This is a genomic window from Streptomyces sp. NPDC059008 (genome assembly GCF_042749045.1).
In the GTDB taxonomy this organism is placed as follows: Bacteria; Actinomycetota; Actinomycetes; order Streptomycetales; family Streptomycetaceae; genus Streptomyces.
Window position 1 is genome coordinate 96,281 of record NZ_JBHYJC010000008.1, and the last position, 110,273, is coordinate 206,553.

General features: G+C 70.9%; 108 protein-coding genes, 8 tRNA genes and 1 pseudogene (2 of these 117 running past the window's edge). 69 read left to right on the forward strand and 48 right to left on the reverse strand.

Annotated elements, in window-relative coordinates; genetic code table 11:
• The 3 genes in view from ACFWZH_RS13055 to ACFWZH_RS13065 are tightly spaced (at most 1 nt apart) and all read right to left on the reverse strand, a layout consistent with a single transcriptional unit that may run on beyond the window.
• Nucleotides 1-142, reverse strand: the 5' end (the start) of a protein-coding gene (locus ACFWZH_RS13055) for a type II toxin-antitoxin system RelE/ParE family toxin (protein ID WP_384428760.1). 332 nt of this gene lie to the left of the window's left edge; the window shows 142 of its 474 coding nt (coding positions 1-142); its start codon is at nt 140-142; the stop codon falls past the left edge of the window.
• Nucleotides 139-948: a hypothetical protein gene (locus ACFWZH_RS13060; protein WP_384428762.1), complete on the reverse strand. Its 810-nt coding sequence runs from the start codon at nt 946-948 to the stop codon at nt 139-141. Before ACFWZH_RS13060 ends, ACFWZH_RS13055 begins: the two co-directional genes overlap by 4 nt.
• A 1-nt stretch (nt 949) precedes the next feature.
• A complete protein-coding gene (locus tag ACFWZH_RS13065; protein ID WP_384428764.1) occupies nt 950-1,561 on the reverse strand; it encodes a DUF4913 domain-containing protein in 612 nt (203 codons plus the stop codon).
• 789 nt (nt 1,562-2,350) lie between these two features.
• Between ACFWZH_RS13065 and ACFWZH_RS13070 the strand changes: the two genes are divergently transcribed.
• Nucleotides 2,351-2,812, forward strand: a complete 462-nt coding sequence (locus ACFWZH_RS13070) for a hypothetical protein (RefSeq protein WP_384428766.1) — start codon at nt 2,351-2,353, stop codon at nt 2,810-2,812.
• Between the two features lie 49 nt (nt 2,813-2,861).
• On the opposite strand, the gene ACFWZH_RS13075 is transcribed toward ACFWZH_RS13070, so the two are convergent.
• From ACFWZH_RS13075 to ACFWZH_RS13105, 7 genes are all read right to left on the reverse strand, one after another.
• Entirely contained in the window at nt 2,862-4,274 is a 1,413-nt protein-coding gene (locus tag ACFWZH_RS13075) for a hypothetical protein (protein WP_384428768.1), read from the reverse strand.
• A gap of 864 nt (nt 4,275-5,138) precedes the next feature.
• On the reverse strand, nt 5,139-6,365 hold the full coding sequence (locus tag ACFWZH_RS13080) for a DnaB-like helicase N-terminal domain-containing protein (protein ID WP_384428769.1): 1,227 nt from the start codon (nt 6,363-6,365) through the stop codon (nt 5,139-5,141).
• Nucleotides 6,323-6,571, reverse strand: a complete 249-nt coding sequence (locus ACFWZH_RS13085; RefSeq protein ID WP_384428771.1) for a hypothetical protein — start codon at nt 6,569-6,571, stop codon at nt 6,323-6,325. Before ACFWZH_RS13085 ends, ACFWZH_RS13080 begins: the two co-directional genes overlap by 43 nt.
• A gap of 110 nt (nt 6,572-6,681) precedes the next feature.
• Nucleotides 6,682-8,475 (reverse strand): type IV secretory system conjugative DNA transfer family protein, encoded by a 1,794-nt coding sequence (locus ACFWZH_RS13090; RefSeq protein ID WP_384428773.1) that lies wholly within the window; start codon nt 8,473-8,475, stop codon nt 6,682-6,684.
• Between the two features lie 140 nt (nt 8,476-8,615).
• Nucleotides 8,616-8,981 (reverse strand): hypothetical protein, encoded by a 366-nt coding sequence (locus ACFWZH_RS13095; protein ID WP_384428775.1) that lies wholly within the window; start codon nt 8,979-8,981, stop codon nt 8,616-8,618.
• Nucleotides 8,982-9,014: 33 nt separating this feature from the next.
• Nucleotides 9,015-9,275, reverse strand: a complete 261-nt coding sequence (locus ACFWZH_RS13100) for a hypothetical protein (protein WP_384428777.1) — start codon at nt 9,273-9,275, stop codon at nt 9,015-9,017.
• A gap of 42 nt (nt 9,276-9,317) precedes the next feature.
• Nucleotides 9,318-9,539, reverse strand: a complete 222-nt coding sequence (locus tag ACFWZH_RS13105; RefSeq protein WP_384428779.1) for a hypothetical protein — start codon at nt 9,537-9,539, stop codon at nt 9,318-9,320.
• Nucleotides 9,540-9,714: 175 nt separating this feature from the next.
• Between ACFWZH_RS13105 and ACFWZH_RS13110 the strand changes: the two genes are divergently transcribed.
• On the forward strand, nt 9,715-10,032 hold the full coding sequence (locus tag ACFWZH_RS13110; protein ID WP_384428781.1) for a hypothetical protein: 318 nt from the start codon (nt 9,715-9,717) through the stop codon (nt 10,030-10,032).
• Nucleotides 10,033-10,371: 339 nt separating this feature from the next.
• Here the strand turns inward: ACFWZH_RS13110 and ACFWZH_RS13115 are convergent, their stop codons facing one another.
• Together ACFWZH_RS13115 and ACFWZH_RS13120 are read right to left on the reverse strand one after the other, a co-directional pair.
• Nucleotides 10,372-11,085 carry a hypothetical protein gene (locus tag ACFWZH_RS13115; protein WP_384428783.1) on the reverse strand — a complete coding sequence of 238 codons (714 nt, stop codon included), beginning with the start codon at nt 11,083-11,085 and terminating at the stop codon, nt 10,372-10,374.
• Between the two features lie 299 nt (nt 11,086-11,384).
• A complete protein-coding gene (locus ACFWZH_RS13120; RefSeq protein ID WP_384428784.1) occupies nt 11,385-11,519 on the reverse strand; it encodes a hypothetical protein in 135 nt (44 codons plus the stop codon).
• 435 nt (nt 11,520-11,954) lie between these two features.
• On the opposite strand from ACFWZH_RS13120, the pseudogene ACFWZH_RS13125 reads away from it, so the two are divergent.
• From ACFWZH_RS13125 to ACFWZH_RS13135, 3 genes and pseudogenes are all read left to right on the forward strand, one after another.
• Nucleotides 11,955-12,509: pseudogene (locus ACFWZH_RS13125) on the forward strand (pentapeptide repeat-containing protein); the annotation flags it as partial.
• A gap of 801 nt (nt 12,510-13,310) precedes the next feature.
• Nucleotides 13,311-13,757, forward strand: a complete 447-nt coding sequence (locus ACFWZH_RS13130; RefSeq protein WP_384429133.1) for a hypothetical protein — start codon at nt 13,311-13,313, stop codon at nt 13,755-13,757.
• Between the two features lie 49 nt (nt 13,758-13,806).
• The gene (locus tag ACFWZH_RS13135) at nt 13,807-14,058 is read left to right on the forward strand and encodes a hypothetical protein (protein ID WP_384428786.1); all 252 of its coding nucleotides are present in this window, start codon (nt 13,807-13,809) and stop codon (nt 14,056-14,058) included.
• 98 nt (nt 14,059-14,156) lie between these two features.
• On the opposite strand, the gene ACFWZH_RS13140 is transcribed toward ACFWZH_RS13135, so the two are convergent.
• The 7 genes from ACFWZH_RS13140 to ACFWZH_RS13170 form a co-directional block, all read right to left on the reverse strand.
• Nucleotides 14,157-15,659: an ATP-binding protein gene (locus ACFWZH_RS13140; RefSeq protein WP_384428788.1), complete on the reverse strand. Its 1,503-nt coding sequence runs from the start codon at nt 15,657-15,659 to the stop codon at nt 14,157-14,159.
• Between the two features lie 20 nt (nt 15,660-15,679).
• Entirely contained in the window at nt 15,680-16,135 is a 456-nt protein-coding gene (locus ACFWZH_RS13145; protein WP_384428789.1) for a DUF6238 family protein, read from the reverse strand.
• 40 nt (nt 16,136-16,175) lie between these two features.
• Nucleotides 16,176-17,645 (reverse strand): SCO6880 family protein, encoded by a 1,470-nt coding sequence (locus tag ACFWZH_RS13150; RefSeq protein ID WP_384428791.1) that lies wholly within the window; start codon nt 17,643-17,645, stop codon nt 16,176-16,178.
• A gap of 102 nt (nt 17,646-17,747) precedes the next feature.
• A complete protein-coding gene (locus tag ACFWZH_RS13155; protein WP_384428793.1) occupies nt 17,748-19,142 on the reverse strand; it encodes an ATP-binding protein in 1,395 nt (464 codons plus the stop codon).
• A 31-nt stretch (nt 19,143-19,173) separates the two neighbouring features.
• Complete coding sequence (locus ACFWZH_RS13160) at nt 19,174-19,863, reverse strand: hypothetical protein (RefSeq protein WP_384428795.1); 690 nt, start codon at nt 19,861-19,863, stop codon at nt 19,174-19,176.
• Entirely contained in the window at nt 19,863-20,171 is a 309-nt protein-coding gene (locus tag ACFWZH_RS13165; RefSeq protein WP_384428797.1) for a DUF6112 family protein, read from the reverse strand. The genes ACFWZH_RS13160 and ACFWZH_RS13165 overlap by 1 nt, the downstream gene beginning before the upstream one ends.
• A gap of 71 nt (nt 20,172-20,242) precedes the next feature.
• On the reverse strand, nt 20,243-21,376 hold the full coding sequence (locus ACFWZH_RS13170; RefSeq protein ID WP_384428799.1) for a C40 family peptidase: 1,134 nt from the start codon (nt 21,374-21,376) through the stop codon (nt 20,243-20,245).
• Between the two features lie 630 nt (nt 21,377-22,006).
• Between ACFWZH_RS13170 and ACFWZH_RS13175 the strand changes: the two genes are divergently transcribed.
• Nucleotides 22,007-22,753 carry a DNA-methyltransferase gene (locus ACFWZH_RS13175; protein WP_384428801.1) on the forward strand — a complete coding sequence of 249 codons (747 nt, stop codon included), beginning with the start codon at nt 22,007-22,009 and terminating at the stop codon, nt 22,751-22,753.
• 90 nt (nt 22,754-22,843) lie between these two features.
• Here ACFWZH_RS13175 and ACFWZH_RS13180 read toward each other — a convergent pair whose 3' ends face one another.
• From ACFWZH_RS13180 to ACFWZH_RS13200, 5 genes are all read right to left on the reverse strand, one after another.
• Nucleotides 22,844-23,653 (reverse strand): transporter, encoded by an 810-nt coding sequence (locus ACFWZH_RS13180; RefSeq protein ID WP_384428803.1) that lies wholly within the window; start codon nt 23,651-23,653, stop codon nt 22,844-22,846.
• A 178-nt stretch (nt 23,654-23,831) separates the two neighbouring features.
• Complete coding sequence (locus ACFWZH_RS13185; RefSeq protein ID WP_384428805.1) at nt 23,832-24,929, reverse strand: hypothetical protein; 1,098 nt, start codon at nt 24,927-24,929, stop codon at nt 23,832-23,834.
• A 355-nt stretch (nt 24,930-25,284) separates the two neighbouring features.
• The gene (locus ACFWZH_RS13190) at nt 25,285-26,298 is read right to left on the reverse strand and encodes an HNH endonuclease (protein WP_384428807.1); all 1,014 of its coding nucleotides are present in this window, start codon (nt 26,296-26,298) and stop codon (nt 25,285-25,287) included.
• Entirely contained in the window at nt 26,295-26,888 is a 594-nt protein-coding gene (locus ACFWZH_RS13195) for a class I SAM-dependent methyltransferase (RefSeq protein ID WP_384428809.1), read from the reverse strand. Before ACFWZH_RS13195 ends, ACFWZH_RS13190 begins: the two co-directional genes overlap by 4 nt.
• A gap of 748 nt (nt 26,889-27,636) precedes the next feature.
• A complete protein-coding gene (locus ACFWZH_RS13200) occupies nt 27,637-28,989 on the reverse strand; it encodes a hypothetical protein (protein ID WP_384428810.1) in 1,353 nt (450 codons plus the stop codon).
• A gap of 509 nt (nt 28,990-29,498) precedes the next feature.
• On the opposite strand from ACFWZH_RS13200, the gene ACFWZH_RS13205 reads away from it, so the two are divergent.
• Nucleotides 29,499-29,906 (forward strand): TIGR03618 family F420-dependent PPOX class oxidoreductase, encoded by a 408-nt coding sequence (locus ACFWZH_RS13205; protein WP_384428812.1) that lies wholly within the window; start codon nt 29,499-29,501, stop codon nt 29,904-29,906.
• Between the two features lie 452 nt (nt 29,907-30,358).
• On the opposite strand, the gene ACFWZH_RS13210 is transcribed toward ACFWZH_RS13205, so the two are convergent.
• Nucleotides 30,359-31,228: a 3-hydroxybutyryl-CoA dehydrogenase gene (locus tag ACFWZH_RS13210; protein WP_384428814.1), complete on the reverse strand. Its 870-nt coding sequence runs from the start codon at nt 31,226-31,228 to the stop codon at nt 30,359-30,361.
• Between the two features lie 159 nt (nt 31,229-31,387).
• Between ACFWZH_RS13210 and ACFWZH_RS13215 the strand changes: the two genes are divergently transcribed.
• A complete protein-coding gene (locus tag ACFWZH_RS13215; protein ID WP_384428816.1) occupies nt 31,388-32,620 on the forward strand; it encodes a glycoside hydrolase family 10 protein in 1,233 nt (410 codons plus the stop codon).
• A 42-nt stretch (nt 32,621-32,662) separates the two neighbouring features.
• Here the strand turns inward: ACFWZH_RS13215 and ACFWZH_RS13220 are convergent, their stop codons facing one another.
• Together ACFWZH_RS13220 and ACFWZH_RS13225 are read right to left on the reverse strand one after the other, a co-directional pair.
• Nucleotides 32,663-32,872 carry a DUF1918 domain-containing protein gene (locus ACFWZH_RS13220; protein WP_384428818.1) on the reverse strand — a complete coding sequence of 70 codons (210 nt, stop codon included), beginning with the start codon at nt 32,870-32,872 and terminating at the stop codon, nt 32,663-32,665.
• Nucleotides 32,873-33,374: 502 nt separating this feature from the next.
• Nucleotides 33,375-34,364: a DMT family transporter gene (locus tag ACFWZH_RS13225; RefSeq protein WP_384428820.1), complete on the reverse strand. Its 990-nt coding sequence runs from the start codon at nt 34,362-34,364 to the stop codon at nt 33,375-33,377.
• Between ACFWZH_RS13225 and ACFWZH_RS13230 the strand changes: the two genes are divergently transcribed.
• From ACFWZH_RS13230 to ACFWZH_RS13250, 5 genes are all read left to right on the forward strand, one after another.
• Entirely contained in the window at nt 34,363-35,871 is a 1,509-nt protein-coding gene (locus ACFWZH_RS13230) for a PLP-dependent aminotransferase family protein (protein ID WP_384428822.1), read from the forward strand. The genes ACFWZH_RS13225 and ACFWZH_RS13230 overlap by 2 nt on opposite strands.
• A gap of 97 nt (nt 35,872-35,968) precedes the next feature.
• On the forward strand, nt 35,969-36,421 hold the full coding sequence (locus ACFWZH_RS13235; protein ID WP_384428825.1) for a GNAT family N-acetyltransferase: 453 nt from the start codon (nt 35,969-35,971) through the stop codon (nt 36,419-36,421).
• 43 nt (nt 36,422-36,464) lie between these two features.
• Nucleotides 36,465-37,034, forward strand: a complete 570-nt coding sequence (locus ACFWZH_RS13240) for a histidine phosphatase family protein (RefSeq protein ID WP_384428827.1) — start codon at nt 36,465-36,467, stop codon at nt 37,032-37,034.
• Between the two features lie 167 nt (nt 37,035-37,201).
• Complete coding sequence (locus ACFWZH_RS13245; protein WP_384428830.1) at nt 37,202-37,954, forward strand: hypothetical protein; 753 nt, start codon at nt 37,202-37,204, stop codon at nt 37,952-37,954.
• Between the two features lie 5 nt (nt 37,955-37,959).
• Nucleotides 37,960-38,334, forward strand: a complete 375-nt coding sequence (locus tag ACFWZH_RS13250; protein ID WP_384428833.1) for a DUF4333 domain-containing protein — start codon at nt 37,960-37,962, stop codon at nt 38,332-38,334.
• Between the two features lie 44 nt (nt 38,335-38,378).
• Here the strand turns inward: ACFWZH_RS13250 and ACFWZH_RS13255 are convergent, their stop codons facing one another.
• Both ACFWZH_RS13255 and ACFWZH_RS13260 read right to left on the reverse strand, forming a co-directional pair.
• A complete protein-coding gene (locus ACFWZH_RS13255) occupies nt 38,379-39,128 on the reverse strand; it encodes a response regulator transcription factor (RefSeq protein ID WP_384428835.1) in 750 nt (249 codons plus the stop codon).
• Nucleotides 39,129-39,251: 123 nt separating this feature from the next.
• Nucleotides 39,252-40,340, reverse strand: a complete 1,089-nt coding sequence (locus tag ACFWZH_RS13260) for a class I SAM-dependent methyltransferase (RefSeq protein ID WP_384428838.1) — start codon at nt 40,338-40,340, stop codon at nt 39,252-39,254.
• 147 nt (nt 40,341-40,487) lie between these two features.
• Between ACFWZH_RS13260 and ACFWZH_RS13265 the strand changes: the two genes are divergently transcribed.
• On the forward strand, nt 40,488-40,679 hold the full coding sequence (locus ACFWZH_RS13265) for a DUF1059 domain-containing protein (protein WP_384428841.1): 192 nt from the start codon (nt 40,488-40,490) through the stop codon (nt 40,677-40,679).
• 20 nt (nt 40,680-40,699) lie between these two features.
• Here ACFWZH_RS13265 and ACFWZH_RS13270 read toward each other — a convergent pair whose 3' ends face one another.
• Nucleotides 40,700-41,476: a LysR substrate-binding domain-containing protein gene (locus ACFWZH_RS13270; protein WP_384428844.1), complete on the reverse strand. Its 777-nt coding sequence runs from the start codon at nt 41,474-41,476 to the stop codon at nt 40,700-40,702.
• Between the two features lie 57 nt (nt 41,477-41,533).
• Here ACFWZH_RS13270 and ACFWZH_RS13275 point away from each other — a divergent pair, with 57 nt between their 5' ends.
• Nucleotides 41,534-41,938 carry a DUF5997 family protein gene (locus ACFWZH_RS13275; RefSeq protein WP_384428847.1) on the forward strand — a complete coding sequence of 135 codons (405 nt, stop codon included), beginning with the start codon at nt 41,534-41,536 and terminating at the stop codon, nt 41,936-41,938.
• Between the two features lie 62 nt (nt 41,939-42,000).
• Here ACFWZH_RS13275 and ACFWZH_RS13280 read toward each other — a convergent pair whose 3' ends face one another.
• Nucleotides 42,001-43,161 (reverse strand): PP2C family protein-serine/threonine phosphatase, encoded by a 1,161-nt coding sequence (locus ACFWZH_RS13280; RefSeq protein ID WP_384428850.1) that lies wholly within the window; start codon nt 43,159-43,161, stop codon nt 42,001-42,003.
• Nucleotides 43,162-43,310: 149 nt separating this feature from the next.
• Here ACFWZH_RS13280 and argC point away from each other — a divergent pair, with 149 nt between their 5' ends.
• From argC to pstS, 6 genes are all read left to right on the forward strand, one after another.
• Nucleotides 43,311-44,339, forward strand: a complete 1,029-nt coding sequence (gene argC, locus ACFWZH_RS13285) for an N-acetyl-gamma-glutamyl-phosphate reductase (protein WP_384428853.1) — start codon at nt 43,311-43,313, stop codon at nt 44,337-44,339.
• A 112-nt stretch (nt 44,340-44,451) separates the two neighbouring features.
• Nucleotides 44,452-45,606: a bifunctional glutamate N-acetyltransferase/amino-acid acetyltransferase ArgJ gene (argJ, locus tag ACFWZH_RS13290; protein ID WP_384428856.1), complete on the forward strand. Its 1,155-nt coding sequence runs from the start codon at nt 44,452-44,454 to the stop codon at nt 45,604-45,606.
• Complete coding sequence (gene argB / locus ACFWZH_RS13295; RefSeq protein WP_384428857.1) at nt 45,603-46,532, forward strand: acetylglutamate kinase; 930 nt, start codon at nt 45,603-45,605, stop codon at nt 46,530-46,532. Before argJ ends, argB begins: the two co-directional genes overlap by 4 nt.
• Entirely contained in the window at nt 46,529-47,767 is a 1,239-nt protein-coding gene (locus tag ACFWZH_RS13300; RefSeq protein WP_384428860.1) for an acetylornithine transaminase, read from the forward strand. Before argB ends, ACFWZH_RS13300 begins: the two co-directional genes overlap by 4 nt.
• 8 nt (nt 47,768-47,775) lie before the next feature.
• A complete protein-coding gene (locus ACFWZH_RS13305; RefSeq protein ID WP_384428863.1) occupies nt 47,776-48,318 on the forward strand; it encodes an arginine repressor in 543 nt (180 codons plus the stop codon).
• Between the two features lie 127 nt (nt 48,319-48,445).
• Entirely contained in the window at nt 48,446-49,585 is a 1,140-nt protein-coding gene (gene pstS, locus ACFWZH_RS13310; RefSeq protein WP_384428866.1) for a phosphate ABC transporter substrate-binding protein PstS, read from the forward strand.
• A gap of 120 nt (nt 49,586-49,705) precedes the next feature.
• On the opposite strand, the gene ACFWZH_RS13315 is transcribed toward pstS, so the two are convergent.
• Nucleotides 49,706-49,779 (reverse strand) — tRNA-Pro (locus ACFWZH_RS13315).
• A 143-nt stretch (nt 49,780-49,922) separates the two neighbouring features.
• On the opposite strand from ACFWZH_RS13315, the gene ACFWZH_RS13320 reads away from it, so the two are divergent.
• The 6 genes from ACFWZH_RS13320 to ACFWZH_RS13345 all read left to right on the forward strand — a co-directional run bounded on the left by ACFWZH_RS13320 (nt 49,923) and on the right by ACFWZH_RS13345 (nt 57,715).
• Nucleotides 49,923-50,324, forward strand: coding sequence for a DUF488 domain-containing protein (locus ACFWZH_RS13320; protein WP_384428869.1), 402 nt, complete (start codon nt 49,923-49,925; stop codon nt 50,322-50,324).
• Nucleotides 50,325-50,439: 115 nt separating this feature from the next.
• Nucleotides 50,440-51,633 carry an argininosuccinate synthase gene (locus ACFWZH_RS13325; RefSeq protein ID WP_384428872.1) on the forward strand — a complete coding sequence of 398 codons (1,194 nt, stop codon included), beginning with the start codon at nt 50,440-50,442 and terminating at the stop codon, nt 51,631-51,633.
• Nucleotides 51,634-51,760: 127 nt separating this feature from the next.
• Nucleotides 51,761-53,197 carry an argininosuccinate lyase gene (gene argH / locus ACFWZH_RS13330; protein ID WP_384428875.1) on the forward strand — a complete coding sequence of 479 codons (1,437 nt, stop codon included), beginning with the start codon at nt 51,761-51,763 and terminating at the stop codon, nt 53,195-53,197.
• Between the two features lie 159 nt (nt 53,198-53,356).
• On the forward strand, nt 53,357-53,908 hold the full coding sequence (locus ACFWZH_RS13335) for a TetR/AcrR family transcriptional regulator (protein WP_384428878.1): 552 nt from the start codon (nt 53,357-53,359) through the stop codon (nt 53,906-53,908).
• Nucleotides 53,905-55,500 (forward strand): MFS transporter, encoded by a 1,596-nt coding sequence (locus tag ACFWZH_RS13340; protein ID WP_384428881.1) that lies wholly within the window; start codon nt 53,905-53,907, stop codon nt 55,498-55,500. The genes ACFWZH_RS13335 and ACFWZH_RS13340 overlap by 4 nt, the downstream gene beginning before the upstream one ends.
• Nucleotides 55,501-55,747: 247 nt before the next feature.
• Nucleotides 55,748-57,715: a bifunctional metallophosphatase/5'-nucleotidase gene (locus ACFWZH_RS13345; RefSeq protein ID WP_384428884.1), complete on the forward strand. Its 1,968-nt coding sequence runs from the start codon at nt 55,748-55,750 to the stop codon at nt 57,713-57,715.
• A 78-nt stretch (nt 57,716-57,793) separates the two neighbouring features.
• On the opposite strand, the gene ACFWZH_RS13350 is transcribed toward ACFWZH_RS13345, so the two are convergent.
• Nucleotides 57,794-58,462 (reverse strand): lysophospholipid acyltransferase family protein, encoded by a 669-nt coding sequence (locus ACFWZH_RS13350; protein ID WP_384428887.1) that lies wholly within the window; start codon nt 58,460-58,462, stop codon nt 57,794-57,796.
• Nucleotides 58,463-58,770: 308 nt separating this feature from the next.
• Here ACFWZH_RS13350 and ACFWZH_RS13355 point away from each other — a divergent pair, with 308 nt between their 5' ends.
• The gene (locus ACFWZH_RS13355) at nt 58,771-59,916 is read left to right on the forward strand and encodes a glycerophosphodiester phosphodiesterase (RefSeq protein WP_384428890.1); all 1,146 of its coding nucleotides are present in this window, start codon (nt 58,771-58,773) and stop codon (nt 59,914-59,916) included.
• 251 nt (nt 59,917-60,167) lie between these two features.
• Complete coding sequence (locus tag ACFWZH_RS13360) at nt 60,168-60,671, forward strand: GNAT family N-acetyltransferase (protein ID WP_384428893.1); 504 nt, start codon at nt 60,168-60,170, stop codon at nt 60,669-60,671.
• A 56-nt stretch (nt 60,672-60,727) separates the two neighbouring features.
• Here ACFWZH_RS13360 and ACFWZH_RS13365 read toward each other — a convergent pair whose 3' ends face one another.
• The gene (locus tag ACFWZH_RS13365; protein ID WP_384428896.1) at nt 60,728-61,162 is read right to left on the reverse strand and encodes a hypothetical protein; all 435 of its coding nucleotides are present in this window, start codon (nt 61,160-61,162) and stop codon (nt 60,728-60,730) included.
• Nucleotide 61,163: 1 nt separating this feature from the next.
• On the reverse strand, nt 61,164-61,523 hold the full coding sequence (locus ACFWZH_RS13370) for a hypothetical protein (protein WP_384428899.1): 360 nt from the start codon (nt 61,521-61,523) through the stop codon (nt 61,164-61,166).
• Nucleotides 61,524-61,593: 70 nt separating this feature from the next.
• On the opposite strand from ACFWZH_RS13370, the gene ACFWZH_RS13375 reads away from it, so the two are divergent.
• The 9 genes from ACFWZH_RS13375 to ACFWZH_RS13415 all read left to right on the forward strand — a co-directional run bounded on the left by ACFWZH_RS13375 (nt 61,594) and on the right by ACFWZH_RS13415 (nt 74,771).
• The gene (locus ACFWZH_RS13375; protein WP_384428902.1) at nt 61,594-62,241 is read left to right on the forward strand and encodes an HAD-IA family hydrolase; all 648 of its coding nucleotides are present in this window, start codon (nt 61,594-61,596) and stop codon (nt 62,239-62,241) included.
• Between the two features lie 383 nt (nt 62,242-62,624).
• Nucleotides 62,625-63,695 (forward strand): methionine ABC transporter ATP-binding protein, encoded by a 1,071-nt coding sequence (locus ACFWZH_RS13380; RefSeq protein WP_384428905.1) that lies wholly within the window; start codon nt 62,625-62,627, stop codon nt 63,693-63,695.
• Nucleotides 63,692-64,426, forward strand: a complete 735-nt coding sequence (locus ACFWZH_RS13385) for a methionine ABC transporter permease (protein WP_384428908.1) — start codon at nt 63,692-63,694, stop codon at nt 64,424-64,426. The genes ACFWZH_RS13380 and ACFWZH_RS13385 overlap by 4 nt, the downstream gene beginning before the upstream one ends.
• A 95-nt stretch (nt 64,427-64,521) precedes the next feature.
• The gene (locus ACFWZH_RS13390; RefSeq protein WP_384428911.1) at nt 64,522-65,379 is read left to right on the forward strand and encodes a MetQ/NlpA family ABC transporter substrate-binding protein; all 858 of its coding nucleotides are present in this window, start codon (nt 64,522-64,524) and stop codon (nt 65,377-65,379) included.
• 651 nt (nt 65,380-66,030) lie between these two features.
• A complete protein-coding gene (locus ACFWZH_RS13395) occupies nt 66,031-66,666 on the forward strand; it encodes a GNAT family N-acetyltransferase (protein ID WP_384428914.1) in 636 nt (211 codons plus the stop codon).
• Nucleotides 66,667-66,843: 177 nt separating this feature from the next.
• Complete coding sequence (gene cbiE, locus ACFWZH_RS13400; RefSeq protein WP_384428917.1) at nt 66,844-68,064, forward strand: precorrin-6y C5,15-methyltransferase (decarboxylating) subunit CbiE; 1,221 nt, start codon at nt 66,844-66,846, stop codon at nt 68,062-68,064.
• Nucleotides 68,065-68,300: 236 nt separating this feature from the next.
• Nucleotides 68,301-72,488 (forward strand): nicotinate-nucleotide--dimethylbenzimidazole phosphoribosyltransferase, encoded by a 4,188-nt coding sequence (gene cobT, locus ACFWZH_RS13405; protein WP_384428920.1) that lies wholly within the window; start codon nt 68,301-68,303, stop codon nt 72,486-72,488.
• A gap of 175 nt (nt 72,489-72,663) precedes the next feature.
• Complete coding sequence (cobA, locus tag ACFWZH_RS13410) at nt 72,664-73,902, forward strand: uroporphyrinogen-III C-methyltransferase (RefSeq protein WP_384428922.1); 1,239 nt, start codon at nt 72,664-72,666, stop codon at nt 73,900-73,902.
• A gap of 53 nt (nt 73,903-73,955) precedes the next feature.
• Nucleotides 73,956-74,771, forward strand: coding sequence for a TrmH family RNA methyltransferase (locus tag ACFWZH_RS13415; protein ID WP_384428925.1), 816 nt, complete (start codon nt 73,956-73,958; stop codon nt 74,769-74,771).
• 113 nt (nt 74,772-74,884) lie between these two features.
• Here the strand turns inward: ACFWZH_RS13415 and ACFWZH_RS13420 are convergent, their stop codons facing one another.
• Entirely contained in the window at nt 74,885-76,237 is a 1,353-nt protein-coding gene (locus ACFWZH_RS13420; RefSeq protein ID WP_384428928.1) for a serine/threonine-protein kinase, read from the reverse strand.
• Between the two features lie 619 nt (nt 76,238-76,856).
• Between ACFWZH_RS13420 and ACFWZH_RS13425 the strand changes: the two genes are divergently transcribed.
• The 3 genes from ACFWZH_RS13425 (at nt 76,857) to ACFWZH_RS13435 (ending at nt 78,673) form a co-directional block, all read left to right on the forward strand.
• On the forward strand, nt 76,857-77,066 hold the full coding sequence (locus ACFWZH_RS13425; protein WP_384428931.1) for a hypothetical protein: 210 nt from the start codon (nt 76,857-76,859) through the stop codon (nt 77,064-77,066).
• Between the two features lie 262 nt (nt 77,067-77,328).
• A complete protein-coding gene (locus ACFWZH_RS13430; protein WP_384428934.1) occupies nt 77,329-78,321 on the forward strand; it encodes a phosphotransferase family protein in 993 nt (330 codons plus the stop codon).
• A gap of 73 nt (nt 78,322-78,394) precedes the next feature.
• Nucleotides 78,395-78,673, forward strand: a complete 279-nt coding sequence (locus ACFWZH_RS13435) for a zf-TFIIB domain-containing protein (protein ID WP_384428937.1) — start codon at nt 78,395-78,397, stop codon at nt 78,671-78,673.
• A 59-nt stretch (nt 78,674-78,732) separates the two neighbouring features.
• Here the strand turns inward: ACFWZH_RS13435 and ACFWZH_RS13440 are convergent.
• The 5 genes from ACFWZH_RS13440 to ACFWZH_RS13460 form a co-directional block, all read right to left on the reverse strand.
• A tRNA-Val gene (locus tag ACFWZH_RS13440) sits at nt 78,733-78,804 on the reverse strand.
• Between the two features lie 34 nt (nt 78,805-78,838).
• Nucleotides 78,839-78,910: transfer RNA gene (locus ACFWZH_RS13445), tRNA-Val, on the reverse strand.
• Nucleotides 78,911-78,934: 24 nt separating this feature from the next.
• Nucleotides 78,935-79,006: transfer RNA gene (locus ACFWZH_RS13450), tRNA-Val, on the reverse strand.
• A gap of 1 nt (nt 79,007) precedes the next feature.
• Nucleotides 79,008-79,081, reverse strand: a tRNA-Cys gene (locus ACFWZH_RS13455).
• A 35-nt stretch (nt 79,082-79,116) separates the two neighbouring features.
• A tRNA-Gly gene (locus ACFWZH_RS13460) sits at nt 79,117-79,189 on the reverse strand.
• Between the two features lie 177 nt (nt 79,190-79,366).
• On the opposite strand from ACFWZH_RS13460, the gene ACFWZH_RS13465 reads away from it, so the two are divergent.
• From ACFWZH_RS13465 to ACFWZH_RS13475, 3 genes are read left to right on the forward strand one after another with little or no spacing between them, the layout of a single operon-like run.
• Nucleotides 79,367-80,416, forward strand: coding sequence for a chorismate-binding protein (locus ACFWZH_RS13465; RefSeq protein WP_384428939.1), 1,050 nt, complete (start codon nt 79,367-79,369; stop codon nt 80,414-80,416).
• A 13-nt stretch (nt 80,417-80,429) separates the two neighbouring features.
• On the forward strand, nt 80,430-81,254 hold the full coding sequence (locus ACFWZH_RS13470) for an aminotransferase class IV (protein ID WP_384428942.1): 825 nt from the start codon (nt 80,430-80,432) through the stop codon (nt 81,252-81,254).
• Between the two features lie 34 nt (nt 81,255-81,288).
• The gene (locus ACFWZH_RS13475; protein ID WP_384428945.1) at nt 81,289-82,119 is read left to right on the forward strand and encodes a GNAT family N-acetyltransferase; all 831 of its coding nucleotides are present in this window, start codon (nt 81,289-81,291) and stop codon (nt 82,117-82,119) included.
• 64 nt (nt 82,120-82,183) lie between these two features.
• Here the strand turns inward: ACFWZH_RS13475 and ACFWZH_RS13480 are convergent, their stop codons facing one another.
• Nucleotides 82,184-82,705, reverse strand: a complete 522-nt coding sequence (locus ACFWZH_RS13480) for a DsbA family protein (protein WP_384428948.1) — start codon at nt 82,703-82,705, stop codon at nt 82,184-82,186.
• Nucleotides 82,706-82,877: 172 nt separating this feature from the next.
• Here ACFWZH_RS13480 and ACFWZH_RS13485 point away from each other — a divergent pair, with 172 nt between their 5' ends.
• Both ACFWZH_RS13485 and ACFWZH_RS13490 read left to right on the forward strand, forming a co-directional pair.
• The gene (locus ACFWZH_RS13485) at nt 82,878-83,327 is read left to right on the forward strand and encodes a hypothetical protein (RefSeq protein WP_384428951.1); all 450 of its coding nucleotides are present in this window, start codon (nt 82,878-82,880) and stop codon (nt 83,325-83,327) included.
• Nucleotides 83,328-83,395: 68 nt separating this feature from the next.
• A complete protein-coding gene (locus ACFWZH_RS13490) occupies nt 83,396-83,551 on the forward strand; it encodes a hypothetical protein (RefSeq protein ID WP_384428953.1) in 156 nt (51 codons plus the stop codon).
• Nucleotides 83,552-83,587: 36 nt separating this feature from the next.
• On the opposite strand, the gene ACFWZH_RS13495 is transcribed toward ACFWZH_RS13490, so the two are convergent.
• Nucleotides 83,588-84,154, reverse strand: coding sequence for a CGNR zinc finger domain-containing protein (locus tag ACFWZH_RS13495; RefSeq protein WP_384428956.1), 567 nt, complete (start codon nt 84,152-84,154; stop codon nt 83,588-83,590).
• Nucleotides 84,155-84,400: 246 nt separating this feature from the next.
• On the reverse strand, nt 84,401-84,814 hold the full coding sequence (locus ACFWZH_RS13500) for an SsgA family sporulation/cell division regulator (protein WP_003959770.1): 414 nt from the start codon (nt 84,812-84,814) through the stop codon (nt 84,401-84,403).
• Nucleotides 84,815-85,003: 189 nt separating this feature from the next.
• Here ACFWZH_RS13500 and ACFWZH_RS13505 point away from each other — a divergent pair, with 189 nt between their 5' ends.
• From ACFWZH_RS13505 to ACFWZH_RS13520, 4 genes are all read left to right on the forward strand, one after another.
• The gene (locus ACFWZH_RS13505) at nt 85,004-85,435 is read left to right on the forward strand and encodes a TIGR02611 family protein (RefSeq protein WP_384428959.1); all 432 of its coding nucleotides are present in this window, start codon (nt 85,004-85,006) and stop codon (nt 85,433-85,435) included.
• Between the two features lie 90 nt (nt 85,436-85,525).
• A tRNA-Val gene (locus ACFWZH_RS13510) sits at nt 85,526-85,597 on the forward strand.
• Between the two features lie 85 nt (nt 85,598-85,682).
• Complete coding sequence (locus tag ACFWZH_RS13515; protein WP_384428962.1) at nt 85,683-86,144, forward strand: SRPBCC family protein; 462 nt, start codon at nt 85,683-85,685, stop codon at nt 86,142-86,144.
• 72 nt (nt 86,145-86,216) lie between these two features.
• Nucleotides 86,217-86,288, forward strand: a tRNA-Val gene (locus ACFWZH_RS13520).
• A 120-nt stretch (nt 86,289-86,408) separates the two neighbouring features.
• Here the strand turns inward: ACFWZH_RS13520 and ACFWZH_RS13525 are convergent.
• Nucleotides 86,409-87,134: an exonuclease domain-containing protein gene (locus tag ACFWZH_RS13525; protein WP_384428965.1), complete on the reverse strand. Its 726-nt coding sequence runs from the start codon at nt 87,132-87,134 to the stop codon at nt 86,409-86,411.
• 211 nt (nt 87,135-87,345) lie between these two features.
• Between ACFWZH_RS13525 and ACFWZH_RS13530 the strand changes: the two genes are divergently transcribed.
• The 3 genes from ACFWZH_RS13530 to thrS all read left to right on the forward strand — a co-directional run bounded on the left by ACFWZH_RS13530 (nt 87,346) and on the right by thrS (nt 91,187).
• Nucleotides 87,346-87,912, forward strand: a complete 567-nt coding sequence (locus ACFWZH_RS13530) for a DUF4365 domain-containing protein (RefSeq protein ID WP_384428968.1) — start codon at nt 87,346-87,348, stop codon at nt 87,910-87,912.
• Nucleotides 87,912-89,102, forward strand: coding sequence for a hypothetical protein (locus ACFWZH_RS13535; protein ID WP_384428969.1), 1,191 nt, complete (start codon nt 87,912-87,914; stop codon nt 89,100-89,102). Before ACFWZH_RS13530 ends, ACFWZH_RS13535 begins: the two co-directional genes overlap by 1 nt.
• Before the next feature lie 105 nt (nt 89,103-89,207).
• On the forward strand, nt 89,208-91,187 hold the full coding sequence (gene thrS / locus ACFWZH_RS13540; protein WP_384428972.1) for a threonine--tRNA ligase: 1,980 nt from the start codon (nt 89,208-89,210) through the stop codon (nt 91,185-91,187).
• A 53-nt stretch (nt 91,188-91,240) separates the two neighbouring features.
• Here thrS and ACFWZH_RS13545 read toward each other — a convergent pair whose 3' ends face one another.
• On the reverse strand, nt 91,241-91,882 hold the full coding sequence (locus tag ACFWZH_RS13545; RefSeq protein WP_384428975.1) for a potassium channel family protein: 642 nt from the start codon (nt 91,880-91,882) through the stop codon (nt 91,241-91,243).
• Between the two features lie 67 nt (nt 91,883-91,949).
• On the opposite strand from ACFWZH_RS13545, the gene ACFWZH_RS13550 reads away from it, so the two are divergent.
• From ACFWZH_RS13550 to ACFWZH_RS13560, 3 genes are all read left to right on the forward strand, one after another.
• Nucleotides 91,950-92,507 carry an HIT family protein gene (locus ACFWZH_RS13550; protein ID WP_384428978.1) on the forward strand — a complete coding sequence of 186 codons (558 nt, stop codon included), beginning with the start codon at nt 91,950-91,952 and terminating at the stop codon, nt 92,505-92,507.
• A 109-nt stretch (nt 92,508-92,616) separates the two neighbouring features.
• Nucleotides 92,617-93,420 (forward strand): polysaccharide deacetylase family protein, encoded by an 804-nt coding sequence (locus ACFWZH_RS13555; protein ID WP_384428981.1) that lies wholly within the window; start codon nt 92,617-92,619, stop codon nt 93,418-93,420.
• Entirely contained in the window at nt 93,420-94,634 is a 1,215-nt protein-coding gene (locus tag ACFWZH_RS13560; RefSeq protein WP_384428984.1) for a YncE family protein, read from the forward strand. Before ACFWZH_RS13555 ends, ACFWZH_RS13560 begins: the two co-directional genes overlap by 1 nt.
• A 62-nt stretch (nt 94,635-94,696) precedes the next feature.
• Here ACFWZH_RS13560 and ACFWZH_RS13565 read toward each other — a convergent pair whose 3' ends face one another.
• On the reverse strand, nt 94,697-96,376 hold the full coding sequence (locus tag ACFWZH_RS13565) for a hypothetical protein (RefSeq protein WP_384428986.1): 1,680 nt from the start codon (nt 96,374-96,376) through the stop codon (nt 94,697-94,699).
• Nucleotides 96,377-96,551: 175 nt separating this feature from the next.
• Nucleotides 96,552-98,750, reverse strand: coding sequence for an elongation factor G-like protein EF-G2 (locus ACFWZH_RS13570; protein ID WP_384428989.1), 2,199 nt, complete (start codon nt 98,748-98,750; stop codon nt 96,552-96,554).
• 262 nt (nt 98,751-99,012) lie between these two features.
• On the opposite strand from ACFWZH_RS13570, the gene pgsA reads away from it, so the two are divergent.
• The 13 genes from pgsA to secF form a co-directional block, all read left to right on the forward strand.
• Nucleotides 99,013-99,669 carry a phosphatidylinositol phosphate synthase gene (gene pgsA, locus ACFWZH_RS13575; RefSeq protein WP_384428992.1) on the forward strand — a complete coding sequence of 219 codons (657 nt, stop codon included), beginning with the start codon at nt 99,013-99,015 and terminating at the stop codon, nt 99,667-99,669.
• Nucleotides 99,666-100,631 carry a phosphatidylinositol mannoside acyltransferase gene (locus ACFWZH_RS13580; RefSeq protein WP_384428995.1) on the forward strand — a complete coding sequence of 322 codons (966 nt, stop codon included), beginning with the start codon at nt 99,666-99,668 and terminating at the stop codon, nt 100,629-100,631. Before pgsA ends, ACFWZH_RS13580 begins: the two co-directional genes overlap by 4 nt.
• Nucleotides 100,632-100,719: 88 nt before the next feature.
• Entirely contained in the window at nt 100,720-101,880 is a 1,161-nt protein-coding gene (locus tag ACFWZH_RS13585) for a glycosyltransferase family 4 protein (protein WP_384428998.1), read from the forward strand.
• A 50-nt stretch (nt 101,881-101,930) separates the two neighbouring features.
• A complete protein-coding gene (locus ACFWZH_RS13590) occupies nt 101,931-102,476 on the forward strand; it encodes a hypothetical protein (protein ID WP_384429001.1) in 546 nt (181 codons plus the stop codon).
• 151 nt (nt 102,477-102,627) lie between these two features.
• Complete coding sequence (gene pdxS / locus ACFWZH_RS13595) at nt 102,628-103,539, forward strand: pyridoxal 5'-phosphate synthase lyase subunit PdxS (protein ID WP_384429004.1); 912 nt, start codon at nt 102,628-102,630, stop codon at nt 103,537-103,539.
• An 11-nt stretch (nt 103,540-103,550) separates the two neighbouring features.
• Nucleotides 103,551-104,144 (forward strand): pyridoxal 5'-phosphate synthase glutaminase subunit PdxT, encoded by a 594-nt coding sequence (pdxT, locus tag ACFWZH_RS13600; protein WP_384429007.1) that lies wholly within the window; start codon nt 103,551-103,553, stop codon nt 104,142-104,144.
• A gap of 73 nt (nt 104,145-104,217) precedes the next feature.
• The gene (locus tag ACFWZH_RS13605; RefSeq protein ID WP_033267821.1) at nt 104,218-104,970 is read left to right on the forward strand and encodes a YebC/PmpR family DNA-binding transcriptional regulator; all 753 of its coding nucleotides are present in this window, start codon (nt 104,218-104,220) and stop codon (nt 104,968-104,970) included.
• Nucleotides 104,971-105,144: 174 nt separating this feature from the next.
• Complete coding sequence (gene ruvC, locus ACFWZH_RS13610; protein ID WP_384429009.1) at nt 105,145-105,696, forward strand: crossover junction endodeoxyribonuclease RuvC; 552 nt, start codon at nt 105,145-105,147, stop codon at nt 105,694-105,696.
• Nucleotides 105,693-106,313, forward strand: a complete 621-nt coding sequence (ruvA, locus tag ACFWZH_RS13615; protein ID WP_384429012.1) for a Holliday junction branch migration protein RuvA — start codon at nt 105,693-105,695, stop codon at nt 106,311-106,313. Before ruvC ends, ruvA begins: the two co-directional genes overlap by 4 nt.
• 79 nt (nt 106,314-106,392) lie before the next feature.
• Complete coding sequence (ruvB, locus tag ACFWZH_RS13620; RefSeq protein WP_384429014.1) at nt 106,393-107,481, forward strand: Holliday junction branch migration DNA helicase RuvB; 1,089 nt, start codon at nt 106,393-106,395, stop codon at nt 107,479-107,481.
• A gap of 121 nt (nt 107,482-107,602) precedes the next feature.
• Nucleotides 107,603-108,181, forward strand: coding sequence for a preprotein translocase subunit YajC (gene yajC / locus ACFWZH_RS13625; RefSeq protein WP_384429016.1), 579 nt, complete (start codon nt 107,603-107,605; stop codon nt 108,179-108,181).
• Nucleotides 108,182-108,328: 147 nt separating this feature from the next.
• Nucleotides 108,329-110,107, forward strand: a complete 1,779-nt coding sequence (gene secD, locus ACFWZH_RS13630) for a protein translocase subunit SecD (protein ID WP_384429018.1) — start codon at nt 108,329-108,331, stop codon at nt 110,105-110,107.
• A gap of 1 nt (nt 110,108) precedes the next feature.
• A protein-coding gene (gene secF / locus ACFWZH_RS13635; RefSeq protein WP_384429020.1) for a protein translocase subunit SecF crosses the window boundary here: on the forward strand, nt 110,109-110,273 show its start. 957 nt of this gene lie beyond the right edge of the window; only the first 165 of its 1,122 coding nucleotides appear in the window; it begins with the start codon at nt 110,109-110,111; the stop codon falls past the right edge of the window.

Genomic DNA, 110,273 nt, shown 5'->3' on the forward strand with positions numbered 1-110,273 from the left:
GGTGCAGCGCGGCGCCGCGCTCGTTGCCGTGGACCAGGTGCTGCAATTCCAGCAGGGCCAGGTCGCGGATCTCCTCCGGGACGGACCGCAGGTCGGCGAGGGCCTCGGGATGAGCTGCGAAGGCGTACCGGGCTTGGCTCACGGCGCGTTCCGACGCACACGTGCCGGCGCAGCCGCCGCCAGCCGAGACGGCACGGCTGCCGCCGGTGGTACGGCAAGGCCGCTGGCCTTGACCATCGAGCGGGCGCGGGCAGCCTGTACCCGTACGCCGACAGTGCCGTGGGACGCCGGGGCCAGGGGAAGGGGCGTGGATTGCTCCCCTACCCAGGTGTCTGCGGTTTCGGCGGTGGGGAAGGCGCCCTCCCGCACCGTGTAGGAACGAAGGTCCTCGGTGGTCTCATGGAGGAAGAGGCAGTACAGAGCACCGGCCGGCTCGGGATGGCTGTCGAAGACCAGCGTCCGCACCTCGTTGCGGATCTCAGGGATACAGAGATTGGCGATGTAGTGGTCAATGGCCGTGCATCGGCCGTCCGGGTTGGTCCGAAGCATGTCCTCCAGCCGGGCCGTGAGTGCGTCGGCGGGCCGGGGCCCGTGGGTCGTGGATAGCTCTGCAGATTCGGCCCGGCAGCCCTGGCGGATGAGCCAGTTGTGCGCCAGCGGAATGACGGGGTGGCGCTCGTGCGCAACGCCGACCGTGTGCTGTTCGAAGTCGCGGGTGATGTGCAGCGTGATGAACGCCGTCGAACCGGGGGTGTTCCGGATCGCGGTGCGGTACAGGAGCAGGTAGAGCAGGTAGGTGTCGCGGTAATCGGTGCTGTGGTGCTCGGCCAGAGGGTCGAGCATGTCGTCCGAGAGCGTCACCGAGAAGAAGGCGTCATCGGTCTGTTCGGTGGTGGCCGTGAAGCCGTCGAGCCGGTAGTCCGGTACAGGCGTGTGGAAGTCGGTCATGTCAGGCTCCGGCGGGCTCGGGGGAGGCCAGGAGCCGGTGGCTGGGCCGGGCCGGGCTGGTGGTGCACGCACCGAAGGGGCCGTCGGGTGTGCGGAGTTGCAGCAGGGCCGGGTCGAGGTGGTCGCGCTGCCACACTGAGGGGCCGGTGGGGCCGGCCTCGATGTCGGTGAGCTGCTGCCAGGCCAGCCACAGGGCGTGCAGCCGGGCGACGGCCTCGGGGTGCTCGTGCCACTGCTGGCACCACGGGCGGCTGGTGGTGATCTCCCGGCCGTAGACCGGCAGTAGAAGGTGGTGAACCCAGGTGGTCAGGGCGGCGAGTTCTTCGGCGTATGCCGTGCCGGCAAGCGCGAGAATGAAGATGGAAGACGGCCCCTCCGCCCCGGTGGCAGCCGAATCGCTGCCCGCCGGGGCGGAGACCGGCGCGGTGCCTTCCGCGCAACCGGGCTCGTCGTGTTCGCAGTCCTGGCCGGGTGACTGTTCGTCGGTGAGCCGGGCGAGCGTCTCGCCTTGCTTGCGGCTCTCCGCGACGAGCTGTGTGACGGTGGAGACGAGGTCGTCCAAGTCGTGGTCCGGTATGCGTATCGGCTCGCTGTCGTGAGCGGGTTCAGACATCGATACCCCTTGGCGTGAACGTGTGGGGTGTCGAGGTTCCGGAGATAGCCCGGTTTGGCCATGCCGGAAACCTGGTGTAGACGGCGCAGTTCAGAGCGGTGTGGGGTAGTGGCAGGGCGGGGGAGGATCTGTAGGGAGCGGGTGTTCGCTATGGCGTTGCCGCGAGGCCCGATGGTCGCGGGTTGACTGATGAGGAACGGGCCCGGCGCGAACAAGCCCCGTTAGCAGCAGCTGATTTGCTTGGCGGTGGGGCCAGCGAGCCCGAGTTGGCGGGTCGCTTCCAGGGGACGCGGATGTCGGCGAACCGCTGGCGCCGGGCCCTTGTGGCAGGCAGGAGGGTAGCCCTGACTGCGAAGGGGGCCGGTGGTGCCGCTGCCGTCTCACCCTTGACCCAGTTGGTGGAGCTGGATGGCCTGCTGGACGCCGGTCCGGCCGTACGCGGCTGAGTCGGGGGGCCAGCGCCGGACCCTTGGCCAGGATCGCCGAGGTGATCTGCATGAGGTCGGCATTGGCTACACCTTGATCTCGGTGCACGAACGCAAGACTGGCGCGTCCTACCGTAACCCCCGGTTATCGGCGAGCGCGCTGGTCATCATCGACGCCGCCACACGTCTGGTCGTTGCCGCCCGTCCGCCTGGCAGACCGGCCGGTCCCGGGGGGGCTGACGGTCACCTCGGGCTGAACTCCGGCCTCGCCCACTCCAGCTGCGCCCTGCCAGACCACATCTTCTTTAGCCTGCGGGGTCATCCTGCGACGGTTATGCTCGCTACAAAACGATAAGGGGGCATGGTGGCTGAGCTTCTGCATCGGCAGGATATGGAAGTGGAAGTCGAATTCTACTCGTTTGCTCTTCAAGAGGCGGACGATAATCTCGTTCCGTCTCCTTTTCCGGAAGGATCGGAGTCTGGCGACTTCCTGTCTTTCCGTGAACGAAGAATCGACGTCGAAAGTGGCGGTCACACGCATACTGCATCTCTGACTGCCGAGGTATGGGATTCGGAACCTAGCAAAGATGTCGATGGGGACTGGGAGGCCGAAGGTGAGGGCGAGATTGAATCACCAACCGGAGAGTTGGCCATCTGCGAGATGATGGGTAATTCGGGAACGTACATCCAGCTTGGACGACCGCACACACTGTGGAAAGCGCGCATCCGAAGCTCGGGACGTGACGCGGTCTATCAATTGGCTCAAGTGGATGTCCCCAGCGGCGTCGAACGCTATTTGGTACAGTTCTGGCCCGCTGGCGGGTGAGACGACGTATCAGCCGGGTGGGGCATTATGGCCCCACCCGGCTCGGGGGTCAGTCTATCGCCATGAGGTATGCGTCAACTTCTTGGCCGTTGGCGTCCCTGCCGTGCAGGATCCGATTTTTATCGTAGAAGAGGGCTAGGATCGTACCGCCGGCCTGGTTCTGAGCCTTGGGGACAGGGAGTGCGGAGAAGTTATCCTTCGGCGCGGAGGGTTCCTTTGCGTGTTGAGCTGCTCCCTCGTATGTGCTCGCGAACGGGTATTCGTCACATTCGCGCGGACCTGCCGGGTCACTCGTCGCATAGTCCCTACCCCAGTATTTCACGCACATGCTCACTGCTGCCCGACGGTTTGCCTTGTAACGGGACCTGTCGCGAGCGGGGTACAGCCGGTGCAGTGGGCGCTTCGCATCGAATCCGGGAACGTTCTTGTGCGAGTTCGGCGGCTCGGTCCTGCCGGGGTTGGTGTGTGCCAGGTTGAGGTGGTCGGCCACCGCTTTCTCAGGTGCGCCCTGCTTGGAGCTGTAGTGCAAGGCGACCTTGTAGGCGAACGCAGCTCCGCCGCGCTTCTTGGGATCGGCCGCTCTACTGTTGGGCAGGTAGGAGGCAGCGTCCCAGTTCATGGCCGTAAAGGTGACTCGCTCCGGACCAGGGTTGGTTCCGACGTAGCCGGTTGGGTACTTGACCGACACGTATGGGATGTACGCCATGCTGATCAAGTCATCGGGCTTCGCGCCTTGCCCAGCATCGAAGATCACATTGTGTCTGTAGTTGGGAGCCGCACGCAGTGCGTCGAAGGATTTCTTTGGTGGGATTAGACCAGACTCCCTCTTCTGGGCGTGGGAGACCAGTACTTTCTGTTCTACCTTGGTATTTACGATGAGGCCGCTCGTCTTTGTGTTGCCCGTGGCGGCGAAGTTCGAGAAATGGTAATCGAAGCTGACAGTTCGATCGTTGACATTCGGGACGGTGCCGAGGACTGTCACCGCAAACCCTGACTCTCCCACAGGTCGACCGTTCCTCCCCCACACCTGTAGAAGCTGCAAGGCGCCGCACATCGCGAACCGCGACTTGAAGTAGAACAAGCTATTATTGAGATTCTTGTGGCATTCCTTATCCGTTATTGACCGTGGTGGGTCCGGATAGGTGCCGCCATTTCCTGCCTGGCCTCGGGGAGGGGAGTTCCTCACGCTCGGATTATTCGCCTCCGGCAAGAGGGAGGCTGCTTGGCCTGCTATTTTTTCTCGGTCCACCTCTGGCGTCTGCCTTTCTGGGAATCTTTCTAGATTCGCCAGAAATCCCGGCCTCTGGAGTTCGGTGAGTGTTGGGAGTTTTGTGCCAATTGGGAGGACGTAGGTGTCCACAGTCAGGCGGTCGGGTGCGGCTTCGGCAGGCAGCGTGAAGGCCGTGACTGCTAATGCTGCGGCGGTCAGCGCGATCCACACCTTTCCGCTTCGTCGTTGCATTCGCGTCAAAGTGCGAGTCATCTCTCTCCGAATGGGCTTGTGTCGAACGATTATGCGAATGTTAATCATGGAATTTCTTATTCCGCGCATTTTCTTGCGTGCTGGCCTGAAATGTTCGCTAGATGGCCGACCGTATGCAGTCGATGGGGCCGCGAGTATCCGGTGGGCTTCCGGTGTTTCAGCCAAAAGGGCAGGGCCACTGCCGGTCTGCAACGATCCCGTGGCGGGTCGGCCTCGCTGAAGCCGGCTTGTTGCAGGGCATAGGGCTGATCGGCTCGGTTTGATGTACCGCTAGGTCGCGGGGCGCGGGGTGTAGGCGAGCCGTATCGGGTCCGGTGCGGGTGCTGGTAGATCGAGTTCGGCGGGCAGCGCGGCTCAGTGCGGCCAGGATGAGTGGTGGGGTGCCGCCCAACCGGTCCGCTGCGCTGCACGGTTCACAGGCAGCGTCCGTGAGATCGTCGCGTACGGTTCCAGTCGTTCCTGAATGATTAGGAAGGCGTGGTGACTCACGTCTTGGAGGCCGGCTGTTCTGGGGACTTCGGCGTAGCGGTGCCGAAGACCGAGCTGGACGTACGCCGCGGCGTAGTTCTTCACCGCTCGTCCGCGGGGCTCTGTCGCCGAGGTGTAGTCGTGGATAGCCGGTCCGAGAACGAGTCCAGGGCATCGTCTACGGCACAGAAGAGGACCGCGTCCGACAAGTCCTCGACCGGTCCCGCCAGGGCGGCGAGGTGCTTGGACGCGGTCGTGAGGTTGGGAAGCTCGCGCGGTGTCCCGGGGACTCTGATTCGGTGCGCAGCTTGTCAAACTCGTGGGCAACGGCGCACAGCTCTTCTCGCTCCAGGCCGGCCCGGCCAGTGTGATCGGTCATGACCGACTTCGGCGGTGAGGACGGTCAAGGGCAGCGGGATGCGAGGCCGCGGTGGACGCCGCCGCAGGGGTGGCGTTTGAGAGGTGAGGGCGGCTGCGTGATCGGGCCGCTTCGATGCGGGCAGCAGGCGGGTCGGCGGCCGGTTGGCCGGCGGCGCTGTGCGGTTCGGGCTCGGTTCCGGTGGCGATACGCCAGCGCTGGCGGACTTCTTTGAGCGGACCAAGTTCGTGGAGTGCGTAGCCGATCAGCCGCCCCGGTGCCAACGACTCGTCGTCGGCCAGCGCCCGCACCTGGCGGGCCGAGGCGGCTGCCGTCCGCACGAGGGAGGCTCGCACGACTTGTTCGCCGACATACTCCGCCGACCCTGCGAACGCCGAGGGATCGCAGATCCGCAGCACCCGTTCGGCATCCAGGGTTCGGTCGGCCAGAGCGCCGCGGCGTTGGGTCTCCCACAGCACGGTCAGCTGGTCGACGGGCTCGCCCCGGTGGTGGAGCGCGCCCAGCGACCGGTAGATCTGCTGATGGCCGGCGTCGGCGAAATCGCCGGGGTGGAGCCAGCCCACGACCTCGTCCAGCTTCTGGGGACGCGCACTGAGGCAGCCGAGGAGGAACTCCTCATCGGCCAGGAGCTGTTCATCCACCGGCTGTGGATGAGCAGGAGGAGGCGGTACCGATGCCGGGGGTGCTACTAGCCGGGGCTCGCCGCCCCAGCGGCGTGCGAGATCGGCCAGCACGTCGGACAGAACTTGGGAGTGGTGCACCGTCTCCTCAGCGCCGCCGCGGATGGCGTCGGCGCGGGCGGCCTGGTGCAGTCGTGTGGCGTGCTGGGCGACACTGCGGTGGATGGCACCCTCGAGCACCATCCGTCCGTAGATTGCTGCGTGCTCCGGCCGTGGACAAGCCGCCACCAGGGAGTGCGCATAGGAGGCGGTCAGACCCCGGGTGTGCTTGCTGGCCTCGGTGACCGTGTCGGTCATCCACGACATCGGTACGGGGCCAGCGTCCTGGGCCTTCGAGGCGAGGTGGTCGTCGGATCGGAGCTTGAGCATCGCGGCGTAGATCGCAGCGTGTGCCGGACGAGAGAAATGCTCCGGCCGAAGCCAGGGCGAAAGGCGGTCAAGCTGGCCGGGAGCCAGGAAGACCGCTCCAAGGACGGCCTGCTCGGCTTGGACGAGCGGCGTCACCGTCGGCCCTCGCGTACTGGAGTGTCGTAAGCGTCGCATCCGTTGTGCAGATCAGCGACGGCACGGTCGGCGGCGGCCATATCGGTGGCGAAGCGGTCCAGTTCGCCCGTGAAGGCGGGGTCGGTGGCGAGCATGGTTCCGGAGGGGGATACGAGCCACCAGCGGTCGGCGAGGCGTACGACGGGAGCGTCAGCCAGCCGCTCGGAGGGTTGATCGGAAGCCCAGGACGGTGCGGGGTGTGGCATGGGGGAGCACCTCGTGATCAAGGCGAAGGCGGGAAGTGGATCGGGCGGGCGGCGCGGCGCGAGGGCCGCGCCGCGCGGTCTCGCCCGGGTGCGGAGTTGCGCGGGGCCGGTCATGCCGCGGGAGTGAAGTCGTCCTGGCGCAGTGCCTTGGCGGCAGCGCGTTCGCTGATCGCGGCCGTGGCCTTGGCGGACGCGGCGCCCAGCTTCTTGGCGTCGTGGCTCTTGTACCAGGGCTTGAGGTCGATGCGCGCGAGGCGGATACCGGTGGCCATCAGGAGGGCGGTGCCCTTGGGCATCGCGCGGAGCACGTCCAGCGGCAGCACCCGTTCCTGGCGCATCGAGACCGAGGTCGACTTGCCCGATTCGCCGGTGGAGACCGAGACCGTGCGCACGTCGTGTTCACCGCCGAGGCGCGAGATCTTGTCGGCGAAGTCGGCGTCGTCCATGCCCGAGCCGATCACCTTGATCGTCGCGGCGGAGAGCAGCGCGTCCATGCCGGACTGGCCCCAGACCCTCACGCCCTGCTGGTAGGACTGCAGGATCGTCATCGGGATGACGCCGCGGGAACCGAGATGCGAGTACAGGTCCGGCAGGTCGGCGATCTTGCAAACGTTGGCGGCCTCGTCCAGGATCGCCAGCAACGGAGCATCCAGACGCCCGCCATCGCATTCGGCCTGGATGACCGCGGCGCGCATCACGGCGTCGGCGGCTGCGGCGATGATCGCCGAGGCGGAGCCACCGCCGTCCTTCGACAGCAGATACAAGGTGTCCTTGCTGGTCGCGAACGCCTCCGGCTTGAACTCCCGCACCTTTTCAAGGCTCTTGGGCGGGGTGATCCAGGCGGCGATGCCCGGGTCGAGCAGGCAGCTGGCGTACTGCCGGGCGGTTTCGAAGATGCCGTCGCGGGTTTCGACCGCGCCGGCCACGGTGCCCTGGAGCTGTGCGGCGACCGCATCGAACCCGGCGTCCTGGAGCAGATCGATCGCCGTGCGGTCGGCCGGCGAGGCCAGCCAGGCCAGGACGTCCGTGATCGGGCGTCGGGCTTGGGCGGCGGCCAGGAAGAAGGCGGTGAGGGTGTTGGCGGCGGCCGTGGACCAGAAGTCGCCCGCGCTCGACTCGTCCACGGAGGCGGTGACGAAGTGCCCGGCGAGCCGCCGCGCCCCGGCGAGATCGCGGGCGTCGGCGAGGATGTCCCACCACATGGTCTGTGGCGCGTGGGCGATCTGCTGCGGATCCAGCGTCCACACCGTACCGACCTCGGCGCGGGCGTCGATGGTTGCGGTGTAGGCGTCGCGTGCCGCCTTGTTGGAGGTCAGCAGCACGGGGCCGGGGGCGCGCAGGATAGCGGGGATGGCCAGGCCGGAGGTTTTGCCGGAGCGGGGGGCCATGATCGCCAGGATCACGTCCTCCCAGGAGGAGCGGAGTTCGTCTTTGCCCGGTTTGAAGGTGCCCAGCAGGACACCCCGGTCGTCGGGGGCGATGTCCTTGGGCTTTTTGCCCGCCAGACTGGGGCGCAGGTCGATGGCCCTGGTGGCGATCTGCTGGGGCAGCAGCGGGGCCAGGTCGCGTCGGGTGGCCAGCCCGGATGGGCTGCTGCGGAAGCGCAGCCACACCTTCGCGGCTACGACGGCGGTGGCCAGGAGGACGAGGGCGGGCAGGACGTAGCAGCCGGTGATGACGGCAGGCTGGGCGAGATGGGGCCAGACCTGCTCGGGGTGCAGGAGGGCCGTGGCCGGCTGGTAGGCGGCCCACGGGTCGGTGCCGGCAAGGGTGTTGGCGAGATTGCCGAACAGCCAGGCCAGCGAGCCTCCTCCCATACCGAGCCCGGCGAGGGCGATCAGGAGGTAGAGGAGGAGGTCGGTGCCGGTGGTGGTCGAGGGCATGGTGGTGCGTGGCGTTGACAAGGCGAGTTCCAGGGGTGCGCGGCGCGAGAGGAGGGGAGGACGGGGCGGCGCGTTCTTCTGGTGATCACGGCGGTGCTCCTACGGCAGAGTCGGAGGGGATGAGCAGGGCGGCGGGGACAGACCCCGCGCTGGCGGTTCGTCTAGGCGGCCGGGGTGGGACGTGGGCGGTTGCCATAGATCTCGGCCCGTGCGGCTTCGCCGGCGGCAGGACAGATGAGGTCGAGATCGAGGTTGGTGGAATGGCGTGCAGCGATCAGATGCATCGCAGCCTGCGGGGCACGGGCCTTCTTCTCTGCCTCGCTCAGCCCCTCGGGTAGGCGGAAATGGTGCCTGGAGCCCTGCGGCTCCTCGAAGCCGAACTCCCGGAGAATCTTGTCGGCGTTGGGGTGGTGGCTGTCGGCGAGGACCTCGGTGCCGCGCGGCTTGCGGTAGATCTCGACGTCGTCCATGTACACCTCGTGGAGGAAGGCGATACAGCGGGACCGGACGCGGCTGAAGCGGGACATGAGTGAACCTTTCTGCTGGGCGGGAGAAGGGTTTTAGAAGTGGGGGTTCTCGTTCGGCCGGTCGCCGTCGGTGGCGGCTCGCAGTAGTTCAGGCAGGTCGGCGGGGTCGGCGTCGCGCTGGTCGATCCACCAGCCGGCGCGGGTCAGGGGCCGCACCGCGTCCTCGATGACCTCCCCCTCGGATTCGCTGGTCGTCCCTTCGAGGACGAGGGTGCTGTAGGAGGCGGAGACGAGCTGGTGGCGGCAGCGGGTGCCCCAGGCGATGGCACGGTCGGTGCCCTCCAGCGGCGGCATGCGGTACTGCTCGGATCACTCCTGGGCCTCGGCCTGCTCGGATCACTCCTGGGCCTCGGCCTGCTCGGTGGCCCGCTTCTTTGCCAGCCACTCGGCCTTCGATTCGTTGTCGTCGTTGCGGGCGGCCCGCCAGCAGTCAGAGCAGTCGCGTGCTGAGAGCCAGCGGGCGTAGCCGGCACGCCGGTCGGCCGGCCGGTCGGAGAGGTCGGCCTCGGCGGTGTGCCCGCAGGCGTGGGCGATGGTCCACAGCGTCTTGACGGCCATGAGAGGGACTCCTTCTGTGAGCGAAATGGATGGTCAGCGTGTACGTCGGGGGCTGGGGTGGCGCGGCCGTGGAGCGGGGCACTTCTTCCGGGGGCGCGGGGAGGCCGGTGGGGCGGTTTGGTGAGGACGCCACGGCGGCGCGGGAGCGGGCGGTGTGTGTCACGGAGGGGATCTCGTGCCGCGCAGGGAGCGGTACGTCGGTCAGAGGAGGGGCATCCTGGGGCGTCACATCCGGCATGACCGACAGATCGAGCTGGGCGTCGGCCAATCGGTCGCCGAGGAAGGCGACATGGTGCGCGATCGTGCGCAGATGCTGGCCAAGTTCCCGGCCGTTGGGGGTGTCGAGCCGCTCGCACCAGGCGGCGGCGGTGTCGATGAACTCCTCCAGATCGCCGACGGCACCGTGGTGCTCATCAAGGATCTGCTCCAGGACCTCGGCGACGTCGGCCGAGCGACGCAGCTCGTGCAGCTCGCCGGTCAGCGCGGTCAATGACTGGCCTGGCTGCGTTGTCCGTGCGGCCACGTCGTCCGATGTGGGGATGGGGGGCGGCAGCATGATGCGGGGATCGGCGGCGACGGTGAGGCCGGCGTCCTGGAATTCGCGGGTGGCGGCGGCCACTGCCTGGACGGAGGCGTTGTACGGGGCGTCCTTCGGCAGGAGATAGACGTCCAGGTCCTGGCTGTAGCGGAAGTGGTGCTTGCGCAGGACGTCGTCCAGGTGTGGCCGGTCGTCCGCGACGGCGGCAGCCACACCAAGATCGGGGTGGACTCCGAAGGCGACGTCGGGCTCGTAGGGCAGATTCATCGTGGAGGCTCCTTCGAGGCAGAGGCGTTAGCGGGTGCGGACGGGCTGCTGGGTGGCGGAAGTCGGGCGGTATGCGGCGGCGGCCGGTCGTTGCGGCAGTACGACGCCTGCACGGACCGGGGAGACGGCGGTGGCGGCCTGAGCGCGGCACTGCATCATCGACAACCTCGGATCACGACGCTCGTTGCCGGGCATCGCGTAGAAGGCGTCGAACGCGCGACCGGTGTGCTCCAGCCGAGCCTCGACGTACCGCAGATCGCCCTCCCCATGGAGCAGCAGTCCCTCGCGGGTACGTATGTCGGTGCCGACCGCCCGCAGCGTTCCCTCGGGATCGCGTACCTGGTCATGCACGACGATCCGAGCAGCCCGGATATCGGCGTCGAGAGCGCGGGCGGAAGCGAAGGCGGCCTCCCCGACGGTGGAGACCTGCCCGGTGGAACGATTCTTGGGCCGGTCGCTGAGGCTGCGGTTGGGGCTGAGCGGGGTGTGGGGCTTGAGGTCGTACGCGGCGTCGGACGTGACGTTGTACTGCGCGGCTCGCAGGGACTGGACTGCCTGCTGTCCTCGACGGGTCGGGTCGCGGTTCGGCTCGGTGAGGGCGTAGAGGTTGCTGTCGGGCAGCCGCTCGAAGCCAACCCGTTGCAGCATGTGGTCGGCGACGTGGTTGTCGTGCGAAGCCGTTGCCACGACGCCGTAGTGGTCGTGGTGGTTGACGGTGATGTGCGGACGTGTTTCCGCCACGAGAAGTGCACCTCGCAGAGGTTGGGGCTGTGCGGACGACGAGGGTGCGGCTCGAAGACGGGTTTGGTGATGCCGGAAAAATGCGCTAGCGCGAGCGAGGCCCGCGGTCGTGCGTCTGCAGATCGACCGGTCGCGCGGCGGACCTCCGCGCCGGCGCGGCGCTCCCCCGGGGTGGCGAGTGGAGACTGGGCACGGGCAGCCCCGGCCTGCGCTGACCGGTTCAGGCCCTTCGGGCTGCGCCGCAGCGCCTGCTCGGCCCGTGTGCCATGCCGACGGGCGCGCCAGCGTTCTCTACAGTCTCAGTCCTCGTCATTGCGCTTGACGACTGCCCCGTCGAAGACCTCTGACCCGCGGGTGGCCGGGCACTGGGGGTCGGGGACGGCCTGGAAGTTCGCCTGGACCCGTGCGCCGGCGGTCAGAGCGTCACGCAGCATATGCAGTCGGTACCGCCAGCGGTCGGCCCAACGATTGGCGGGATCCAGGAGAGGGAGGGGCTCCTCAGCGTGGGCGAGAAGGGCCGGACCGTGGCCGAAGAAGAGGGCGAACTGGGCGCGCCCCACCGGCCCTAGTCGCGCGTGCCGGGCTGCACGAGGCGCAGCTGTTTGTCGATGACATCGCCGGACTGCGGGCACACGGTCGGTTACATGGGGAGATCGTGAAGCCCTGTTGTGGCGCGGCGACATCGTGGGCGATCAGGTTCACGGCGGCACTCTTCGTCGCCGAACTGCGTGAACGCCAGGGGCAGATGAGGTATCGGTAAGGGCATGTCTGAGCCGTCAACGAACTCTTCATCGCCGGATTGGCGCCACTGCGGGCACGGTGCCGATACCGAGTCGGATCCGGTGGGGTGCCGAGGTGTGCTCGCCTCCATGCAAGGGGCTACGACCTGCGTACCTCATACCCCCAACCTCCGGGAGGCTTACTTGGACGGCCTCCGGCCGGGCGACAACATTGACCTTCGTGGTTGCACGATCACAGAGTCATTCTGGAGTCGGCTCCGGGCAGCTGTACATGATGGCGAACGTCCCAGATTCGGCCTGGTCCGCTTCAATGAAGCAACCTTCGAAGGAGATACCGATTTCAGCGACGCCCAATTCGCCAATGCGGATTTCAGGAATGCAACCTTCGAAGATGGAGCATCTTTCGTTGCTCCTCACTTTACAGGCGATGCGAAGTTCCAATCGGCGGCATTTGGTGGCACGGTAAATTTCGAGGGTGGTCAATATGAGGGGGTAATGTTTTTTGAGCGCGCCGAATTTTCCAAGGATGTAGTCTTCTCCGATCTTTCGTTCAAATTTGGAACTTGGTTTAATGGTGCGCAGTTTGATGGCGAGTTGATGGCTTTTGACTGCAAGTTCTACGGTGGCCTCTGGCTCACGGATTCCAGAATCGCGGGGCAAACCTGCTTCGTGGATTGCGAATTCGGGCCCTCTGCTTTTTCGGGTACCAGATTCGAAGGCGCGACCAGCTTCGAGCGCGCGACATTCAAAAGTGGCTGTAATCTGGAAAATACTCAGATCCGCCCTGAGCCGATATTCGGTCCGATTGTATGTGAAGGTCCGATAAATTTGACCGATGCCCGGATTACGGCGCCAACCGTGATGGAGGTATCGGCCGCTGCGATACATCTATGCGATGCCACGCTGCAGGAGTCGGTCGCTATTCGAGCGCGATACGCATCGATCGACTTGACCAGAGCCCGTCTATTCTATCCGTGTACGATATCCACTGATCATGCGCCCAGTGAACGCGGAGACGAATCACGCTTACCGTCACTTGCGTCAGCCGAGGTGATGGCTAACCAGTCGATGTGGCAGTGGGTGCACGATCCGGTCAACGCTTCGATAGTATCTCTCGAAGGCGTAGATTCCTCGTTCCTGCTTTTAGCCGACGTCAGCCTGCTTTGCTGCGAATTCTCAGGAGCGCACCATTTGGATCAAATTCGCCTGGAAGGGTATTGGATTCTTGGCGGGCCCCCTCCGCGGGATAGATGGCGAGGGATCCTTCCGTTTGGTCCGGCTCGACGTCAAGTAATAGAGGAAGAAAGGAAGTGGCGAGCTCTTCGTCACGGCGAGGACGTTGATCGAACAGGATGGGGGCAACCTCCCGAGCGAGGGCAAGACGTTCCAGGTCTTCCGACGCTAGCGGCTGTTTACCGCCAGCTCCGCAAGGCCCGAGAGGACGCGAAGGACGAGCCGGGCGCTGCGGACTTCTACTACGGCGAGATGGAGATGCGCCGCCATGGAAAGAGCTGGAAGACGACGGAACGCTGGCTCCTCCAGGGATACTGGCTACTCTCCGGCTACGGGCTGCGTGCGTCGCGGGCACTCGGCTGGCTCGCGCTCGCGATGATGACCACCATCCTGCTGATGATGGGTTTCGGCCTCCCTCAGTCCTCCCCCAAACAAGAGGCGACGGGGACTGTCCCGCCCGGCGGGGGAAAGGTCACCTTCGAGATTGACAAGGGCGAACCTAAGAACCCGGCCAGGGACCGGTTCACGGCGAAGCGCTTCGATAAGGCGCTCACGGTGACGCTCAACTCGGTGGTGTTCCGGTCCAGCGGCCAGGACTTGACGACGGCCGGCGGGTATATCGAGATGGCATCGCGCTTCTCCGAGCCAGTGCTGCTCGGTATTGCCGCGCTCGCGATCCGGGGGCGGGTGAAACGGTAGTGGACACTGCGGAGTCAACGACTCAGACAGCTCAGATCCAGGAGCTGCTATGCGTGAACTCGTTTACCTGTTCATGAACAAGAATGGCTGGCCGGTGGAGGGGGCGCCCGCTGTTTCAGCTGTGACGGGTCCCGGTGTGATCACGGATGAGTACCTGGTGGCCATCACCTGCGCGGCGATCATCGAGGGCGCCGAAGGGGCCTGTGGCCAATGGGATGTGGCCATGGGAGGCGTTGGCCTTCGCTGCGTCGATGTAGAGCTGGACGAGCCGACGTACGGCACGGCGGATTGTGTTCTGTAGAGGCATGGGAATGGATTCCTTCAGAAGCGGAGGAGGGAGGGGGAGGGAGCCGAAGTGCGGCTGCGGCTCCCTCCAACCGTGAGCACGGGAGGCGCTGCTCAGGCGTGCATGCGGGCGTCCGTATCGAACAGTTCACGTTCACGCGGGTGGAGGAGATGTTGAGTAATGAACGACCGGCCCGCGACCTTCCATAGGCCCCGGCCCTTAGTGAGGGCGGACACGGCCTGGGTCTCCACGCCGGTCAGTCCCAGCAGGGCTGCGGCGGACGTGAGTTGGTCGGCTTCCTGGCGGTAGATGATCCGAGTCGAGCAGTCGGTGAGCAGGCCCTCCGCCAGTGCCCGGCCCCGGGAGCCGGCATCGCCCGCAGTCAGCAGATCGCTCAGGCGGTGGATCACCATGAGGTTCGCGATGCCAAGACCACGCGAGAGTTTCCACTGGCTCTGCATGCGTTCCAGCAGGGCGACGTGTCGCATGACGCGCCATGCCTCGTCGTAGATCACCCAGCGCCGTCCGCCGGTGGGGTCGGCGAGCGCTGACTCCATCCACGCTGAGGCGCAGGTCATCGCCAGGACAAGGGCGGTGTCGTCGCCGGCACCACCCAGGCGCGAGAGGTCGATGGACAGCATTGGCGCACTGGGGTCGAAGTCGACGGTGCTGGGGGCGTCGAACATCCCGGCCAGGTCACCGTGCACCAGCCTGCGTAGCGCGTAGGCGAGGTCTTCGGCGGCGTGTCCGAGGCGGCCGGTCAGCTCGCCGAGCGCACAGTCGAGCCGCTCGGGAGAGCCGAGCACATGAGCGACGTCACCCAGTAGCGGGGTGGTGCCGTTCGCCGCGGCGTGGGCGACGGCCTGGTCGAGCGCCACATCGAGAGCGGTGTGCTCCATCGGGTGCAGATCCCGCCGCAGGACGGTCTTCGCGAGCGAGCCGAGAAGGAGAAGGCGGCGCTTGCGAACCTCGTTGGACCAATCCTCCTCGCCGACGCCGTGCGGCCTGGTGGGTGCGTCCAGGGGGTTGAGCCGTCCGGGCAGGCCGGGGCCGAGGGCGATGGTCTGACCGCCCAACTCCTGGGCGACGACGGTCCACTCGCCCTTCGGATCGCAGGGGACGTAGATCCGGTAGCCGAACGCCACGGCCCGCACGGCGAGGGACTTGGCCAGGGCGGACTTGCCCATGCCGATGATGCCGGCGAGCAGGATGTTCGGATTCGTGAACCCGTCGAGGCGCCCGTACAGGGCGAACGGGTCGTAGGTAAAGGCCGCCTCGGCGTGGACATCGCGGCCGATGTAGATCCCTTGCGCGCCGAGACCACCCTCGGCCAGAAAGGGATATGCGCCGCTGGCTGTGGCGGTCGTCATCCGATGGGCAGGGAGCTTGAGACGGCCGCCTCGGGCGGAGTACGGCCCAGGTCGGCCGACGGCGGGGTACGTGGCCCGCAGCTCAGGGTCAATGCCAGGTTCGGCGGGGCGGGCTTGGGGGCGTGTGGCGTGGCGGGCCTGGTCGCGGGCGGCGGCGAACTGGTCACGGGCCGCGCGGGCAGTGCGGCGGTCGCTCTTGCGAGGGACGAACAGCGGACTGGCGCTGGCACGGGTGCGGGTGGACATAGTGGCGGTGCTCCTGGCGGTCAGTGGCGGATCAGGCCGGTGAAGGGGTCGCGCAGATCGGCCGGGGTGTGGTCACGGCGGACCTGGGCGGCGGTGGCCAGGTGGCGCTGGCACACGGTGAGTTCCGGCGCACCCTCGGGGAGGCGGGCCCGGCACGCCTCCCGGGTGGGGAGGCGGCCGGTGCCGGGTTGAGGGGCTGCGTGGTAGGCGGCGTGGAGGTGCTCGGCGGCTTGCCACAGGCGGATCCGGCAGGCCCGCAGGTGATCGCCCTCGGCCTCGGCCACCGGGATGGTCCGGGCGGTGTGGGCGTCGAGCAGCCCGTACAGGGCGGTGAGGTGGGCGTGGAGGGAGTCCAGCTCGGTGCGGGTTGCGGCTGTGAGCCCGGCGGGGAGGTTGATCGCCCGGTGGAAGTCGAGCGCCGCGGTGGCGAACGGCACGAAGTCCTCAGCCAGGTCGGGCAGGGGATCGGTCGGCATGAGAGGCCCTTCGGTTGAGCGCGGTGGTGGAGCTGGGGCGCTAGGGGCGGGCCAGCGGGAGGGCGGCGTTGGTGAAGGCTTCGGCCTGCTGCCAGGTCAGTAGCCGCAGATCGACGAGGGCGGAAACAGCGGCCGTTTCGATGGCGGCGCAGGCGGCGTTGAGTTGTTCGTCGGTGTCGGCGCTGACGGTGAGCAGTCCGGTGAGGGCGACGTCGGCGTGGCCGGCGATCAGCTGGCGCTCACGGGCCTTGATGTCGGCGTACTCGACCGAGTCCTCTTCGGAGTCGACCTGGCCCTTGCGCTGCCGCTCGGCCGCGTCCGCGATCACCGTGGCCTTCTTGCGCTGCACGTCCTTGAGCGCGGCATCCAGCCCCTTGGGCGCGTAGGCCAGCGACAGGGTGCGGCGCACGCCGGAGGTGAACAGCAGCTGGTGCAGGAAGCCGGGGCTGGTCTCGATGCGGGGCCAGTTCTCGATCCAGAAGGTGGCGTGGTGGGCCGTGTCGGTCTGGATGCGGTCGGCCTTCTCGACCAAGACGACCGGGCCGGCAGCTGCGGGAACGGCCTGGGGGCGCCCGGAGTCGGACCACTGGTCCAGCGCGGCGGACGCCTTGGGGTCGTACGCGGTACGGATCACTGCCGCGATCTCGCTCGCACCCAGCCAGCCACTGGGCATGAGACCGGAGTTCCGGGCAGCCTGGTCGAACGTCGACGTGAGCTGGCTCAGGACGGCGAAGCCTCCCATGAGCCCGCCGCCGGCCTGGTTGATCAGGCGCCGGGCGGCCTTGAGATCGAGGGCGAGCGCGACGTACGCCTCATGCGGAGCTGCGGCCGGACCGGCAGCCGCCAACAAGTCGGTGTAGACGGGGCCCGCCAGGTGCGCGTCGGCGTTGCCGTGCTCGTTCCAGTAGCGGTTGAGCGCATCGCCGGAGTCGGGCACGGTCCGCTCCAGTACCTGGACGCGGGCGATGTGCCCGGTGCGCGACAGGGCCGCCAGCGTGCGGCCCCAGCCTGCGACGTTGCTGGCCTGGGTGGCGGGATCCAGCAGGGCGAAGGCGCGGGAGGACACCTTCACCACGGCGGTCAGGGTGCCGTGGTGCGGATCGTGCACCGCACCGAACTGGCCGTCGGGGGAGGTGACCACCCGCAGCGAGGCGGCAGTGCCCGGCAGGTGCAGCAGGCCCTCGCGCCGCGGTCGGCGGGAGGGGCGGGCCAGCCAGATGAGCTGGCCCTTGAAACGCCGCAGCGCATAGCGCAGGGCGATGGGCGCCCAGTCGGCGAGGGACCGCCCGCGGTGGCGGATGAAGACCGCCGCCAGGATGACCGCCCACAGCGGTATGAGCTTCAGCGCCCCGGTGACGCCGGATTGCATCAGCACCGCCAGCAGGAGCAGACCAGTGAGGGCGACGACGACGAGCTGGGCGACCGACAGGCCGAGCAGTACACCACGGCGTGAGCGATGGGGGAATTTCACGGTGGCCGGGCCGTCAGGCTGAGGAGTGTCGGGATGCATGGCAAAGCCGTCCTTGGAACGTCGTGAGAAAGGGAGGAGGGAAGGGGAGACGGGGGCGGGCGGGCCGAGCGCAGCCAGGCGCCCGCCCCCGTCAGATGAGGGCTACGAGCCCGATCCACCCGGTGGTTTGGGATAGATCCACCGCTGCGGTGTGGAGCCACCCTGAGGAGGAGGCCCACTCGCCGGAGGCGGCCCGCTGGGCCGTGGCGCCGGCGGGTCCATCCGCGTACTCGCCGCCGCCGAGGCACCCTGAGGCGTAGGCCCGGACGAGACCGGCGCCGAAGCTGCCGCCGCGCCCGAGGTGGTCCCCTGGCCGGGGTGCTGGATCAGGGGCTGGCCGCGGTCGCCGTCCGTGGGCGGCCGCTGGATCAGCGCCCGGCCCTTGTCGCCCGTGGCGTTGGGGTCCTCGCCGTAGCGGAAGCGGGTCTGCTTCGGCTTACTGCTACCGCCCGAGCCGCCGGTTGGATCGATGCCGGAGGCGACGCCATCCGTGCCCTGGCCCGGCACCTTCGACGGCCCCTGCGGAGCCGGCGTCCCGGTGCCTGCCTGCATGGCGAGCTGGGCCGCGGTCTTGGCCGCACCGGCCGCCACCGTCACCCCGGCGACGCCGGTGCGGTGCAGGTCATCGTGACCCCCGCCATCAGCGGCCCAGTGGATGAACTTGTAGGTGGCGTAGGGGCAGAGCATCACCAGGACCATCACGACGATGCCCGCGATCGCATCCGACAGGGCAGCGAGCCCACCGTGCGAGTCGGACTTGCCCATGGCCGAGACGCCCAGCAGGAACACGATCGTCATCAGCAGTTTGCTGACGACCAGGGTGGCCGTGGCCTCGATCCAGCCGCGCCGCCAGCGCTTGGCCACCTCCCAGCCGCCGCCGGCCCCGGCGAAGACGGCCAGCGTGACCAGGACCAGGATGCCGACCTTGCGGGCCACCATCACGGCCCAGTACAAGAACGCCCCGATCGCGCAGCCGAGCGCGATGATCGAGGGGACACCCCAGCCCAGGCCGTACATCGCCCCCAGCGCGTTGACCTTGATCATGCGGCGGACCGCATCATCGACGGAACTGTTGGCGGCCTTGAACAGGCCGGCACTGAGGGCGTCGACCACGGTGATGGCGACGGTGGTGCAGGCGATGGCGGCGAAGGCGAAGAAGACGCCGACCATCGTGCCGAACGCGGCCTGGGCTAGGGCGCGTTCGTCCCTGCGCCAGGCAGCACGGATGAGCTGGAGGCAGAACGTGCCAACCGTCAGGATCAGCCCGATCGGCAGCAGCAGCTCGTAGTTGTTGCGGAACCACTCGGCGTTCAGATCGATGGCGGTGGTCTGGTCGACCGCCTTGGACGCGAGGTCGGCGGCGGACTGGGCCACCTCGCCCATCGACTTGGCGATCCAGGCACCGATGCCGTCGGTGACCGCCTCGCCGGTGGAGCTGACGACGCCGCCGACGGCGTCGCAGACCGTATTCATCAGAGGAAGGTCGCAGGCTCCCATCAGGGCACCTCCTTATCTGGGTTGCGGGCGGTCATGGCGCGGCGTTGGGCAGGACGGCGGCCAGGGCGCAGTTCTGGTGCGGCCGGCACTGGACGGCGAGGGTCATCGAGCGGGCCTCGGCTCCGGCTCCAGACCCCTGCCAGGCGAGGGTCTGCTTGCCGGTGACCGTGACGGCGTAGACGTACGCCTCGGTGATCGCACCGGGGTCCTGGGCCAGGGCGGTCTTGAACGCTTGCGGGAAGTGGCCCTCGCCTACCTCGACGCTTGCGTGCTGGTGGTTGTCGTGCATCCGCGCCCACAGCACCGGGCTGGGCACCTGGTCCTTGATGGACTTCCAGTCGGCGTACTTCTTCTCGCCGGTCATCCATCGCTTCAGCCCGGCCAGATGCTGAGCCTGGGTGAAGGAGCGGGTGTCGTATGTCCACAGGGCCTTGGTGGCCGCCTTGGCGAACGCGATCGGGTCGCTCGTTCGAGGCGGAGATGCGACCGCCTCGCCCTTGCCGGGAGTCGTCTCCGGGGAATGCGACTCCTGGGAGGAGGACGTCGGCGCCGGAGAGGGCTCCGCCGCAGTCGGGCCTTGCGTACGAGTCAGGTACGCGACCAGACCGGCGATGGCCGCCAGCACGGCGAGGACGACGCCGCCGATCAGAGCGCGTCGCAGGACCGGGGACGGTGCGTTGTGGGTGCGCTCTTCGGCAGAGAGAGAACGTTTCCTCGGCATCAGTGGACCTGCGTTCCCATCGAGGAGAAGAACGCGACGATGCCGTTGGCTGCGCCGAGCAGGAGTGCGCATCCGGCGGCGACGGCCGTGCCCTTCTTGCCGTTGGCCTCCGCCTGGTGGCCGCCGCTGTGGTGGCCCCAGGCCCAGACGACCGCGGAGATGACCAGGGCGCCGACCGCGGCGATGATGCCGAACAGGTTGATGCTGCCCATCACGTTCTTCAGGACATCGAGGCCAGGAAGTCCGCCCTGCTTCGGCGTGACGCCGGGGTTGTAAGCCAGGTACTGGGCGTGCTCAATGAGCTTCATGGGGAACTCCAGTGTGGGTACGGGCATGCGGAAGCCCGGAAGGGGAGGGAGAGAAGGGGGAGAGGGACCGGTCAGGCGACTCGGCGGGCGGCGAGGATGTCCGGCCGCCAGGAGGCGAGGGTCGAGATCTTGACCACGTCCCCGGTCTTGGGCGCCTGCAGGATCAGCCCCTGGCCGATGAACATCCCGACGTGTTCCGGCACGGCTGCTGTGCCGCGGGTGAACAGCAGATCGCCAGGCTTGAGGGCATCGACGCTGACCGCCTTACCCTCCTTGACCTGCGTGTACGTGGTCCGGGAGATCGAGACCCCGCCGGCCTTGTACGACGCCTGCATCAACGACGAGCAGTCACACCGGCCCATGGGATCCTGACCGCGCGGATCGCTGCACGCGCCGCCCCACTGATACGGCGTGCCCAGCTGACCGAGGCCCCAACGGATCGCCGTACGGACCGACTTGGGCGCGTCGGCCGGAATCTTGTAGCCCTTGGGGAGAGACCCCGCGGGAATCGGGCCGAAATTCGCCCCGTCCCCTCCGGCGCCACATCCGACGGCCAAAGAGGCTGTCGATTCCTTGCCCTTGGCGCCGCCCATCCCGGAACCACCCCCTTGGGAAAGGGACTTGGCGATGGCCTTCTGCAGAGCCGTCGCCAGCGGCTCCCACTTGGCATAGGCGTCCGGGAAACCGCTCGCCTGAACCGCCTGCGCGGCCTGAGTCACCGTCATCGACTGCCAGCCCGAGACCTTGAGCAACCCCTCGTAGAACTTCGTTGAGGCGTGCACCGGATCACGAACCTGCTCGGCCGAGCCCCACCCCTGGCTGGGGCGTTGCTGGAAGAGACCAAGACTGTCCCGGTCGCCGTAGTCCAGATTCCGCAGCCCCGACTCCTGAAGCGCCGTGGCCAAGGCGACGACCTGCCCCCGCGCGGGCACCTTCATCGCGACACCGGTGGCCTGGATCGTCTTGGCGTTCGGGATCTGCTCCTTGGGGTCATCCAGCCCGGGAACGGACACCGAGCCCTTGCTGCCGCCCTTGAGGATCGACTCCACTTGCTTGGCAACCGCCGCGGTATCCACAGCCTGCGCACCACCGTCGCCGCAGGTGGCCTGGGCGCTGCTGGCGCCGGCGAGCGCTACGGCGAGCGGCGCAATCAACAGCATCGGGCCGAGGACCACGCCCCCGGCTATGCACGCGACCTTCTTCACGATCGGGCACCGATCGCCGAATGGCCGGTGTGAGGATAGAGCCCTGGGGACGGGCGTGCCTGGGCATGCTGCATTGCAGCTCCTTATTGGTAGGCAGCACGGTGCCGGCGTTCTCGTCGAAAAGGCCACCGGCACCGCGCCGGTTAAGAATTCGCAATCCTTTTAGGGAAGCCAGGAACCCGCGACCGGGAGCTGCGAACTCCCGGTCACTGGATCCCCTTGAATCACATGCGGCAGCCAGCCGCGCTCGTAATCTCACACCCCACACGGGGACCCCCTTCCCTCGAATAGGACACGGTCAACAGGGCGCCGTGCGCGGTGCCGACTGGACGGAACAGCACGCATCAGCACAGCTCAACAGGGCTGGAATCAGGTTCCGTCCTGCGAACATGCCGAGACTGTAGAGACGAATTCCGGCCGCACCAAACGACCCCTGTAAACGATCTTCAGGGGGGGCGTGCGAGAGGGCTGACTCATTGGGTGTGGCCGGAAAAAGGGGTTAACCTCCAGCGCATTGCTCGCCCCGGAGGCTGCGTCAGCGGTTTCCCGGAGCGGCTCATGTCCGCGTGCGCAGGACTGTGTCAACGGGAATTACGCGCACGCCTGGCTTCCGGAAAGAGAGAATCCCTCATGTCGTACACCCTGCACCGAGGCGATGCGCTCACCGTTCTAAAGTCCCTCCCGGACGAGAGCGTCGATGCCGTCATCACCGACCCGCCCTACAACTCCGGCGGCCGTACCAGCTCCGAGCGCACGGCCCGCACCGCACGGGTGAAGTACACCAGTGGCGATGCCCGGCACGACCTGGCGAACTTTCCCGGCGAAAACCGCGACCAGCGCTCGTACCGCAGCTGGCTGACCGAACTGCTCACCGAGGCATACCGCGCCAGCCGCGAACACGCGGTGGTCATGGTCTTCTCGGACTGGAGGCAGGAGCCGACCACCACGGACGCCTTGCAGATGGCCGGCTGGACCTGGTCCGGAAATATGCCGTGGATCAAGCCCGCATCACGGCCCCGCAAGGGCGGCCCGAAGCAGGACTCCGAGTTCATCCTCTGGGGCGTCAAGGGCAGCCTCGACAACACCCGCGACCTCTACCTGCCCGGCCACTTCATCGCTTCCCAGCCCCGAAAGGACCGCGTCCACATCACCCAGAAACCTGTCGAGGTCATGCAGCAGCTCGTCCAGGTCTGCCCACCTGGCGGCACTGTCCTCGACCCCTTCACCGGTAGCGGCTCCACCGGCGTCGCCGCGCTGAAGGAAGGCCGCAATTTCGTCGGCATCGAACTCTCCGACCACTACGCCGGCATCGCTGAACAGCGGCTGCGCGGTGCGCTGGCCCAAGACGACTTCGCACTCGCCGGACCCGAGGAGTGAGAGCGAGAAGCCCCGGCTGCGGGGCACATACGAAAAGGGTGGTTGGACCACCGGAATGGTTGGCCCAACCACCCTTCTGTACCAGGTGAGTTATCCGGCATCGATGCTTCGCTGGATGAGGTCCCGGGCTCGCGCAAGATGCTCGCGGGAAGCGATGCTCACCTCGATGCCGTCCTGGATGCCCAGGCACCCGAGCCCGCGCATATCCCGGGTGAAGCCCTCGCACAGGTCCACGGTGTCGGGATCCAGCCGCAGGTTCACCACGAGCCGCTGTTTGCCGGGCTGGACGCGGACAGTGGCGACGTTCTTGATCCGCCGGTACGCGAAGTAGTGGAGCTGGGGCTCCATCCGCACGTCGCGGTGCGACAGCAGCAGCTCGTCGACGTCCGTGTACAGCGCCTTGAGATCCACGGGCGCCTCGTCGAGGTACCGCTGAACCGACTTCGGCGCCGACGCGTCCGGCCGAGCCGTGCCCGGAGTCTTGCCCCGCGCCGACGAGCCGGTGCCGCCGACGGATTTGACCAGCTGCAGGGTGAGCACGTCGTCGAAGACCCGGTACGTCACTAGATCGATCCGGTGGGGGATCATCTCCACAGCTACCGTGTCGTGGTGCGTGAACGCCCCGGCGACGCACACGACACGCGGAGCGGTCCAATCGACCTCCCCGGCCGCCTCGGTGCCGAGTTTCTGCCGGACCAGGTTCTCGTACTCGTGGTGATGGTCCTGGAGCCAGCACAGGTACGACAAACCCTGACTGATGACGCCCTGGTCGCGATGGCGTTTGTACTCCACGATGACCGGCGTCCCGTTTTCGTCGAGCCCGAGGGAATCGATCCGGCCGCCGTGACGGCCCGTGCGGTACTCAGTGGCCAGGAAGCGGATGCCGAGCGTGGTCTCCATGTTGGCCTCGATCAGCCGCTGCAGCTCAACCTCCACGTCTACGGAGGACCCCGAGACCTCCGTGACGTGTCCGCCTCTTATCCGGAAGACCTTCAGGTTGCTCATGCGCCTCCCCACCTGCACCGATCGCTGCGAATGAACAATCGAAGGCGGGGTGTGTTTATTCCTGCGCTGTCCACTACTTGAAAGACAGGGACCTGCCCAGGACGTCGCCCACGCGCGTGCCGGCATCGGCGCTGGCAGACAGTATCCAAGTCCCGCCTATTGCCAGCAGCGTCCACTGCACCGCGTCCGCCCGCGCCTCGTTGCCTGCGAGAACGGAAAGGTGAGGGAGTAGGAAGGAGGCGCCGATGAGCACCGCACCGGGAATGATGCGCGTCATCGCGGCACGCACGCGGCTGACAGCAGACGGGAGTTCTGGGGCGTCGGCCAGCAACGCTGCTCTATCCGACTTGGCGATGGCTTCCGCCGTGTTGATGAGCTTGGTGACCACCGCGTCGACGTCGTCACGGCTCTTCGCGATGGTTATGTCCTTCTTGTGCTTGCGGATTGTCTCCGCGATGCGCAGCGCCTCCCTGCGAAGCTCTCGCCGCAAGGCACGATCAGCAGGATCGACACACTCACGCAGGGCAAGACACAGTCGAGCCCGGACGGCCAACCTCTCCAAAGCCTGGCTCCCGGCACGCTTGGAGCTTGCAGAGCGCCACCTGCCACGCCCTCTGTACACAGCAGCCGTCGCCATGATCGCCGTGGTCAGCAGTTCGTCATACGGGTTGGAGTCCTCCCGTGCCTCGAACCGACAGGCACGGGCCTGCCACACCAAGATGGGCGTCGACACCAGGCCCAGAACGGCCAGTGCCACCGTGGACGCCATCGACATATCCCCTCCCGCAGAGTCGAAGAGGAAGGTCACCATCGTCCACTGGAACAGAGCCCACGTAGCTGTGCCGGCGAAGAAGACCTTGGCCAACAGCGTGCGATGGAGGGCGGCCTCCCGCATCAGAGTTGCGGCGAGCGTCACGATCACGGCCATTGTCACGAAGCGCCACCACGCGCCGCCGAAAATGCCAATGATCGACAACGGTCCTGTGGCCAGGAGCATCTGTGGTGTCACGCAGAAGCGGAGCCAGAAGCTCATCCGGTGGTTCCAGTGTCTCTTCGCTGCCTGGCGGACAAGCTCTCTCAACTCATACCGGCGCTCCTGCGGCTCGATGGGAAGGGCGTCGAACGCGGCCAGCGTGTCCGAGATGCCTTGGTAGCGCCATTGCGCAGGCATACGCCCCAAGGTCCAAGACCACGCACCCTGAAACCACCCGAGAACCATCTCGACAACTCCCCCTTACGGAACCCCATGACCAACACCAGCACGGTGCCATATGCCACTGACATTGCATTGCTTGGTGACTGCAGCCAGGCAGTGGCCTGGTGCGGCTGGCCTCGCCGGATGGGTTGTAGAGAGATCACATCAGCTTTTGGGAGGGCTACCAACGGTGGCTTTCTGGCGCTCTGGGCCGTCATGGAGCGCAAGGGGAGCGCAGATGCCCCTGGGCGGTGCACCGCGGGCACGATCAGCGGGACCACGAAATGTGCTCTGATCTGCGGAAACGGCGTCTGGTGCGGCATGGCTTCGGTCAGCGGAGCAGTTTCTCCACCTCGTTCAGGAAGGCCAGCCAGTTGGTTGTGGGGCGGTTCCCTGGTTCATTGAGGCTGAGGCGGAGCGTGCGGCTCATCGGGTACCGGGAGGGCATGATCGCTTCGTTGCGCCGGGCTAGGCGAGAGAGCTCCTCGGGGTATGGGAGGCGGGCGCCTTTGGTGCTGTTGCAGCTCGCATGGGCGGGGGCGAGATTCCACAGTGCGTCGAGGTCCGGCCCGTGCCAGCCTGCGGCGCCGCCGTAGCGGTTCATGAGGACGAACGGGAAGACATGGTCGATGACCGTTTCATCCGCAGGACCCATGACAAAGTTGCAGATGAGACACCGGCCATGTTGGAAGCCGATGGTCGCCTCTTTGACCCCGGTGACCGGCCGGCGGCGGCGCTTGTCCGTGAGCGTCATCGCCGTCCGGTCGACAGCCAGGCCCTCGCGGATGAGGGAGCGGCCGACGCCGATGGTGAAGGAGGTCTCGACTATGTTCCAGCGGGCTTCGAGTTCCGCGCGCAGCCCGGCCGCCTGTTCTGATTGAGCGATCTGGATGAGGTCAGGGGTAAGTCGGACGATGCGTGAGCGGCGGCCGCCCGCCAGGTCATAGAACCGGTGCGCAACTTGGGTCTTGCCGGGCAGGTTATGGAACTTCTGCATCACCATCGCCGGCATGGACCGAACCGCGGCCTCCAGCAGCCGGTCGGTGGGACGCCCCAAGCGCCGGGACTCATCGGACTCATCGGCGGCCGCCGTAAGGAAGTCGGCATCGCCGAGGGTGGTCCTTTCAGAAGCCTGCGGTGCCAGCGCCGCGTGCTCGACCAGGGCCATGGCATACGTGGAGGCGAGATTGGGCAAGGCCACCTCAGTTTCGCCGCGCGCGGCATGGGCGAGCAGGGCGTGGCCGAGGGCGAACTTGTACGTGCGGGAATTCGCGCCCATGAGGACGGCGAGCCTCCAGGACGCTCGGGCACACGGGTCGCTGGTGTAGAAGCCGTCGGCGGTCACGACATTCCCTTCTGCACCATCAGCGTGCTCCAGTGCACCTCGTCACGGCCGAGCTGGTCGGCCCCTGCACCCACATGCACCACTTGGAAGCCGCAGTGCTCGGCGAGCATGAGCGTCTCCTCGGCGGGAACGTCGAACATGCGCCGATCGCCGGGGGTTGGTCCGTGCCGCAGGGTGAGGACGAGACGGCCGCCTGGCGCCGCCAGTTCGTGCAGGCGCTGCATGGACTGGCCTCGCTCGGCCTCGTCCAGGTGCATCCACACTGCGGAGAGCAGGAGGAGGTCGAACGGTCCGGCCAGCTGAGCCAGGCCCGGGAGTGCATCGGCAACCCATGTCACGTGGGCCTCGGCGTGCAGACGTTGCGCCACCTCGCGCAGTTCAGACACGGGTTCCACGGCCACCACGTCGAATCCCAGCCGGCTCAGCGCGGTGGCGTCCCGACCGGTGCCGGCGCCGATATCGACGGCTCGCCCCGGCGGGCTCGGCAGCAGATGCAGGACGTCGTGATGGACAGTCTCGAAGCTCACGCTCTCGTACCGTTCGGCCAGGGCCTGCGCTTCCCGCGCATAGTACTGCTGCACACCATCCATGCTTGCAACGTAATCGTTGGCACTGACAATGCTCATTGCAGGCCCGCGCTGCTGTCCTGACGGACCTCAGCCCCCGTGCTTCGGCAACCCGAAGTCCACCTCCCGCCACTGGTGCTGCCGCGCTCAACGATGCAGTTTCCCACCAGAGCCGAGCCCACAGAGCGACACAGCGACCTGAGCCACCGCGCGGACGACAGGGGGCGTCCGGCCGGGACGAGCCCGATGATCACGCCCTGGGTGCTCCCGCAGCTGACTGAAGAGACAGAGCCGAGAGGTCTCGTCCTGGTGCGCAGTCGAACGCTTTAATGCGCCGCGGATCGCTATCTCCAGCTGCGCGAAGGCCTCGCGCAGCTGCGGCGCGGGACCCAAGGTGCGCTCTTCCTCGTGCACGGACACGGTGAACAGGGAGTCCATGGGGGCAGGGCGGGGGCCGTTCTCCGCTGCCTTTCCTCGTGCCCGCCGCGAACGGCGTGTTGCGGATCAGCCGCCCCTACACCGGTGTCCCCAGCGACGGCGCATCCGTACGGTTCGTGCGACCTGGCGCTCCCGGCGACGCCGTTCTCGCGGTTCACTGCGTGCCACCCCAATCGTCCGTGCAGGTCGCGGCCACGGCAGTGATGTTGACGGACCAACGCGTCTTGACGGCCTGCGGTCATTCATTCCTCCGGGCCGCGGCGGGCTGCTTCGAGTGCGGCTTGCGCCGGAGCGGCACCGTGAGTGCACGGTGCCGGAATAATCGTCTTGCCGCTCAGCGGGAGAACCCCAGCGGAATCCGCTCCACCATCGACAGCCACTGCTTGCCGTATGACGTAACCCCCGCAGCAACAGCGACGCCACCAAGCGCAACGGTCTCAGCGATCCCCGATAGGTCGAGGCGAGAGACCCCCAGCGCGCCGCAGACGCACAGCACCATGAACGCCACGGCGCGCAGCAAGTCCCAGTCCCGCACCGGGGCAACGACGGCCACCCTCGGGTTCTGAAGGTCTTCTTCGTCGAGTAGCTCGAGAACCCTGCCCATGATGTGGCGTTCAGCCACGGTCAGCAGCAGACGCGCCAGCTCGGGCAGAGCGTTCGGTTCTCCCGCGATTACCGCAGCCTCAGCGGCCCGGACCCTGCGGGCCACCTTGTGCAGATGCTTTCGGGTGGCTTTCTTCAGCGGTGAGCGGCTACGCAGGGCACAGCTGGTGCGGATCGCCCGCAGCACTTCCCGCTCCACCTTTTCGAGCTTCACGCTGACCGCACGTATCGCATCGGCCCGCTCGAAGTCCTTCGCCACGTGGCCACGAGCGCAAGCGTTCACCGCCTCTGTGACCCTTCTCGGGAGCTCGGAGCGGTGATGCACGGCAACGGAGGGGATCGTGAAGCCAGCAACGTGCCCTCCGCGCCAGGAAGACCAGAACACCGCGAACGGCCACCACAGCAGCGCGATGAGGAGCAGGGCGCCGAGGATACCTAGCGGTATGCCAGGAATGATCCATCCGGTGAGCAGATCCAGGATGTCCTCGTCGCTCTGGTCGGTGGCCCAGCGTGCTGCATCCTGGAGTGAGTAGTGCGCTCCCATTTCCTGTGCACGTTGCTGCAGATAGCTCTCCGCGTTCCAGATGATGCGGGGGAGCTTGGATGCCCAGACCATCGCCGGCAACAGGGAGAGTGAAGCGCACGATGCGAACCTGCCGTTGACGGCTCCCCGCATGATCAGTGCGCGGGACACCCTGCCGCAGGGAGGGAGGGCAACACCGAGTCGCCTGCAGCTCTTGCGCAGCTTGTCGATCTTTTCTCTCTCCAGCTGCAGAGCATACGGAAATTCGGAAGGATGGTTGTTGCGCGGCGTGTTCAGCTCCAACATGGCGCTCAGGCACAGCCACATCGACGAGCGGCGCGGTAGACGCCCTGGAGCGCGATACACCCCATCCACCGCGAGGGCGATGAGGTGCCGGAACGCTAAGGAGCGTTGGCGCCACACCTTGTAGGTCACGACGACCAGCGCGACCCACACCCCCCACCAGAAAGTTCCTACTGCTAGCCCTCGTAGTCCATCTGCTGCTTCAGGACCAACAAGCACACTCACCAACTCGCGTATGCCAAGTCGCTCTTCGTTCATGGCCCGAGTCTGCCGTGCTGCTCTGACAAGGAGCCGCGCAGGTCGTCGACGCGGCTCGCGAGAACTTACGTGGCGACCATGCCCCTGCGGGACCGTGACGCGGGGACGAACCGCGTGGACCCGCAGATCACCTTCGACCACCGTCCACTGCTCCTCCCTTGGAAGCAGTTGACGGCCATGACGTCGACACCGTCCAGTGACACGGCCGCTCACGTGGTGGGCCCACGGGAGCCGATAAAGACGCTGCCGATGGCAGGGAAGACCGGGACGCCGTTCCGCTGACTCGCTGACCGTGGTTGCCGGGGGCACGTGACAGCTCTTGGTCGGCGACCGCGTCACGCCCGCGACTGCCGCACGCCCAGCGGGCCCCACAGGGTGGCAGTGAGCCGCTGACGCCGACTGGTCACAGGCGACGGGGCGGCGGGTAGCGTGACATGAAAGGAGTCCAGCGCGCAGGCCGCAGCTCGGCCCATCCGGCTCGCGGCATCCGGCATCCCGAAGGAAGCACAATGGCAGACACTCACCTGCGCTCCGACCCCGCGTACCTGGCATTCTGGGAGGAGCGGCATGTGGGCTTCTTGTCCACCTCGCGACCGGATGGTACACACCACCTGGTTCCCGTCGGCGTGACCTACGACAGCGAGGCCGGCGTCGCACGCGTCATCACCAGCAGCACGAGCAAGAAGGCGCGCAATATCATCAACGGCGGTCTGGGGGCTCGCGCCGCGGTCAGCCAGGCGGATGGGGCACGTTGGGCGACGCTGGAGGGAATCGCCGTAGTCAACGACGACCCGGCGGCTGTTGCTGACGCGGTCGAGCGATACACGAAGCGCTACCACCCACCGCGAGCCAACCCGAAGAGAGTCGTCATCGAGATCACGGTCACCAAGACCATGGGGAATGTGAAGCCGCGATGATGGACGCCTGCGCTGGCGTGGTTGCGCGGCACAGTCCAGCATGATCCCTACCGCACTCGTATGCCGTAGGTCTTGAGCTCCGCCCCGGTCGCCCCCACGTCCAGTGCTGGGCTGGGAAACGCTGGTCGAGCCGCTCCGAGCCAGGGGCTTCCCAGGGATTTTTCAGGGACTTTCAGCTCTGTCCCAGGGACTTTCCAGGGACTTTTCGCCGAGTAAGCGGAAAAGGCCCTGACAGCTCTGAAAGACGCAAAGCCCCAGGTCAGGGTCAGTTTTCCAGCGGTCGATGACGCTCATAACGTCGTGTCCCCGTGCAGACCATGCCGGCTGGCCGAGGCTGCGCGGATGAGGGCCTGGCGGGGGTGGCGACAGCCACCCGGATCAGCGCCGCTGTCGGCGCTGATCCGGGTGAATTCGCCCTTGAACAGGGCCACTTGGCGGCATCGCCGCAATCGTCAGTACGAGTAGAACCCCGACCCCGACTTCCGCCCCAGCCGGCCCGCGTCGACCATGCGCTGGAGGAGCGGGGGAGCGGCGTAGAGCGGCTCCTTGTACTCGTGGTACATGGAGTCGGCGACCGAGACCACGGTGTCCAGGCCGATCAGGTCGGACAGCTTCAGCGGACCCATGGGGTGGGCGCAGCCCATCTCCATGCCGTTGTCGATGTCCTCACGGCTGGCGATGCCCGACTCGAACATCCGGATCGCGGAGAGCAGATACGGGATGAGCAGGGCGTTGACGACGAAGCCGGAGCGGTCCTGGGCGCGGATGGCGTGCTTGCCCAGCACGTCCTGCACCAGGGACTCGGCGCGCTTGATGGTCTCCTCGCCGGTGGTGAGGGCGGGGATGAGCTCCACCAGCTTCTGCACCGGGGCCGGGTTGAAGAAGTGGATGCCGATGACCTGGTCGGGGCGGGAGGTGGCGACCGCCAGCTTCACCAGCGGGATCGACGAGGTGTTGGACGCCAGGATCGCGTCCGGCCGGGTGATCACCTGATCGAGAACCTGGAAGATCTCGGTCTTGACCTGTTCGTTCTCCACGACGGCCTCGATGACGAGATCGCGGTCGGCGAACTCACCGAGGTCGGTGGTGAAGCTGAGCCGGTCGAGTGTCGCGTCGCGCTCCGCGACGGTGATCTTGCCGCGCTCGGCGGCCTTGCCGAGGGAGTTGGTCAAGCGGGTGCGGCCCAGCTCCAGAGCCTCGCCGGTGGTCTCGGCGACCATGACGTCCAGCCCGGCGCGGGCGCACACCTCGGCGATGCCTGCGCCCATCTGGCCGCAACCGACCACTCCGACGCGTGCAATGTCGGCAAATGAGTCCGTCACCTCGTGCCTTTCGCTGTTCTTCGGGACCGGCGGTACGCCGTAAGGGTCCGACGCCCGCCTCGGCCCCGACGTTACTCCGCGCGGTGCTGTGCTACGGCCGCCGGGGCGGGCATTCTGAGCCCTCAGGACAGGATGAAACGGACAAGCTGGGGACTTTTGATGAGACGGATCACACGAAGGGGCTTCGCGGTGGCCGCGTTCGGCGCGGCCTCCTCGCTGCTGGCGCCGGATGCGGCGGCGGCGCCCTCGGCAGCGGCGCCGCGGCGCGAGATGCGGGGCATGTGGCTGGCGACCGTTGGCAACCTGGACTGGCCCTCCAGCGCGAGACTCTCCCCCGCCGAGCAACAGCGCGAGCTGCGCGCCCACTTCGACTCGGCCGTCAGGCACCGGCTCAACACGGTCTTCTTCCAGGTGCGCGCCACCGCGGACGCGCTGTGGCCCTCCCCGTACGAGCCGTGGGCCCAGTCCCTGACCGGGCAGCAGGGCCGCGACCCCGGGTGGGACCCGCTGGACTTCGCGGTCCGCGAGGCGCACCGCCGCGGGCTCGAACTGCACGCGTGGTGCAACCCGTACCGGATCGCCCACCACACCGATCCGCAGCGGCTGGCGGCCGGCCACCCGGCCCGCCGGAGGTGGTGGTGGACGGTCGCGTACGGCGGCAAGCTCTACTACAACCCCGGGCTGCCGGAGGTCCGCGGCTTCGTCCAGGACGCGATGCTGGACGCGGTCGCCCGCTACCGCGTCGACGGGCTGCACTTCGACGACTACTTCTATCCGTATCCGGTCGCCGGCGCGCGCTTCGACGACGACGAGGCGTACGACACCTACGGCGGCGACTTCGACAGCCGGGCCGACTGGCGGCGGGACAACATCGACCGGCTGGTCCACGAGACGGCGCAGCGGCTGGAGGAGGGCGGAGCGCGGACCGGGCGCCGGGTGCGGTTCGGCGTCAGCCCGTTCGCGGTCTGGCGCAATCAGAGCACCGACCCGCAGGGCTCCCGTACGCAGGCCGGGGTGGAGACCTACGACGACATGTACGCCGACACCCGCAGGTGGGTGCGCGAGGGCTGGCTGGACTACATCGCGCCGCAGGTCTACTGGCCGCTCGGGACCAAGGGCGCCGACTACGCCGAACTGGTGCCCTGGTGGTCACGGACCGTCGAGGGCACCGGCGTCGACCTCTACATCGGCGAGGCGCTCTACAAGGCCGGCACCAGCGAACCGGCGGCCTGGAAGGACCCGGCCGAACTCTCCCGGCACCTCACCTTCGCCCGCGCTCATCCGCAGGTCGGCGGGCATGTCTACTTCTCGGCGAAGGAGGTGGCCAGGGACCGGACGGGGGCGCTGGCGAGGGTCGTGCGCGATCACTACGGCAGCCCGACACGGCCGTAGCGGCCTTCCGCCACGGCCGTCGCGGAATCCGTATGCGGTGCCTTACCGGCCGGGGTCGATGTCGGAGGTCTTCGCGTGCCGGACGACCGAGTCGGGGCCGGGCGACATGATCGCTTCGTGTCCGTCCTCGGCACGGACACGGTACGGCGGATCGCCGTTCGTCCCCAGTACCTCGATGATCTCGACGACCCGGTCGTGATGTCCCACGGTCCTGCCGTGCACCACCAGCCGGTCGCCCTTGGTCGCGTGCATCAGGGGTCCTCCACGCTTCGGGCGGCCATGCGACCCGTACGGCCGACGACGCGACGGCCGAGCGGTTGAACGGCCAACGATTCCAACGGTTGACGGGCCTGATGCGGCCCGGACGGCGGTACGTGCCATCGCGGCAAGTTTACGTCTGGAGGCGGGGGGCGCACCTTGGAAGGCCGTCCGTGATTTCCCCTCCGCGTCTTCCCCTCCGCCCACCCCCCCAAAGGGGGGTGGGCGGGCCGGGAGAGCAGGTGGGGCGGCGCCCCCGGTGGGCAGGCGTTCGCTCGGTGCCTCCCCCGGGGGCGGCGTTCCGGTGTTGCCCGAGGCGCGTTTGCGTGGTGCGTCCCCGGGGTGACGTTCGCGTGATTCCCCAGGGGCGTTCGCGTGGTGCGCCCCCAGGGGGTGGCGTTCGCGTCGTGCCTTCCCAGGGGTGGCGCTCGCCGTCGTGCCTCCCTCGGGACGGCGTTCGCGTAGTGCCCCCCATGGGCCGCAGCTACCCCCGCAGCTACCCCCGCGCCCTCTGGGTGACCGCGATGCAGGCCAGGACCGCCAGCGCGGCCGCGGGTGCGGCCGGCGGCAGCCGCTCGCCGAGCAGCAGGACGGACCACACCAAGGTCAGCAGCGGCTGGGCGAGCTGGAGCTGGCTCGCCCTGGCGATGCCGATCGCGGCCATTCCCCGGTACCAGACGACCATCCCGAGGAACTGCGAGCCGACCGCCAGCCACAGCAGCCCACCGACCGCGTGCGCGGTCAGCCGCAGCGGTTCGGTGGTCAGCGCGACCGCCGTGCCCACCACCGTCAGCGGGAGCGCCAGCACCAGCGCCCAGCCCATGACCTGCCAGCCCGGCATATGGCGGGCCAGCCGGCCGCCCTCGGTGTAGCCGGCCGCGCACACCAGCAGCGCCGCGAACAGGAACAGATCGCCGCGACTCGGCGCCCCGCCGCTCTGCTGCACCGCGAAGCCGATGACGACGACGGCGCCGATCAGCGACGCGATCCAGAAGGTGCGGGAGGGCCGGGCGCCGGTCCGTATGACGGAGCCGGCGGCGGTGGCCAGGGGCAGCAGGCCGATCACCACGGCCGCATGAGAGGTGGTGGAGGTCTCCAGGGCGAGCGTGGTCAGCAGCGGGAAGCCGAGGACCACACCGCCCGTGACGACCGCGATCCCCGCCCAGTGGCGGCGCTCCGGAACACGCACCCTGAACACCACGAGCGCGCCGCCGGCCAGCATGGTGGCCAGCACGCTGCGCAGCATCACCACCGTCCAGGGGCCCATGCCCTCCAGCGCCCAGGCGGTCGCGGGGAAGGTGAACGAGAAGGCGGCGACGCCGAGGGCGGCGAGCAGGACGCCACGGGTGCCCACGCCGCCACCGGCGGTCGGGGCGGCTGCCGCACGGGCGCCGGCGGACGCACGGGGCGCGGCACCCTGGCCGGCGGCGGGCGGGGCGTCGACCGCTATCGCAGTCGGAGTAGTAGCGCTATCGTGTGCTCTCATGCAAGAGCGTAGCAGTGGGGCTGAGCTGGCCGCGACCCTCCGCAGGGAGCTGGACCGCTACTCCCCGGGTGAGAAGCTGCCATCGAGCCGGGTGCTCGTGGAGCGGCATCGGGTCAGTCCGGTGACCGTCTCCCGGGCGCTCGCCGAGCTGGCCGCCGAGGGCCTGGTCGTCACCCGCCCCGGTGCTGGGGCCTTCCGGGCCCGGCCCCGTGCCGAGGCGCCGCGGCCGCTCGACACCTCCTGGCAGGAGATCGCGCTGAGCGCGGAACCGGCCGCCGACCAGGTGCCGCGCAGCGTGGACGCCTCCGGCGTGCTGGCCACGCTCGCCACACCGGCCCCCGGAGTGATCGAACTCAACGGCGGCTACCTCCACCCCGGTCTGCAGCCCGAACGCGCCCTGGCCGCCGCGCTGGCGCGGGCCGGTCGCCGGCCGGGCGCCTGGGGGCGGCCGCCGGTCGAGGGCGTACCGGAGCTGCGCGCCTGGTTCGCGCGGGAGATCGGCGGCCCCGGCGGCGCGCTCGCCGCGAGCGACGTCCTGGTGACCGCGGGCGGCCAGAACGCGCTGACCGCGGCGCTGCGCGCGCTCGCCGCGCCCGGCGCCCCGGTGCTCGTCGAATCCCCGACCTACCCGGGCATGCTCGCCGTCGCCCGCGCCTCCGGTGTGCGCCCGGTGCCCGTGCCGATGGACGCGGACGGGGTGCGTACGGACCTGCTCGCCGAGGCCTTCCGCGCCAGCGGCGCGCGGCTCTTCGTCTGTCAGCCGCTGTTCCAGAACCCGACCGGGACGGTGCTCGCGGGGGAGCGGCGGCGCGAGGTGCTGCGGGTGGCCCGCGCGGCCGGCGCGTTCGTGATCGAGGACGACTTCGCGCGGCTGCTGGTCCACGGCGACGCCCCCGCGCTCCCGCCGACCCTGATGGCGGAGGACCGCGACGGCACGGTCGTGCACATCCGCTCCCTGACCAAGATCACCTCGCCCAACCTCCGGGTGGGCGTCCTCGCCGCCCGCGGACCGGTCCTCGACCGGCTGCGCGCCATCCAGGTCGTCGACAACTTCTTCGTCCCGGGGCCCCTTCAGGAGGCCGCCCTGGAACTCGTCGGATCGCCCGCCTGGTCCCGCCATCTGCGGCTGGTCGCGGGCGAGTTGACCGCCCGCCGCAACGCGCTGACCGCGGCGCTGCGCGCGCGGCTGCCGGCGCTGGTCGAGCACGGGCCCGGACCCGGGACGGAGTACGGCAGGGACCGGGGACGGCCCGGCGGCCCGCACATCCCGCCGGGCGGATTCCACCTCTGGCTGCGGCTGCCGGACGGTACCGACGAGGCGGCGCTGACCGGCGCGGCGCTGCGGGCCGGCGTCGCCGTCGCGGCCGGCCGGCCGTACTTCCCCGCCGAGCCGCCGGCCGGGCATCTGCGCATCAGCTTCGCGGCCGCGGCCGGCACCGGCGAACTCACGGAGGGCGTCCGCAGGCTGCGCACGGCTTGCGAGGACGTGGGGGTGCCGGCGAGCTGAGGGGCGCGGCCGGGCCGCGGCGGCGCGACGGGATGCCGGGCGCCGCTCCGCGTCGAGTGGTTCGACGCGGCCCCGGCTCTTCTGCGAACCTCCCGGCATGAACGATCACGCCCTCGACGGCTACGAGCTCAGCTGCGACCCGGCCCGCCTCGACGCCGACCTGGTCCACCACTGGCTGTCCACCGACACCTACTGGGCCCAGGGCCGCCCCCGGGAGCTGCACGACCGCGCCGTCGCGGGCTCGCTCAACTTCGGTCTGTACGAGTCCGGGGCCGGCCGCCAGGTCGCCTACGCCCGGGTCGTCACCGACCACGCCACCTTCGCCTGGCTGTGCGACGTCTACGTCTGCCGCGACGACCGCGGCCGCGGCCTGGGCACGGCCCTGGTGGAGGCGATAGCCGAGCACCTGGCACCCTGCGGGCTGGGCCGGCTGACACTCGCCACCAAGGACGCCCACGGCGTGTACGAGAAGGTCGGCTTCCGGCCGCTGGTGGCGCCGGAGCAGTGGATGACGCTCGGACTGGTCGATCCCGGCCCTATCGTGATCTGACCAACAGGAGCCCGCGGGGCGGCACTGCTCTTACCATCGGCGAATGAGCGTTCGACTCAAGCTGCTCGCCGCGGCCCGCAGCTCCTCGCTGCTCGCGACGCGGTTCGACGACGACCGCCCGCTCGACGCCGCCGGATGGCACGCGGCCGAGCGGGCGGCCCCCGTGCTGTGCCGCCTGGCCGCCGCCGAACTGCGCTACTGCTCGCCGTCGGCCCGCTGCCGGGAGACCGGCGAGGCGCTGGGTCTCGGCCCGCTCGCCCAACCGGCGCTCCGGGACTGCGACATGGGGCGCTGGCGCGGCCGCACCCTGGGCGAGGTGACCGCCGCCGAGCCGCGCGCGGTGGAGACCTGGCTCGCCGACCCGGGCTCCGCCCCGCACGGCGGGGAGTCGCTGGTGGCCTTCATCACCCGCGTCGGCGGCTGGCTGGACACCCGGCCGACCCAGGACGCCGACGGCCTGCTCGCGGTCGCCGAGCCCGGCGTGGTCCGCGCCGCCCTGGTCTACGCGCTCCAGGCGCCGCCGCACTCGTACTGGCGCATCGACGTCCGGCCGCTGTCGGTGACCACCCTCACCCGCCGCTCCGGCGGGTGGGACCTGCAGTTGGAGGCCTGAGCCGCGCGCCACCCGGAAAGCCCATCCCGCCGGCTCGGCCGCTTCGGGTGGGCGCGCCCGTGTGACCTGCGGGAAGAGCGCGCGCAGCGCCGTTGCGCCGGTGCGCGGTCCCGCGGGCGGCGCACCATCGAGGTGCGCACTCCGCTGCCTGGCGCTTGTCTCGTTCTATGCACATACGTCACATTCCTCTGTATGCGCTGGCGGCCGGCGCGCTGGCGGTGACCCTCCTGCTCTTCGGCGGTGGCGACGGTGAGGGAGCGGGCGCCGCCACCGGGGCCGTCACCGATGCCGTGAGCAACGCGGTGAAGGGCGCCGTCAAAAGCGCCACACCCGCCTCGGACGCCTCGCACCCGGTGGTCGTCGAGCCCGCCACCGTGGCGCCGGGCGCCGCCTTCACCGTCTACGACGGCGGCAACTGCCGGGGCGCGTCGGCCGAGGCGGCCTTCGGTGGCGCGGACATCCCGGCCGTCCCGCTATCGCCCCTCGACGGCCGTTCCGGCGGTACCGCGACCATGCCGCAGGGCATCGCGCCCGGTACGTACCCGGTCACCGTCACCTGCGGCGGGGCGGGCAGCGGGCCGAGCCCCGCGGCGCACGGCACGTCCGGCGACCAGCAGATCGGCGACGACGGCCGGCAGGCCTTCTCCGGCACCGTGACCGTCTCCGACGGCGCCGACGTCTCCGGTGGCGCCGAGGCCTCCGGCACTACCGGGGTCTCCGGCAGTACCGGTGTCTCCGGCGGTAGCGATGTCTCCGGCAGCGCCGACGACGTCGTTCCGCAGGGCGGCTCACACACCGGCCTCGGCGGCGCGGCCCGCGGCGGCCCGGTCACCACGGCGCTCGGCGGTGCGCTGCTGCTGGGCGCGGCCGGCTGGGGAGCCCTCGCCCACCGCCGGCGCCCCCGCGGCCCCCGGGGCTGACGGCGGTGCCCACACACCCGCAGCGGCGCGGCGCCGTCCTCGGCCTGGCCCTCGGCATCGTCACCTGCCTCCTGGCGGCCGGAGCCCTCGCCCTGGCCGCCGCCCGGCTGCGCGACCGCGAGACCACCAGCGAGCTCGACGGCGGCACCCACACCGTGCTGCGCACCGAGATAGCCAGAAGCGTCAGCGGCCAGCTCACCCTGCCGTTCCGCCACGGGCCCGACGCGGTGCGGTGCTTCGGCGACCTTCGGCCCGTGCCGGCCGCGGCGGTGCGCTGCACCGCGCACTTCCCCCTCGGCCCCGACCGGCAGCTGACCGTCGAGGTCACCCGGGTCCAGCACGACAGGGTCACCTACCGCCGGCATGCCGTCCCCCGCTGACGGCGGCGCTGCCGGACGACCGGGCCGGAGCGCGGTCGCGCGCCCTACCGCCCGAGCCGCACCGCCGCGGCTCCCCGCGCCAGCCATGCGTTCGCCGCCTCGACCCGGCTGCTCACCCGCAGCTTCGCGTAGGCGTGCTCCAGGTGTTTGTCGACGGTGCGCGGGCTGATCGCGAGGCGGCGGGCGATCTGCTGGTTGCTCAGCCCGCGGGCGAGCAGGGTCAGGACGGCGGATTCCCGGCGGGTGATCAGCGGCGGGACGGTGCGCGGCGGGGCGAGCCGGTCCATGGCGTGGCTGAGCCGGGTGCGCAGCAGGGCGGCGGCCGCCACGTCCTCGTCGGAGAAGTCGCTGCCGCTGCGGCTGATCGCCATGCACACCTTGCGCGGCAGCCCCTCGGCGTAGCCGGCCGGGAACGACATCGCGAGCTGCTGCTCGGCGCCGAACGGCCGGTAGACGTCGGTGTAGGCGGCGAGGGAGTGGAACTCGCTGCGGGTCTGCAGCGTGGAGCGGCGCATCGGCGTCCCGGGGCCCGTCGTGGTGTGCCGCACCAGCGAGTCGGTCGCCGCCTCACGGGCGAAGGCGTCCCGTACGTCCTGGCTCAGCAGATCGGCGGGGAGGGTCAGCGGCCGGTCGGCGGCGCCGGCGCGGGGGGACCAGATGATGCTGTCGCCGGGGACCGCGGAGAGCATCACCGGAAGCAGCGCCGGGACGAGGGTCTCCTCGTCGACGGCATCGATCAGCAGGTCCACGACGGCGAGAATGCGTCGCAGACCGGCCTCCGCGGCCGCATTCATACCTCCAGCGTACGAGCGGGTAGGGGGCAGTCAAGGCAGGGCCGCGGGGCGGGGAGGCGCCGCGGTCCTGGGGGAAGACACCCGGCCGGCCGGGGGAAGACCGGCCGGGCGCGTCAGGCGCTACTAACGCCCGACGGCATAGACGCGGTTGACCGGACTCTGGGCCGCCAGCCGCCAGTGGTGGAGTCCGGCTTCGTCCGCGATGTCCCGTAGCGCCTCCTCGCCCGCGTGGTTCCCCAGCGCCTGCGGACCGTGCTGGGCCAGCGCGGACGGCAGGCACACGGCGACCGAGGCGGCGGTGATGGCCCGGCCGACCGGATTGGCGTTCTCCGCCACGTTCGCCGAGGCGTTCGGCTCGACGATCATGCAGGTCCCGCCGTCGGCGAGCGCGTGCTCGGCGTGCCGCAGCGCGCCGCCGGGGTCGCCGATGTCGTGCAGGCAGTCGAAGAACGTGATCAGGTCGAAGTCCTCGCCCGGGAAGTCCTGGGCGGTGGCGACCTCGAAGCCGACCCGGTCGTCCAGCCCCTGCTCGGCCGCGATGCCGCGGGCCGCTTCGACCGACGGCCGGTGGAAGTCGAAGCCCTGGAAGTGCGACCGGGGGAAGGCCTGCGCCATGAGCGTCGTGGAGTAGCCGTAGCCGCATCCGACGTCCGCGACGAGGGCGCCGCGCTCCAGCTTCTGCACCACGCCGTCCAGCGCGGTCAGCCACTCCGGCACCAGAGCGGCTCGGTAGCCGGGCCGGAAGAACTTCGCGGTGCCGTCGAACAGCGCCGGGCCGTGTTCCTCCCACCCCACGCCCTCACCGGTGCGGAACGCCTCCATCAGGCTTTCCTCGGTGGCGTAGAGGGCCTGCAGCATGGTGAAGAAACCGGCGGCGTAGGTGGGTGCCCCCGGGTCCGCGAGGACCGCGGCGTGCTCGTCGGGCAGCTCGTAGGTGTCGGTGGCGGGGGTATGCGTGACGTACTCGCCGGCCACCTGGGCGGCGAGCCATTCGCGTACGTAGCGCTCCACGAGCCCGGTGCGCTGTGCGAGCTGCGCGGAGGTGAGCGGACCGGCGCCGGCCATGGCCGAGTACAGGCCCAGCCGGTCGCCGAGCGAGGTGCACAGACCGGCGACCGCGGCCCCGCCGTCGGTGATCACGCGCTCCAGGAACTCCTGCACACGCCCCTCGTCCACAGTGCTCCCGCGGCCGGCCCCGGCGGCCCTCGCCATCCCTCCCACCTCCTTGCCTTCTCCCTCTGTTCTCACTACCGCTCATCTCCCACTGCAACAGCACGGCCACCCCTCGCGCCATACGGGATTCGCCGTATGCGGAGGGCGGGGGCCACGGGCCGAGACTGGGAGGGAAGGAGGTGCACCATGCGCAAGAAGATCGACTGCCGGGACTTCCCGAGCGAGACGAACTGCAGCCTCGTCATCTCCGGTGAGGAGGAAGAGGTGGTCCGCGCCGCCAGCGAGCACGCGGTCTCCGTCCACGGCCACACCGACGGCCCCGAACTGCGCGAGAAGATCAGGTCGACGCTGAAGAACGAGATGCCGCAGCACGCCTGAGGCGCGGCGCGGCGGCAGGCCTACGACCGGCGGCGCGGCTTTCCGCGCTTGCCGCCGCCCCGGGAACCGCCGGCAGCGCCCCGTGAGGTCTTCCCGGCCGACTTGCCGGCCGACTTCCCGGCCGCGGGCTTGCGCCGCGCGCCGCCGGTCTCGGGGCGCTTGGCCTTCGGCTGCGCGGGAGCCGGGCGGCGCCCCCGCGAACTGTTGACGGTCCGTCCGCGGACGATCCCGATGAAGTCCTCCACCAGGTCGGTGGTCTCCTCCTGCGGCCACGACAGCGCCACGCGCGAGGCGGGAGCGTCCAGGACCGGACGGTAGGTCAGGTCCTTGCGGTGGTGCAGCCGGGCCAGCGACTGCGGGACGACGAGCACGCCCACTCCGGCCGCCACGAGCGCGATGGCGTCCGCCGTCGTGGCGGGGCGCTCGATCGCGGGCCGCCCCGGCAGGCGCTCCCAGTCGAGGGTGTCGTCGAGCGGGTGCAGCACGATCTCGTCGGCCAGATCCTCGGCCGACACCTCGTCGACCGCCGCCACGACGTGGTCCTTGGGGACCACGACCACCGTCGCCTCGGTGTAGAGGGGGATCGCGCTGAGGTCGTCCCGGTCGACCGGCAGCCGTACGAAACCCGCGTCGGCGCCGCCGCCCCGCAGGACCGCGCACGCCTCGGCGGCGGGCACCCCGATGAGGGTCAAGGGGATGTCGGGCAGCCGCTCGTTCCAGATCCGCACCCACTTCGTGGGCGTCACTCCCGGGACGTAGGCGAGCCGGAACGAGGGGGATTCTTCCGAGCCGGTCACCGCACCAGGCTACCGGTCGTGGTCAGAGGTGGTGCACACGCTCGATACCCTTGACACATGACGTCGCACAAGACCGCCCAGACGATGAAGCCCGCGACCGCGGCGAAGAAGCTGGGCGTGTACCTCGAGGCCACCCCCGCCGAGTTCCAGGAGGGTGTCGTCTCGCGCACCGAGCTGAACGCACTGCAGGCCGATCCGCCCGAGTGGCTGCAGGAGCTGCGACGCAACGGCCCGCACCCCCGGCCGGTGGTCGCGGCGAAGCTGGGCGTGTCCATCTCGGGTCTCGCCCGCGGCGGAGTCACCGAGCCGCTCACCACGGAGCAGATCGAGGCGCTCAAGAAGGAGAGCCCCGACTGGCTGCAGAAGGAGCGGGCCACCCAGGCCGAGGTCCGCAAGGAAGCCGTGCGCATCAAGGAGAAGAACGCGGCCCGGGCCACCGAGCCCGACGCCCCGCGTTCCTGACCCCGCCTGCCGGAAGCCCCCCCGGCTCGCTCACCGGCGAGGCCCGGCCCGCCGCCGATCCGCTAAGAGCCGGGCGGGCTGTCGGGGCGCTTCGCTTCGTCGTCGAGCCGGTCGACGACCAGCAGCGCCGCGTCGTCCGCCAGGTGGCCCCTGGTGTGGTGGACCAGCCCTTGGTGCAGGTACTCCAGGAACTCCGGCGGAGGGCAGGCCGGCGCCGCCTCCATGGCCTCGGGCAGGCCGAAGAAGCCGCGGTCGCGGTCGCGGGCCTCGATCACCCCGTCGGTGTGCAGCAGCAGACGGTCGCCGGTGGTGAACGGATAGCTCTCCGCCCTGACGGGAGGGCCCGTGATGAAGTCCTCCAACCCCAGGGGCGGCAGCGGCGAGGCGGGCATCAGCGCCTGCACCCTGCCCTGCCGCAGCACCAGCGGCGGCGGATGGCCGCGGTTGACCAGCTGGACCACGGGCATGTCGGGCACCTGGGCGATCAGCGCGGTGACGAAGCCCTCGGCCAGTGACTCCGCATCGCCCGCACCGGGCTCGGCCTTCTCCCGTTGCAGCGCGGCCGCGCAGTGGTTCATGACCTCCACGAGGTCGTCCTCGTAGTGCACGGCCTCCCGGAACGCGCCCAGCACGGCGGCGGCGCCCCGCACGGCGGGCAGCCCCTTGCCCCGTACGTCCCCCACGATCATCCGGACCCCGTACCGGGTCTGCACGGCCTCGTAGAGGTCTCCGCCGATCTGCGCCCCGGTCTCCGCGGCGAGGTACATGCCGGCCGCCCGTACCGGGCCCAGCCGGGCGGGGACCGGACGCATCAGGACCTCCTGCGCCGCCGCGGCGATCCGGCGGACCTGGTCGAGTTCGCTGGTCCGGCGCGCGTGCATGGCGCTGCTGGTCGCGATGCTGGCCGCGGACACCAGGAAGATGGCCAGGAAGTTGGTGTAGACCTGCTGGCTGCCCCAGGCCTGGTTGTGGGTGGCGGTGGCCACGCTGACGGCCAGCGCGACGCACGCCGCCGAGATCGTCCCCTTGGGCCCCATCGTCACCGCGGCCAGCGCCGGCGTCGCCGTGAGCAGCGGGCCCGTGTACAGGAAGTGCGCGGGCGAGAACTCGATGCCCACCACGAGCAGGGCGATCGCGAAGGGCACGCACCGCGCGACGGCGAAGAGGGCTTGGCCGTGACCGCCGGCTTCCGGTCGAGGGGGTGCGCGGAAAGGAGACCGCATGGGTACAGCCTGCCTCGCCGAGGGGGAGTGCTCTACTCAGCGCACGCGCCCATGCGGCCCCGGTCCCCGGTGCGACCGAGGGCCCGATCTCAGGGCATTGCATAAAACTGCTGCATTCCGTATAGTCATGCCAACAAGGAGGAGGGTCCATGACGGTACGAGCGGCAGTGGCCGGTGCGAGCGGATATGCGGGGGGTGAGGTGCTGCGCCTGCTTCTGGGGCACCCGGAGGTCGAGATCGGCGCGCTGACCGGGCACTCCAACGCGGGTCAGCGCCTGGGTTCGCTGCAGCCGCATCTGCTTCCGCTGGCCGACCGGGAGCTCCAGCCGACCTCCGCCGAGGTGCTGGCCGGCCATGACGTCGTCTTCCTCGCGCTGCCGCACGGCCAGTCCGCCGCGGTCGCCGAGGAGCTCGGGCCGGACGTCCTCGTCGTCGACATGGGCGCCGACTTCCGGCTCAAGGACGCGGCGGACTGGCAGCGGTTCTACGGCAGCGAGCACGCCGGCACCTGGCCCTACGGCCTCCCCGAACTGCCGGGTTGCCGTGCTGCGCTGGAGGGGTCCAAGCGCATCGCGGTGCCCGGTTGCTACCCGACCGCCGTCTCGCTCGCGCTCTTCCCCGCGTACGCCGCCGGGCTCGTCGAGGCCGAGGCCGTGGTCGTCGCCGCGTCCGGCACGTCCGGCGCCGGCAAGGCCGCCAAGCCGCATCTGCTCGGCTCGGAGGTCATGGGCTCGATGTCCCCGTACGGCGTGGGCGGCGTGCACCGGCACACCCCCGAGATGATCCAGAACCTCGGCGCGGTCGCGGGGGAGCCGGTCACCGTCTCCTTCACCCCGACCCTGGCGCCGATGCCCCGCGGCATCCTCGCCACCTGCTCGGCGAAGGCGAAGCCCAGCGTGGACGCCGCCGCCGTACGGGCCGCGTACGACAAGGCCTTCGCCGACGAGCCGTTCGTCCGGCTGCTCCCCGAGGGGCAGTGGCCGGCGACCGCCGCCGTCTACGGCTCCAACGCCGCGCAGATCCAGGTGGCGTACGACGAGGCGGCCGGCCGGGTCATCGTGATCAGCGCCATCGACAACCTCACCAAGGGCACCGCGGGCGGCGCCCTGCAGTCCATGAACATCGCCCTCGGTCTCGACGAGACCACCGGACTTTCGACGATCGGAGTCGCGCCGTGAGCGACGGTCGCGCAGCCGCCGGGCCGCAGACGACGACGATGGCCGCACCGCTGCGCTGCGCGGGCGACGGTGACATCAGCCGCTTCCGCGGCGGAGCGAACAAGGAGACACAGTGAGTGTGACGGCAGCCAGGGGATTCACGGCGGCGGGCATCGCCGCCGGGATCAAGGACAACGGCAACCCGGACCTCGCCCTCGTGGTGAACAACGGGCCGCGACAGGCCGCCGCCGGCGTCTTCACCTCCAACCGCGTCAAGGCCGCCCCGGTCGTCTGGTCCGAGCAGGTCCTCAAGGGCGGCACGGTCTCCGCCGTCGTCCTCAACTCCGGTGGCGCCAACGCCTGTACGGGCCCGCTCGGCTTCCAGGACACCCACGCCACCGCGGAGAAGGTCGCCGAGGTGCTCGAGGGGCACAGCGCCGGCGAGGTGGCCGTCGCCTCCACGGGGCTGATCGGCATCCGGCTCCCGATGGCCGAGCTGCTGGCCGGCGTCGAGCGGGCCGCCGCCGAACTGAGCGAGCACGGCGGCGAGAAGGCCGCCATCGCCATCAAGACGACCGACAGCGTGCACAAGACCGCCGTGGCCCAGGGCGACGGCTGGACCGTCGGGGGCATGGCCAAGGGCGCCGGCATGCTCGCCCCGGGCCTGGCCACCATGCTCGTCGTGCTCACCACCGACGCCGATGTGCCCTCCGCCGGCCTCGACGCGGCGCTGCGGGCCGCCACCCGCACCACCTTCGACCGGGTCGACTCCGACGGCTGTATGTCCACCAACGACACCGTCCTGCTGCTCGCCTCCGGCGCCTCCGGTGTCGTACCGGACCAGGACGCCTTCGCCGAGGCCGTGCGCACGGTCTGCGACGACCTCGCCCGGCAGCTGATCGGGGACGCCGAGGGCGCCAGCAAGGACATCCGCATCGAGGTGGTCAACGCCGCCAGCGAGGACGACGCCGTCGAGGTCGGCCGCTCCATCGCCCGCAACAACCTCCTCAAGTGCGCCATCCACGGCGAGGACCCCAACTGGGGCCGGGTGCTCTCCGCCATCGGTACCACCTCCGCGGTCTTCGAGCCCGACCAGCTCAACGTCGCCATCAACGACGTCTGGGTCTGCAAGAACGGCTCGGTGGGCGAGGACCGCGACCTGGTCGACATGCGCTACCGGGAGGTGCGGATCACCGCCGACCTCGCCGCCGGCAGCGAGTCCGCGGTCATCTGGGCCAACGACCTCACCGCCGACTACGTCCACGAGAACAGCGCGTACTCGTCATGAGTACCCGCAAGCACACCGCGCTGCCCAAGGCCCGCACCCTCATCGAGGCGCTGCCCTGGCTGACCCGGCACCACGGCAAGACCGTCGTCATCAAGTTCGGCGGCAACGCGATGGTCGACGAGGACCTCAAGCGGGCCTTCGCCCAGGACGTGGTCTTCCTGCGGCACGCCGGCCTGCGCCCGGTCGTGGTGCACGGCGGCGGCCCGCAGATCAGCGCCCAGCTGGACCTGCTCGGCCTGGAGTCGGAGTTCAAGGGCGGCCTTCGGGTCACCACGCCCGAGGCGATGAACGTCGTACGGATGGTGCTCGCCGGCCAGGTGCAGCGGGAGCTCGTCGGCCTGCTCAACGAGCACGGCCCGCTCGCCGTCGGCATGACCGGCGAGGACGCCCGTCTGATGACCGCGACCAAGCACTACGCCGACATAGACGGCGAGCGGGTGGACATCGGCCGGGTCGGCGAGATCACCGCCATCGACCCCGGCGCGGTGCACGCCCTGCTGGACGACGGCCGGATCCCGGTGATCTCCTCCATCGCCCGCAGCAGCGACGACGAGGACCTCAGCGCCGGCGCGTCCGGCATCTTCAACGTCAACGCCGACACCGCCGCGGCCGCGCTGGCCGCCGCGCTCGGCGCCGAGACGCTGATGGTGCTCACCGACGTGGAGGGCCTCTACGAGGACTGGCCGCACAGCGACGAGGTGATCTCCCGCCTGACTGCTAGTGAACTGGAGCAGCTGCTGCCCGACCTGGCCAGCGGCATGGTTCCCAAGATGCAGGGCTGTCTGCACGCCGTCCGCAACGGGGTGCACACCGCCCGGGTCATCGACGGGCGGGTCCAGCACTCGATCCTGCTGGAGATCTTCACCGATGAAGGAATCGGCACGATGGTCGTGCCGGACACGAACACGATCGAGGGGGCGACGTGACCGGGGCGGCACACGACCAGGGGGCGACGGTGACCAACGAGGGCCTCACCCGGCGCTGGCAGGGCGCCATGATGGACAACTTCGGCACCCCCCGCATCCCGCTCGTACGCGGTGCGGGCGCCAAGGTGTGGGACGCCGACGGCAAGGAGTACCTCGACTTCCTCGGCGGCATCGCGGTCAACGCGCTCGGCCACGCCCACCCCGCGGTGCTCCGTGCGGTCTGCGACCAGGTCGCCACGCTCGGCCATGTCTCGAACTTCTTCGTCGCCGAGCCCACCGTGGCGCTCGCCGAGCGGCTGCTCGCGCTGGCCGGACGTCCGGGCCGGGTCTACTTCTCCAACTCCGGCGCCGAGGCCAACGAAGCCGCCTTCAAGATCGGCCGGCTGACCGGGCGCACCCACATGGTCTCCACGGTCGGCGGCTTCCACGGCCGCACGATGGGCGCCCTGGCCCTCACCGGCCAGCCCGCCAAACAGGCCCCCTTCGCCCCGCTGCCCGGCGAGGTCGACTACGTGCCGTACGGGGACGCCGACGCCCTGCGCTCCGCCGTGACCACCGACACCGCCTTCGTCATCCTGGAGCCCGTCCAGGGCGAGAACGGCGTCGTCGTCCCGCCGCCCGGCTACCTCCAGGCCGCCCGCGAGATCACCGCCGCCACCGGCACCCTGCTGGTCCTGGACGAGATCCAGACCGGTATCGGCCGGACCGGGCACTGGCTGGAGTCCCGGGCCCAGGGCGTCGAGGCGGACATCGTCACGCTCGCCAAGGGCCTCGGCGGCGGTCTGCCGATCGGCGCCACGCTGGCGTTCGGCCCGGCCGCCGACCTGCTCACGCCCGGGTCGCACGGCTCGACGTTCAGCGGCAACCCCGTCGTCTGCGCCGCCGCCCTCGCCGTCCTCGACACCATCGACAAGGACGGTGTCCTGGAGAACGTCACGCGGGTCGGCGAACGGCTGCGCAAGGGGATCGAGGCCCTGGGGCACCCATTGGTCGGCCAGGTCCGCGGCGTGGGCCTGCTCCTCGGTATCGTCTTGACGGAGTCCCTCGCGCCCCAGGTGCAGCAGGCGGCTCAGGACGCGGGTCTCCTGGTGAACGCGGTCGCGCCGGACGTCATCCGGCTCGCCCCGCCGCTGATCGTCTCGGACGAGGAGGCGGAGGTGTTCCTCCGGAGGCTTCCCGCCGTCCTCAACACGGCCCACCAAGGGGCCCACGGGGAACAACGATCCGGAGACTGACGAGACCGATGACCGAGCCGCAGGACAACGAGGTGCACAACGGCGGCCAGGCCGTGCCGCAGACCCGTACCGCCCGCCACCGCCGGATCGTGGACATCCTCAACCGGCTGCCGGTGCGCTCCCAGAGCCAGCTCGCGAAGCTGCTCGCCGACGACGGTCTGTCCGTCACCCAGGCGACCCTCTCGCGCGACCTGGACGAGCTGGGCGCGGTGAAGATCCGCAACACCGGTGGTGAGCTGATCTACGCGGTGCCCAGTGAGGGCGGCGACCGCACGCCGCGGGCGCCGCTGGGCGAGTCGGCCAAGGAGGAGCGGATGCGCCGCCTCTCCGGCGAACTCCTCATCTCCGCCGAGGCCTCCGCCAACCTCGTGGTCCTGCGCACCCCGCCGGGTGCCGCACAGTTCCTGGCCTCCGCCATCGACCAGGCCGAACTGCACGACATCCTCGGCACCATCGCGGGCGACGACACCCTGATGCTCATCAGCCGCGACCCGGCGGGCGGTCAGGCGCTCGCGGACCATCTGCTGAGGCTGGCGCAGAAGGCGCACTGACCCCACCCGGCCCTCACCCGGCCGCCCAAATCACCCTTAGTGTCAAAAAGTGTGCATATAGTTACGGAGGTCTCATCACCCTCGACTGCGCCGGCCGCGCCCGGTACGCAGGAAGGAGCGCCGGAGAGTGAAGCCTCTGTGCAAGGGCGGGCCGCGCGTCAGGGCGCTCGGGGCGCTGGTGGCCTGTGGCGCCCTGACCCTGACGGCCTGCAGTGCGAACGCCACCTCCAGCCCCTCCACCCCCTCGCCCGGCACCGGCACCAAGACCTCCGCCGGCGCCTCCGGGATCGCCTGCGGCGCGGCGGCCAGTCTGCGGGCCTCCGGCTCGACGGCGCAGCAGTACGCCATGAAGTACTGGATCAAGACCTACACCCGGGCCTGCCCCGACACCAAGATCGACTACACCGGCAACGGCTCGGGAGCCGGCCAGGAAGAGTTCCTCCAGGGCAAGACCGCCTTCGCGGGCTCGGACTCACCGCTGTCCGGCGCGCAGATCGACCAGTCGGAGAAGGTCTGCCCCGGCGGTCACGCCGTCCACCTGCCGATGGTCGGCGGACCGATCGCGGTCGGCTACCACCTGCCCGGGGTCGACCGGCTGGTCCTCGACGCCCCCACGCTCGCCAAGATCTTCAACGGGCAGATCACCACCTGGAACGATTCGGCGATCGCCCGGCTCAACGAGGGCGTCAAGCTGCCGTCGACCCCCATCCGGCAGTTCCACCGCTCCGACTCCTCCGGTACGACGGACAACTTCACCGCCTACCTCGGCGCCGTCGCCCCGGACGCCTGGCCCTACGGGCACAGCAAGGAGTGGCAGGGCAAGGGCGGCACGGGCGTCGAGGGCTCCTCGGACCTCGCCGCCCAGGTGCAGCGGACCGCGGGCGCGATCGGCTACTTCGAGCTGCCCTACGCGGTCGCCCGCATGATCCGCACGGTCTCCCTCAACACCGGCGCGCCGGCTCCCGTCGACGCCAATGTGATCTCGGCGTCCCAGGCGATCGCCGGCGCCGAGCCCGCCGGCGACTCCGACCTCGTCCTCAAGCTCGACTACACGACCAAGGCCCCGGGCGCGTACCCGATCGACGTGGTCACCTACGAGATCGTCTGCAACAAGGGCAACAAGTCCTCGACCTGGCCCGCCACCAAGGCGTTCCTGACCTACGTCGCAAGCCAGAAGGGCCAGGAGAACCTGACCTTCCAGGGCTATGCCACCCTCCCGGCCAAGGTCGTCGACAAGGTCCGCACCACGATCGGCGGTCTGTCGTGACCCGCGGCTGACGGGCCGCTGCGAGGGGTTCTCGCCGCGCCCCCGCCGCTTCGCCGCGCGGAACGGCAAAGGGTCCGTCGGGCGGGAGAATTCTCCCGTCCAACGGACCCTTTCGCACCGTCGGGACGACAGGATTTGAACCTGCGACCCCTTGACCCCCAGTCAAGTGCGCTACCAAGCTGCGCCACGTCCCGGTGCTCGAACCGGCCGGAAGCTTCCCGGCCGGGGCGTGCAGAAGAAAAATACCCTGTCCCGGGCCATGAATCCAAAGCGGGGCCCCGGAGAGGGGTGCACCGGGCTCCCGGTGCGGGGGTCGTGCCCGTGGTTCGATGGGGTTATGGGTGAAATATCCGCTGGTGACGGGATCCGGGTGCGGCGGGTGTACGAGCCGCCCGAGGCCGCGGACGGCGCGCGGGTGCTGGTGGACCGCCTGTGGCCGCGCGGACTGTCCAAGGAGGCCGCGCAGCTCTCCGAATGGTGCAGGGACGCGGCGCCCTCGTCCGAGCTGCGGCGCTGGTACGGCCATCAGGAGGAGCGGTTCGCGGCCTTCGCCGAGCGCTATCGCCAGGAGCTGGAGGGTGAGGCCGCGCGGCAGGCGCTGGAGCGGCTGCGCGAGCGCGTCGCGCAGGGGCCGCTGACGCTGCTGACCGCGACGAAGCAGGTGCCCCTCAGCCATGTGGCGGTGCTCGTCGAGCTGCTGCGGGAGGGGGTGGAAACGGGGTCGGCGCAGGGGGAGTGATACCCGAGACCGCGGACGGCGCGCCGCTGACCTGCGTATTCGCTACTGCGTTGACGAATCATACGGTGGAGTGCATACTTATACCCATCAGTGAATGCACCGTAAGGAGAAACCCGTGACCGAGCGCGTCGTACTCGCCTACTCAGGCGGCCTGGACACCTCTGTCTGCATCGGCTGGATCGCCGAGGAGACGGGCGCCGAGGTCATCGCCGTTGCCGTGGACGTCGGCCAGGGCGGCGAGGACCTGGACGTCATCCGCAAGCGCGCGCTCGCCTGCGGTGCGGTGGAGGCGGAGGTCGCCGACGCCAAGGACGAGTTCGCCGACGAGTACTGCCTCCCGGCGATCAAGGCCAATGCGCTGTACATGGACCGCTACCCGCTGGTCTCCGCCCTCTCCCGGCCGACCATCGTCAAGCACCTGGTCGCCGCCGCCAAGAAGCACGGCGCCACCACCGTCGCCCACGGCTGCACCGGCAAGGGCAACGACCAGGTCCGCTTCGAGGCCGGCATCTCCTCCCTCGCCCCCGACCTCAAGTGCATCGCGCCGGTCCGCGACTACGCGATGACCCGGGACAAGGCGATCGCCTTCTGCGAGGAGAAGAACCTCCCGATCGCCACGACCAAGAAGTCGCCGTACTCGATCGACCAGAACGTCTTCGGGCGGGCCGTGGAGACCGGCTTCCTGGAGGACATCTGGAACGCGCCGATCGAGGACGTGTACGAGTACACCGAGAACCCCGCCGTCGCCCGGGAGGCCGACGAGGTCGTCATCACCTTCAAGGAAGGTGTGCCGGTGGCGATCGACGGCAAGCCCGTCACCGTCCTGCAGGCCATCCAGCAGCTCAACGAGCGGGCCGGCGCCCAGGGCATCGGCCGGATCGACATGGTCGAGGACCGGCTGGTGGGCATCAAGTCCCGCGAGGTCTACGAGGCACCGGGCGCGATCGCCCTGATCACCGCGCACCAGGAGCTGGAGAACGTCACCGTCGAGCGGGAACTTGCCCGCTACAAGCGGCAGGTCGAGCAGCGCTGGGGCGAGCTGGTCTACGACGGCCTGTGGTTCTCGCCGCTCAAGCGGGCCCTGGACGGCTTCATCAACGAGGCCAACCAGCACGTCAGCGGTGACATCCGGATGACGCTGCACGGCGGCCGCGCCGTGGTCACCGGCCGGAAGTCGGACAAGTCGCTGTACGACTTCAACCTGGCGACGTACGACACCGGCGACACCTTCGACCAGTCGCTGTCGAAGGGCTTCATCGAGCTCTTCGGTATGTCCAGCAAGATCGCGGCCAAGCGCGACCTGGCCTGAGCCCGTCCCGTCACCTTCGTACGGCAGCCGCCTCCCCGCCCCGCGCCCGCGGCAGGGGGGCGGCTGCCGGGTCCGGCGGCGTCCCCCTGACGGACCCCCGCCACCGCAGCCTTGAGGAGCAGAGCAAGTGAGCAACGGAAACAGCGGCGACGTCCGGCTCTGGGGCGGCCGTTTCGCCGACGGACCGGCCGAGGCGCTGGCCCAGCTGTCCGCGTCGGTCCACTTCGACTGGCGACTGGCGCCGTACGACATCGCCGGCTCGCGCGCGCACGCCCGAGTGCTCCACAAGGCGGGCCTGCTCACCGAGGACGAGCTGACGCGTATGATCGCCGGCCTCGACCAGCTCGAAGCGGATGTCGCCGACGGCTCGTTCACCGGCACCGTCGCCGACGAGGACGTGCACACCGCCCTGGAGCGGGGGCTGCTGGAGCGGCTCGGCCCGGACCTCGGGGGCAAGCTGCGGGCCGGCCGGTCGCGCAACGACCAGGTCGCCACGCTCTTCCGGATGTACCTGCGCGACCACGCCCGGATCATCGGCGCGCTGGTCGCCGACCTCCAGGAGGCGCTGGTGGGGCTCGCCGAGGCCCACCCGGACGTCGCGATGCCGGGCCGCACCCATCTCCAGCACGCCCAGCCGGTGCTCTTCGCGCACCACGTGCTGGCGCATGTGCAGTCGCTGTCCCGGGACGCCGAGCGGCTGCGGCAGTGGGACGAGCGCACCGCCGTCTCCCCGTACGGCTCGGGCGCGCTGGCCGGCTCCTCGCTGGGCCTCGACCCGGAGGCGGTCGCCGCGGACCTCGGCTTCGAGCACGGCAGCGCGGGGAACTCCATCGACGGCACGGCCTCCCGGGACTTCGTCGCCGAGTTCGCCTTCATCACCGCGATGATCGGCGTGAACCTCTCCCGGATCGCCGAGGAGGTCATCATCTGGAACACGAAGGAGTTCTCCTTCGTGACCCTGCACGACGCCTTCTCGACCGGCTCGTCGATCATGCCGCAGAAGAAGAACCCGGACATCGCGGAGCTGGCCCGGGGCAAGTCGGGGCGTCTGATCGGCAATCTGACCGGGCTGCTGGCGACGCTCAAGGCGCTGCCGCTCGCGTACAACCGCGACCTGCAGGAGGACAAGGAGCCGGTCTTCGACTCCTGCGACCAACTGGAGGTACTGCTCCCGGCGTTCACCGGCATGATGGCCACCCTGACCGTCAACCGCGAGCGGATGGAGGAGCTGGCTCCGGCGGGCTTCTCGCTGGCCACCGACATCGCGGAGTGGCTGGTCAAGCAGGGCGTGCCGTTCCGGGTGGCGCACGAGGTCGCGGGCTCTTGCGTCAAGGAGTGCGAGGCGCACGGCATCGAGCTGGACGAGCTCACCGACGAGCAGTTCGCCAAGATCTCCCCCCATCTGACCCCCGAGGTCCGCGGCGTGCTCAACGTCCCCGGCGCGCTCGCCTCGCGCAGCGGCCGCGGCGGCACCGCCCCCTCGGCCGTGGCGGTCCAGCTCGCCGAGGTGCGGGCCGATCTGGTCGAGCAGCAGGAGTGGGCGGCGGCCAAGCAGCCGCGGTAGGCAGGACAGGCAGCCGGCGACGGCCCGTACCCGGAAGTGACCGGGTACGGGCCGTCGGCGTTCCTGGGTGCTCCGGGGCCGCTCCGTCCGCCGCGAGACGCGGAGAGCGCACCACCCTTGTGTGAGACATTGGTGTCTCATTCGGTTAGTGTGTGTCTCATGGCCGTGGATCGTGCACACGTACTCAAGGAAGCCGCCGCGCTGCTCACCCGCCGGGCGACGACGTCGATGGACGAGATCGCCCGCGCCGCCGGTATCAGCCGCGCCACCCTGCACCGGCACTTCGCCGGGCGGGACGCCCTGATCAGAGCCCTGGAGGAACACGGGATCGCGCAGTTCGCGCAGGCCATGGACGCCGCGCGGCTGGACCAGGACGACGCGGCCCGGGCCCTGCGCCGGCTGATCGCCGAAGCCGAGCCGGTCGCCGCCGTACTCGCCTTCCTCTTCACCGAGAACCAGCTCTTCGAGGGCGGCGAGATCAACGCCGGCTGGGCGGAGCTCGACGCGCGGATCACCGCCCTCTTCCGCCGCGGCCAGGAAGAGGGCGACTTCCGGGTCGAACTGAGTGCCGCCTGGCTCACCGAGGCGTTCTACGGCCTGATCGGCGCCGGTGCCTGGGCCGTGCACGAAGGGCGGGTCGCCCGCAACGACCTCAACCACTCGATCGCCGAGCTGCTGCTCGGCGGCATCCGACGGAGCATGGAGAAATGACCGAGACCATAGCGTCAGGACGGGCCGGTTCGGCCCATGTGGACGACCAACCCCGCCCGGGCCGCTGGCTCGCGCTCGCCGTCCTCGTCCTGGCCGTACTCCTCGTCGGCGTCGACGCCACGGTCCTCGGCCTCGCCACCCCCTTCCTCAGCGAGGACCTGCGCCCCACCGGGCCCCAGCTGCTGTGGATCGGTGACATCTACTCCTTCGTCATCGCTGGCCTGCTGGTCTCCATGGGCAGCCTCGGCGACCGCATCGGCCGCAAGAAGCTGCTGCTGATCGGCTCCGTCGCCTTCGGCGCCATGTCGGTGCTCGCCGCCTACGCCACCAGCCCGGAGATGATGATCGTCGCGCGGGCGCTGCAGGGCGTGGCCGGTGCGACGCTGATGCCGTCCACCCTCGCGCTGATCCGCAACCTCTTCCACGACCCCAGGGAGCGGAGCCTGGCCATCGGCATCTGGGGCGCGATGGCCTCGGCCGGCATGGCCGTCGGGCCGGTCCTCGGCGGCTTTCTGCTGGGGCACTTCTGGTGGGGTTCGGTCTTCCTGATCAACCTTCCGGTGATGGCGCTGCTGGTGGCCGTCGGCGCCAAGGTGATCCCGGAGTCGCGCAACCCGGACCCCGGACCCTGGGACATTCCCAGCGTGCTGCTGGCCCTGGTGGGCATGGTCGCCGTCGTCTACGCCGTCAAGGAGGCGGCGGCGGTGGGCTACCGCTGGGAGATCGCCGTGGCGGCCGTCGTCGGTGTGCTCGCACTGTTCGTGTTCGTCCGCCGGCAGCTCACCCTCGCCTCGCCGCTGCTGAACATGAAGCTCTTTCACCACCGGGGGTTCACCGGGGCGGTGCTGGCGGATCTGCTGACCATCCTCGGCCTGTCCGGGCTGGTCTTCTTCCTCTCCCAGTTCCTCCAGATGGTGCAGCAGCGCTCACCGCTGAACGCCGGGCTGGTCGAACTCCCGGCCGCGGTCGGTGCGGTGGGCGCCGGTCTGGCCGCCGGATGGGTCGCCCGGCGGCTGTCCGTACGGATCGTGGTGGCCGGCGGGCTGGCCATGGTCGGGCTCTCGCTCGTCGGCTGCACCACGCTGCACGCCGACACCGGCACCGCGGCGATGTGCGTGATCCTCTTCGTCGTCGGCGTCGGCGCCGGCTTCTCGTTCACCGTCACCGCCGATGTGATCCTCTCCAGCGTGCCCAAGGAAGAGGCGGGCGCCGCCTCCGCGGTCTCCGAGACGGCCTACGAACTGGGCGCCGCGCTCGGCATCGCCCTGCTCGGCTCCATCGTCACCGGCATCTACCGGGGCTTCGCCACCCCGCCCGGCGTGCCCGAAGGCTCCGCCGACGCCGCCCGCGAATCGCTCGGCGGCGCCGTCGAGACCTCCGGCCAGCTGCCCGCCGACCAGGCCTCGGCGCTGCTGGGCGCCGCCCAGGACTCGTTCGTGGACGGTGTGGACGTCGCCGCCGGAGTGGCCGCGGTGGTGCTGCTGGGCGCGGCGGCCGCCGCCTGGTTCCTGCTCCGCGGCCAGGAGCTGGCGGACGGCCCGGCCGCCGCCGAGGCCGCCGACCTCCCCGCCGCCCAGACGCCGCGCGGCTGATCGACCGTCACCGCGAACGGCGCGGCCTACGGCCGATCCGCCGGATGGCGGGCGCGCGCCCGGCCCCAGGGCGTGTCCTGTGGATCACGTCGCCCCGCACCCGCGATGATCAACAGGACACGCCCTGGGGGCGACTGTCCCCCGCCCGTTCACGCCCGGTACGCGCCTTGGTGACCGGCCGTCCCGCGCGGCTCGGTTGACTCTCCGGTCGTCCCCCTACGGACGGCCCGCTCAGGAGAGTGACGCAGTGCGCGACATCGGACGACGGTCCTTCTTCACCGCCGCGGGGGCTCTGGCCACCGCGAGCGCCATCGGCAGCGACGCCTACGCCACCGGCCACGCCCGCGACGCGGGTACCGCCGACGAGTACGTGGACGTCCAACTCCTCAACATCACCGATCTGCACGGCTATCTGCAGGGCGCGCCCGGCGCCCACTCCGTCATCACCGGCGCCGGCGGCAAGCAGTACACCGTCGGCGGCGTGGCCTACATGGCGGCTCACCTGGAACGGCTGCGCGACGGCCGTCGCAACTCCCTGTTCTTCGCACCCGGCGACCTCTTCTCCGGCTGGGAGTTCGACGCCGCCGCCTTCGCCGACGAGCCCACCATCGAGGCGCTCAACGCCATGGGCATGGACTTCGCCTCGGCCGGCAACCACGAGTTCGACAAGTCGGCGACGTTCCTGACGTCGCACATGGAGGACGGCGACGGCTTCCCGGTCGTCGGACGCGACGACGACTTCGAGGACTCCACCGGCCGCCGGTTTCAGGGCGCGAAGTTCCCGTACTACAGCGCCAACATCGTGTGGAACGCCAGCGGCGAACTCGTCCTGCCGCCGTACAACATCGAGTACGTGGACGCCGGCGGCGGCCGCCGGCTGCCGGTCGGCTTCATCCATCTGACCGCCATCGGCACCGAGTCCTTCCCCGGCTCCTACCAGCCCGGACTGCGCACCCTGGACGAGCTGGAGACCGCCAACCGCTGCGCCCGGGCGCTCAAGTCGCGAGGCGTCAACGCGATCGTCCTCAGCGTGCACGACGGCGCGGTGGCCGGCAGCGACTTCTCCAGCGGCAAGAACCCCTCGGGGCCCGCCTACGAACTGGCCCTGCGCGCCTCCCCGGACATCGACGCCATCGTCACCGGCCACTGGCACAACGCCTTCACCATGATGCTGCCCGACCCCGAGGGCACCCCCCGCCCGTTCGTCGAGGCCGGCTGCTACGGCCAGCTCGTCAACGAGATCAACCTGCGCCTCGACCCGGACACCGGAGCGGTGATCCGGGAGCTGACCACCTCCGTCAACCACCCCAACACCCGTGATGTGACACCGGACCCGGAGCTGCGGTCGATCGCCGCGTACTGGGCGAACTACGGCTCCCGGCGCGCCAGCAGCAGGGTCGGGACCCAGACCGGCTCCTTCACCCGGCGGCGCAACGCGGTGGGGGAGTCCACCATGGGCAACCTCGTCGCCGACTGGGCCCTGTGGGCGGGCCGGCAGCCGCTCGGCCCGATGGACGACCCCGCCGACCACCCCAACACCCCCGCGGAACTCGCCGTCATCGCGGTCGCCCCCCGCGTCGGGCAGGCCGTGATCGCCGGCGATCTGATCCGCGACGAGGCGGCGGACGGCGCCGTCACCTTCGGGCAGGCCTGGAACGCCGTCGGCTTCGGCGACCCCATCATGACCGTCACCGTCACCGGCCGGCAGATCCACGACGCGCTGGAGGAGCAGTGGGCGCCGACCACCGGCGGCAGCCTGGGCTTCTCGCCGCTGGCGGTCTCCGGCAACGTGCGCTACACCTTCGACGCCGCGGGCAAGGTCGGCCGGCGGATCGACCCGGCCGAGGTGTTCATCGACGGTGCCGCACTCGACCTCGGCCGCCGATACCGGCTGGCCGCACCCTCGTACACCCTCATCAACCAGGACGGCTTCAGCGCCTTCACCGGGTTCACCGCACCGGTCCGGCACACCCGCGACTTCGAGAGCTTCATCACCTTCGTGCGCACCAGGGAGCTGCTGGAGCCCGCGCCGCTGAACCGGGTCTCGGCCAGGAACACCCAGGCGCCCGGCGCCCGTACCGGCGAGGTCGCCCAGCGCCGGCAACTCCTCCACGACAGCAGCCTGGTACCGCGGCCCGAGGTGGCGCTGCGCACCGCGCGGACCGGCGGCACCGAGGGCCAGCGCGCGCACCGCGACTTCCGGGTCCCCTGCTGACCGGCGCGGGCCCGGACAGCGCAACGGGCCCCGTCCGAGGATCGGATGGGGCCCGTCGCGCGGTGGCCGGCCGACGGCTCAGGCGGCCCTGGCCTTGGTGGCGTACATGTCGACGTACTCCTGGCCGGACAGCTCCATGACGTCGCTCATCACCTCGTCGGTGACGGCCCGCAGGACGTAGCGGTCGCGGTCCATGCCGTCGTAACGGGAGAAGTCCAGCGCCTCACCGAAGCGGACGGTGACCGGGGCGATGCGCGGAAGGCCCTTGCCGCCGGGCTGCACCTTGTCCGTACCGACCATCGCGAACGGGACGACGGGCGCGCCGGTCATCAGGGCGAGCCGGGCGATGCCCGTACGGCCGCGGTAGAGACGGCCGTCGGGGGAGCGGGTGCCCTCGGGGTAGATGCCGAAGGCCTTGCCCTGCTCCAGGATGCGGCGGCCGGTCATCAGGGCCGCCACACCGCCGTGGCCGCCGTCCCGGTCCACCGGGATCATGCCGGCGCTGGTGAAGAACCAGGCCATCAGGCGGCCCTTGAGGCCCTTGCCGGTGACGTACTCGTCCTTGCCGATGAAGTAGACCGGGCGCTTGACGATCAGGCACAGGAACAGCGAGTCGATGAAGGTGACGTGGTTGCCGGCCAGGATCACCGGCCCGGTCGCCGGAATGCGCTCCATGCCCTCGACCCGGGGGCGGTACAGGACACGCATGACGAATCCAAGGATCGCCTTCAGCACAATGCGGGACAACGGGCCCTCCGGGTCGTGGCTGGTCAATGTCGAGCGGGAGCAGAACTCTGCAGCCCAGGACCATACTCGCGGGTTACTCCCGCGCGCACATCGGGTTCATGAGGTCGATACGCACAGTTGACTCACGGTTGACGTGTGTTACCACCATGTTCCCCCCGAAGTCGGCGTGCGTCTCCCCGGCATGACCCGTCCGTGCTTACGATCGGCCCGGTTCCGCGGGCAGGTGCGCAACACGCCTTGACGCATCCCGGAAAACACCCGGAAGCACCCGGAACCCCACCAAAGAACGCGAAACAAGGAGCGTGGGTATGCACAAGCGGCAGCAGCCGGGACGTCGGACGGTGCTGGGGGCGGCGGCCGCCCTCGGCGCGGGGGCGGCGGTGTTCGGCGGGGCCGGCCAGGCGAGCGCGAGCGGGCGCGACGGCACGGCCGGGGAGCGGCTGCCGGTCCCGTTGGTCGTCGGCCACCGCGGCGCCTGCGGCTACCGTCCCGAGCACACCCTCGGCTCGTACCAACTGGCCCTCGACATGGGCGCGGACGTCATCGAGCAGGACCTCGTCCCCACCAAGGACGGGCATCTGGTCTGCCGGCACGAGAACGACATCACGGCCACCACCGATGTCGCCGACCGCCAGGAGTTCGCCGGCCGTAAGACCACCAAGACCGTCGACGGCAAGAAGCTCACCGGCTGGTTCACCGAGGACTTCACGCTCACCGAGCTGAAGACCCTGCGCGCCAAGGAGCGCATACCGGACGTCCGCCAGCACAACACCCTCTATAACGGACACTGGGAGGTGCCCACCTTCGAAGAGGTCCTCCAGTGGGCCGAGCGCGAGGGGCGCAGGCGCGGCCGTCACATCTGGCTCTACATCGAGACCAAGCACCCCACCTACTTCCGCAAGCTGGGCCTGGGCATCGAGGAGCCGCTCGCCAAGTTGCTGCGCCGGTACGGGCGGCACCTCACGCACTCCCCGAACTTCCTGCAGTCCTTCGAACCCAGCAGCCTCCAGCGGCTCGGCAAGCTGGGCCTGCGCTGCCCGAAGGTCCTCCTGCTCGACGAGCCGACCGTCAGGCCCTGGGACTTCGTGGAGGCCGGTGACCCGCGCACCACGGCCGATCTGCTCAAGCCCGAGGGGCTCAAGTGGGTCTCCGGCTTCGCCCAGGGCATCGGCCCCTGGCTGCCGCAGATCATCGCGCAGGACGACCAGGGCAAGCTCGGCAAGCCCACCACCCTCGTCCGCGACGCGCACGCCGAGGGCCTGGTCGTCCACCCGTACACGCTGCGCAACGAGAACAGCTTCCTGCCACTGGACTTCCAGGTAGGCAAGGACCCCGCCGCGTACGGCCGCTCCCTCGACTACCTCAAGAAGCTCTTCGCGACCGGCATCGACGGGATCTTCTCCGACAACCCCGACACGGCGCTGCTGGCCGCCGAGGAGTTCCGCAAGCACTGATCTTGTTTTCGAAGGCGTTCGGCGCCTGACGGGCCGGCACCAGCACCCTGGATTCTCATTTGAGTTGGGAATGTCACAGGCGAGCTGGCTGCCGGTCCGTTCCGTTCGTCCCGATCGCCTGCGCAGAATGCTCACGGCGGCGATTGCCGCCGCCACATTCCGGGGAGTCCGGAAGTCAGGGCACCACGTCCGGGCGCACCCCTCTCACCCTCAGCGCGCCCGGGCCAACCGACAAGGGGAGGCATACGGGCATGGGCACGAGTGTGACCATCTCTGCGGCGACCGACCAGGACGCCGAGCAGATCCTCAAACTGCAGTACCTCTGCTACCAGACGGAGGCCGCGCTGTACGACGACTACGGCATCGAGCCGCTCACCCAGACCCTGCAGGCGCTGCGCGCCGAACTGAGCGAGGGCTGCGTCGTGGTGGCCCGGCTCGGCCAGGAGGTGGTCGGCTCCGTGCGCGGCACGGTCGACGCGGACGGCACCGCGCGGATAGCCAAGCTCATCGTGCACCCCCGGCTGCAGCGGCACGGCCTGGGCGGCCGGCTGCTGGCCGCGGTCGAGGAGCGGCTGGCCGCCGAGCGGGCGGCCCGGCGCTTCCAGTTGCTGACCGGCCACCGCAGCGAGCGCAACCTCCGGCTCTACCGCAGCCACGGCTACGCGCCGGTGGGCACCGAGCAGCTCACCCAGCGGCTGAGCATGGTCACCCTGGAGAAGGAGGCCGCGGCCGAGGCGTTCGCGGCCCAGGCCTAGCCCGACGGGAACGGGCCCGCGCGACGGCGGGCCCGTACACCGAAAACGCGGACGCCCTACGCGCGGCGCGCCCGGCGCAGCCACAGCATCCCGGTGACCGGCAGCAGGACGGGGATGAAGAGGTAGCCCATCCCGTAGTCCGACCAGACCGTGGCGTCCGGGAAGGCGGACGGCTCGATGAGCGTCCAGGTGCCCACGGTCAGCACTCCCACCAGCTCGGCGGCGCAGCACACCAGCGCCGCCCTGCGGGCCGCCTCCCCGCCGCGTACGAGCGAGTAGGTGATGAAGCCGTAGACCAGCCCGGCCAGCGCGGACAGGGTGTACGCGAGCGGGGCGCGGTCGAAGTCCGTGGCGATCTGGACGGCGGAGCGCGACACCGCGCCGACGACCATCACGCCGTACAGCCAGACCAGCAGGATGCCCGGGCCGCCGATCAGCTTCCGGCGGGTGCGCGGCGCGCCCTCCTCGGCGGCGTGGTCGGTCGCCGTCACCTCAGCCTCCCCAGATGTCGAACAGGCGCACTTCGAGCACGGCCAGGACCACGCCGCCCGCGGCGACCGTCGCCGAGCCCCAACGGGTGCGCTCCGCAAGGGACATGAACCCCGCCGCCGGAATGCAGGCGAAGGCGCCGAGCAGATACGCCACGAAGATCGTCGTGCCCTGCTCCGGCTTCTCGCCGCGCGCCAGCTGGACGATGCCGATGATCAGCTGGACCACGGCGAGCAGCGTCACCACGGCCATGCCGATGAAGTGCCAGTCCTTGGTCTGCTGGTCTCGGTAGGCGGCGAAACCGCACCAGGCGGCGAGCGCGAGCGCGGCGACGCTGGTCGCGACCGTCAGGGCATCAAGCATGCGCAGACCCTATTACGGGCCAAAAGACCCGATGCGCCCACCCCCGGGGTCGCCCGTAGGCTCGGGCACCATGAAGATTCACGCGGACGCCCTCCTCTTCGACAACGACGGCACACTGATCTCCTCCATCGAGTCCGTGAACCGCTGCTGGACCCGGTGGGCCGGGGAGTACGGCATCACCGCCGAGGAGTTCGCCCGCATCGAGCTGCACGGCCGCCCGGCGGTCGAGGTCGTCGCCGATCTGCTGCCCGCGGACCAGGTTCCGGCGGCGCTGGCCCGGATCGAGCAGCTGGAGGTCGAGGACGTCGCCGGGGGAGTGGTGCGGCTGCCCGGTACCCGCGCGCTGCTGGAGAGCCTGCCCGCCGAGCGGTGGGCCGTGGTCACCTCCGCCACCCTGCGGCTGGCCGAGGCCCGGCTGGCGCAGGCCGGCATCCGTCCCAAGACCCTGATAGCCGCCGACGACGTCCGCCGCGGCAAGCCGGACCCGGAGCCGTACCTGCTCGCGGCCGAGCGGCTCGGCGTGGACCCGGCCCGCTGCGTGGTCTTCGAGGACGCGCCGGCCGGGCTGGCGGCGGGCCGCGCGGCGGGGATGGTGACCGTGGCGTTGACCACAACGCACCGGGCCGACGAGCTGTCCGCCGATGTCCTGGTTCCGGACCTTTCGGCGATATCCGCGCAGGCCACGGACCGGGCGGTGGAGATCACCGTCGCGCCGTGAGCGGCTGTCCAAGGACCGATCAAGCCCGTCCGGTATACGGACACGCTTGATCGGTCCATACCGCCGTCTGGTTTACTTGCCGCCATGACCACGACGAGCTGCCGCACCCCTGCGACCGAGGCGAAAATGACGCCCGGTGCTCGTTGCATGTGTCGAATGTGTGACTGCTGAGGGCCCCCGCCTGTGTCTCGCGCCCCGAAGCGAGGCCCTGCCGCCATGAGCCGTACGTCGATCCCCGACGCTCTCGGCCGCCCCGCGTCACCGGAACCCGGAGCCGGGCCCTCGCGCCCGCCGCCGCTCCCCGTTCCCCCCTGCCGCACTCGCAAGAATGCCCCGTGCCCGGCGGGCGAGCCGCCGAGCACTCGACAGTGACGGAATTCCCTGTGATCACCACAACGGGCCTGAGCAAGGTCTACCGTTCAGGCGACCGCGAAGTCACCGCCCTGGACGGCGTCGATCTGCACGTCCGCGAGGGCGAGGTGTACGGCGTCATCGGCCAGAGCGGCGCCGGTAAGTCCACCCTCATCCGCTGCCTGAACCTCCTGGAGCGCCCCACCTCCGGCACGGTCACCGTCGCCGGCCAGGAACTGACGTCCATAGCCGGGCGCGGCCGGCGCGCGAGCGCCCAGCTCCGCGCCGCCCGCAGCCACATCGGCATGGTCTTCCAGCACTTCAACCTGCTGTCCTCGCGCACCGTCCAGGACAACGTCGAACTGCCGCTGGAGATCCTCAAGGTCGACCGCGCCGAGCGCTCCCGCAAGGCCCTGGAGCTGCTGGACCTGGTGGGCCTGGCCGACAAGGCCAAGGCCTACCCCGCCCAGCTCTCCGGCGGCCAGAAGCAGCGCGTCGGCATCGCCCGCGCACTGGCCGGCGACCCCAAGGTGCTGCTCTCCGACGAGGCCACCAGCGCCCTGGACCCGGAGACCACCCGCTCCATCCTGACGCTGCTGCGCGACCTCAACCGCAAGCTGGGCCTGACCATCGTCCTGATCACGCACGAGATGGACGTGGTCAAGACGATCTGTGACTCGGCCGCGCTGATGAAGAACGGCCGGGTCGTCGAGCAGGGCACGGTCGCCGAACTCCTGGCCACGCCCGGCTCGGAGCTGGCCCGGGAGCTGTTCCCGGTCGGCGGCGAGCCCTCGACCGACCAGAGCACCGTCGTCGACGTCACCTTCCACGGCTCCGCCGCCACCCGCCCGGTCATCTCCGAGCTGTCGCGCACCTACAACGTCGACATCTCGATCCTCGGCGCCGCCATGGACACCGTCGGCGGCAAGCAGATCGGCCGGATGCGCATCGAGCTGCCCGGCCCCTTCGAGGAGAACGTCGTGCCCATCGGCTTCCTGCGCGAGCAGGGCCTGCAGGTCGACGTCGCCGGCGTGGCCGGCGAGACCGGTTCCCCGGCGATCCCGGCGCCCGCCGCCGAGCTGGACAAGGAAGGTGCCAAGTGAGCTGGAACGAGATGCAGCCACTGCTCTACGACAACACGCTCGACACCCTCTTCATGGTGTGGTGGTCGACGTTCTACGCGGTGCTCTTCGGCATCCCGGTCGGGGTGCTGCTGCATCTGACCGACCGCGGCGCCATCCTGCAGAACGTCGTGGTGAACAAGGTCCTCGGCGCGATCGTGAACATCGGACGGTCCTTCCCGTTCCTGATCCTGATCGTCGTACTGATCCCCTTCACCCGGCTCGTCGTCGGCGTCTCCATCGGCCCCACCGGCGCGGTCGTCCCGCTCGCGATCGCCGCCATCCCGTTCTTCGCCCGGCTGGTCGAGGCCGCGCTGCGCGAGGTCGACCACGGGCTGATCGAGGCGGCCCAGGCGATGGGCGGCGGCACCTGGACCATCGTCTTCAAGGTGCTGCTGCCGCAGGCGCTGCCCGCGCTGGTCGCGGCCGTCACCACCACCGTCATCACGCTGATCGGCTACTCCGCGATCGCGGGTGCGGTCGGCGGCGGCGGCCTGGGCAACCTCGCCTACACCTACGGCTACCAGCAGTACGAGACCGCGCTGATGATCACCACCGTCGTGGAGCTGATCGTCCTCGTCACGCTCGTCCAGCTGCTCGGTGACCTGGTCGTCCGCCGGCTCGCCCGGCGCGGCGCCCGCGCCTCCTCCGTACGCGTCGGCCTGCGCCGCGCCCGCACCGAGGAGCCGGCGGCCGCCACCGAGGCCGCCTGACCCCCGCACCACCAGCACCACCCAGGAGCCCGGACCCTTTGCCGGGCGGACATCACACGGGAACCCCGTTCGTGAACAGGAAAGAGGCACTCTTCGTGCGTAACACCATCAAGATCACCGTGGCCGTCGCCGCCGCTTCCGCCGTCGCTCTCGGCGCGAGCGCCTGCTCCGCCCCCTCCGACACCACCGCCGGCGGCGACAAGGGCGACAAGAATGCCCCCCTCGTCGTCGCCGCGAGCCCCACCCCGCACGGCACCATCCTCGACTTCGTCAAGAACGAGCTGGCGGACAAGGCGGGCCTCAAGCTGGTCGTCAAGCCGTTCAACGACTACAAGATCCCCAACAAGGTCACCGACGACGGCCAGGTCGACGCCAACTTCTTCCAGCACAAGCCGTTCCTGGACACCTTCAACAAGGAGAACGGCACGCACATCGTGCCCGTCCAGAACGTCCTCATCGAGCCGCTGGGCATCTACTCCAAGAAGATCGACAAGCTCTCGGACCTGAAGTCCGGCAGCACCGTCTCGGTCCCCAACGACCCGTCCAACGAGGGCCGTGCGCTCAAGCTGCTCGCCGACAACGGCGTGATCACCCTCAAGCCCGGCGTCGGCTCGGAGGCCAAGCTGACCGACGTCAAGGACGACAAGGGCATCAAGATCACCGAGCTGGAGGCCGCGCAGACCGCGCCGCGCATCGACGACGTCGACGCCGCGATCATCAACGGCAACTTCGCCATCGGCGCCCACCTCAAGCCCTCCAAGGACGCCCTGGCCGTGGAGAGCGCGAAGGACAACCCGTACGCGAACTTCCTCGCCGTCAAGAAGGGCAACGAGAACGACCCGCGGATCAAGAAGCTCGCCAAGCTCCTGAACTCCCCCGAGGTCAAGAAGTTCATCGAGGACAAGTACAAGGACGGCTCGGTCATCCCGGCGTTCGGACCCGCGAAGAGCTGACACGTCCTGACGGGCGGATGTGCCCTGAGGGGTTGAATGCCCTGAGGGGCTGAAAGGCCCTGCGGGGTTGCAATGCGCTGAGGGGCTGAGGTGGGCTAAGGGGCTGAAGTGGGCTGAGGGGGCGGGCCTGGTTTTCCCCTAGTTCCGCCTCGTCTAGTTCCCCCTCGTCAGTTCCCCGCGTTTTTTCCCCTCCGCCCACCCCCCTTACAGGGGGGTGGGCGGGTGTGGTGGAGAGGTCCTGCTACGGCGCGAGCAGAAGCAGCGGCGAGGTCCCGCGCACCACCGCGCCCGCCCCGGCCCCTCGCCCACGGCCGAGCCCGGCCCTTCGCCCACGGCCGAGCCCGGTCCTTCGCCCACGGCCGAGTCCGGCCCCTTGCCCACGGCCGAGCCCAGCCCCTCGCTCACCGCCGAGCCCGGTCCACGCCGGCGCCGGCAACCGCTCCACCGCAGGTCACCGCACGGATGCCGGTGCGTGGACGATCTTTCGGTCCCCGGACCCGCGCCGACGCGCGGCCGGGGACCGCGCGCGTGGCACACCCGCAGCCCGATGCTGCATGCTGGTGCATTCATACGGTCAAAACGGCCCGTGACCTCGCGGTCGACAGTCCGCGACGTCCCGGAGCACCAGGTCAACGGCGTTGGAGCAGCGGCATGACATCCACCTTTCCGGACATCTCCATCAGCACCGACCGGCTGGTGCTGCGCCCGTTCGAAGAGGCCGACGTGCCCGCCCTCGCCGAGATGATGACCGACGAGCTGGTCACCTCCTGGACCGCGCTGCCGCACCCGTACACCACCGCCGACGCCCGCGCCTGGGCCACCGGCGAAGCCGCCGCCGTACGCACCGAAGGCCGCGGTATCGCGCTGGCCGTCACCGAGTTCCTCACCCAGCGGCTGGTCGGCACCGTCCACCTCGACCACACCGACTGGCGGGTCCGCAGCACCGAGATCGCCTATGTCACCGCCGCCTGGGCACGCGGCGAGGGCTACGCCTCGGAGTCCGTCCTCGCGGTCGCGCAGTGGCTCTTCCAGGACCAGCGGTTCGAACGCCTGGAGCTGCGCACCGCCGCCGACAACACCGCCTCCCAGCAGGTCGCCCAGAAGATCGGCTGCATCAGCGAGGGAGTGCTGCGCAACGCCTGGATAGCCCGCAGCCGCACGGAGGACGGCGGCTGGACGGACATCCGTACCGATCTGATCGTGTGGAGCCTGCTGCCCGAGGACCTCGACGGGGTCCCCGGCCGGATGGCCGATGCGAACGGATTCACCTACCCCGAGTGGAACTGACCCCGCGCCGCGCCGGGCTCCCCGCCCCACGGGGTACTCTCGCCGTGCCGCGCACCCGCGCGACCAGCGCGGACCCGCGCACCACGGCGGCACCACCACCGGCCCGCGGCGACCCCGCGGCCACTTCGCCGCCGCACCTGCCCGCGTACCCACAGCAGCCCCAGGAGACTGACGAGCATGGCCGACCGGGTCACGGTGATCGGATGGGACGGCTCCCCGCTGACCGACGCCGCCCGCTCCGCCCTCGGCGCCGCCACGCTGGTGGCCGGCGCCGCCCACCACCTCGCACTGCCCGAAGTCCCGCCGAACGCCGAACGGATCCGGCTCGGCAGCGTGACCCTGGCCGCCCGCCGGATCGCCCAGCACCGCGGCACCGCCGTCGTGCTCGCCGACGGCGACCCCGGCTTCTTCGGCGTCGTACGCACCCTGCGCGCACCCGAGCACGGGCTGGAAGTGGAAGTGGTGCCGGCCGTCTCCTCCGTCGCGGCCGCCTTCGCACGGGCCGGTATGCCCTGGGACGACGCCCAGATCGTCGTCGCCCACAGCCGCGACCTGCGCCGCGCGGTGAACGTCTGCCGCGCCCACACCAAGGTGGCGGTGCTCACCTCGCCCGGAGCCGGTCCCGCCGAACTCGCCCTGCTGCTCGGCGGCGTCCACCGCACCTTCGTCATCTGCGAGGACCTGGGCACCGACCGGGAGCGGGTGACGGTCCTCACCTCCGACAAGGTCGCCGACCACGTCTGGCGCGACCCCAACGTCGTCATCGTCGTCGGCGGCGCGCCCGGCGGCGCCGCCACCCAGGGGACCGGCTGGATCGCCGGCCACGAGGTCGGCCATCCCACCGGACCGCGCGGCTGGGGGCTGCCGGCCCACGCCTACGGAGGGGCCCTGGGCGAGGGTGAGTCCCTCCAGCTGCGCACCGCCCAACTGGCGCGCCTCGGACCGCAGGTGGGCGACCTGGTCTGGGACATCGGCACCGGCAGCGGAGCCGCCGCGGTGGAGGCCGCGCGCTTCGGCGCCGCGGTCATCGCGGTGGACGCCGACCCGGACGCCTGCGAGCGCACCGCCGCTGTCGCCCGCCGCCACGGCGTTCAACTCCAGGTCGTGCACGGCCGGGCGCCGCATGTCCTGGAGGACCTCCCCGAGCCCGACGTGGTGCGGGTCGGCGGCGGGGGAGCGGAGGTCGTCACGGCCTGCGCGGACCGCCGTCCCGAACGGATCGTCACCCACGCCGCCACCCGCGACGAGGCCGAATCGCTCGGCCGGGTGCTGGCGGACGGCGGCTATGAAGTCGAGTGCGCCCTGCTGCAGTCCGTGGACCTGGACACCTCCGCCTGGGTCGAACGCGAGCGGTCCGTGGTGTTTTTGGTCTGCGGGTATCGCGTTCCTCACCCGTGACCAGCGCGGCAACCCGCGCGAGGTAGGCTGGCGGATCGTTGCGCCGCCGTTCCGCGTTGGGCTTCGTACGCCAATATCCGGAAATTGCCGTGGTTTTGGATGAATATGAAGCTGTGGAGAGCGGACGTGCCGCGAGGCGTGCTCGCTCGTTCTAGCTATCGGGGCGTCGGCGCGCCCCGGTCGAGCGCGTCGCACGAGCGGTTGGAAGGAGCACTACCAATGGGCGAGGGGTACGCATGACCGACACCGGCCAGGTCCCGGGCGAGGGACTGCCGGAGAGCGCAGGCGGACATCCCGGGCAGCCGCAGCCGGCGGCCGCTCCTTCCCCTGCCGACCCCGGACCGACGGAGCTGCCGGGCATGGTGACCCCTCCGGGTGAATACCCCTACCTCGACCAGACCGACGGCGTCGTCGAGGACGACGATCTGCTGCTGATGCCGGGTGCCCAGGGCGCCTGGAGCGAGCAGCCGGCACCGCTGCCGCCGGAGACCCACCAGGGCGCGGCCCCGCAGCCGCAGCACGCGCCGCCGTTCGACCCGACCGCGCAGCCGGCCGCCGGCTACGAGCCGATGCCCGCCCAGGCCGGCGACCACGAGAGCGGCGGCCGGGACTCCGGTTCGGTCGACCTCAGCGCCGTCCGCATTCCCCAGCCCGCCGCCCCGCCGCCGCCGGACCGCGCCCGTGCGACGGCGTCGCCGGCGCGCCGTCCGCTGCACATGGGCCCGCCCGTCCCCGACGCGACCGGCGGCGTGGTCCGTTCGCTCGCCGACCGCGGCCCCGCCGAGACCCCGGCGCAGAGCGCCGCGCGGCACGTCGGCGTGCCGACCGGCGGCCCCGAGTACTTCGACGCCCCGGCCGAGGCCCCCGAGGCCGCTCCGGGCGAACAGCCGGTGCCCGGCGCGCCGGTGCCCGACGGCCAGCCGTACGCGGAGCAGCCCGTCGGCGAGCCGACGCCCGGTCAGGCCTTCGCGGTGCCGCCGCACGGTGAGCAGCCCTACGGTGGCGGGCCCGGCGGCGCGCCTGCCTACGGTGGGCAGTTGTCCGCGGAGCAGACCTATGGGGCCGCGGGTCAGGGCCCGTTGCCCGGTCCGCAGCTCGGCGAGATCCCTTCGCAGATCCCGCAGTGGGGCCAGGCGCCGGCCGAGGCCGTCGCGGCTCCGGTTGCGGAAACGGTCGCCCCCGCTGACGCCGCCGTCCCCGCCGACGCCGCCGTGCCGGCCGGCGAGGCCGTCCAGCCGGTCGCACAGGACGTGCCGTCGCCCGCCGGACCGGCGCCGGCGGCGCCCCTGCCGGCGCCCGCCGAGGACGGTGCGCAGCCCGGCGACGCGGCCGTGGTCGCGGACACTGCCGGTGCCGAGGCCGCCGCGGCCGAAGCGGTGCCGGCCGCCGCGCCGGTCGAGGCGCCGGGGGAGCCGCAGGACGTGGCCGCGGCGACGCTGCCCGACGCGGTGCCGCCCGGTCAGGACGGACCGGCCGCCGTGGAAGCGGCTGTCGCGGACGCCGTGGCCGCGGACGCCGTCGCGGCGGAGGCGCCGACCGCCGATGCCGTGGCGCCGGACGTGCCCGCGCCCCACGCCCCGGCTCAGGAGGCGCCCGTCCAGCAGGCCCCCGCACCGGACGCGCCCGCGCCCGCGGCTGCCCAGCAGCCCGAGGCGGCCGCCGCCGAGGGCGAGCCGCAGCCCGTGGACCAGCAGCAGCCCGCCGAGGAGAGCGCGGAGCCGGCACCGCCCACCCCCGAGGCCGTCGAGGCTCCCGTCGCGGACGTTCCGGCCGCGCAGCCCGTGGCGGAGCAGCCGCCCGCCGCAGAGCCGGACGCGCCGCAGGCCGCCCCCGAGGCCCCCGCCGCGCCGCAGGCCGCCGACCAGCCCCAGCCCGACCAGCCGGTCGCCCCGACCGCCGACGCCCCGCCGCAGCCCGAGGCCGCCGCCCCGGCCCAGGCCCCCGCGGACGCTCCCGAAGCCGCCGTCCCGGCGGCCGAGCCCGTGGCCGCCCCGGTCGCCGCACCGCAGGGCCCCGTCGCCATGCCCATGGCCGAGGACGCCGCGCCCGTGGACCAGACGGCCATAGAGCCGCCGCAGGCGCAGCAGCCGGCGGACGTACAGCCGCAGCCCGGCGCCCCCGAGGACCCCGTGGCGCAGCAGCCCGCCGAGGCGCTCGCGCCGGAGGCCGCGCCCCAGGGCGCCGACGCCCCCGACGAGCAGCAGCCGGCGGTTGCCGCCCCGGACGACCCGGCCGAGGCGGCCTCGGCCCCCGAGCCCGCCGCCCCCGCCGCGCACATCGAGGCCGACGGCCCCGCCGAGGCCACGACCACCGACGCGGCCGCCGCCGAGCCTGCGGCCGCCGCCGAGCCCGCGGCGGCCGCCGGGCCCACCCCGCCCGACGCCCCCGCCGAAGCGCCCGCCGACCCGCAGCCCGTGACCGTCCACATCCCCGCCCAGGCGTCCGGCGACCAGCCCGTCGCGCAGGTCGCGCCGCCGGCCACCGCGGACGACACCACCGGCCCCGCCGCGCCCGCGGCCGACGACCAGCCGGAGGCGGCCGTGCCCCCGCAGCCCGAGGCGACCGACGACGAGGCCCCCCGGCAGCAGGACGCCGCCGAACTCGTCCAGCTCGGCGAGGACCAGGACGACGACCAGCCGGAGGCGGCCGAGGCGGACCAGCCCGCGGCCGACGAGGCCCAGCCCGCCACGGCCCCCGCCGCCGGTTACGACGACTCCGAGCGCGCCGCCGTGCACCGCGTGATCCGCGAGCGCCGCGACATCCGCAACGGCTTCCGCGGCGACCCGATCCCCAACGAGGTGCTGCTGCGCGTCCTGGAAGCGGCGCACACCGCCCCCAGCGTCGGCCACTCCCAGCCCTGGGACTTCGTCGTCATCCGCTCGGCCGAGACCCGCGAGAAGATGCACCAGCTCGCCATGCGGCAGCGCGAGGCGTACGCCAAGTCGCTGCCCAAGGCGCGCGCCAAGCAGTTCCGCGAGCTGAAGATCGAGGCGATCCTCGAAACGCCGGTGAACATCGTCGTCACCGCCGACTCCACCCGCGGCGGCCGGCACACCCTCGGCCGGCACACCCAGCCGCAGATGGCCCCGTACTCCTCCGCGCTCGCGGTCGAGAACCTCTGGCTCGCCGCCCGCGCCGAGGGCCTGGGCGTCGGCTGGGTCAGCTTCTTCGACGAGCGGGAGATGGTCCGCGAGCTGGGCCTGCCCGAGCACCTCGAAGTCGTCGCCTACCTGTGCGTGGGATACGTCGACGAGTTCCCCGAGGAGCCCGAGCTGCTGCAGGCCGGCTGGTCCAAGCGCCGGCCGCTGTCCTGGGTCGTCCACGAGGAGACCTACGGCCGCCGCGCGCTGCCCGGCGAGAGCCCGCACGACCTCCTCCAGGAGACCCTGCAAGGCATCCGCCCGCTGGACGCCAAGGCGCTCGGCGAGGCCTGGGAGCGGCAGAAGCGGATGACCAAGCCCGCCGGCGCACTGGGCATGCTGGAGATCATCTCCGCGCAGCTGTGCGGCCTGTCCCGCAAGTGCCCGCCGCCGATCCCGGAGCCGGCCGCCGTCGCGATCTTCGCCGGCGACCACGGCGTGCACGCCCAGGGCGTGACCCCCTGGCCCCAGGAGGTCACCGGCCAGATGGTCGCCAACTTCCTGGGCGGCGGCGCGGTGTGCAACGCCTTCGCCAACCAGGTCGGCGCCGAGGTGTGCGTCGTGGACGTCGGAGTGGCCGGGGAACTCCCCGCCACGCCCGGACTGCTGCCGCGCAAGGTCCGCGCCGGCACCGCCGACTTCACGGCCGGCCCGGCGATGACGCAGGAGGAGGTCCTCAAGGCGATCGAGGTCGGCATCGAGACCGCCCGCGACCTCGTGGCGGCCGGCAACAAGGCGCTGCTCACGGGCGAGATGGGCATCGCCAACACCACCACCTCCGCCGCGCTGATCGCCGTCTACACCGGCGTCGACCCGGTCGAGGTCACCGGCCGCGGCACCGGCATCAACGACGAGACGCACGCCCGCAAGGTCGACGTGGTCCGCCGCGCCCTGGAGCTCCACCAGCCCGACCCGTCCGACCCGATCGGCGTCCTCGCCGCGATCGGCGGACTGGAGCACGCGGCCATGGTCGGCCTGATCCTCGGAGGCGCCTCGCTGCGCACACCGGTGATCCTGGACGGCGTCAGTGCCGGCGCCGCCGCCCTGGTGGCCCGCGCCATCGCACCCGAGGCACTGGCCGCCTGCATCGCGGGCCACCGCAGCGCCGAACCGGGCCATGTCGCGGCGCTGAACAAGCTGGGTCTGCGCCCGCTGGTCGACCTCGATCTGCGCCTGGGCGAGGGCACCGGCGCCCTGCTCGCCCTGCCCGTGGTCCAGAGCGCCGCCCGTGCCATGCACGAGGTCGCCACCTTCGACTCCGCCGGAGTGACGGAGAAGAGCTGAGCGGCGGCGGCCGGGACCGGCCGCCCCCGCATGACCCCCGGCCCGCAGCCCCATAGGCTGTGGGCCGGGGCCGTACCGCCCCCGTGGGCCGCATCACCCCCTGTCAGCCGCTCCGGAGCCGCAGCGACTGAGCTGGTCGTCGAACTCGTACCACCGCACAAGGAGCCGCACCGCCATGGCTGAGCACGCCGCCGAACACGCCGCCTACCCCGTCGGACTGCGGCTGTCCGGCCGCAGGGTGGTCGTCCTGGGGGCCGGGCAGGTCGCCCAGCGGCGGCTCCCCTCGCTCGTCGCCGCCGGCGCCGACGTCCTGCTCGTCTCCCCGTCCGCCACCCCGTCCGTCGAGGCGATGGCCGACGCCGGCGAGATCCGCTGGGAGCGCCGCCGCTACCAGGCCGGCGATCTCGCCGACGCCTGGTACGCGCTGATCTCCACCGACGACCCGCAGGCCAACGCCGCCGCGTCCCAGGAGGCCGAGGACCGCCGGGTGTGGTGCGTACGCGCCGACGACGCCGAAGCCGCCACCGCCTGGACGCCGGCCACCGGCCGCAGCGAGGGCGTGACCGTCGCCGTGCTCACCGGCCGCGACCCGCGCCGCTCCGCCGCCGTGCGCGACGCCATCGTCGAGGGCCTGCGCGACGGCAGCATCGCCGCCCCGCACCACCGCCGCCCGCACACGCCCGGCGTGGCACTGGTCGGCGGCGGCCCCGGCGACCCGGACCTGATCACCGTCCGCGGCCGCCGCCTCCTGGCCGAGGCCGACGTCGTCATCGCCGACCGCCTCGGCCCCCGCGACCTGCTCGCCGAACTCCCCCCGCACGTCGAGGTCATCGACGCCGCGAAGATCCCCTACGGTCGCTTCATGGCCCAGGAGGCCATCAACAACGCGCTGATCGAGCACGCCAAGGCGGGCAAGGCCGTGGTCCGCCTCAAGGGCGGCGACCCGTTCGTCTTCGGCCGCGGCATGGAGGAGGCCCAGGCGCTCGCCGAGGCCGGCATCCCCTGCACGGTCGTGCCCGGCATCTCCAGCACCATCTCGGTCCCCGGCGCCGCCGGCATCCCCGTCACCCACCGCGGCGTCGCCCATGAGTTCACCGTCGTCAGCGGCCATGTCGCCCCCGACGACGAGCGCTCGCTGGTCGACTGGTCCTCGCTCGCGAAGCTGCGCGGCACCCTCGTCGTCCTGATGGGCGTGGAGAACAGCGGCGCCATCGCGGCCAAGCTCATCGAGCACGGCCGCCCCGCCGGAACCCCGGCCGCCGTCATCCAGGAGGGCACCACCGCCACGCAGCGACGGGTGGACGCGACCCTGGCGACCCTGGGCGAGACCGTACGAGCCGAGGGCGTCCGCCCCCCGGCGGTCATCGTCATCGGCGACGTCGTCACCGTCGGCACCCCCGCTACCCACAGGTAACCGATCCCGCACGCGGCATTGGAACCTCGACACCGACAAGGCACTATCTCCCCGTGGCAGAAATCATCACCGTCGACGACCCGGACGACCCGCGGCTGGCCGACTACACCGGCCTGACCGACGTCGAACTGCGGCGCCGGCGCGAGCCCGCGGAAGGGCTCTTCATCGCCGAGGGCGAGAAGGTCATCCGGCGCGCCCGGCACGCCGGCTACGAGATGCGCTCCATGCTGCTCTCGGCCAAGTGGGTCGATGTCATGCGCGATGTCATCGACGAGGTCCCGGCTCCGGTCTACGCCGTCAGCCCCGACCTCGCCGAACGGGTGACGGGCTATCACGTGCACCGCGGGGCGCTGGCCTCCATGCAGCGCAAGCCGCTGCCCGCGGCCGGCGAGCTGCTCGCCGCCTCCCGCCGCATCGTGGTCATGGAAGCGGTCAACGACCACACCAACATCGGCGCGATCTTCCGCAGCGCCGCGGCCCTCGGCATGGACGCGGTGCTGCTCTCCCCGGACTGCGCCGACCCGCTCTACCGGCGCTCGGTGAAGGTCTCCATGGGCGCGGTGTTCTCCGTGCCGTACGCCCGTCTGGAGAGCTGGCCCCGCGATCTGTCCGTCGTACGGGAAGCGGGCTTCAAGCTGCTGGCGCTCACCCCGGCCGAGCAGGCCACCGCCATCGACGAGGCCGCCCCGCACACCCTGGAGCGCGCCGCCCTGATGCTGGGCGCGGAGGGCGACGGGCTGACCACCGGTGCCCTGCGGGCCGCCGACGAATGGGTCCGCATCCCGATGGCGCACGGCGTGGACTCGCTCAACGTCGGTGCGGCCGCAGCGGTGGCGTTCTACGCCGTGGCGACGGGCCGCCCGGCCTGACGGAAGGGCTGCCCGGCCTGTGGGAGGGGCCGGCCGTCTGACAGGAAGGACCGTCCGACGGGAATACCCCCCACCCCCACCCCGTTGTGGCCCGCAAGGGGCGCCCACATCCCCTAAGGGTTCTGTTCCCCCACCCCGTAGGGCCCCTCCGAGCCCCCCTGCACCGCGACCGGAACCGACCGTTCCACCCCCAGCGCGTGGGCCGGGCCCTGACACCCCTGGGCCGCCGCGATACCGAGCGCCACCAGCAGCGTCACCACCACGAACACGATGACCCGCTGGCGCAGCAGCCGCCGGTCGGGGCCGGGCCGGCGTCCGCCCGCGCCCGTGCGCACCGGGGTCCGCGCACCGTTCCGGCCGGTGGGCCGTGCTCCCGGCACCCGCCGCGCGTTGCGCCCGCCGGTCCGCTGGTTCTTCCCCGCGCCCGATGCCGGAGCGGCCGGCCGGGCGGCGGAGTCACGCGGCGCCGAAGGACGCGACGGGTGCGAACGCGGCGCCGACGCACCGGCCGTCCGCCGCTCGGTGCGCTGCCGTGTGTACTCCTCGGCGCGCTGCCCGGTCGGGCGGTCCGAGGGACGGCGCTCCGTACGACCCCAACCCGGCCCGCCGCCGGCGCCGTTCTCCAAAGGACCGCCGGACAGACCGTGCGCCTCACGGGCCGCGATCTCCTTGAGCCGCAGCGACAGCGACAGGGTGCTGGGGCGGTCCGCCGGGTCCTTGGCCAGACACGAGGCGAGCAGCGGGGCCAGCGCGTCCGGCACCCCGGCCAACTGCGCCTCCTCGTGGACCACGCGGTAGAGCATGACCTCCGAACTTCCCTGCCCGAACGGGGAGTCGGCGGTACAGGTGTAGGCGAGGGTGGCGCCCAGCGCGAAGATGTCGGTGGCCGGCGTCACGGCGGCCCCGCGGACCTGTTCGGGCGCCAGGAAGCCCGGCGAGCCGACGGCCGTGCCGACGTGCGTCAGCGTGCTGGCGCCGGTCGCCCAGGCGATACCGAAGTCGATGATCCGCGGGCCCTTGGGCGACAGCAGGATGTTGGACGGCTTCAGGTCGCGGTGCACCACACCCGCGTCGTGCACGGCCAGCAGGCCCTCCGACAGCGCCGCGCCGATCGAGGCGACCTGCGCCGGCGACAGCGGGCCCTCCTCGTTGACCTTGTCGTGCAGCGAGGGACCCGGTACGTACTGGGTGGCGAACCAGGGGCGGTCGGCGTCGAGATCGGCCGCGACCAGCCGGGCCGTGCAGCCGCCGCGGATCCGGCGGGCCGCCGAGACCTCGCGGGCGAACCGCGAGCGGAACTCCTGATCCTCCGCCAGGTCCGGCCGGATCACCTTCAGCGCCACCCGCTGGCCGCGCTTGTCCGAACCGAGATAGACCACACCCATCCCGCCGGCGCCGAGCCGGCGGTGCAGCCGGAACGTCCCGACGACACGCGGGTCCTCGCGTCGGAGCCGCATCATCGCCATGTCCGTCCCCTACCTGCGGTGGGTAAGACCCCTCCGCTGCCAACCGTCTGACGTGGCACAGCTTACGGATTGACGGCTCACTGTGCTGATAGGCCGCGCATGCGTCGGCGACCGGATTGTCGGTGGCGGGTGCGATCCTCGGAACGGGGGAGGGAATCGGCCGCCGCGCGCCCCGACTTCCCGTCCGTCCTCTCAAAGATCGTTCCCAGAAGGGGGATTGACGCAGTGAAAGGTGAGCGGGACGGGGCGGCGCGGGACGCCGCGGAGGCGTCCCGGGCGGCGGAAAGCCCGGCGGGAAGCGCGCACCGCGGGGGCCGGACGGTGCCGCGCGGGGGAGCTGACGACGTGAGAGAGGTCACGCCGAGGCCGCCTGGGAGGGCCCGCGGCCGGGGGATGCGCGGCGCCCCCTGGGGGATCTCCCCAACGCCCCGGCGCCCTCTCTCCACCCAGGGGAGTACACGAGGAGCCGTCCCGTCATCCTCCCGGAGGCCGACCAATAGGTACGACGGCATGACGCCCTCCGCCCTCCGCGTGCCTAGTGTTGTCTCCAAGCGGCGGGCGCAGCACTCGTCCCCCGAGGTCAGACGCCCGCCGCTCCAGACACGACGGGAGCGGGACGATGGATCGGATCTCAGGACTGACGGCGCTTCGGGCGCAGGGGCGCAGGTTCGCCTCGACGCTCGGCGGCCACCAGTCCTCGGGCACCCGCCATCCCCTCGTCGCGGTGGCCATGGTGCTGCCGCTGGCGATCGTTCTCGCCGTGGTCTTCGGCGGCTGGGAGGCCGTCATCACACAGGCGTCGTCCGTGGCCGGAATGCTGGGGCGCTGAACGGCGTCCCAGGCCCGGGAGAGCGGCCCGGGACGGGGGACTCCGGCCGAAAACCCCGTGGGGACGGGGGTGCGGCGGACGGCACGAACGGCCGGGCATCTGGGGAGATGCCCGGCCTTCGAGCTGTCCGGGCCCGCCGCCCGACCGGTTGCGCCCCGCGCGGTCCGTCCGCACCGCGCGTACGATCCGAGGCCGGGCCGCACCCCTTCGCACCACCACCCACGGCGCATCCGGCCCGCGGCGGCCCCGGGGGAGGGGAACCATGACCGCACCACCGCCCGGCCGCCCCGGCGCCCCGGCCACCGCGTCCGAGGTGCTCGCCGACCGCCCCGACGGCACCGTCGTCCGCAGCGGTCGTACGGTCACCAAGACCCACGCCCCCGACGCCGACCAGCGCGACATCGCCGCCCGGCTGCGCATCGCCGCCCACCCCCTCCTGCACGGCATCCTGCTGCCCCCGCTCCCGGTCACCGCCCCCGACGGCCTTCTCACCCGCACCGGCGACGGCCGCGCGGTCACCCACTGGCCCTACGGCAGCCCGGTCCCGCCCGACGATCCGGACGCCGCTCCCTGGGAGGACGCCGCCCGGCTGCTGGCCCGGCTGCACGGCGTCGACCCCCGCCAACTGCCCGGCCCCGTCCCGCCGATGCGCGGCCCCGCCAAGGCCGCCCGCGCGCTGGCCCGTATGCGCGGCGCCCTGACGACCGCCGCCGGCCCGCTCCCCGCGCCCCGTACACCGGTGCCCAGCCCCGGAAACCTCCCCGCGGCCGCCGCGGTCACGGCCCGCGCCTGGTCCCTGCTCCCGCCGTGGGCCCGGGGAGCCGCCCCACCGCCGCAGCCCGGCGTCCTCTGCCACGGCGATCTGCATCTGGGCCAGCTCGTCCGCCACCCGGCCGCGGACGGCCCCTGGCTCCTGATAGACATCGACGACCTGGGCCTGGGCGACGGAGCCTGGGACCTGGCCCGCCCCGCCGCCTGGTTCGCCACCGGCCTGCTCGCACCGGACATCTGGGCGCGCTTCCTGGCCGCCTACCGCGCCGCGGGCGGCCGCGCCGTACGCCCCGACGGCGACCCCTGGCCCGACCTGGAGATACCCGCCCGCGCCCTGACCGTGCAGACCGCCGCGCTCGCCGTCGCCAAGGCCGCCGCCGCATCCCGCGCCCTGGACGAGATCGAGTCCGCGGTCGTCGACGCCTGTGCCCGGATGACTTCCCTGCCGCGGCAGTTGGGGCCCGCCGGCCGCGTCGTAGGGTGAACACCTCGCCGCCGGGAGACCGTTCGGGCGGCGCCGCCGTGGGCGGCAGCAGATGATGGGAGTTGAGCCGACGATGCAGTGTCCCAAGTGCCATGCACCGATGCAGACATACCAGCGCAATGGCGTGCAGATCGAGCAGTGCGCCGGCTGCCGGGGGATCTTCCTGGACTACGGCGAGCTGGAGGCGCTGACCCGTCTTGAGGCGCAGTGGACCCAGCAGGCCCCGCCGCCGCCCGCTCCGCAGGCCTACCCGGCAGCGCCCGCCTGGGGCGCCCCGCACCAGGGCCACCACGGCCACCACGGTCATCATGGGCACCACCGCAGCTTCGGCCACATGCTGTTCTCGTCCTGAACGAAACCGCACAAAGCCCGAGGGCCGGAGCGAGATGCTCCGGCCCTCGGGCTTGAGTGTGGACGATACTGGGATTGAACCAGTGACCTCTTCCGTGTCAGGGAAGCGCTCTCCCGCTGAGCTAATCGTCCTCGGGACCGCGGATCACGAAGATCCGCAGCTGCGTGCGCGATACTGGGATTGAACCAGTGACCTCTTCCGTGTCAGGGAAGCGCTCTCCCGCTGAGCTAATCGCGCGGGGGCCCGGTGGAGCCGGACCAGTGGACGATACTGGGATTGAACCAGTGACCTCTTCCGTGTCAGGGAAGCGCTCTCCCGCTGAGCTAATCGTCCTTGGAGGTGGAGACGGGATTTGAACCCGTGTAGACGGCTTTGCAGGCCGTTGCCTCGCCTCTCGGCCACTCCACCAGGAGTGAGGGGGTTCGGGAAGATCCCCCACATCGAGCGGACGACGAGACTCGAACTCGCGACATCCACCTTGGCAAGGTGGTGCTCTACCAACTGAGCTACGTCCGCAGGTGTCTCTCCCAGACTACGTCGGGGAGCTACTCCGCCTCCGGGGCGCTTGCGCGTCCCGGCGACGTGTTGAACTCTAGCGGATTCCGGGGCCAGTACAAAAACGCGTTTGTGCAGCGTGCTGCGCTGCTCGCTCGGCACAGGCGGGTCGGCGGTCCCCGCCATAGACTCGCTGACGTGCATGACTTCGCTCCGATGGCCCGCTTCGGCGGCCTGATAGCCACCGGCCTGCGGGATGTGACCTGCGATCCCGCGGCCCTGGACTCCACTGGCTGGTGGGCCGTGACCGCCGACTTCGAGGGCTCGGTGGTGTGCGCCCGCTTCACCGACGTACGCCCCGCCACGGCCGCGGACGCGCCCGCCCCCGACGGCTGGTGCGGCCCCGCCCCCACCGCCTGGACCAGCTCCCTGGACCGCGACGCCTATACCGGCGGCGTACGGCGCATCCGTGAACACATCGCGGCCGGCGACGTCTACCAGGTGAACCTCTGCCGCGTGCTGACCGCGCCGCTGCCCGACCCCGCCCGCACCGACGTCGACGCGCTCTCCGCGGTGCTGGCCCGTGGCAACCCGGCCCCGTACGCCGGCACGATCCGGCTGCCCGAGCACGGCGTCGAGATCGCCGGCGCCTCCCCGGAGCTGTATCTGCGGCGCGACGGCCGCACCGTCTCCTCCGGCCCCATCAAGGGCACCGGCCGGACCGCGGCCGACCTCTCGGAGAAGGACCGCGCGGAGAACGTGATGATCGTGGACCTGGTCCGCAACGATCTCGGCCGGGTCTGCGCCACCGGATCGGTCACCGTCCCGGCACTGTGTGCCGTCGAGGAGCACCCCGGCCTGGTCCACCTGGTCTCCACGGTGAGCGGGGAGCTGGACCCGGCCAACGAGAAGAGCGCCTGGGCGGACCTGCTGACGGCCACCTTCCCGCCCGGGTCGGTCACCGGAGCCCCCAAGTCCAGCGCGCTGCGGATCATCGACGAACTGGAGACCGCGCCCCGCGGCCCGTACTGCGGAGGCATCGGCTGGGTCGACGCCGACCGCCGCACCGGCGAGCTCTCCGTCGGCATCCGTACGTTCTGGCTGGACCGCACCCCGCCCGGCGGACCGGTGCTCCGCTTCGGCGCCGGTGCGGGGATCATCTGGGACTCCGATCCGGAGCGGGAGTGGGCCGAGACGGAGTTGAAGGCCGGCCGACTGCTCGCGGTAGCGTCGGGCTGCACGAGGTGAGTGGAGGAAAGCGATGAGGATCTGGCTCGACGGGGCACTGCGGGACGCCGAGGGCGCCCGGGTCTCGGTCTTCGACCACGGGCTGACGGTCGGCGACGGCGTCTTCGAGACCATCAAGGCCGACCACGGACGCGCCTTCGCCCTCACCCGCCATCTGGAGCGCCTGGCCACCTCCGCCCGCGGTCTCGGCCTGCCCGAACCCGACCTGGACGAGGTACGGCGCGGCTGCGCGGCCGTCCTCGACGCCAACCCGATGGCGCTGGGCCGGCTGCGGATCACCTACACCGGCGGTGTCTCCCCGCTCGGCTCGGACCGCGGCGAGGCCGGTCCCACCCTGGTCATCGCGCTCTCCGCGACCGCGCGCCGCCCCGACACCACCGCCGCCGTCACCGTCCCCTGGACCCGTAACGAACGCGGTGCGCTCGCCGGCCTGAAGACCACCTCGTACGGCGAGAACGTCGTCGCGCTGGCCCGCGCCCGCGAACGGGGCGCCTCCGAGGCGCTGTTCGCCAACACCGTCGGCGCGCTCTGCGAGGGCACGGGCTCCAATGTCTTCGTCGTCCTGGACGGCGAACTGCACACCCCGCCGCTGCACTCCGGCTGCCTCGCGGGCATCACCCGCGCCCTGACCGTCGCCTGGGCCGGCGCCAAGGAGACCGATCTGCCGCTGGACGCCCTGGAGCGGGCCGAGGAGGTCTTCTTGACCTCCACCCTGCGCGACGTGCAGGCCGTGACCCGGATCGACGGCCGCCAACTGGCCGACACTCCGGGCCCGGTGACCGCGGAAGCCATGCGGATCTTCGACGAGCACTCCGCCGCCGACTTCGATCCGCGGTGATGACGGGCCCGCGCGGGGCGAGTAGAAAGTCCTCGTGACCACTACGCTGCGCCCCGCCGGACCGGAAGAGCGACACGACGACGGCAGCCGGGCCCGTCGGTACGACGTCTGCGTCAACAGCCGCCGGGTCGGCGGGATCCGGCTGGCGACGGACGCCCGGTTCGGGCCGACGGCCGGCCGGATCGCGTCTTTGGACATCGACCCGGCGGACCGGCACCGCGGCCGCGCCACCGTCGCCGCGCTCGCCGCCGAGGAGGTGCTGCGCGGCTGGGGCTGCCGGCAGATCGAGCTGACCGTCCCGGCCGAGGCCGAGGCCGCCCTGCGGCTCGCGGCGGCGCTGGGCTACACCGAGCGCAGCCGCACGATGAGCAAGCCGCTGGCCGGGTCGCCCCGCCTGCCCGAGGGCAGCCTCGACCTGCCGCTGAGCGAGGCGGAGTACCCGGCCTGGCGCGACGCCGCGCTCGCCGAGTACGTCCGTACCCAGCTGGGGCAGGGGATGTCCCGGGCCCGCGCCGAGGAGAGTTCGCTGGCGGCCCATGGCGCGCTGCTGCCGGACGGCGCGGCCACCGCCGACCAGGCACTGCGGATCCTCGTCCACGACGGCACGGAGGTCGGCAGCGTCTGGCTCGCGCTGCGGATGCCGGAGCAGCCGGGCGGCTATGTCGTCGACGTCCAGGTGGCGCCCGGCCACCGCGGGCACGGCCACGGCCGCACCCTGATGCTGGTCGCCGAGCGCGAGAGCCTGGCCGCGGGGTGCACCTGCCTCGGCCTGAACGTCTACGCGGGCAACACGCCGGCCCGCGGCCTGTACGACTCGCTGGGCTACCGGCCCACGGCGCACCTGCTGTGGAAGCCGATCCTGTGAGCGGACGGGCAGCCCACCGGCAGGGGGCGTGGGGCCTGCTCCGGGGGATCCGGGTCGGCCGGGTCTAGCCCTGCTCGGCCAGCAGGCGGTCGGCGATCTCCTCGATACGGGCGCGCAGGCCCTCCTGGCTCTTGCCGCCGTCCAACCGCTCGTCGCCGATCACATACGTCGGGGTGCCGGTCACCCCGATGGCCTTGCCCTCGGCCTGGTCCGCGTCGACGATCAGCAGATGCCGCCCGTCGATCAGCGCGGTGTCCAGCTCCTCGGTGTCCAGCCCCAGCTCCCCGGCGACCTCCAGCAGCAGCTTCTCGCCGCGCTTGCCGAGCTCCTCGGCGCGCGCCAGCACCGCCTCGACGTACGGCCAGCCCTGCACCTGCTCCATGGCCTCCTCGGCGGCCTGCGCGGCCACATAGGCGTGCGGGTGCTTCGCCAGGGGGAAGTGGCGCAGCCGGATGTCCAGCCGGTCGCCGTAGCGCTCGCGCAGCGCCCGCAGGTCCGTGAGGGAGGTGCGGCAGTCCGGGCACTGCAGTTCGCACCAGACGTCCAGGACGGGACGGGCGGGGGCGGAGGTGGTGGCGTCGTTCATGGGGCCAGTCTTCCAGTCCGGCGCCGGCCGGCCGAACCGGGACCTGCGGAGGATCGTGACCCCGAGATGTCCCTGATGCCGTACCGGAACATGGCCGACCGGGGGCCGGACAAGGCAGGATGGAAGGGAGCAGAGCGCTGTCTGCTCGCCCATCCACCGGCAGGAGGACCGGATGCTGACCTCGACCGTCTGTGCCGCGGTGTCGGCGGCGGGCCTGGGCATCGCCGCGCTGACGGCGTACCGCAAGCGGTTCCTGGCCGCGACCCGCATCGCCGCCTTTTCGCTGATCCCCATCGGGCTGGTGATGACCGGCGTCATCGACTGGCTCACCGGCATCGTCTTCAAGCCCACGGTCTGGGCCGGCTTCGGCCTGCTCGCGCTCTCCGCCGTGCTGTTCATGATCAGCCGGGGCGTCGAGCGCCGCAGGGGCGGGATCGGCGGACGCAAGGAGCGCAGGTCCGCGGCGGCCGCCAAGCCGGACGCGGTGGCGCCTGCCGCCTCCGCACCCTCCCTCGGCGCGGGGCGCGGGGCCGCCAAGGGGAAGGCTCCGCGGGGCGGGGACAGTGCACCCAAGGATGACTTCTCGGACATCGAAGCGATCCTGAAAAAGCACGGGATCTGATGAACTACCGCTGCTGAGACGCTTATTGGGCGTAGTCAGACGATCATCTGCGTCATGATGCGCGCGAGATGAACGATGAGTGCGCCCTCGCCCAAGACGACGCCCCGTCCGCCGAACCGCGCGGTTGCCTGTTCGCGCTGTCCCAGCCGCCGCTGATGCTCTTCCTCGCCGTCATCGGCTTCCTGCTCCTCCTAGGCGCCGTACACGACCTCTTCATCCTGTGAGGCCGGCCGTGCCCCGCCGCCCGACCCCGGCGGTGCTCAGCCCGCCGCCTCCCGTCGCCGCGCCCGGTAGGCGGCGACATGCAGGCGGTTTCCGCAGGTGCGGCTGTCGCAGTAGCGCCGGGAGCGGTTGCGGGAGAGATCGACGAAGGTGTGCCGGCAGTCCGGCGCCTCGCAGTACCGCAGCCGCTCGCGCTCTCCGGCGACGACGATGAAGGCCAGCGCCATCCCGCCGTCCGCGGCCAGATGGTCGGCGACCGACGCGTCCGGCGCGAAGTAGTGGACGTGCCAGTCGTACCCGTCGTGGTCGGTCAGCTGCGGTGTGGTGCCCGCCGAGGCGACCAGCGCGTTGAGCCGCTCGGCCGCGGTGCGGTCGTCCTCGGCCGCGAAGACCTCGGCGAACCGCGCCCGGACCGCCCGTACGGCCGCCAGATCGCCGGGGCCCAGTGCGCCCACCCCGCTGACGTCGTTGCGCCGTACGAAGTCCTCCAGGCTCGCCAGGTCGGTCAGGCTGTCCGGCGCGCCGGGCGCCTCGCCCTCCGGGGCGGTGTTGAGCAGGTCGACGACCGCGTCCAGCGCGCACCGGGTGTCATGGGTGATCATCACGGTTCCGCTCCCTGGCCGCCTGAGGCCGGACGGGTGCCGCCCGGTGCCGTTGCCGAATGGTCGCCGACTCTAGCGTCTGGAACAAGTTCCACAGCGCCTGGAACAAGCTCCAGCGTCGCCTCCGCGGTGGGCCCGCGGCGGCGACGCCGAAGTGTGCCGTATGAACTTGTCGGTCCTGCGCCGTCTCCCCGAGTCGGACGGTCGCAAGTGTGAGCGGGTGAGTGCTTTCGGTTACCTCTCCGCGTCTCAGCTCTCCGCCAGGATGTGGGAGAGCTCGGTGTCGAGATCGAAATGCCGGTGCTCCGTACCGGGCGGTACGGCGGCATCGGTCCTTTTGAGGAACGACTCGAGGGCCCGTGCGGGCGCCTCCAGCAGTGCTTCGCCTTCCGGGGAGCTCAGGGCGATGCAGACAACGCCCTGCCCGTGACTCCGGGACGGCCATACGCGGACGTCTCCGGTGCCGGTGGGTCGGTGCAGACCCTCGGCGAGGAGGTCGCGGGCGAAAACCCACTCGACGGTCTCCTCGGCTCCGGTGTGGAAGGTGGCATGCACGGCATAGGGATCGGCCGTGTCATACCGCAGGCCCGCGGGTACAGGCAGTGAGGACTCGCTCGACACAACGAGGCGCAGGTGCAGCTCGCAGCTGACCGTGGTGTTCATAAGCGCCAGGGCCTTTCGCTCAGTGTGCGCTCGGGGATTCGCACGTCGGCGAAATCGACATGCCACCTACGGTGCCGTTGTAAACCCCTCTGACGGTTTTGAGTGGTTTCAGGTACCTCTTACGGCGGATTGCGAGATCGTCCCCGGCGGTAATTCCGCGGAGTGATCCCGTCCGGTAAGTTTGGCAGTATGAATACGCAGAGTAACGGGGGGCCGGGAGTCGTCGAGGAGGATGCCGTGCCGGCCGAGCAACCACTCGGATCGCGAGCGCCGCACTTCATCAAGCGCTCCCGGCCGCTGCACATGAGCTGGCAGGTCGGGGTCTTCGTCGTCGGTCTCGCGGTGGTCGTGGCCGGAGTGATCATGCTGCCGCTGCCGGGTCCCGGCTGGCTGGTGATCTTCGGCGGTATGGCGATCTGGGCGACGGAATTCGTCTGGGCGCAGCTGGTGCTGCGGTGGACCAAGCGGAAGGTCACCGAAGCGGCCCAGAAGGCGCTCGATCCCAAGGTGCGGCGCCGCAACATCATTCTCACCACCATCGGCATGGTGATCATCGCGGCGGCGCTCGCGGTCTATGTGTGGAAGTTCGGCTTCGCGATGCCCTGGAACGTCTCCGAGTGACCTGGCGCTGATTCGGCCGCGCTGCGCCAAGGCGGCCCGGGCCATGGTCATGAGTGCCCGCCGACGTGGGGTAATGTTGGCGGTGCGCCCGGGCGATTAGCTCAGTGGGAGAGCGCTTCGTTCACACCGAAGAGGTCACTGGTTCGAACCCAGTATCGCCCACCCCGGACGACGGCCCGGAGACTTCCAAGTCTCCGGGCCGTCGCAGTTGTTGGGCGCGTGCGGCCGCCGGGCGCACACTGGGCCCATGCCCGACTGGTCGCGCCGGCTGCACCACTACCGCTTTCGCAGCGTATGGCTGCTCGACGCCCCGCCGGCGGCCGTCTACGCCGCCCTGGCGCACGCCGAGGCATACCCCCGGTGGTGGCCGCAGGTCCGCGAGGTCACCGCGCTCGACGACCGCAGCGGCACCGCCCGGTTCAGGTCGCTGCTGCCCTACGACCTGAAGGTCACCGCGACCGAGCGGGTGCGGGACCCGGAGGCGGGGCTGCTGGAGATCGCGATGCGGGGGGACCTGGAGGGCTGGGCGCGCTGGACGGTCGCGCCCGCGGGCGGCGGCACCCGGGCCGTATTCGATCAGGACGTCGAGGTCCGCAAGCCGCTGCTGCGGCGGTTCGCGCTGGTGGGGCGCCCGCTGTTCGTAGCCAATCACGCGCTGATGATGCGGGCCGGACGGCGGGGGCTGGCCGCCAGGCTGGCCCGCGGCTGACAGGAATTTGATGGAAGGCCCGGACGACCTGTATTGTTCAGGTCGTTCGCGAGGGAAACCTCGCCGACACCCGGGCGATTAGCTCAGTGGGAGAGCGCTTCGTTCACACCGAAGAGGTCACTGGTTCGAACCCAGTATCGCCCACCGGATCAAGAACCGGGCCACCAAAAGGTGGCCCGGTTTTTTGCTGGCGGAATGCCGCGGCCGGAATTCCCGTCCGGTGGTGGGCCTTTGCCGGGCGGAGCGCGGAATTCTGATGCGTAATCAGGCGGCGGCCGGGAGTTCGGGCCGCAGCGGCCAGTGCGGATCGACCGCCTCGAAGGTGCCGGTGCGGGCGAACCACGCCTGCAGCCCCCGGGCCTGGGCGGCGTGCCAGACCGCCTGGCGGGTGTGCAGCTCCGCCGGGTGCAGGCCCTCCAGCCGGTCGGCGAAGCGGTGGCCCAGGGCGCGCACGACGCGCAGTGCGGCCAGCGCGTCGGCGGCCGCCTCGTGCGCATCGGTCAGCTCGACCTCGTAGTGCGCGCACAGATCCGTCAGCGTGCGGCGCCCCTTGCGGTAGCGGTCCAGGTGTTTGTCGAGGACACGGGGGTCGAGGACGCACAGCGGATGCGCGCCCAGATAGGCGTTGAGCGAGCTGGCGCGATGCCGCTTCAACTCGCGTTCCAGAAGGGTCAGATCGAAGGGGGCGTTCATCACCACCAGCGGGCGGCCGGCCACCGACTGCGCGGCCAGGGCGCGTGCGACCTCCTCCAGCACCGGCGCCGGCCACCGGCCGTGCAGGGCGAGATGGTCGGCCGTCAGTCCGTGCACCGCCGTGGCGGCTTCCGGGATCTCCACGCCGGGGTTGATCAGCCAGCGGGTGGTGCGGGGCGTCGAGCGCGGGGTCTCCTGGACCACCAGGGCCGCGGAGACGATGCGGTCCTGCTCGACATCGATGCCCGTCGTCTCGGTGTCGAAGGCGGCGAGCGGACCGTCATACCAGCACGGCATCATCCCAACTCCTCGTGCTTGTACGGGGGATGGCATCGCGTACCACCCGAGCTGGTGATACCCGAGCCGCGCGGTGGTCGAACCGTCGTTGTTTGCGGACCACTTGACGCGGAGACAACCAAAGGGACGGGCCGCGCGATCCGCCGCCTCCCCGTCATCCCAGACGCATCGACCGCGGGGGTGTTCCCCCCAGCCCGGAAGGCCCTGAGCGATGACGCTCGCGCAGCCCGAACCGGGCGGGCTGCTGCCCCAGCGGACCACACCGCAGCGCGGCGGACTCGCCACCACTGCCTGCATGGAGACCCTCCAGGTGGGCTATTTGCACGCGGTCGCCGCCGCCTCCGGATGCTCGCTGGCGCAGCCCTTCCCGGACAACGGAATCGACTGGCACGTCAGCCATGGCGCGCCGGGCCACACCGTCGACGACGAGGTCACCATCAAGGTGCAGCTCAAATGCACCTACCAGACCGCCCCGCGCCCACCGGGGCCGACCTTCGCCTTCACGCTCGACAACGACCACCTGGCCAAGCTCGCCCGCACGCCCGTATCGGTGCACAAGATCCTCGTCGTGATGCTGGTCCCACGGACCCAGCAGGACTGGCTGCGGGCCTCCCACGACCGTCTCGAACTGCGGCACTGCTGCTACTGGACAAACCTGGCCGGTCATCCGGTGACCGGCCGGCGCAGGACCACTGTGCGGATCCCGACCACGCGGATCTTCGACGACCGAGCGCTCTGCGAGATCATGACGCGGGTCGGGGCGGGAGGGAGACCCTGATGTACCGGCCGACCGATGAACCCGACGCGCGGCTGTTGGATCCCGCGCTGCTCGACCCGGCGGTGCTCAGCGCGCTGCTGGCCCGGCACGGCTGGCGCCGCCGGGGCGCCGCCGCGGGCCACTACGCCCGGTGGACGCCGCCCGGCGGGATGGGCGGCACCAGCCTGCTGGTGCCGCACGACCGCCGTTTCCCCGACAGCGCGGAGCTGCTCGCCGAGGCGCTCGCGGCGCTGGCGCAGAGCGCCGCACCCTCCGCGCGTGAGGTGCTGGTGGGGCTGGCGGTGCCCAGCGACGAGGTGCGCTGGGAGCGCGAGGTCCCCGAGGGCGGCTCGGGCGCGGCGTACTGGGTGGCCCAGGAGCAGCTGCGCGGCGCCGCCCGCTCGATGCTGATCGCCGGGGCGCTGGGCACGTACGGCCGGGCCGGCTACTACGGCGCCCGGCACAAGCGGCAGGCCGAGGGGTTCATGGGCGAGGTGCTGGTCGGCCCGGCGGCCGGCGGGCGCCGGCTGACCGCGTTCGTCCCGGTGCGCGGCGGGCGCGGCGCGGTCACCGGGCTGCAGCGGGCCCTGCACGCGGCCCGCGACGCCACCGACTACCAGCGTGCCACCGGCGGCATGGAGGCCTTCGACGCGGCCGTCGAGCTGGGCGTCTGCCATGAGCTGGCCCAGGCGCTGATCGCGCTGGTCCGCGATGCGGAGGGGGTGCGGATCGCGGTCGAGTGGTCACCGGCCGCCGGCGCCCCGGCCGGCTGCCCGGCTCGCCCCGAACCGGTGGAGTTCTCGCCCGGCGACCTGCCCGCGCTCCAGCAGGCGGCCCAGCGCTATGTGCGCGACGAGCCGTCGCTGCCGGTACGGGTGACCGGCGCGGTCGTACGGCTGCGCAGGGAGCGGCCCGGGGGCCCCGGTACGGTGCGGCTGCGGGTGATCACCGGCGCCGACGTGGGGCAGGTGCGGGTCTCGCTGGGGGAGGAGGACTACCGGATCGCCGGGCACGCGCACCTGGTGGGACTGCCGATCAGGGTCAGCGGGCGGCTGGAGAGCCGGGGCGGCTTCCGCCGGATCACCGGCGGCCGCGACGTCACGCCCGTACAGGTCGACGAGGCGGAGCGGGACCGGTTGCTGAAGTCGCTCCAGGAGAATCTCGACTTCTTCGAGGAGGCGTGCGGCGGGCCGCTGGACGACACGCCCTGAGGAAGCCGCCCGCGGAATCCGTTTCGCGGTCGGGACCACCGGCTCGGTACGATTCGGCTGCACAGCAATCGCTGTCGCGAAAGAGACATGAGTCAGGAGAGACCGGTGTCAGACGTCCGTGTGACCGTCCAACGCGATTCCGAGCGGGAAGAACGCGTGGTGACCACGGGCACTACGGCCGCCGACCTCTTCCAGGGTGAGCGCAGTGTCGTCGCCGCGCGGGTGGCCGGGGAGCTGAAGGACCTGGCGTACGAGGTCGCCGAGGGCGACGAGGTCGAGCCCGTCGACATCACCTCCGAGGACGGCCTGAACATCCTGCGGCACTCCACCGCGCATGTGATGGCCCAGGCCGTGCAGGAGCTGTTCCCGGAGGCGAAGCTCGGCATCGGCCCGCCCATCAAGGACGGCTTCTACTACGACTTCGACGTCGAGACCCCCTTCCACCCGGACGATCTCAAGCGCATCGAGAAGAAGATGCAGGAGATCCAGAAGCGCGGGCAGAAGTTCGCGCGCCGTGCCGTCAGCGACGACGCCGCGCGCGAGGAGCTGGCGGACGAGCCGTACAAGCTCGAGCTGATCGGCCTCAAGGGTTCCGCCGCGGACGCCGCCGAGGGTGCCTCCGCCGAGGTCGGCGCCGGTGAGCTGACCATCTACGACAACCTCGACGCCAAGACCGGCGACCTGTGCTGGAAGGACCTGTGCCGCGGTCCGCACCTGCCCAGCACCCGCGCCATCCCGGCCTTCAAGCTGATGCGCTCGGCCGCCGCGTACTGGCGGGGCAGCGAGAAGAACAAGCAGCTGCAGCGGATCTACGGCACCGCCTGGCCGACCAAGGACGAGCTCAAGGCGCATCTGGACTTCCTCGCCGAGGCCGAGAAGCGCGACCACCGCAAGCTCGGTGCCGAGCTCGACCTGTTCTCCATCCCGGAGATCCTCGGCTCGGGTCTGGCCGTCTTCCACCCCAAGGGCGGCGTCATCCGCCGGGTGATGGAGGACTACGCCCGCCGGCGGCACGAGGAGGCGGGCTACGAGTTCGTCAACACCCCGCACATCTCCAAGCAGAAGCTCTTCGAGGTCTCGGGCCACCTGCCGAGCTACGCGGACGCGATGTTCCCGCCCGTGCAGTTCGAGGGCCAGGACTACCGCCTCAAGGCGATGAACTGCCCGATGCACAACCTGATCTTCCAGGCGCGCGGCCGCTCGTACCGCGAACTGCCGCTGCGGCTCTTCGAGTTCGGCACGGTCTACCGCTACGAGAAGTCCGGCGTGGTGCACGGCCTGACCCGGGCCCGCGGCTTCACCCAGGACGATTCGCACATCTACTGCACCAAGGAGCAGATGCATGACGAGCTGGACTCGCTGCTGACCTTCGTGCTGGACCTGCTGCGCGACTACGGCCTCAGCGACTTCTACCTCGAGCTGTCCACCCGCGACGACTCCGAGAAGTTCATCGGTGAGCCCGAGGAGTGGGCGGAGGCCACCGAGACGCTGCGCGAGGCCGCCGAGAAGCAGGGCCTGGAGCTGGTCATGGACCCGGGCGGCGCCGCGTACTACGGTCCCAAGATCTCCGTGCAGGCCAAGGACGCCATCGGCCGTACCTGGCAGATGTCGACCATCCAGGTCGACTTCCAGCAGCCCAAGCGCTTCGAGCTGGAGTACACCTCGGCGGACGGCTCCAAGCAGCGTCCGGTCATGATCCACCGCGCGCTGTTCGGTTCGATCGAGCGGTTCTTCGCGGTGCTGCTGGAGCACTACGCGGGGGCGTTCCCGGCGTGGCTGGCCCCGGTGCAGGCGACCTGCATCCCGATCGGCGACGCGCACGTTCCGTACCTGGAGGAGTTCGCCGCGCAGGCGAAGGCCAAGGGGCTGCGGATCGAGGTCGACTCCTCGTCGGACCGGATGCAGAAGAAGATCAGGAACGCGCAGAAGAGCAAGGTGCCGTTCATGGTCATCGCCGGTGACGAGGACATGGCGGCCGGGGCGGTGTCCTTCCGCTACCGCGACGGGTCGCAGAAGAACGGGATCCCGCGCGACGAGGCGATCGCCGAGATCCTCGACGTGGTGGAGCGCCGCCTGCAGGTGTGACGCCGTCTTGTGTGACATGGGCCCCGGGGAGCGATCGGCTCCCCGGGGCCCCGTCATGTCTCGCCCTCCACCCGGAAGCGCCGCACCAGCCACGACGAGAACGAGCCCACCACCGCCCCGACCAGGGCGACGCCGACGAACATCAGCGCCACTCCGGCCAGCCGGCCGCGCGGGGTGACGGGCGTGGCGTCGCCGTACCCGGTGGTCGTCAGGGTCGAGCAGGCCCACCACACCGAGTCGCCGAAGGTCGTGATGGTCGAGTGCGGGGCCAGGCGCTCGTCGTGGTAGACGGCCAGGCTCGCGGCGAAGCCCAGCAGCAGCGAGGTCAGCCCGGCGTAGGTCATCACGCGGGCTTCGAGGGCGAGCCGTGGGTGGTCCCTGCGGCGCTGCATCCGGTCGTGCGTCTCGATGAGCCGCAGCGGCCGCAGCAGCGGCAGTACGGTCACGATCAGGTCCAGCCACCGGGTGCGGACGAAGCGCCGGCGGTGCTCGCTGAGCAGCAGCCGGGCCAGATATTCCACGACGAAGGCGGCCCAGGTCACGAGGGTGACCAGGCCCCAGAAGGCCTGCCAGCCGGGGGCGAGGTCCGGGATCAGGACCCGGACCGCGTAGGAGACGAGGAAGAGCAGCGAGGCGACCAGGAGGTAGGGCTCGGCCCGCTCCTCCCACTCCCGCAACCGTGCTTCCCTGTCCATCGCCACAGCATCGCGGAGTGGCCGGCGCTGAGCGCCCCAACGACACGCTGCCAATGGACGAAGCCATATGCTGGCCCGTATGACAAGCGAGCCGGAGCAGCAGATCGGAGTCGGGACGCAGGACGCCTTCCAGCGCCTGTGGACGCCCCACCGGATGGCCTACATCCAGGGCGAGAACAAACCGAGCGGCCCGGGGGCCGACGACGGCTGCCCGTTCTGCACCATCCCCGCGAAGTCGGACGAGGACGGCCTCGTGATCGCGCGCGGTGAGCATGTCTACGCGGTGCTGAACCTCTACCCGTACAACGGCGGCCACCTCATGGTCGTCCCGTTCCGGCACGTCGCCGACTACACCGAGCTGGACGGTCCGGAGACCGCCGAGCTGGCCGAGTTCACCAAGCGGGCGATGACCGCGCTGCGCACCGCGTCCGGGGCGCACGGCTTCAACATCGGGATGAACCAGGGCACGGTCGCCGGCGCCGGGATCGCGGCCCATCTCCACCAGCACGTCGTCCCGCGCTGGGGCGGGGACACCAACTTCATGCCGGTGGTCGGCCACACCAAGGTGCTGCCCCAACTCCTCGCCGACACCCGGGCGATGCTCGCCGCGGCCTGGCCCGCGTAGGCGCCGCGGGCGTCGTCCGGGGCGGTGTCCCGGACGACGCCCGATACGACACGTACGCGGGTGAATCGGGCATATCGCCCTAATTCTGATTAGTTGCCTCTCTAATGGGATGGTGACTTCACTGGATCGTCGCTCCGTGCTGCGCGCGGCCGCCTCGGCCGCGGGAGCCGGTGCGCTGGCGGCGGGCTGTACCCCGGACCGGGCCGAGGACCCCGGCGCCGCAGGGGCCGCCGGCGGGCCGAACCCCTCCGGGGCCGGCCGGCGCCCGCCCGTCCCCGCCCCCGCCGCCCGGCGGCCCACCCGGGTACCCGGCCTGGACGCGCAGATCGAACACGGGCCGCGCGACGGGCGGGCCGTCGCGCTGACCTTCCACGGCGCGGGCGATCCCCAGCTGGCCACCGCCCTGCTCGGCGAGGCCGAGCGGGGCGGCGCCAAGGTCACCGTGCTCGCCGTCGGCGACTGGCTCGACGAGCAGCCCGCGATGGCCCGCCGCATCCTCGACGGCGGCCATGAGCTGGGCAACCACACCATGCACCACCGCGCGATCTGCGCCCTGCCGGCCGTCGAGGCGTACGCCGAGATCGTCCGCTGCGCCGACCGGCTGCGCACCCTCACCGGCACCATCGGCAGCTGGTTCCGCCCCTCGCAGACCCGGCGGGCCACCGCGCTGGTGACCTCGCTGGCCCGCAAGGCCGGCTATCCGCATGTCCTGTCCTACGACGTGGACTCCCTCGACGCGAACGACCCCGGTGCCCCGGCCGTCCGGCGCACGGTCCTGGACTCGGTCGGGCCGGGCTCGGTCGTGAGCCTCCACCTGGGGCACGCCGGCACGGTGGCCGCGCTGCCCTCCATCCTCGACGGCCTCCGCCGGCGCGGTCTGCGCGCGGTGACGACAACGGAGCTAGTGACCTGATGGCTGACCGGAACCGTACCGACTCCCCGACCCGCTCCCTGAGCCGGGGCCTTCGCCACCGGGCGGCCGCGCTGCTCGCCGCGGCCTGTGCGCTGGTGGCGGCGGGCTGCAGCGACGGCGGGACCAAGCCCGCCGCGCAGAGTCCCCCGCCGGTCGAACGCGCACCGGTCAAGGCCGCCAAACCGGGCCTGCCCGGGATGCCGCCGCTGCTCGACGCGCACGACCTGTACGCCGCGGACCGCCCGGGCAAGCTGGCGCCGCAGGTCAAGGGCTACCCGTCGCGGATCTACGTGCCCAACACCGGGTCCGACACCGTCAGCGTCATCGACCCGAAGACGTACAAGGTCATGGAGACCATCCCGGTCGGCGTCCAGCCGCAGCACGTCGTGCCGTCCTGGGACATGAAGACGCTCTGGGTCAACAACAACCGGGGGCACGACCTCACCCCGATCGACCCCGCCACCGGCAAGGCCGGCAAGCGCGTCAAGGTCCACGATCCGTACAACCTGTACTTCACGCCCAACGGGAAGTACGCCGTGGTGATGGCCTCCATGGACCGGCAGCTGGTCTTCCGCGACCCGCACAGCATGGAGATCCGCAAGACCGTCCCGGTCAGCTGCGCCGGCGTCAACCACGCCGACTTCTCGCCGGACGGCAGGTACTTCATCGTCTCCTGCGAGTTCTCCGGTGAGCTGCTGAAGGTCGACACGGAGAAGATGAAGGTCGTCGGCCAGGAGAAGCTGCCGTTCGAGGGCGCCATGCCGCAGGACGTGAAGATCTCCCCGGACGGCCGGACCTGGTACGTCGCCGACATGATGGCCGACGGCATCTGGGTGCTCGACGGCGACGCCTTCGACCGGCCCAGGCTGATGCCGACCGGCAAGGGCGCCCACGGCCTCTACGTCAGCCGCGACTCGAAGACCATGTACATCTCCAACCGCGGCGAGGGCTCGATCTCCCTGCTCGACTTCAAAACCGGTGAACTCGCCGACAAGTGGCACATCCGTGGCGGCGGCAGCCCCGACATGGGCGGGCTGTCCACCGACGGCAAGGTCCTGTGGCTCTCCGGCCGCTACCACTCCGAGGTCTACGCACTGGACACCCGCACCGGCAGGACCCTGGCCAAGATCCCGGTCGGCCAGGGCCCGCACGGCCTCGCGGTCTATCCGCAGCCCGGGCGCTACTCCCTGGGGCACACCGGGATCTTCCGCTAGGGCGGACACACCGGGGCCCGCCCGGCGGACAGCGCCGGACGGGCCCCAGGAGCCGAGGACCGCTATGCGTGGTACTCGTCGGCCTTGTGCGGTTCCACGCCCTGGATCATGCCGCTGAGCACCAGGGAGCGGTTGGTGAAGCGCTCGGTGTCCACGCCGTTGTCCTTCAGGACGTTCACCGCGGCGGCGTGGACCGTGCGCAGGACCGGCGTCGCGGCGCGCAGCGCGTCATCGGCCATGAAGCGGTGCCGCCAGGGCTTGTCGGCCCAGACGTGCCGCAGACCGAACGGCTCGGGGAGCGTCAGCTTGCCGCCGAGGAAGTCCAGGATCGGCGGGAACCAGGTCAGCGGGGCCCGGGCGGCGAGCCGGACCACTTCCTGCGGCTCGATCAGCGGCAGCGTCTGGGTCTTGGTCTCCCAGAACCTGACGACCTTGGCGACGTCCTTGGTCTTGGGCTCCGGCTTGGTCGTGAACAGGCCGTTGACCGGGCCGAGGGCGTGGCCGGTCACCTCGATGCGCAGCGTCTCGTGCAGCACCGTGACGGTGATCATCAGGGTGATCACCAACTGGCCGTCCCACAGGACGAACTGGACGCCGAGGTAGTGGCGGTTGCCGCTGCCGAACTGCTGGTCGTTGCAGATCCGCTCTATTTCGTGGCCGCGGATCTGGTACGCCTCGACATGCGTGCCCTCCGGGCGGCTGACGGCGGCGGCCTTCTCGCCGACCGGCGAGACGATCCAGTGGCGGACGGAGGGAGTCGGGAAGCCGCCGGTGTGCAGCGGGCTGCGCTCCAGCAGCCGCAGTTTGTCGTGGATCGCACGGATCACGTCCCAGCTGCGGAACGGGTTGATCTCCGTGCCCTCCTGCGCCGGCTTGAGCTCCTCGGCCAGCTGCCAGCTGCCCCAGCGGGTGCCCATGCCGAGTATGCCCTTGGGGCCGGCGTAGAAGACGACATTGCTGTTCTGCTCGGCGGTGACCTTGGCCAGATTCTGCCGAAGGGTCTCGGCGGCGGTCTCGTTCGGGTCCTGCGGCACCGCCTCGGGGATCTTGGCGGCCACCCCGCCGCCCTCCAGCAGCCCCTTCCACGCCTCCCGCATCGCCACCGCGGTCTTCTCGCAGATCTGCTTGGCCAGCCACCAGCCGACCACCGGGGCGACGACCATGGCCCGCGCGTACATCGGCCAGAAGCCGTTCATCGGCAGCTTGACCATGAACACCAGGCCGACGCCGGCGAGCACCGTCAGCAGCACCGCGCCGAGCAGCGAGACGCCCTTGCCCTCGCCGTCCTTGGAGAGCATCTTGCGCAGCTGGAAGACGCCCAGCCACAGCAGCACACCGGGCAGGAACAGCAGCCCGAACAGCACCATCAGCAGCGTCAGTTTGCTGTCCCGCTGCTTGCGGACGCGGGTGGCCGACAGACAGTGCTCGACGATGGTCTGCGGCTCGACCCCGAACGACTGGATGAGCGCCTTGCGGCCGCCGCCGAGCATCCGCACCTGCACGGCGCGCGAGTACGCCTCGCCGAGATTGGGCGCGAACAGCGACAGCTTCGGCTTCTTGATCTCGGACTTGCCCGAGTCGGAGTCCGCCTTGGAGATGTCGGCCAGCGGGCTGTCCCGATAGGCGGCCGAGGCCAGCGCCTGGGTCGCCGCCGTCTGCCCGGCGCTGCCCGAGAGCGGTACCTGCGCCCCTGGGCTGAAGTCGAACCCGTCTGCCACTACCGCCCCCCACACCGCTCGCATCCGATGATGCGGCTCTTCCCGGCTTCCGCCGACGGCACACCTGTCAGGAGCCGGTGGCCGACGCGCCCCGCCGTCGCGCGCACGGCCCGACGACAAGGTTCTCAGCGTACAGCCGCCGTCCAGCCCAGGGGGGTTGAGCCGGACAGCGGCCGATCTACGGCTGACCCGGCGTCAACTACCCGCCGTTCTCCGCCTCTTCCTGCACCTTGGCGGCCAGCTGCGGCGGCATCGGCTCATGCCGTACGTAAACGCGGGAGAACCGCCCGCTGCCGTGCGAGAGCGAACGCAGATCGATCGCGTACCGGCCGATCTCGATCTCCGGCACCTCCGCACGCACGACGGTGCGGCCCGCACCGGACTGCTCGGTGCCCACCACCCGGCCGCGCCGGCCCGACAGATCGCTCATCACGGGGCCGACGAATTCGTCCGGAACCATCACACTGACCTCGCAGACCGGTTCGAGCAGATCGATCCGGACGTCGGCGGCCGCCTCGCGCAGCGCCAGCGCGCCCGCCGTCTGGAACGCGGCGTCCGAGGAGTCGACCGAGTGCGCCTTGCCGTCGAGCAGCGTGACGCGGATGTCGACCAGCGGATGCCCGGCGGCCACCCCGCGCGCGGCCTGGGCGCGCACGCCCTTCTCCACGGACGGGATGAACTGCCGGGGCACCGCGCCGCCCACGACCTTGTCCACGAACTCGATGCCGGAGCCGCCCGGCAGCGGCTCCACCTCGATCTCGCAGATCGCGAACTGCCCGTGCCCACCGGACTGCTTCACATGGCGCCCGCGGCCGGCCGAGGCCTCACCGAAGGTCTCCCGCAGCGGCACCTTGTGCGCGACCGTGTCCACCTGGACGCCGTAGCGGGTGCGCAGCCGCTCCAGCGCCACATCGACATGCGCCTCGCCCAGACACCACAACACCACCTGATGGGTGTCCTGATGGTGTTCCAGACGCATCGTCGGGTCCTCGGCCACCAGACGGGCCAGCCCCTGCGAGAGCTTGTCCTCGTCGGCCTTGCTGTGCGCCCGGATGGCGACCGGCAGCAGCGGGTCGGGCATCGTCCAGGGCTCCATCAGCAGCGGACTGTCCTTGTCGGAGAGGGTGTCGCCGGTCTCGGCGCGCGACAGCTTCGCCACACACGCCAAATCGCCGGCGATCGCCTGCGGCAGCGGACGCTGCTGCTTGCCGAACGGTGCGGACAGCGCCCCGACCCGCTCGTCGACGTCATGGTCCTCATGGCCCCGGTCCTGCAGGCCATGGCCCGAGACATGCACCGTCTCGTCCGGGCGCAGGGTGCCGGAGAAGACCCGGACCAGCGAGATCCGGCCGACGTACGGGTCGGAGGAGGTCTTGACCACCTCGGCCGCCAGCGGACCGTCGGGATCGCAGCTCAGCGCCGGGCGCGGGGCGCCCTCCGGCGTGGTCACCTCGGGCGCCTCGCGCTCCGCGGGCGTCGGGAAGCCGCCGGTGATCAGCTCCAGCAGCTCCACGGTGCCCAGCCCCTGCTTGGCGCCCTCGGGGGCCGGGGCGGCGGCCAGCACGGGGTGGAAGGTGCCGCGGGCGACCGCCGTCTCCAGGTCCCCGACGAGGGTCTTGACGTCGATGTCCTCGCCGCCGAGGTAGCGGTCCATCAGGGACTCGTCCTCGCTCTCGGCGATGATCCCCTCGATGAGGCGGTTGCGGGCCTCCTCGATCAGCGGCAGCTCCTCCGCCGTCGGCTCGCGCTCGGCCCGCTCGCCGGACGCGTAGTCGAAGACCCGCCGGGAGAGCAGGCCGATCAGGCCGTGTACGGGGGAGTGGCCGTCGGCGCCCGGTGTTCCGTACAGCGGCAGGTACAGCGGCAGCACCGCGTCGGGGTCCTCGCCGCCGAACGCGGTCCGGCACAGCTCGGTCATCTCGTGGAAGTCGGCGCGGGACGCCTCCAGATGCGTGATGACCAGGGCCCGCGGCATCCCGACGGCCGCGCACTCGTCCCAGACCATGCGGGTCGCGCCGGCCACGCCGTCGGCCGCCGAGACAACGAAAAGGGCCGCGTCCGCGGCGCGCAGACCGGCCCTGAGTTCCCCGACGAAATCGGCGTATCCGGGGGTGTCCAAGATATTGATCTTGATCCCGCCCCAGTCCACCGGGACCAGGGAGAGCTGTACGGAGCGTTGCTGACGGTGCTCGATCTCGTCGTAGTCCGACAGACAGCCGCCGTCCTCGACCCGGCCCGCCCGATTGACCGCGCCGGATGCCAGCGCGAGGGCCTCGACCAGCGTGGTCTTTCCCGATCCGCTGTGGCCGACCAGCACCACATTCCGCAGGGCCGTGGGCTGGCCGGCCGCTGATGCCCTTCCGGCGGCTCCCGGGTGTGTACTCGACTTCTCGCTCATGTGTCTCGCCTCCAGGTCGACACTTTGCGGTGATTCGAGCTTTCCACCGAGGTCACCATGCGTCCATACATGGCGCAAGAGCCCGGTCCTCCCAAGGGCTCCGGGGGCCTTTCCGTACGCCGGGAGGCGCGCAACCGCAGCCCCGAGCCGTCGCATGCACCCTGCGCCGCGATGCCTTCGCGGCGGCCCGGGGCCGCGTGGCTACGATGGGCCAGCCGGTGGCCCCTTGACCGCGCGGCCCGTATCGACCTCCGGGAAGGCCATGCTGAACAAGTACGCGCGTGCTTTCTTCACGCGTGTTCTCACGCCGTTCGCCGCCCTGCTCATCCGTATCGGCGTCAGCCCGGACGCGGTCACCCTCGTCGGAACCGGAGGCGTGGTGGCCGGCGCCCTGGTCTTCTACCCGCGGGGCGAGTTCTTCTGGGGCACGGTCGTCATCACCCTCTTCGTCTTCTCCGACCTGGTCGACGGCAACATGGCGCGGCAACTCGGCCGCTCCAGCCGCTGGGGGGCCTTCCTCGACTCCACCCTCGACCGGGTCGCCGACTCCGCGATCTTCGGCGGGCTCGCCCTCTGGTACGCGGGGCGTGGCGAGAGCCTGATCCTCTGCGCCATGGCGATCTTCTGCCTGGCCAGCGGGCAGGTCGTGTCGTACACCAAGGCGCGGGGCGAGGCCATCGGGCTGCCGGTCGACGTCAACGGCCTGGTCGAGCGCGCCGAGCGGCTGGTCATCACGCTGGTGGCCTGCGGGCTGTCGGGTCTGCACGCGTTCGGGGTGCCCGGCGTCGAGGTCCTGCTGCCGATCGCACTGTGGATCGTCGGCATCGGCAGCGCCGTCACCCTCGGCCAGCGCGTGGTGACGGTACGCCGGGAGTCGGCCGAGGCCGACGCCATCGCACAAGGGGGGAACAGCGCATGAGCGCACGCAGGACCGGCCTGCCGGGGATCGACACCGGCAAACTCACCGACGCGCTCTACGGCCTGGGCTGGAGCACCGTCAAGAAGCTGCCCGAAGGGGTCGCCGTACGCCTCGGCCGGCGGATCGCCGACACGGCCTGGAAGCGCCGCGGCAAGGGCGTCCGCCGCCTGGAGGCCAACCTCGCCCGGGTGGTCCCGGACGCCTCCGCCGAGCGCCTGGCCGAACTCTCCCGGGCCGGGATGCGCTCGTACATGCGCTACTGGATGGAGTCCTTCCGCCTGCCGGCCTGGAGCAAGGACCGGATAAGGACGGGCTTCGTGCCCGAGGACGTGCACCACCTGGAGGAGGGGCTCAGGAGCGACCGCGGCGTCATCCTCGCCCTGCCCCACATGGGCAACTACGACCTCGCGGGCGTCTGGGTCACCACCAAGCTCAACACCCCCTTCACCACCGTCGCCGAGCGCCTCAAGCCCGAGTCCCTCTACGACCGGTTCGTCGCCTACCGCGAGGGCCTGGGCATGGAGGTGCTGCCGCACACCGGCGGCGCCGCCTTCGGCACGCTCGCCCGGCGGCTGCGCGCCGGCGGCCTGGTCTGCCTGGTCGCCGACCGCGACCTGTCCAGCTCCGGCATCCCGGTCAAGTTCTTCGGCGAGGAGACGAAGATGCCGGCCGGCCCCGCGATGCTCGCCGTACAGACCGGCGCGATGCTGCTGCCCGTCACCCTCTGGTACGACCACACCCCCGTCATGCGCGGCCGGGTCCACCCCGAGATCGAGGTCCCCGAGACCGGCACCCGCACCGAGAAGGCCGCCCTGATGACCCAGGCGCTCGCCGACACCTTCGCCTCCGGCATCGCCGACCACCCCGAGGACTGGCACATGCTCCAGCGGCTGTGGCTGGCCGACCTGGAGCCGCGCGAGCCGCGCGAGCCGCGCGGAGAAGCGAACGAAGGAACACCGTGAGCGTCGCACCCGCGGCCACCGGGCTGCAGCAGGGCACGAGAGCCGCACCGCTGCGCTGCGGGGGCGGAGAAGCGAACGAAGGAACACAGTGAAGATCGGCATCGTCTGCCCCTACGCCTGGGACGTCCCCGGCGGCGTCCAGTTCCACATCCGGGACCTGGCCGACCACCTGATCCGCCTCGGCCACGAGGTCTCCGTCCTGGCCCCGGCCGACGACGAGACCCCGCTGCCGCCGTACGTCGTCTCCGCCGGCCGCGCCGTCCCCGTCCCCTACAACGGCTCGGTCGCCCGCCTCAACTTCGGCTTCCTCTCCGCCGCCCGGGTCCGCCGCTGGCTGCAGAACGGCGCCTTCGACGTCATCCACATCCACGAGCCGGCGTCCCCCTCGCTGGGCCTGCTCTCCTGCTGGGCCGCCCAGGGCCCCATCGTGGCGACCTTCCACACCTCCAACCCGCGCTCGCGGGCGATGATCGCCGCGTACCCGATCCTGCAGCCGGCGCTGGAGAAGATCAGCGCCCGCGTCGCGGTCAGCGAGTACGCGCGCCGGACCCTCGTCGAACACCTCGGCGGCGACGCGGTGGTCATCCCCAACGGCGTGGACGTCGACTTCTTCGCCCGCGCCGAGCCCCGGCCCGAGTGGCAGGGGAGGACCATCGGCTTCATCGGCCGCATCGACGAGCCGCGCAAGGGCCTGCCGGTGCTGATGAAGGCGCTGCCGGCGATCCTCGCCGCGGTGCCCGACGCCCGGCTGCTGGTCGCCGGCCGCGGCGACGAGGAGGAGGCCGTCGCCACCCTGCCCCCCGAGCTGCGCTCCCGCGTGGAGTTCCTCGGCATGGTCACCGACGAGGACAAGGCCCGCCTGCTGCGCAGCGTCGACGTCTATGTCGCCCCCAACACGGGCGGCGAGTCCTTCGGCATCATCCTCGTGGAGGCGATGTCCGCCGGCGCACCCGTACTCGCCAGCGACCTCGACGCCTTCGCCCAGGTCCTCGACCAGGGCGAGGCCGGCGAGCTGTTCGCCAACGAGGACGCCGACGCCCTGGCCGCCGCCGCGGTACGCCTGCTGGGCGACCCCGTCCGCCTGGCGGAGCTCCGCGAACGCGGCAGCCGCCACGTCCGCCGCTTCGACTGGTCGACCGTCGGCGCCGACATCCTCGCCGTCTACGAGACCGTCACCGCCGGCGCCGCCTCGGTGGCCACCGACGAACGCGTGGGCCTGCGGGCGCGGCGCTGGCTGGCGAAGGACTGACCAGGCGCCGCCCCGGGGGAGCCCACCACGTGCGGGTAACGTGACGGCCCGTGACCACCATCATCTGGATCGCGGTAGCGGTCCTCCTCATCGGCATCTACCTCAGCTGGACGGCCGGCCGCCTGGACCGCCTGCACGCGCGCATCGACGCGGCCCGGGCGGCCCTCGACGCCCAGCTGCTGCGGCGCGCGTCCGTCGCGCAGGAGGTCGGCACGTCGGGGGTCCTGGACCCCGCCGCCTCGATCGTCCTCTACCAGGCGGCGCACGAGGCCCGGCAGGCCGAGGAGGACCACCGCGAGGTCGCGGAGAGCGAGCTGAGCCAGGCGCTGCGGGCGATCTTCGCGGAGGAGGCGCAGCTGGAGGCCGTACGGGAGGCGCCCGGTGGCGAGCAGACGGTCACCGAACTCACCGCCGCGGTCCGCCGCGTCCCGATGGCCCGCCGCTTCCACAACGACGCCGTACGGGCCGCCCGCGCCGTCCGCCGCCACCGGGTGGTGCGGATCTTCCGGCTGGCGGGGCACGCGCCGTTCCCCCTGGCCTTCGAGATGGACGACGAGCCGCCGGCCGTCCTCGACGACCGCTCGGCCGGAAACTGAGCCCGGCCGCCGCCGCGGCGCCCCGGCCCCGGCCGCCCGCGACTCCCAGCCGCAACGAGCCACCGGCCTTGAATTGGCCCTTTTCTCCGGTCCCGCGCAAAGGGTTGTGTGGTCGGCACGTTCCACCACCCGCACTGAGTGAGGTCAAACCGTGTCCAGCACGCCCACCACGCCCCAGAACCCCGAGACCGGGACCGCGCGCGTCAAGCGCGGCATGGCCGAGCAGCTCAAGGGCGGCGTGATCATGGACGTCGTCACGCCGGAAGAGGCGAAGATCGCCGAGGACGCGGGCGCCGTCGCCGTCATGGCCCTGGAGCGGGTCCCCGCCGACATCCGCAAGGACGGCGGCGTGGCCCGCATGTCGGACCCCGACATGATCGACGGCATCATCGACGCCGTCTCCATCCCGGTCATGGCCAAGTCCCGCATCGGCCACTTCGTCGAGGCCCAGGTCCTGCAGTCGCTCGGTGTCGACTACATCGACGAGTCCGAGGTCCTCACCCCCGCCGACGAGGTCAACCACTCCGACAAGTGGGCCTTCACCACCCCCTTCGTGTGTGGTGCCACCAACCTGGGCGAGGCGCTGCGCCGGATCGCCGAGGGCGCCGCCATGATCCGCTCCAAGGGCGAGGCCGGCACCGGCAACGTCGTCGAGGCGGTCCGCCACCTGCGCCAGATCAAGGGTGAGATCGCCAAGCTGCGCGGCTGCGACAACAACGAGCTGTACGCCGCCGCCAAGGAGCTGCGCGCCCCGTTCGAGCTGGTCAAGGAGGTCGCCGAGCTCGGCAAGCTGCCCGTCGTGCTGTTCTCCGCCGGCGGTGTGGCCACCCCGGCCGACGCGGCCCTGATGCGCCAGCTCGGCGCCGAGGGCGTGTTCGTCGGCTCCGGCATCTTCAAGTCCGGCGACCCGGCCAAGCGCGCCGCCGCGATCGTGAAGGCCACCACCTTCTACGACGACCCGAAGGTCGTCGCGGACGTCTCCCGCAACCTGGGCGAGGCCATGGTCGGCATCAACTGCGACACCCTCCCCGAGGCCGAGCGCTACGCCAACCGCGGCTGGTAGGAACCGAGGACATGAGCACCCCCACCATCGGTGTGCTGGCCCTCCAGGGCGACGTCCGTGAGCACGTCAAGGCGCTCACGGACGCCGGCGCCCAGGCCCGGCCGGTGCGCCGCCCCGAGGAGCTGGACCAGGTCGAGGGCCTGGTCATACCGGGCGGCGAGTCCACCACGATGTCCAAGCTGGCGATCGTCTTCGGCATGCTGGAGCCGCTACGCGCGTTCGTGCGCGCGGGCCGGCCGGTCTACGGGACCTGCGCCGGCATGATCATGGTCGCGGACAAGCTGCTGGACGCCCGGGAGGACCAGGAGACGCTCGGCGGCATCGACATGATCGTCCGCCGTAACGCGTTCGGGCGGCAGAACGAGTCCTTCGAGGCGGCCATCGACGTCGCCGGCATACCCGGCGGACCGGTCGAGGGCGTCTTCATCCGGGCGCCCTGGGTCGAGTCGGTCGGCGGCGCGGTCGAGGTCCTGGCCACGTACGACGGGCACACCGTGGCCGTCCGGCAGGGTAACGTCCTGGCCACGTCGTTCCATCCGGAGCTGACCGGTGACCACCGCGTCCACGCGCTGTTCGTGGACATGGTGCGCAGTGTGACTGGGTAACACCGCGTCACCTGGCCCCGGTAGGATCTATGGCGTTCGTTTCAGAAGTTGGTTACGCGAAGGAGACAGGCGGATGTCCGGCCACTCTAAATGGGCTACGACGAAGCACAAGAAGGCCGTGATCGATGCCAAGCGCGGCAAGCTCTTCGCGAAGCTGATCAAGAACATCGAGGTCGCGGCCCGTACGGGCGGTGCCGACCCGGACGGCAACCCGACCCTCTTCGACGCCATCCAGAAGGCCAAGAAGAGCTCGGTGCCCAACAAGAACATCGACTCCGCGGTCAAGCGCGGTGCGGGCCTGGAGGCCGGCGGCGCCGACTACGAGACCATCATGTACGAGGGCTACGGCCCCAACGGTGTCGCGGTGCTCATCGAGTGCCTCACCGACAACCGCAACCGCGCCGCCTCGGACGTCCGCGTCGCCATGACCCGCAACGGCGGTTCGATGGCCGACCCGGGCTCGGTGTCGTACCTGTTCAACCGCAAGGGCGTGGTGATCGTCCCCAAGGGTGAACTGAGCGAGGACGACGTGCTGGGCGCGGTGCTGGACGCGGGCGCCGAGGAGGTCAACGACCTCGGTGAGTCCTTCGAGGTGCTCAGCGAGGCCACCGACCTGGTCGCGGTCCGCACCGCGCTCCAGGAGGCCGGTATCGACTACGACTCGGCCGACGCCAACTTCGTCCCGACCATGCAGGTCGAGCTGGAGGAAGAGGGCGCGCGCAAGATCTTCAAGCTGATCGACGCGCTGGAGGACAGCGACGACGTGCAGAACGTCTTCGCCAACTTCGACGTCTCGGACGACGTGATGGCCAAGGTCGACGCCTGAGCCGGTAGTCCGCGCGGCCGCGCCGCAGCCGTTCGCACACGGGCCGACGGGGAACACACCCCCGTCGGCCCGTCGCGTTGTCAGTGGCAGCCGATACTGTGCTGAGCAGGGGATCTCCGCCCCTCCCGCGGGGGAACGGGGGACGAAACGGTACGGCATGAGGGGAGGGGCGCCGTGAAGGTGCTCGGGGTGGACCCGGGGCTGACCCGGTGCGGGGTCGGCGTGGTGGAAGGTGTCGCCGGCCGTCCGCTGAAGATGGTCGGCGTCGGCGTCGTCCGCACTCCGCCCGATGCCGAGATCGCCCAGCGGCTGGTCCTCATCGAGCGCGGCCTGGAGGAGTGGCTGGACACCCACCGCCCCGAGTACGTCGCCGTGGAACGGGTCTTCAGCCAGCACAACGTCCGTACGGTCATGGGCACCGCCCAGGCCAGCGCGGTCGCCATGCTCTGCGCGGCCCGCCGCGGCCTGCCGGTCGCGCTGCACACCCCCAGCGAGGTCAAGGCGGCCGTCACGGGCTCGGGCCGGGCCGACAAGGCCCAGGTCGGCGCCATGGTGACGCGGCTGCTGCGGCTCGACGCACCACCGAAGCCGGCCGACGCCGCCGACGCCCTCGCCCTCGCCATCTGCCACATCTGGCGGGCCCCCGCGGTCAACCGCCTCCAGCAGGCCCAGGCCGCCGCCCGCCACACCTCCGCTCCCGTCCGCACGCTGAAGGGCACCCGATGATCGCCTTTGTCTCCGGCCCGGTCGCGGCCCTGGCCCCCGATAGCGCCGTCGTCGAGATCGGCGGTATCGGCATGGCCGTCCAGTGCACCCCGAACACGCTCTCCGCGCTGCGCATCGGAGCACAGACCAAGCTCGCCACCTCCCTCGTCGTCCGCGAGGACTCGCTCACGCTCTACGGCTTCGCCGACGACGACGAGCGCCAGACCTTCGAGCTGCTGCAGACCGCCAGCGGCGTGGGCCCCCGGCTCGCACAGGCCATGCTCGCGGTGCACACCCCCGACGCGCTGCGCCGTGCGGTCTCCACCGGCGACGAGAAGGCGCTCACCGCCGTCCCCGGCATCGGCAAGAAGGGCGCCCAGAAGCTGCTGCTGGAGCTGAAGGACCGACTCGGCGAACCGGTCGGCAGCGGTCGGCCCGCGGCCGGCGGCCCGGCCGCCGCCGGCTGGCGCGACCAGCTGCAGGCCGCCCTGATCGGACTCGGCTACGCCACCCGCGAGGCCGACGAGGCGGTCGCCGCGGTCGCCCCGCAGGCCGAGGAGGCCGTCGCCGCCGGCGGCGCGCCCCAGGTGCCGCAGCTGCTCAAGGCCGCCCTGCAGACGCTGAACCGCGCCCGATGACCGCCGCCGGGGCCGCGCGCCCCCGACCGCACGACCACGCAGGCGGCCCGGCCGCCCCGACCCCGCGAGGCAATCCGCAGTGAACTGGGACGACACCGCACCGCCCACCGAGGACACCGCCCCCGGCGGCCCCGACCGGCTGGTCGGCGCCGACGCGGACGGCGAGGACACCGCCGTCGAGGCCGCCCTGCGGCCCAAGGACCTCGCCGAGTTCGTGGGCCAGGAGCGGGTGCGCGAACAGCTCGACCTGGTGCTGCGCGCCGCCCGCGCCCGTGGCGCCACCGCCGACCACGTCCTGCTGTCCGGCGCGCCGGGCCTCGGCAAGACGACCCTGTCGATGATCATCGCCGCCGAGATGGGCGCCCCCATCCGGATCACCTCCGGCCCCGCCATCCAGCACGCCGGCGACCTCGCCGCGATCCTCTCCTCCCTCCAGGAGGGCGAGGTCCTCTTCCTCGACGAGATCCACCGGATGTCCCGGCCCGCCGAGGAGATGCTCTACATGGCGATGGAGGACTTCCGCGTCGACGTCATCGTCGGCAAGGGCCCGGGCGCCACCGCCATCCCCCTCGACCTCCCGCCGTTCACCCTGGTCGGCGCCACGACCAGGGCCGGACTGCTGCCGCCCCCGCTGCGCGACCGCTTCGGCTTCACCGCCCATATGGAGTTCTACGCCCCCGCCGAGCTGCAGCGGGTCATCCACCGCTCGGCCGGCCTGCTCGACGTCGAGATAGAGCCGGACGGCGCCGCCGAGATCGCCGGCCGCTCCCGCGGCACGCCCCGTATCGCCAACCGCCTGCTGCGCCGCGTCCGCGACTACGCCCAGGTCAAGGCCGACGGCCTGATCACCCGCGAGATCGCCTCCCAGGCCCTCGGCGTCTACGAGGTCGACGCCCGCGGGCTGGACCGCCTGGACCGCGCCGTGCTCACGGCCCTGCTGAAGCTCTTCGGCGGCGGCCCGGTGGGCCTGTCCACCCTCGCGGTCGCCGTGGGGGAGGAGCGCGAGACCGTCGAGGAGGTCGCCGAGCCGTTCCTCGTACGGGAGGGGCTGCTGGCCAGGACCCCCAGGGGACGCATCGCGACCCCGGCGGCCTGGGCCCATCTCGGGCTGGTGCCACCCCAGCAGCAATCAGGAGGAAGCGGACAGCAGGGCTTGTTCGGGGCCTGACGGCGCGGAGACTCGCCCGGTCAGGAACTGCGGTGCGATGCTGGGCGTTGTTCCACTGGTGGGGACTCGCTTAGACTCCGCCGATGCCGTCCGTAAGGGCCGGCATACCCACCCCCGCTATATGAGACCGCCCAGCAGCGGTCGTGCGAAGGATTTCCGTCCCGTGCCCAATATCGTGACTCTCCTCCCCTTTATCGTTCTCATCGGGGCCATGTTCCTGATGACGCGGTCCGCCAAGAAGAAGCAGCAGGCGGCCCAGCAGATGCGCGAAGAGATGCAGGCCGGCACCGGCGTCCGGACGATCGGCGGCATGTACGCCACCGTCAAGGAAGTCCACGAGGACACCGTCCTCCTGGAGGTCGCCCCCGGCGTGCACGCCATCTACGCCAAGAACGCCATCGGCGCCGTGCTCGCGGATGAGGAGTACAACCGCATTCTGGACGGTGCCGAGGCGGGCCACGGCGACGAGCCGGTCGTCCCGGACGATGCCTCCTCGCTGACCGGCGACACCGCCACCGAGACGGGTGACAAGGCCGCCAAGATCGAGCTGGGCAAGGCCGAGACCCCGGCCGCCGACAAGCCCGCCGACGACGCCGCGGCCGAGAAGGACGCCGAGGACGCCGAAGGCGCCAAGGACATCGCCAAGGCAGACGCCGACGCCGCCAAGGACGACAAGAAGGCCGGCGACGACGCGAAGTAGTCCATCCCACGGAACCGCGGGGCATGTTGAGTCGTGCACCGCGGTTCCGGGACGGTCTAGGCTCCGGCGGGGGCAGGTCCGCACAAGACTTCGTGGCCGCTCGGCCGACACCCCGGGCCGAGGGGTTGGACAGGGAGAAACGAGAAGGTGGCAGCACCGAAGAAGGGCCGCAGGGCGCCCGCGAGCCAGGGGCATCCGGGCCGCACCCTGATCCTGGTCCTGATCGCGATGGCGGGGCTGATCGGAGGCATGTTCTACTCCGGCACGCTGACGCCCCGTCTGGGCATCGACCTGGCGGGCGGCACCAGCTTCACGCTGGCGGCCCAGAACCAGCCGGGCAGGCCCAACGCGATCAACGAGACCAACATGAAGACCGCCGCCGACATCATGGAGCGACGGGTCAACGGTCTCGGCGTGACCGAGTCCGAGGTCCAGACGCAGGGCAGCAACCACATCATCGTGAACATCCCCAAGGGGACGGACGCGAAGCAGGCCCGCCAGCAGGTCGGTACCACCGCCCAGCTCGGGTTCCGGCCGGTGCTGACCACCACCGTGGGCACCAAGACACCCGAGCCCAGCCCCTCCAAGAGCGGTGCCGGCGACAAGGGCAAGGACGACAAGGCGTCCGGGGACAAGGCCAAGGACAAGCCGGGCACCCAGCAGAACGCCTCCTCCTCGCAATCGCCGAGCGCCAAGCCGACGACGCAGGGCCGCGCCGTGACGGACGCGCTGAAGAAGGCACCGTCCGCGAAGCCCACCCCGTCGGGCAAGCCCTCCGCGCCTCCGACGCCGCCGGCGCTCCCCGGCGCCGAGGAGATCCCGCCGGCCCTCCAGAAGCAGCTGAACGCGCTGGACTGCTCCACGAAGAAGAATCGTGCCGTGGCCGGCGAGAAGGCCGCCGGCGCCAAGCCGTCCGACCCGATCGTGGCCTGCAAGGACGACGGCACCCAGAAGTACGTGCTGGGTCCGATCGCCGTCGAGGGCACCGACGTCAAGGGCGCCAAGGCCGTCTTCGACAGCCAGCAGGGGCAGGGCTGGATCGTCCAGATGGACTTCACCTCCGACGGCGGCAAGAAGTTCGCGGACATCACCGGCAAGCTCGCCACCAAGACGCAGCCGCAGAACCAGTTCGCGATCGTCCTGGACGGCGCGGTGGTCTCCGACCCGCGGGTCAGCGAGCGGCTCAACGGCGGCAACGCCACCATCTCCGGCGGCTTCACCCAGCAGTCCGCCGAGGACCTCGGCAACATGCTGTCCTACGGCGCGCTGCCCCTCTCCTTCAAGATCGACGACGAGACCACGGTCACCGCGGCCCTCGGCGGCGAGCAGCTGCACGCCGGTCTGATCGCCGGCGCCATCGGCCTCGCCCTGGTCGTCGTCTACCTGATCGCCTACTACCGGGGCCTGGCGCTGGTCGCGCTGGCGAGCCTGTGCGTCTCGGCGATCCTGACGTACACGATCATGACGCTGCTCGGTCCGGCCATCGGGTTCGCGCTGAACCTCCCGGCGGTCTGCGGCGCCATCGTCGCCATCGGCATCACCGCCGACTCGTTCATCGTCTACTTCGAACGCATCCGGGACGAGATCCGCGAGGGCCGCACCCTGCGCCCGGCCGTGGAGCGCGGCTGGCCGCGGGCCCGCCGCACGATCCTGGTCTCCGACTTCGTGTCGTTCCTGGCCGCCGCGGTGCTGTTCATCGTCACCGTCGGCAAGGTGCAGGGCTTCGCCTTCACCCTCGGCCTGACCACCGTCCTCGACGTCGTGGTGGTCTTCCTCTTCACCAAGCCCCTGATGACGCTGCTGGCCCGGCGGAAGTTCTTCTACGAGGGCCACTCCTGGTCCGGCCTCGACCCCCAGCGCCTGGGCGCCAAGCCACCGCTGCGCCGCCGCCGCGGCACCGCCCCCACCCAGACGAAGGAGGCGTGAGATGTCCAAGCTCGGAAACATCGGCGCCCGGCTCTACCGCGGCGAGGTCGGCTACGACTTCATCGGCAAGCGGAAGATCTGGTACGGCATCTCGATCCTCATCACCATCACGGCCATCGTCGGCCTGGCGGTGCGCGGTCTGAACATGGGCATCGAGTTCTCCGGC

Excerpts from the sequence above, each read along its gene's own strand:
- ACFWZH_RS13060 (WP_384428762.1), bottom strand. The coding sequence starts at position 948 with ATGACCGACTTCCACACGCCTGTACCGGACTACCGGCTCGACGGCTTC.
- ACFWZH_RS13065 (WP_384428764.1), bottom strand. The coding sequence starts at position 1,561 with ATGTCTGAACCCGCTCACGACAGCGAGCCGATACGCATACCGGACCAC.
- ACFWZH_RS13075 (WP_384428768.1), bottom strand. The coding sequence starts at position 4,274 with ATGCAACGACGAAGCGGAAAGGTGTGGATCGCGCTGACCGCCGCAGCA.
- ACFWZH_RS13080 (WP_384428769.1), bottom strand. The coding sequence starts at position 6,365 with ATGCGACGCTTACGACACTCCAGTACGCGAGGGCCGACGGTGACGCCG.
- ACFWZH_RS13085 (WP_384428771.1), bottom strand. The coding sequence starts at position 6,571 with ATGCCACACCCCGCACCGTCCTGGGCTTCCGATCAACCCTCCGAGCGG.
- ACFWZH_RS13095 (WP_384428775.1), bottom strand. The coding sequence starts at position 8,981 with ATGTCCCGCTTCAGCCGCGTCCGGTCCCGCTGTATCGCCTTCCTCCAC.
- ACFWZH_RS13100 (WP_384428777.1), bottom strand. The coding sequence starts at position 9,275 with ATGCCGCCGCTGGAGGGCACCGACCGTGCCATCGCCTGGGGCACCCGC.
- ACFWZH_RS13105 (WP_384428779.1), bottom strand. The coding sequence starts at position 9,539 with ATGGCCGTCAAGACGCTGTGGACCATCGCCCACGCCTGCGGGCACACC.
- ACFWZH_RS13120 (WP_384428784.1), bottom strand. The coding sequence starts at position 11,519 with ATGCTGCGTGACGCTCTGACCGCCGGCGCACGGGTCCAGGCGAACTTC.
- ACFWZH_RS13130 (WP_384429133.1), top strand. The coding sequence starts at position 13,311 with ATGGAGATGCGCCGCCATGGAAAGAGCTGGAAGACGACGGAACGCTGG.
- ACFWZH_RS13135 (WP_384428786.1), top strand. The coding sequence starts at position 13,807 with ATGCGTGAACTCGTTTACCTGTTCATGAACAAGAATGGCTGGCCGGTG.
- ACFWZH_RS13140 (WP_384428788.1), bottom strand. The coding sequence starts at position 15,659 with ATGTCCACCCGCACCCGTGCCAGCGCCAGTCCGCTGTTCGTCCCTCGC.
- ACFWZH_RS13145 (WP_384428789.1), bottom strand. The coding sequence starts at position 16,135 with ATGCCGACCGATCCCCTGCCCGACCTGGCTGAGGACTTCGTGCCGTTC.
- ACFWZH_RS13150 (WP_384428791.1), bottom strand. The coding sequence starts at position 17,645 with ATGCATCCCGACACTCCTCAGCCTGACGGCCCGGCCACCGTGAAATTC.
- ACFWZH_RS13155 (WP_384428793.1), bottom strand. The coding sequence starts at position 19,142 with ATGGGAGCCTGCGACCTTCCTCTGATGAATACGGTCTGCGACGCCGTC.
- ACFWZH_RS13160 (WP_384428795.1), bottom strand. The coding sequence starts at position 19,863 with ATGCCGAGGAAACGTTCTCTCTCTGCCGAAGAGCGCACCCACAACGCA.
- ACFWZH_RS13165 (WP_384428797.1), bottom strand. The coding sequence starts at position 20,171 with ATGAAGCTCATTGAGCACGCCCAGTACCTGGCTTACAACCCCGGCGTC.
- ACFWZH_RS13175 (WP_384428801.1), top strand. The coding sequence starts at position 22,007 with ATGTCGTACACCCTGCACCGAGGCGATGCGCTCACCGTTCTAAAGTCC.
- ACFWZH_RS13180 (WP_384428803.1), bottom strand. The coding sequence starts at position 23,653 with ATGGAGACCACGCTCGGCATCCGCTTCCTGGCCACTGAGTACCGCACG.
- ACFWZH_RS13185 (WP_384428805.1), bottom strand. The coding sequence starts at position 24,929 with ATGCCTGCGCAATGGCGCTACCAAGGCATCTCGGACACGCTGGCCGCG.
- ACFWZH_RS13195 (WP_384428809.1), bottom strand. The coding sequence starts at position 26,888 with ATGGATGGTGTGCAGCAGTACTATGCGCGGGAAGCGCAGGCCCTGGCC.
- ACFWZH_RS13200 (WP_384428810.1), bottom strand. The coding sequence starts at position 28,989 with ATGAACGAAGAGCGACTTGGCATACGCGAGTTGGTGAGTGTGCTTGTT.
- ACFWZH_RS13205 (WP_384428812.1), top strand. The coding sequence starts at position 29,499 with ATGGCAGACACTCACCTGCGCTCCGACCCCGCGTACCTGGCATTCTGG.
- ACFWZH_RS13215 (WP_384428816.1), top strand. The coding sequence starts at position 31,388 with ATGAGACGGATCACACGAAGGGGCTTCGCGGTGGCCGCGTTCGGCGCG.
- ACFWZH_RS13220 (WP_384428818.1), bottom strand. The coding sequence starts at position 32,872 with ATGCACGCGACCAAGGGCGACCGGCTGGTGGTGCACGGCAGGACCGTG.
- ACFWZH_RS13230 (WP_384428822.1), top strand. The coding sequence starts at position 34,363 with ATGCAAGAGCGTAGCAGTGGGGCTGAGCTGGCCGCGACCCTCCGCAGG.
- ACFWZH_RS13225 (WP_384428820.1), bottom strand. The coding sequence starts at position 34,364 with ATGAGAGCACACGATAGCGCTACTACTCCGACTGCGATAGCGGTCGAC.
- ACFWZH_RS13235 (WP_384428825.1), top strand. The coding sequence starts at position 35,969 with ATGAACGATCACGCCCTCGACGGCTACGAGCTCAGCTGCGACCCGGCC.
- ACFWZH_RS13240 (WP_384428827.1), top strand. The coding sequence starts at position 36,465 with ATGAGCGTTCGACTCAAGCTGCTCGCCGCGGCCCGCAGCTCCTCGCTG.
- ACFWZH_RS13245 (WP_384428830.1), top strand. The coding sequence starts at position 37,202 with ATGCACATACGTCACATTCCTCTGTATGCGCTGGCGGCCGGCGCGCTG.
- ACFWZH_RS13255 (WP_384428835.1), bottom strand. The coding sequence starts at position 39,128 with ATGAATGCGGCCGCGGAGGCCGGTCTGCGACGCATTCTCGCCGTCGTG.
- ACFWZH_RS13260 (WP_384428838.1), bottom strand. The coding sequence starts at position 40,340 with ATGGCGAGGGCCGCCGGGGCCGGCCGCGGGAGCACTGTGGACGAGGGG.
- ACFWZH_RS13265 (WP_384428841.1), top strand. The coding sequence starts at position 40,488 with ATGCGCAAGAAGATCGACTGCCGGGACTTCCCGAGCGAGACGAACTGC.
- ACFWZH_RS13275 (WP_384428847.1), top strand. The coding sequence starts at position 41,534 with ATGACGTCGCACAAGACCGCCCAGACGATGAAGCCCGCGACCGCGGCG.
- ACFWZH_RS13280 (WP_384428850.1), bottom strand. The coding sequence starts at position 43,161 with ATGCGGTCTCCTTTCCGCGCACCCCCTCGACCGGAAGCCGGCGGTCAC.
- argC (WP_384428853.1), top strand. The coding sequence starts at position 43,311 with ATGACGGTACGAGCGGCAGTGGCCGGTGCGAGCGGATATGCGGGGGGT.
- argB (WP_384428857.1), top strand. The coding sequence starts at position 45,603 with ATGAGTACCCGCAAGCACACCGCGCTGCCCAAGGCCCGCACCCTCATC.
- ACFWZH_RS13305 (WP_384428863.1), top strand. The coding sequence starts at position 47,776 with ATGACCGAGCCGCAGGACAACGAGGTGCACAACGGCGGCCAGGCCGTG.
- ACFWZH_RS13320 (WP_384428869.1), top strand. The coding sequence starts at position 49,923 with ATGGGTGAAATATCCGCTGGTGACGGGATCCGGGTGCGGCGGGTGTAC.
- ACFWZH_RS13335 (WP_384428878.1), top strand. The coding sequence starts at position 53,357 with ATGGCCGTGGATCGTGCACACGTACTCAAGGAAGCCGCCGCGCTGCTC.
- ACFWZH_RS13340 (WP_384428881.1), top strand. The coding sequence starts at position 53,905 with ATGACCGAGACCATAGCGTCAGGACGGGCCGGTTCGGCCCATGTGGAC.
- ACFWZH_RS13355 (WP_384428890.1), top strand. The coding sequence starts at position 58,771 with ATGCACAAGCGGCAGCAGCCGGGACGTCGGACGGTGCTGGGGGCGGCG.
- ACFWZH_RS13360 (WP_384428893.1), top strand. The coding sequence starts at position 60,168 with ATGGGCACGAGTGTGACCATCTCTGCGGCGACCGACCAGGACGCCGAG.
- ACFWZH_RS13370 (WP_384428899.1), bottom strand. The coding sequence starts at position 61,523 with ATGCTTGATGCCCTGACGGTCGCGACCAGCGTCGCCGCGCTCGCGCTC.
- ACFWZH_RS13375 (WP_384428902.1), top strand. The coding sequence starts at position 61,594 with ATGAAGATTCACGCGGACGCCCTCCTCTTCGACAACGACGGCACACTG.
- ACFWZH_RS13395 (WP_384428914.1), top strand. The coding sequence starts at position 66,031 with ATGACATCCACCTTTCCGGACATCTCCATCAGCACCGACCGGCTGGTG.
- cbiE (WP_384428917.1), top strand. The coding sequence starts at position 66,844 with ATGGCCGACCGGGTCACGGTGATCGGATGGGACGGCTCCCCGCTGACC.
- cobT (WP_384428920.1), top strand. The coding sequence starts at position 68,301 with ATGACCGACACCGGCCAGGTCCCGGGCGAGGGACTGCCGGAGAGCGCA.
- cobA (WP_384428922.1), top strand. The coding sequence starts at position 72,664 with ATGGCTGAGCACGCCGCCGAACACGCCGCCTACCCCGTCGGACTGCGG.
- ACFWZH_RS13420 (WP_384428928.1), bottom strand. The coding sequence starts at position 76,237 with ATGGCGATGATGCGGCTCCGACGCGAGGACCCGCGTGTCGTCGGGACG.
- ACFWZH_RS13425 (WP_384428931.1), top strand. The coding sequence starts at position 76,857 with ATGGATCGGATCTCAGGACTGACGGCGCTTCGGGCGCAGGGGCGCAGG.
- ACFWZH_RS13430 (WP_384428934.1), top strand. The coding sequence starts at position 77,329 with ATGACCGCACCACCGCCCGGCCGCCCCGGCGCCCCGGCCACCGCGTCC.
- ACFWZH_RS13435 (WP_384428937.1), top strand. The coding sequence starts at position 78,395 with ATGCAGTGTCCCAAGTGCCATGCACCGATGCAGACATACCAGCGCAAT.
- ACFWZH_RS13470 (WP_384428942.1), top strand. The coding sequence starts at position 80,430 with ATGAGGATCTGGCTCGACGGGGCACTGCGGGACGCCGAGGGCGCCCGG.
- ACFWZH_RS13480 (WP_384428948.1), bottom strand. The coding sequence starts at position 82,705 with ATGAACGACGCCACCACCTCCGCCCCCGCCCGTCCCGTCCTGGACGTC.
- ACFWZH_RS13485 (WP_384428951.1), top strand. The coding sequence starts at position 82,878 with ATGCTGACCTCGACCGTCTGTGCCGCGGTGTCGGCGGCGGGCCTGGGC.
- ACFWZH_RS13490 (WP_384428953.1), top strand. The coding sequence starts at position 83,396 with ATGAACGATGAGTGCGCCCTCGCCCAAGACGACGCCCCGTCCGCCGAA.
- ACFWZH_RS13500 (WP_003959770.1), bottom strand. The coding sequence starts at position 84,814 with ATGAACACCACGGTCAGCTGCGAGCTGCACCTGCGCCTCGTTGTGTCG.
- ACFWZH_RS13505 (WP_384428959.1), top strand. The coding sequence starts at position 85,004 with ATGAATACGCAGAGTAACGGGGGGCCGGGAGTCGTCGAGGAGGATGCC.
- ACFWZH_RS13515 (WP_384428962.1), top strand. The coding sequence starts at position 85,683 with ATGCCCGACTGGTCGCGCCGGCTGCACCACTACCGCTTTCGCAGCGTA.
- ACFWZH_RS13525 (WP_384428965.1), bottom strand. The coding sequence starts at position 87,134 with ATGCCGTGCTGGTATGACGGTCCGCTCGCCGCCTTCGACACCGAGACG.
- ACFWZH_RS13530 (WP_384428968.1), top strand. The coding sequence starts at position 87,346 with ATGACGCTCGCGCAGCCCGAACCGGGCGGGCTGCTGCCCCAGCGGACC.
- ACFWZH_RS13535 (WP_384428969.1), top strand. The coding sequence starts at position 87,912 with ATGTACCGGCCGACCGATGAACCCGACGCGCGGCTGTTGGATCCCGCG.
- ACFWZH_RS13545 (WP_384428975.1), bottom strand. The coding sequence starts at position 91,882 with ATGGACAGGGAAGCACGGTTGCGGGAGTGGGAGGAGCGGGCCGAGCCC.
- ACFWZH_RS13550 (WP_384428978.1), top strand. The coding sequence starts at position 91,950 with ATGCTGGCCCGTATGACAAGCGAGCCGGAGCAGCAGATCGGAGTCGGG.
- ACFWZH_RS13555 (WP_384428981.1), top strand. The coding sequence starts at position 92,617 with ATGGTGACTTCACTGGATCGTCGCTCCGTGCTGCGCGCGGCCGCCTCG.
- ACFWZH_RS13560 (WP_384428984.1), top strand. The coding sequence starts at position 93,420 with ATGGCTGACCGGAACCGTACCGACTCCCCGACCCGCTCCCTGAGCCGG.
- ACFWZH_RS13565 (WP_384428986.1), bottom strand. The coding sequence starts at position 96,376 with ATGCGAGCGGTGTGGGGGGCGGTAGTGGCAGACGGGTTCGACTTCAGC.
- ACFWZH_RS13570 (WP_384428989.1), bottom strand. The coding sequence starts at position 98,750 with ATGAGCGAGAAGTCGAGTACACACCCGGGAGCCGCCGGAAGGGCATCA.
- pgsA (WP_384428992.1), top strand. The coding sequence starts at position 99,013 with ATGCTGAACAAGTACGCGCGTGCTTTCTTCACGCGTGTTCTCACGCCG.
- ACFWZH_RS13580 (WP_384428995.1), top strand. The coding sequence starts at position 99,666 with ATGAGCGCACGCAGGACCGGCCTGCCGGGGATCGACACCGGCAAACTC.
- pdxT (WP_384429007.1), top strand. The coding sequence starts at position 103,551 with ATGAGCACCCCCACCATCGGTGTGCTGGCCCTCCAGGGCGACGTCCGT.
- ACFWZH_RS13605 (WP_033267821.1), top strand. The coding sequence starts at position 104,218 with ATGTCCGGCCACTCTAAATGGGCTACGACGAAGCACAAGAAGGCCGTG.
- ruvA (WP_384429012.1), top strand. The coding sequence starts at position 105,693 with ATGATCGCCTTTGTCTCCGGCCCGGTCGCGGCCCTGGCCCCCGATAGC.
- yajC (WP_384429016.1), top strand. The coding sequence starts at position 107,603 with ATGAGACCGCCCAGCAGCGGTCGTGCGAAGGATTTCCGTCCCGTGCCC.